Below are 115,343 nucleotides of genomic sequence, written 5' to 3'. Positions count from 1 at the left end.
ATTACATCCCATAATTTGTTGGGCTTATTCAGTTCTCTCAATAAAAACACTTCAATTTTAGCACCTGTTTTTTCTTTGCGGCCATACATACGGGCAGGAAAAACCTTGGTGTTGTTAACCACAAACACATCTTTATCATCAAAATAATCAATGATCTCTTTAAAATGTTTGTTTTCAATATTGCCGGTCTTGCGGTCAATCACCATCATACGGCTGTCCTCACGTTTTTTAGTGGGGTTTTGTGCAATTAAATTCAGTGGAAGATCGAAACGGAACTGGGATAATTTCATGTAACTAATTTTTTAAAAGGTTACATGCCGTGTACAGAGAAGCTTTAAAGACTAGCCTTTCAGGAGGCACTTATCATGTTACGGCATGATTTTGAAGGCGCAAAGATAAGGCATTTTTGCGGAGGAAAGTTACCGATATTGGAAAATGTTAATTAGTTGGGCATACTAAAAGGGCAGATATTGGATTTTATTACCAATTGACAGCATTTGTTAGCAGTTTGCCAATTGAAAGGCCGGTAATTGTGGAATCATGCGGCTGATATGATCTTTGTATTATCTTTATTACACAATCAAGAGATACATGAAACTAATAGCAACCCTTTTGCTGTTTTCTTTTTCCGTACTATCAGCAAACAGTCAGCCAGCAAAAAAAGCCGAAAAAAAGTACCAGGGTCTTTTATGGGAGATCAGTGGTAACGGATTGGCAAAACCCAGCTACCTTTTTGGTACCATGCATGTGAGTAATAAACTGGCCTTTCACCTGGCCGACTCTTTTTACAATGCTATTAAAAGTGTGGATGTGGTAGCGCTGGAAACCAACCCCGCCAACTGGCAGGATGATTACAGCAAGCCCAATATATTCGACTCCCGTTCGGGTGATATTGCCGGTTATGCATACAAAGCCTTACAAATCCCTAACGATTACATTCATAAAAACACTTTTGCGATTGATAAATACGAAAGCAATGTAAAACTTGCCATGGCTACAGAGCCGGCCATGATCAACGGAATGCTGTACCGCACTTACAACCAGGGCGCCGATTTTGAAGAGGACACTTACCTGGATATGTATATTTTTCAAACGGGAAGTAAGTTAGGGAAGAAGATGACCGGTGTAGAGAATTTTGAAGAGAGTGAAAAGTTAGTAGCACAGGCATACAAAGATGCCGCCAAAGAAAAACGTAATAAAAATTACGAACCTGACTACAGCTATGACGATTATATAAAAAGCCCTTATTCTATTGAAGATGCTTACCGTAAAGGTGACCTGGATATGCTGGATAGCCTGGAGGGTAAACAATTTACCAGTAAGGCTTTTTTAGAAAAATTTTTATACAAACGAAATGAGATACAAGCCAACTCTATTGACTCCATTATAAAAAGTAAAACAAGTTTGTTTGTTGGCGTGGGCAGTGCCCATTTACCTGGTAGGCGTGGTGTTATTGAAATGCTGCGAAGCAAAGGGTATACATTACGGGCAGTAAAAATGGGAGAGCGTGACGGGCAGCAAAAAGATGCCATTGATAAAATAAGGGTGCCGGTAAATTTTAAAACCATTGAATCGGAGGATAAAGTTTTTTCAGTGGAAATACCGGGAGAAAAATTTTACAGCTTCAGCAGGTTAAGCGATTTAAATATTAAGCAATATGCCGACATGGGTAATGGAGCTTATTATGTAGTTAGCCGTATTAAAACAAACGGGTTGCTTTTAGGTGAGAATGAAACCACGGTGTATAAAAAAGTGGATAGCCTGCTGTATGAAAATATTCCCGGCAAGATATTGAAGAAATCGGCCATCACAAAAAGCGGGTACAAAGGTTTTGATGTTACCAACAGAACAAGGCGGGGAGATATTCAACGCTACAATATTATAGTTACGCCATTTGAAATTTTATTTTTTAAGATCAGTGGTATCGGCGATTATGTATTGGAAGGAGCGGAAGCCAATCGTTTTTTCAATTCTATAAACATTGCACAGAATGCAGCTACCAATTGGGTGAATTTTTCTCCGGCTACCGGCGGCTTCCAAATAACAATGCCACATATGCCAATACTGCAAAAAGATTTTGAGGGCGACCGCCTGGAATATACTGCCACAGACGCCAAAGAAAATATCACTTATACTTTAATGAAGGCCAACCTGCATAACTATGGTTTTATTGAAGAAGATACTTTTGATCTGAACCTGATGGACGAAAGCTTTGCTTCCAGCGATGTTATTGAAAAACAGGTGAGCAGGCAACAAGGTAAATGGCAGGGATACCCGACATTGGATTGTAAATACAGGCATAAGGACGGCAGCTTTACCTGGGCAAGGTATTTATTGCAGGGGCCGAATTATTATGCACAACTGGCACATTATACCACCGAAACAAAAAATGTAAAACAGTATTTTGATGCTTTTAAAATAACGCCCTTTATCTACCCTGAAGTAAAGCTACGGGTTGATACCGCTATGCATTTTACGGTGCAGTCGCCGCTCTTTCCTGATATGAAGAAGCAAAATGAACTGATGGAAAACCTGCGGAACATGATGGACGGATATGGTTATGGGGACAACGACGAGAGTGCTATTCCGGAGTTTGGTGTAAAACTGATAGGCAATGATACCATCGGTGAAAAGATATTTGTAGCCTGGGCAAAATCACCCAAAAACACTTACATAAAAGATTCTACAAAACTCTTCAGTAACAGCGATTATAGTTTTTCGGGTAGCGACAGCAAAGATCAGTCTTACCTGTATTTAAAAAAGGATAGCGGTATTACGGCCAATGGCATGAGGTACCTGTTTCAACAGGTTACTGATACCAACAGCAGCCGTACACTTATTTCAAAAGCGTATTATAAATCCGGCAATTATTTTATGCTGATGGCAATGACTGATACACTAACGCCAAGGAGTAGCCTGTTATCTAATTTTATACAAACTTTTACACCTTCTGACACAGTTAAAGGCGAATCTCCTTTTGTAAAACGCAACGGCGAATTTTTTAAAGACTTTGCCAGTAAAGACAGTGCCACACATGCCAAAGCTATGAAGCGGTTAAAAACAATCGACTTTGATTCTGCCGATGTACCTGCGCTTAAAAAAATAATTGATACGCTGAGTTGGAAAACAAAAGGGTACTTACAACTAAAGCAAACTTTTATCGGACGCCTGGATGAAACCAAAGACAGCAGTTTAGTCGATTATTTAAAACAATTGTATGTTGCCGCAAAGGATACCGCAGATCTGCAGAACAGCGTATTACAGGCCTTGCTGGGTATACAAACCAAAAGTTCATTTACTGCTTTTAAAGATGTGATAGTAATGGAACCGCCGGTGGTTACGTCGGGCAACGGGTCTGATGATTATAATTACACCAGTGTGATTTCCCGGACGGGAAGGTATACAAAGAAGTTTCCTTCACCCAGGAGATATTATGATTACAAAGGGGGGTGGAGCCAGCTGTATGATACGATCTCATTAGCTAAAGTGGTTTTTCCTGACATATTACAACTGATCAATCTTGATGATTATAAGAGCACCGTAATGGAATTGCTCACCACAATGGTGGATAGCGGTTATGTAAGTGCCAGGGATTATGAATTGTACTTCTCAAAATTTTATGTTGAAGCGAAACAGGAGCTTAAAAAAGAAAGGGCAAACGAAAGCCAGAAAGCTATTGCCAAAGCAGAAAAAGTGAATAAAGCAGATAGTGATGATGAGGTTAATGCTTACAATCGCAAAGGAGATGGCGATTCAGGGAATGAACTGTTGCAGAGTTATAGTGTGTTGTTGTTGCCCTACTGGGATAAAAATCCCGGTGTACCCACTTTCTTTGAAGATATCATGAAACTGAAAAATAAACAGATCAGGTTTAATACCATGCTGTTGTTATTGCGAAATAAAAAACCGGTACCGGATTCTTTGCTGAATTTTTATGCCGGAGAAGAAGAGTATCGTGTGGATCTGTACCGGAGCCTTAAAAGGGCAAAACTGCTGGATAAATTTCCTGCCAGGTATAATAATCAATCCGACCTGGTTAAAAGCGCTATCATGAATTCGTCTTCTTATGATACCCTTGCTTTACTGGAAAAAATGCCGGTGACCTACAAAAATAAAAAAGGCTTTGTGTACTTCTTCAAGTATAAAAATAAAAAGGAGGAGAAAAAATGGAAGATACTTTCTTACGGCATGCAACCGGAGAATGCAAAGGAGTTTGATGATGATAATGATGATTTTACTTCGGAAACATCTTATAGCTATAACAGGAGTGTGGATGACAAATTGGATGAGACCAAACCAGTTAAAGAACAGTTACAAAAATTAATGAAGACGATGTTGTATAAAATGCACAGTAGTGCAGCACAGTTCTATAATGGAAGAGATGATGATTCTTACAACGATGTACTTACAGAAAAGATAAAGACAAACCGGTATGGCGATTAAGCAATTAATTGCCTGCCCGGTATGGCTTCAATTAATTTTTGAGTATACTCATTTTGCGGATGGTGATAAATCTGTTCCGCATCGCCCTGCTCCACAATTTTGCCTTTGTGCATTACTAAAATCCTGTCGCTTACATATCTTACAACAGACAGATCATGTGATATAAATATAGAAGTAAAATTGAATTCCCTTTTAAGGTCATTGAGTAAATTCAGTACCTGCGCCTGCACACTTACGTCCAATGCAGAAACACTTTCATCAAAAATTAAAAAAGAAGGGTTTAATGCCAGCGCACGGGCTATACAAATGCGTTGACGTTGCCCGCCGCTGAATTGGTGCGGATAGCGATTGAAATGTTCAGGTAATAAACTTACTTTTTCCAATAACTCTATCACTTTTTCCCTGCGCTGTAAATTGTTATCTAAAACCTTGTGCACTGCTAAAGGTTCCAGTATTGCATCTCCGATTGTGATACGTGGGTTTAACGAACCATATGGGTCCTGGAAAACGATCTGGAGGTCTTTACGCATATTACGCAATGCCGATTTTTTTATCTGCGTAATATCTTTTCCTTCTAAATAAATTTTACCATCTGTTGGTTGTATCAATTGTAAAATTGTTCTGCCCAAAGTTGTTTTGCCGCAACCGCTTTCCCCTACAAGCCCGAGTGTTTCTCCCTGCATTACTTTAAAACTAACATCGTCAACTGCTTTAAAATATTGTGAAGCTTTGCCAAATATTTTTTTTGAAGCGGGAAAATATACTTTTAGATTTTCAACCTGCAAAACGGTTGCTTGCTGATCACTGATGGTTGCCGGCGTTATACTTTGTACTGTTGTAGTAATAAGTTTTTCACTTTCTCCTTCAATAAAATCACTTACCACCGGCAATCGTTCTCCTTTAGGTTTTCCTGCAGGCCGGCAAGCCAGTAATGCCTTTGTATAAGGATGTTGTGGCGATTGTAATACTTCTTTGGTAATGCCTTGCTCCACAATCTCTCCTTTATACATTACTATCACTTTATCCGCAATATCTGCAACAACACCCAGGTCGTGTGTAATTAAAATAACACTCATGCGGTTTTGATGTTGTAATTCTTTTATCAGTTCCAGTATTGTTTTTTGTACGGTTACATCAAGTGCAGTGGTAGGTTCATCGGCAATTAATAAAGCGGGGTCGCAACTAATGGCCATGGCAATCATCACCCTTTGCTTTTGCCCGCCACTTAATTCATGCGGATAGCGATGCATAATATTTTCCGGGTCGGGTAATTTTACTTTTTCAAAAAGTGCAATGGTTTTTTGCCTTGCCGTTTTTGCATTTACGTTTTGATGCAGTTGTATAGCCTCCATCACTTGTTTACCACAGGTAAAAACAGGATTCAATGAAGTCATTGGCTCCTGGAAGATCATCGCAATTTTTTTGCCTCTTATCCTATTGATGTCGGTTGCAGTTAATTTTACCAGGTCTGCAGGAGGCTTGTCTTTCCTGAAAAATAAAGTCTTGCCACTAACACTACTTTGTGCAGGTAATAATTGTAATAAGGATAATGCGGTTACAGATTTTCCTGATCCGCTTTCGCCAACAATGGCTACCAGTTCTCCCTTTTTTATATCTATGGAACTGTTTTTTACCGCAATAGTTTTTTTGCCTTCATTGCTGAATTGTATGGAAAGGTTTTGTATAGAAAGGAGCGATGGCAATGGCTTGATTCGTGAGTGGTGAAACGTGAGTGAAGAGTCGTCAACCTGAAAGCAGTATTCACGATCGACGACTCACAACTGACGATTAAAATTTCAAATGTCTTACAGTTAAACCGTTATTAATTAATTGTTTTAAAGAATCGATACCGATTTTTAAATGGCGTTCTACAAACGCCGCCGTAACATTTTTATCACTGGCTTCTGTTTTTACTCCTTCGGGAACCATCGGCTGATCGCTAACCAGTAACAATGCACCGGTTGGGATGTGGTTATAGAAACCAACAGAAAAAATAGTGGCTGTTTCCATATCAATGGCATAAGCTTTTACTTTTTGCAGGTACAGTTTAAATTCTTCATCATGCTCCCAAACCCTGCGGTTGGTAGTATATACAGTGCCGGTCCAGTAATCGGTTTCATAATCTCTTATCGTAGTTGATATCGCTTTCTGCAAACTAAAGGAAGGCAGTGCCGGAACAATAGGAGGAAAGTAATCATTGCTCGTTCCTTCGCCTCTCATGGCGGCAATAGGTAAAATCAGGTCGCCGATACTATGGCGTTTTTTTAAACCGCCGCATTTGCCTAAAAACAAAACCGCTTCGGGTTGTATAGCACTTAACAGATCCATCACAGTTGCAGCACCCGGGCTTCCCATACCAAAATTAATAATGGTAATATTATTGGCGGTGGCACATTGCATCGGCCGGTCCCGTCCGATTACTTTTACATTATTCCATGCAGCAAACATGTCTACATAATTACTGAAATTGGTCAATAAAATATATTTACCAAAGTTCTCTAAAGCTTCGCCGGTATATCTCGGCAGCCAGTTGTTTACAATTTCTTCTTTTGACTTCATATTTTTCTTTGATTTTTTAGGACTGGCTGAATTTTATTTATTGAACATGGTTATGCAATTGTGTGGCTCACTTGAACGTCATACCTTTGCTTAATAATACTTTCAGGCAGTTACATTTTTTAAAATTACAAAATTCCCTTCAGGTACGATGATAAAAATTGATTACCCGCCCTATCAGCCTAAAATTAAAAAGGAAGATAGCAGGGAAATTATCTTTGATGAGGTAAGAAAAAAATGGGTAGTGCTTACCCCCGAAGAATGGGTGCGGCAGAATTTTTTGCAATACCTGGTAAAAGTAAAAAAATATGCGGCTTCTTTAATTGCAGTGGAGAAGGAGATTAAACTGGGTGATCTTAAAAAGCGTTTTGATATTGTGGTGTATGATGCTGCATCAAAACCATGGATGATTATAGAGTGTAAAGAAATGAATGTGGATTTGAATAAACAAGTGTTAGACCAGGTGTTACGGTATAACATAACCATGCAGGTGCCGTACCTGGTGATCACCAACGGCAGCTACTGCATGGCTTTTCAATGTATACATAATGAACTGAATGAGTTAATGGAATTGCCTGTGAAAATTTAATAAAGCCTCCGCCATACCTTCCACAAAAATCATAAACCTAAAATCACAAATCTAAAATCTTTTAGGGCAACCTAATGTTTTATCCTTTTTATTAAATGAATAGATGATGCCAACACTGTGGCTTAAATAATGGTCGTTTTTATTGGGATTGGCAGATTTGCTAAAGCCATCTAAATAATCAGTAAAGCTTAAACGGTAACTGGTTTCACCAATTAAAGAAAAATGATCATTCAATCCATAGCGCACGCCAGCACCTACGGGTACAACCGGTAAGATACGGGGCAAAGATTTTGCTGCATCTGTGGCTAATCCATTCTGAACATCTGATCCTTCACCAAATACGGTAGTATTAATATTACTCCAGTCTCTTTTTATTTTTACAAATGAAAAACCTGCACCTGCAAAAAGATAAGGAGAAAAGCGTGGTGTCCTGGCCTGTAAAAAACTCCATACACCCTGCAATGAAAGTTCCGTTACCGGTGTGGAGAAATTAAAATTTCTTTGCTGCCTCCAATCAGGGTTTGAATATTTTGCATCATTACCATAGAGTTTACCCCTGTTAAGATTTAAACGAACAGAAAACGCAGGGCTGATGATGCGGTAAATATGCAAAGCCAGTTGCGGCTTCATTGTTTTGTATGACCCTAATTGTTGTGGCGTAAGATCTCCCTGGTAAACAAATACACCGCCACTAAGGCCCACTTCATATTTTGAAAGGTCTATTTGTGCTTGCAGCAAAATGCTGTGGCCCGCTATCAATACAACGGCAAGAATAGTTTTTTTTAATACAGACTTCATTGGATTTACATTTAGTGGTGATAAAAAAGTCAATGTAAAAGTCTGTATGCCGATAGAAAGAATTTAGTGGTTGATTATTATTAATGTAACAGCAGAAATCAAAAATTAGTATTACAATTATGCTGCTACACTGTTAAACAAAAGTGAAGATGTGTAAATGTTTTTTTGTTTTTCTTATTGCAAATTTGTTGCCACGAATTACAATAACGGCCACTAATTAAAAATACTATACGTGATCATCCATGCAATCCCTGGCAAACAACAACTACAAAGTAGTTTCAAAAATATTTATTTGAATTTTAAATTTAAACTCACAATGTCAGAATTCAATCCATTGGTCCTGTTGTAATGTCCATAGCGTAGTTCAAGCATACTCAAACGTTCAATTCCCAGCACACCTTTTGGTGGCGCAACACGAAAGCCTGCTCCAAAAAAGTTGCTGTTGAATTTTGACAGGTCAGGACTGCTGGTGTAATATTGGTCAGCAGCTGTATGTGCTTCGTAAGCAGCATAATATTTTATTGCTGTTTGAGTATAAAAACGATAGAACGGTGTAACAGAAAAAAACGGTGTCAGTTTCACTGCAGTTTCAAGGTCTATAGTATTGGATTGCAGCCCCCAGTCGTCTTTATAAAAACGATAGAAGGATCGTAAAATAACTTTGTCTCCTAAAAAGTAATTTGCTCTTACACCTAAAGGTATTTTAAATCTGCTGCCCGGTAAGTTTTCCACGTGTACAGATCCGTCTGTAAAATAAACCCTGTGAAAAGGTAATCCCAGGTAACCATTTTGCGAAACAAGATCCGTTAAAAACATCAGCTGGAAATTCCTGTTCACCACCTGCGAATAGGAAAGTGAAGTGCTGAAAGTATTTCTTGCACTAACAGGATATTGATGCTCTCCACGGGATGAAGACGCACTGCTAGTTGAAGCTGGTATCAATTCAATTGGATATACCAGCGAAACCCGGTCGAGATAAGCCTGTGCTTTAATGCCAAACTCACGGTTATTATTTTTAGATTTTTTATTAAAGCTGGCACCGATGCCAAAAGAGGTGTAATCAAATTCTTTAGAAAAAGAAGCATTTAATCCAAATGTATTACCTGTTTTTTCATTCTCTACACTCCATGCTACGGAAGGATAAAAACGAACATCATGAGAAGATGCTGAAGAATTCGCTTTCAGGTCAATTTTGTCAGATGATGCAGAAGTATAAGTATCCACACCTGCTTCTATAGTAACTGAATGTTTGCGTAATTTATAATCGTAACCTACTAATTTCAGGTCAATCACATTAGCAATGTCCGTTAATTTTTCTGTGCCAATGCCCCCGGTAACAGCACTGTTATTTCCATCCTGGTGATAATAGCTGCTGACTAAATTTACTTCATCAATTTTCAGCGGGCGGCTTTGATATACAGAATCAGTGGAGTTAGTTTGAGCAAAAGCTCCAAACAAACCTATATACAGGCCTACTACAGATAAACAGATCTTCTTCATAAGTTATTTTATTTTCCAGTCCTTTTGTCGATATAATTTTTTGCGGATTTTTTACTGGTGGTGTCTGTTAATTACAACCACATCCGCCACCTGTCTTACCTCCGTTAGCACCTGATGCACCTTCACGGTAAGTTTGAAAACTCATTTCGGTCTTCTGTACTTTTCTTGCGCCTAACACCATTTCAGAATCGTTCAGTTTATTTTTTTGATACTCTTTTACGCTGACGCAACTGCCTGCAGCAACAGATACTGTAATTCCGGCTGCAATCATTGTAAGGTTTCTTCTAGTACTCATATCAGGTTAATGTTTTTTGAAGTGTAAATTGTATCCTGTTCATCGATAATGATGCAGGCAATATTTTTTATCTGGTTAATCATATCTAACCCGGCAGTAATGCCCATAATGGTAACCGGAGTTGCCATTGCATCTGCAATTTCTGCATTGGGACTAATTATGGTTACGCTTTTAATACCATGCACCGGCATACCAGTTTTTGGATCAATGGTATGGGAATATTTTCTTCCGTTGATCACCACAAATTTTTCATAGTTCCCGGATGTAGCCACAGCCATGTCTGTAATGTTCATGTAAGAGAATGGCTGGTGAATACTGTTGGGGTTGGCAATACCAATTGTCCACGGTTTGCCATCAGGCTGATAGCCCCATGTGGTTAAATCTCCCGCTGCATTTACAATACCATGCTCAACACCATTTTGTTTTAAAATATATTTGGCACGTTCGGCAGCATAGCCTTTTCCTATACCTCCAAAGCCAATACGCATACCTTTTTCCTTTAAAAAAACCGTATAGTTTTCTCTGTTTAAAATGATGTTTTTATAATTGATCAAACGCACCATTTTCTTTGCCAGTTTTTCATCGGGCAATGTTTTCATGGTCTTGTCAAAATTCCATAAACGTTTATCAATAGATCCGTAGGTAATATCAAATGCACCTTGTGTGATCTCTGATATTTTTACAGAGCGTTGAATGATATCAAAAATTTCTTTGTCAACTTTAACAGGTTTTATTCCTGCATTAGCATTAATTAAATAAGTTTCACTGGTATCGCTGAAGGTGGTGAGTAATCTTTCAATACGCTGTATGTCGGCAATGGCAGCATCTATACAATTGTTAGCCCAGCCTTCATCTTCTTCATCGGCTACCACGCTTATTTCAAACCGGTTGCCCATTAATTTTAAGGTACGCTTAAAAATAGTTTGCGTAAGCGTAAGGGTGTCATTTGCCGGCATTGGTGAATGATTTGATATCGTTTGTAAATTCTGTTGCAGAAATACCGGGGAAGCCATCATAAGTTTTTAAAACTTTACCCCCGGCATCTAATAACAACGTGAAAGGGAATTTTCCTTTGGGATTATATTTATCTGCCAATGCCTCATTTCGTTTTACCTGTTCTTTATCCTGCTGGTTTTTTTTCAACCTGGGAAAATCGGCATTTACCAATACCAGGTTGGCATCTGCATAATTTTTAAATTCAGTGCTTTCAAATATTTCTTTTCGCAACCTTATGCAGGGGCCACACCAATCGGAGCCGGAAAAATTCAAAAGTATCAATTCGTGGTTTTGTGTTGCCGTTTTTTTTGCATCCTCCAGGTTATTCAGCCAGCCGGAGGAGGTGGCAAATAATGATGAGCATAATAGAAGTGTTACGAATTTCATATTGATTGAATTTTAAGTGATCTTTTTACAAGTGATTACCAGTCAGCTAAAACTGTTCCAACAAAATGTAGCAGAGGTAATTGCCGACGCACTTATTGTTAATGTTGTGTTGTATCTGTTTAAAGTAAAGCAGGCTTATAGAAATAAACCCGCTTTTTGTTCGCCATTAAACCTACTTAACCTGTATAACTATTGAAGCTGAATCTTGTCCGTTTTTGCATTGGCCCCTGTCATGACCTCTTACATGCCACATACTATCAATATGATGGTTCCATAAACTATCAGGAAGGTGATGACCGATGCTGTCGTTGTGATTACAAACATGCACGGAATCTAAATCAAGTCCTCTTGCTCTCACACCAATTACATAATTGCCTGGTTGGGAAAATGTAAAATAATTGGTCTTTTCTGTGGTAACGCTGTAAGTTGCCAAAGCAGTGGCGGCTGGTGTTGCCGACCAGCTTAATGTATTTACATTTGTACTGGCAGTAACAGTAACCGTCTGGCCAACGGCCACCTGTGTGGCTGAGGCAGTTAATGAAACGTTACTGCTATCCGTATTGGATTTGTTGCAGGCAAATAAAACTGTAGCGGGAATCAGCAGACTAAAAAGGGCTTTTTTCATAATTGATTTTTTTGAGTGGGCAAATTTTGATAACGTATAATAAAAGCACAGATGCGGAGTTATGGATAAAGGGTTGGGTGCAAAAAAATATTTTATTTCTTAACCCAACCATTTAACAATTGATTGACATCTTAACTGTATTCGCAATATGCAGGACGAACTAAACCAGCTTATACAACTCTGTATTAAAGGGGAAAGACATTCCCAGAGCAGGTTGTATGCGTTGCTGGCACCAAAGATGTTTGTGATATGCCTGCGGTATTCTAAAAACAGGGAAGAAGCAGAGGAAACTTTGCAGGAGGGTTTTATGAAAGTGTTTGAAAATTTGCAGCAGTTTAAATTTGCCGGCTCTTTTGAGGGCTGGGTAAGAAAGATTATGGTGAATTGTGCACTACAGAAATTCAGGAGTAAATCACATCTTCACGCCGTGGTAAATATCGACGATGTACAAACGGAGTATGGCGGCACCGAAAATATTTCCTCTCAACTGGGCACCAAAGAATTATTACAGATGGTACAGCTATTGCCATCCGCTTACCGTATGGTTTTTAACTTGTATGTTTTTGAAGGTATGAAACACAGGGAAATAGCTGAAGTACTGGGTATTTCTGAAGGTACTTCCAAATCCAATTTATCAGATGCAAGAGCTATCTTAAAAAAAGCTGTTGTAAACAGCGCACAAATTGCTAAACAAAATACTAATTAGCTTATGAGCGAAAATTTACACGATATTGATAAATTGTTCAGGGATTCCATTGAAGGGCAGGAAGAGATGCCTTCGGGAAAAGTATGGGATGCCATAGATAACAACCTGGATAAAAGTAATGTTATCCAGATAAAAAGAAAATACAATAATCTTAAAAGATTGGCGATCGCCTTATTACTGCTATTATCAGGTACTATTATTTATGAGATACAATCAAAAAAATATGGCAGGGAGAGAGTGGCGGTAGATATCATGGATAACGGAACATATAGGAAGGTGGCTACAACAAACAATAATGATAGCGTTGAGAAGAATAAACCCGATGTAACTGAAGGGAACCTGAATAGCACAGGTGAAATAGCTACGGGTACCAGCGGTACTGCATCAGACAATACTGAAATGAAAAATGCAGGGAAAGATTTGCAAAGGGATTCTTTGAATAACTTAACCAACAAGGGTGAACAAAACCTGAATCGAAAAACAGCCATTGGTGCAGAACAAAAATCAAAAAATAAGATCAGCATAAAAAATCCTGGAGCTGAAAATGAGGGTGAAATGGTAACTGAAAATACTTCACCTCAGCAGGTAACAAAGTCGCCAATAAAAAAATCTTCCATCCATAAAACAAAAATTACCGTAAAAAATGCAGCTGCACAAGAAGATGAAACAGCAGCTGAAAATGATATTGTAAAAAATCCGGAAAATAAATTGTCATTCATTACAAAGCAAAATGAATTAAGGGCACTGCAAAATGATAAAGCTGAAAAGATAACCGGCGATCTGCAAAAAAAGGGGCTTACAAAAATTGATACCAAAAGAATTACGCCTGATGCTACTGTAGCCGCAGCCCAAAAGAAAAATCTTAAAAACCCTAAGCCTTTTCATGTAAATGTAATGCCGTTTTATTCGCCACAGTTTAGTTTTAACAGGTTAGAAGATGATCATCATGATCCCGGTCCGCAGCCAAGAAATGGCAGGGAAGAAATTAAAAGGGATGAACCACACGAAACATCTTCATTGGTTGGTGTGCTGGTACAGGTTCCGGTAAGTAAAAAGTGGAGTGTACAATCTGGCATTACCTACCTCACTAAAAAAATAAGTATCGAGCCTAAAAAAATATTTGCCAAACTGGATAATGATGGCAAAGTAAAATACCGTTTCGATTGTTCTTCAGGGTATACTTATATTAATCCTAAAACCGGAACTACTCCGGCGGTTGGTGATAGTGTTAGCGCAGCAGCTTCTACCAATACATTGCAATACGTGGGTATTCCGTTAGCAGTTGACTATACCTTTTCATTCGGTAAATTCAGTATTGTGCCTACAGCAGGTACCACCATTAATTTTTTAACCAAGCAGCAAATAGAAACCGAATTAATACAGGGCAGTACAAAAGAAAAACAAACGATCAGTACCATACAAGGGCTTAAAAAAACATACTTTAATGCATTTGCCGGAATTGCTTTGGAGTATAACCTGGGCAAAAGGATTGCCTTGAATCTTATGCCAGCCGGCAGCTTTGCTTTAACGTCAATTAATAAAGATGCGGCAGTAAAATCTTATCCCAATTCATTTGGCGTAGCCGCAGGAATAAAAATAAAATTCTGATATGATAAAGAAAACAATCATTGCCTGCAACCTGGTTGCTGCGGTGTTCACTTTTTTATGTACAGGAAAATTTTCTGTGCATAATAGTGTGTTGTAAATTATTCCACGGCCATTTCAATTTCATCTTCTGAATTTAAGAGGTCATTTGATACATAAGGCCACTTATGTTGCAGTTTAGCATAAATGAAATACACAATTACGCCACTTCCAAAAACAATAAGAAAAGAAACTATTATAGTAAGGCCCGTGGCAATAAAAATAAACAACCACATGGCAATGGCTAAAATAGCCGGCAATGGGTAAAGCGGCATTTTATAAGGCAGGTTTTTGGTGCCGTTTCTGTTGCGCAATAAAATAATACCAACCGCCTGGCCTACAAACTGTACAATGATACGCATAGCCAGGATACCGTCAATTACATGTTTCATTTTAAACAACATACTGAATAAAAATGCAAAGCCTGCCAATATCAATAACGAAACATAGGGAAAATTTTTGGTAGGGTGAAGCTTGCCGAAGATTTTAAAAAATGCACCATCAACTGCTGCGGCATACGGCACTCTTGAATAGCCGAGCATTACAGCAAACAGAGAGGCCAGCGCTACCCACAATATCATTACAGTAGCAACAGTAGCCGCCGTGCCGCCATATAATCGTTCAATAAATATACTTACCACATAATTGCTTTTGTCGCTGATGCTGCCTGTTTTTGTAGCTTCCCAGCCCTTTATTTCCTGCCAGGGAATTACGCTGCTTACACTTACATTCATGGCCAGGTATAAAATGGCAATGCCGATTACAGAAATAAACATGCTTCTCGGAATATTTTTGCCGGGGTTTTTAATTTCTCCTCCTAAATGACAAACATTGTAATAGCCTAAATAACTGTACATCGATTTGATGCAGGCCTGTCCAAATACAAACGATGCTAATTGCGCCCAGTTGAAACCGGTATTAATATCTTTTAATGGCTGTAAAAAATTACCATGAGCAATGCCCCCGAAAATTATCCAGCCTAAAGTAAGCAGCACGCCGCTCCACAACAGCACGCCAATTTTACCAATGCTGTCAACTTTACGGTATAATAAAAAAGTAATGAAGATGATAACGATTCCTGAAACAGCTTTTTGTTCCAATGGCGTAAGCTGAATTAAATAACCCAGGTATTGCGAAAAGCCAATGGCTGCAGAAGCTGCAACTAATGGTGCCTGTATAACGGTTTGCCATACGTATAAAAAGCTCATCATTCTGCCGGCCCCGTTTTTGCCATAAGCCTGTTTTAAAAAATTGTAACTGCCGCCGGCAAGAGGGTAGGCTGCCCCCAGTTCGCTCCAGATCATGGCATCAATCAACGAAAGCACAGCGCCTGCTATCCAGGCATATAAAAACATGCCACCCATTAAACCCATTACAAAAGGCAGTGTTACAAAGGGGCCAATGCCCACCATGTCGATCATATTTAAAACAGTAGATTGAAAAAGCCCGAGGCTGCGTTGAAGTTTTGGTGCCGGCATGTAGTAAATTGAGAACGGAAATTACAACATATAGTTCCCACTAAAAAATGTGCATGTTTATATTACCCGGGTAAAAAAGACTTTTCTTTAAGCCCGGGTATTTTTAAGTTGGGTTGGTGTTTTCTCTTTTGATGAAAATTTGTAAAGGGATATCCCCAAATACGAATTCGGTAACCTTGCACAACCACATTGTTCGGTTGATTTCTTTTCCTTCGTAGTTTTTCAGGATATAATATCCGCCGCCAACATACGGATCACATTTTTCGGTTAGTTCAAGAACATCTGCTTCTTCAAATTGATCCTTAGAAATACAAAGCGTTACAGAGGTCTCATTCCCTGCCATCAGGTCTAGCATTTTGTCTGCCCCGTCTACCATTTGTAAGTCGCCAATACTGCCTCCTTGTTCAATAAATACCGGAAGATCAATGTACCAATCATGTCCACTCTTTGTAAATTTATATTTCTTCATTTTTACTTTTGAGAATTCAACAGTAGAACAAATTTATTCAAAAATTATAACAGCTGCGTGTGCATAAAATAATGGTAGAACTACTGTGTTTCCGTGCGGCTGTGGCAATAACTCAAAAAATGACACAAAAAAACCGGAACCCTTTCGGGGACCGGCACTAATCAAAAACCATTAACCATTAAACCTTATCCTATGAAAAACCAATTATATAGTCGGTTATCAATAATACTCGGTTGCATGGTCATAAATATTTTTACCATTTTGCTGAAAATGCCTTCATGTAATCAGGGAAATTCTTGCTTTTATAAATACCATCGCCAAAAAATTTTAATGGCGGCTCCAGTTCGGATGGTTTAAGGTAACCGGATAATGGGGCCGGTTGTGCATCAATGGCCGATAATAAAACTGTGGTAGGATAACCCATCTGGCCAAATAACAAATAAACAGCAAGATCATTGGCTTTATAAGTAGTATTAAATCCATATTTTTTCCCGTTCAGTACAGCAGAATCCTTTGATTCGGCATTGAATTTTACAGCATAGTAATTTTCGTTAATATAAGTAGCTACTTTATCGTTGCCATAAGTTTCCTTGTCCATTACTTTGCACCAGCCGCACCAACTCGTATACACATCAATGATAATTGGTTTGGGTTGTTTTTTATACACAGCATCCAGTTCATTTAAAGTAAGCCAGTTTATTTTATCTTTTTTTGGGGTATTAAAAGATGAAAATAGTGCCGGAATAACAAGAAGAATGAAAAAATATTTAACCTTTTGCATGAAATAATTGTTTTGTAGCTTAGATGGTTTATAAACGCAAAGTAATGAAGAAAATTGTAGTGGCAATAACCGGTGCAAGTGGTTCAGTTTATCCTAAAATATTAATTGATAAATTACTGCAGGCTAAAGAGCAATGGGCAGACCTGGCCGTGGTAATGACCGAAAATGCTAAACAGGTTTGGGCTACTGAGCTGGATAATGACAGCTATAAAGACCTTCCTGTAAAATTTTACAGCCAGCAGGATTTTAATGCCCCTTTCGCTTCAGGGTCAGGGCAGTTTGATACAATGATCATCATCCCTTGCAGCATGGGTACTTTGGGCAGGATAGCCACAGGCATTTCTAATGATTTAATTACCAGGGCTGCCGACGTTGTTTTAAAGGAGAGGCGGCAACTGATCTGCGTGGCAAGAGATACGCCGTATAACCTTATTCATATACGCAATATGGAAGCCATAACGCTTGCCGGAGGCATCATCTGCCCGGCAACACCCTCATTTTACAGCAAACCAGCAACTATTGAAGAAGTGGCTGCTACCGTGGTTGACAGGGTGCTTGACCTTGCAGGTATTGATGTAAAAACATTCCGCTGGGGTAAATAAAAAAGGATTGAAGTTTTATTTCAATCCTTTTACAAATATGTTTGAACCGTTTATCTTAAATCTACAACATCAACGCCCGGGTATTTTTTCTGGTCAAATATAAATTGTGCATCAGGTACAAGTGCACTGGTATTCATACTTGCAATGGAATAGGTGATACGGTTGCCGGTTTTTTCAAATACTTTTCCCGAAGTAATGGTTTGAGATGCCTTATTAATATTTACCAGCACTTTGTGAAAAGCCTTGCTTTTATCAATAGGGGTCAACTCTACTTCCTGCACGCCTTTTACTTCGCCGTTTAGTTTATACAAAAAATCCTTATCGTAAAAATTGGTGAACAATTTCTGGGGAGTAATGGTATTATTGGTAAGGTCTAATTTACTGATCGTTACTTCATTGCTGGCTTTATCGTAGGTCCACACATTGCTGCCATCGCAAAATACATCCTGGCCCTTAACGCTCATGCGGTATTTGGTGCCTTTCATATATACTGTACCCGATTTGGTACCCAGGCTTTTGCCGGCAGCATTTTCTATTTTTAATGCAAATTTTGCAGTAACACTTTTAAAGGTTTTAAACTTGGCGCTTACAGCATCCAGTACTTTTTTGGCTTCCGGATCGCTTTGGCCCATGCCCTTTGGAGGTTGTGCACTAATGGTAGCTACCATCATCATCAAAAACAACGCACTGTAGATTTTTTTCATATTACCTGAATTTATAAACAAGCCTCTCTTTTTTAAGAGGTTGCAAAGATATGAGAATAGATGCTTTTATACAACCCAAGTTTAACCGGGAGATTTAAGAAACTGTTAATGTATTGCCAGGGCTAAAATAAATGCAATAAGCATCCGTTAATCCATCGGGATTATTTATTTTGCAAATACTTCAACTCTTCTTTCTGGTTCAACTCAACTATTGAACGTTTATTAATTCATTTAACCAATTCAAATGACAGAAAGAAACATTCCGCTTTCTCAAAGGGAAACCTATGAGCCATCTCAACTGACCGAATTTTTATGGTGGTTATCCACAGCCGAAAGGGAAATACTGATTGATTCAGTTGTAGACAGGAACCGCTACCGCATCATTGGCATGACGGTTTTGGCCACATGGTTATTTGCCAGTTTTACGTGGACGTATTTTTTCAGCACCATTGTTGATTCCGGAGTGCTGGCAGTAGCACTGGGTATATTTATGGGTTTTATTATTCTTACTATCGACAGGGCTTTAATAAAAGGCATTACCAAATTCAATAAGAAAAAATTTACACCATTATTATTCAGGGCACTGCTGGCTATTACCATCGGTACATTTATGGCACAGCCTGCCGTATTGTATATGTTTGATAAAGAAATAAAAATGCAGACATCGCTGGATAATGAAAAACGTAAAATGGTAAAGCGACAGGAACTGGATAGCCTGTATAGCAATCGCAAGAACGAATTATTGCTGCAAAAAGAAAAAATTAAAACAGAGCTCGATAATAAATATGCTGATGTGAATAAAGCACGGCAGAATTTTTTAGCCGAAACAGATGGCAGCGGCGGTACAGGCAAAGTGGGCATTAAAGATATTGCGATTGCCAAACGAAATGAATACCAGAAATTAGATGAAGAATACCAGGCACTGATAAAAGCAGATCAGCCTAAATTAAATGATGCCGATAAAGAACTGAATGAGATGGAAGGAAAAATAAAGGCAGAAGAACTGGCTTTTACACAATACCTCAACAATGGTTTTTTAACCCGGGTAGATGCACTGAGTAATTTACTGAAAAATAATTCTGCCCTGCAGTTTCGCTATTACCTGATCGTATTTATTTTAATGCTGATAGAACTGATGCCGGTAATTGCAAAAACACTATTACCCGGCGGCAGCTACGACGAAAAAGTAATGCTGAGGGAGGAAATGGAAATTGAAATTGCCCACAGCAATATCCGCAAGGAAAAGCAATTAAAAGAATTGTACAACCAGATGGCACATGAATACGACGGCGAAGCCATCACAGCCTTTTTCCGGCTAACCAAAGAGGACAGGGCAGAAAAAATAAAGGCCTTCAGCACTAAATGGAAAGAAGAAAATCATCAGACCTTTGACGGGTTGTGGGAAAAGATGAAGAAAGAGATATTGACCAAACAGGATAATTAGTCTGAAAACTGTTACATAAACCCCGTCGTAGGCTATCAGCCCGGTCGGCGGTTGAAAAGAGAAATAACCGCCGCCGGGGTTTGCAACCGCTGACGGGGTTTATTCACCAACTTATAATGTGCAAACATTCATCGTGGTTTCCTATTTTTGCCAACTATGGCAAAAGCAGTTGGCGAAACCCCGTTAATGCAGCAACATAATGCCATCAAGGCTAAATACCCTGATGCTATTCTGCTCTTTAGGGTGGGTGATTTTTACGAGACATTTGGTGATGATGCGGTAAAGACCTCCACCGTTTTAGGTATTACCCTTACCAAGCGCAATAATGGAGATGAAAAATCGTCCCAGTTAGCAGGTTTTCCACATCATGCATTAGATACCTATTTACACAAACTGGTAAAAGCCGGTTATCGTGTGGCCATCTGCGATCAGCTGGAAGATCCCAAACAAGCCAAGGGTATTGTAAAACGTGGCGTTACAGAATTGGTTACGCCCGGTGTAGCCACCAGCGATAAATTATTAGAACATAACAGCAATAATTTTTTAGCCGCTTTGCATTTTGATAATGAAAAAGTGGGTATTGCTTTTTTAGATATCAGCACCGGTGAATTTTTTTTAGCAGAAGGTGATGCCGCTTATGCTGATAAGTTATTACAAAGCTTAAGGCCTGCAGAAGTGATTTTTCAGCGCAACAGGCAAAAGCAATTCAGGGAATTATTCGGTACTAAATTTTTTACCTACACATTAGATGAATGGATATTTGCAGAAGCCTATGCCACCGAAAGTTTATTAAAACATTTTGGTACGCACAGTTTAAAAGGGTTTGGCATTGAAAGTTTAACTACAGCAATAATTGCAGCCGGTGCAATACTGCATTATTTAAAAGATACCGAACATCCCAATCTTGGCCATATTACTTCCATACAAAGAATAGATAAAGACGAACATTTATGGATGGATCGTTTTACCATACGCAACCTGGAATTATTTGGTGGAGAAGGGCAGAATACTTTATTGAAAGTAATGGACAATACGGTGAGTGCGATGGGGGCAAGATTGCTGAAGCGCTGGATCATAATGCCCTTAAATAATATTGATAAAATAAATGAACGCTTAAGTACCGTTGAATTTTTTATTAAGGATGTTGATATAAGAAATAAAATTACACACCACCTTAAACAGGCCGGTGATGTGGAAAGGCTGGTGAGTAAAGTGCCGCTGAAAAAAGTAAACCCCAGGGAAGTGTTGCAGATTGCAAAAGGCCTGCAACAAACGGAAGCCATCAAATTGATTGGTGAAAACAGTACCAATGATTATTTAAAAAGATTAGGGGATTCTCTTAATCCGTGTAAATATATTTTAGATAAGATCATTAAAGAGCTGAATGAAAATCCACCTGTTGCGGCTGCAAAAGGCGGCGTGATTGCAACAGGCATTAACGAAGAATTAGACGACCTGAGAAAAATTGCCAGCGGCGGTAAAGATTATTTGCTGCAATTGCAACAGAAAGAAGCTTTGGCAACAGGTATATCTTCTTTAAAAATAAGTTTCAACAATGTGTTTGGTTATTATCTGGAAGTTACACATGCCCATAAAACCAAAGTGCCCGATACCTGGATACGCAAACAAACATTGGTAAATGCAGAGCGCTACATTACTCCGGAACTAAAAGAATACGAAGAAAAAATTGTTGGTGCAGAAGATAAGATCTTACAAATTGAAATGCAGCTCTTCGAAAAATTACTGAACGAGCTGCAGGATTATATTGCACCAATGCAGGTGAACGGGCATGTGATGGCCATACTGGATTGCTTAACCTGTTTTGCCAATAATGCTTTGCACTTCAGTTATAAAAAACCTTTATTGAGTGATGGCGATATTTTAGATTTGAAAGACAGCCGTCACCCGGTAATAGAAAGATACCTGCCCGTTGGCGAACCTTATATTGCCAATGATATTTTACTGGACCCCTCATCTCAGCAAATAATTATTTTAACCGGGCCCAACATGAGTGGTAAGAGTGCCATACTCAGGCAAACTGCACTCATCACTTTAATGGCACATATGGGTAGTTTTGTGCCGGCGTCGGATGCAAAAATACCTTTAACGGATAAGATATTTACAAGGGTAGGCGCAAGCGATAATTTAAGCGGTGGCGAAAGTACGTTCATGGTGGAAATGAATGAAACCGCCAGCATCATCAACAACATCACCAGCCGCAGTTTAATTTTGCTGGATGAAATAGGAAGAGGCACTTCTACCTATGATGGTATTTCCATTGCGTGGAGTATTGTAGAGCATTTGTACAATAGCGCAGCTTCTCCCAAAACATTATTTGCCACACATTACCACGAGTTGAACGAACTGGAAAATAAATTACCCGGTGTAAAAAACTACCACGTTACCAATAAAGAAGTAGGTAATAAAATTATTTTCCTGCGTAAGCTGGCGCCGGGCGGCAGCACCCACAGTTTTGGTATACATGTTGCACGTATGGCCGGTATGCCGCCCTCTTTAATTAACAGGGCCAACGAAATACTGGTGCAGTTGGAGGAGAGCCGCAACAGCAATACCGATGAAGCCGTAAAGCAATTAAGCGCACCAAAGGTACAGCTGAGTATTTTTGATGCTCATTCCGATACCTTTGATGAAATACGCAAATTGCTGGAGACGGTGGATATTAACCGCCTGACGCCGGTGGAGGCTTTATTGAAATTGCAGGAGATCAAAGGGAAGGTGAAATAACCATATCAGTTTTCATTTTATTGTGTAATTACATCATTTCATACATCTTTACTTGTTAAAACCTTATTAACACTTGCAGCATTATTGCGTATAAAGGCATCTTTATAATAATTTCGCCACTGTTATGTTTAAAAAATTACCAGTACTGATTGTTTTGTTGCTTTTTTGCGGCCTGGCCGATACTGCATTTTCGCAGAGTTGTACTACGTTGATCGGGCAAAACCCGGCCCAGGCTATTCCGGTTTGTGGCACCAAAAATTTTCATCAAAGCGGGGCGGCAAGCTGTACTTCACCAATAGCGGCAATTCCCAGTGGCTCCGGTTGCACCACTTACAATGCAGATAATTCTTTCTGGTATAAATTTCATTGCTATCAAACCGGTACACTAGGTTTTGTTATTAATGGTACAACCCCCCAGGCAGATTATGATTGGGAGGTTTTTGACATTACCGGCCGCAATCCCAATGATGCACTTACCGATGCCTCATTACAGGTTTCTTTAAATTTATACGGTGTTAGCAGCAACAATCCACCATTTCCTAATTATCCGACAGGTTGTACGGCTGCAGGCGTGGGCAACTCTCATTGCGAGGGTGAAACTAATCCGTTTAATGCCATGCCAACCATCCTGGTAGGGCACGATTATCTTTTAATGATCACCAATTTCAGAAGTAGCGGAAATGGCTACGACCTTACATTTGGCGGAGGTACAGCAAACATCACAGACCCCTTGGCACCACATTTGTTAAGTGCAAGAGCAGCATGCGATGGTACCCAGGCAACGATTAAGCTGAACAAACAGATGACCTGTAATTCACTTTCAGCAAACGGGAGCGAATTTTTTATAACACCAGCATTGGCAAACGTTATTGCTGCATCAGGCTTTGGTTGCAGCAACGGGTTTGATATGGACTCGGTGATCCTCACTCTCGATGCTCCATTGCCTCCTGGTAATTACACCATCACCATAAAAAATGGCAATGCTGATGGGAATACTTTAAAAGATTATTGCGATCAATTAATACCTGTGGGTGAAAATATTCCCCTTGTAGTATACCCTGTATTTCCCACGCCAATGGATAGCCTTACAAAACCTGGTTGTGCACCTGATGAATTATTTTTAGATTTCAGTAAACAGCTTCGCTTGATTCGTTGCAGCAGTATTGCTGCTGATGGCAGCGATTTCAGGGTAACAATGATATCGGGTACTACACCGGTTACTGTTATTGCGGCTTCGGGAGTGTGTTCGGCAGATGGATTAACACCGGTAATTAAAGTGAAATTATCTGCGCCTATTCAAACCAAAGGTACTTACCAGGTAGTATTACAAAGAAGCAACACCGATAACAACACCATCATTAATGAATGCGGACAGGAAACACCTGCCGGTGCTGCATTAAGTTTTGAAACAAAAGATACGGTGAATGCCGATTTTACTTACAGCATCAATTTGGGTTGCAAAAGGGATACCATCAATTATTTTCATGACGGCAGAAACGAAGTGAATTTATGGAAATGGAATTTTGATAATATCCGCACCAGTGGTTTACAAAATCCGTCAATGGTGTACGCAACTTTTGGCAATAAAACGGCACAGCTTATTGTGTCTAACGGTGTTTGTAAAGACACATCTGCAATAAAGACAATTCTTTTGGACAATGATTTAAAAGCGGAGTTTGAAGCTACGGCCGTGGTTTGCCCCGGTGACCTGGCCAGTTATAAAGAAAGCAGTATCGGTAAAATTGTTTCCTGGTACTGGGATTTTGGTAATGGTAATACCAGTTTATTACAACAACCACCGCAACAAACTTATCCTTTTTCAACCAGCATCAGGAATGTACCTGTGCAATTAATTGTAACCAATAATTTAGGTTGTAAGGATACTGCAGTGGAAACTATTAAAGTGGTAGGGAATTGTTATATCGCAGTGCCCAATGCATTTACACCTAACCAGGATGGCATAAATGATTACCTCTATCCTTTAAACGCCTACAAAGCCAGAGACCTTATTTTTAAAGTGTATAACCGTTTTGGGCAGCTGATCTTTTCTACTACTGACTGGACCAACAAATGGGATGGTACTTTTAAGGGACAGGGAGCAGATGCTGCAACTTATGTGTGGCTGCTGCAATACACCAATATAGATACGGGCAAGCGTATAGAACAAAAAGGAACAACAATATTGATAAGGTAGGCAGTAGTGAATCGTCAATGGTGAATCGTGAATCGTGAAATGTACCCTTCGGCTGTGCTCAGGATTGAAAATAGTGAATGTGAGGTTATTTAAAGGCCGGTTAATTTTTTTCTTTCCTCTCTTTCTTCTCTTAACATGGCGCCAAAATCCATTTTGCGGATCATGGTTTTAATGACCAGTGCAATTCGTTTGGCTTTGGTTGCATCAGTCTTTGCGCTGTCTATCCATTTGGTAAAATAATTTCTGTGCCCCTGCGGTAAGGCATTAAAATATTGCAATGCTTCAGGTTCATCGGCCATGCATTCTATCAATTCAGACGGAGGAAGAATAGGAGCTGCATCAGCAGTTAATTGCACTTTGATGCCGGCGCCTTTTTGCTTGCGGATACCTTTACGCATAGCTGCATTAATGGCCATTATAAAATCACCTTCGCCCATTGGTATCAGTGCCACTTTTTCAATTTCAAAATCATCCAGTTTGCCTTTTACACGAAATGATTTTTTATTGCCCGGTTTTATTTGCTGCGCAATTTTTGCAGGAATGGTAATATAGGTCCATCCGGTTTTTTCGCCCTGCTTATCAAACTTTAATATAGTGGTGGAAAATTTTACCATGCAGCCATCATTGCAATAAAGTGTTTATGCTTTACAGGCAATAAAGTTAAGTAAATAGAAAAAACAGGAAGAAAAAAATAATCACCTGGTATGATATACTAACCCTGGTGCTGTTTGATGGTACTCGTTGTATTGCACATTGAATGGTACTGAATTCTTTTGCATCGTCGGGGATTTTAGTTTTGTATACCGGTGATAATTATGTACGATCTGCCTGCCAGATAACTAACCGGGTACTGCCCCAACAAAAATATCTGTTGTCCAATATTTATTTTCTGTTATCCTGCTCAGGCTTATCAGTGAAGCTGCTGAATATGAAAATATAGGAGCCCATAAAGTGTTTTTGTATTCCATTGCAAAAACGGTAGCTGCGGCAAATGCCACTGAAGTTTGGCCTGAAGGAAAGGAACTGTTCACTTGTTACTGTTAAAGTCACGGGAAGTATTGCCAAAAGGCACCGGGAATCTTGGCCTGGCTTCTTCGCCGGGGCTATAAATGATGGCCTTGTTCTTCCGGATAAATATTTTAAAGTACTTTCAATAACAGTCCCGGTAAGGTAAGCCTGTGTAGGCAACAGTGTAATATTCTTCATCTTTTCATTTTTAAAAATGAAACCTTAAGTGCTTATTACCGCCAGTGAATAAAACTCATATACACCTCCTGGATTGGAAATAAATTTACTCTCTTTTAAAGCATTGGTATGCCCGGTTCTGAATTGTAATGCCTGCTTTTGTATTGGCTTATCGGCAAAACTTAATGCGGCTGTTGCTAAAGTAAACACACCCAGTTTACCCCGGTATTTACGTGCCATGTGAAATGGTTTTGTAAAATCCTGCTTCAGGTTACTGCCCGGTAAAATAAAATAGGTGCGAAAAGTGATCCTGTTTTTTTATTGTAAGCACCTTCTGTAATATTGTTTATTTGTCTACTGGCTCTGCCAGTTTTTTACTTAAGCGGTCTGATTTTTTATCAGGGTATCCTTTACCTTGCTAAAACTATTTAAAGATAGTAGTGAAAAAAATCAGGAAGAGAAATTTATTCATTATACGGCTTTAAAAACAATTAAAAAGATTACCGGGTAACAGGAATGGATCACTCGTTTTTAAAACTAAAACATTACATAATTTTTAAAATAAGTTACATGGTTCGCATATTGTGTAGCTGCAAGGGGAGGAACTGCAAGGGTGAAGCAAAAGGGTAGAGCACTGAATGTGTTTTTATGAAGTTCTCCTGCCATCAGCATATAATTCTATTGCTGATTGCACACTGTCTTTCAGCAAGCCGGAGGCTTCATCAAAAAAACTGTCTTTATTTTTTTTTGATGCTTTGTTATCGTTTGATTTTTTTATGGCTGCTTTTACGCTTTCAAGGTCATCAAAAAAAGGTGGTATACTTTTTTCATAAAAAGAATTCACCGCCTCAATGGCAATTAAAAGGTCTTCGTATTCAGTTAAGATGTTATTGATGTCTTTTACATTGTCCGGAGAATGCCGGCGTGGTATCCTGCTGAATAATTCATTTAATGCGGCTGTGGTGGCGTTCATTTTTTATGTGATGGTAAACAAATATACGGCAGCAAGAGTTATCAAAGTTTTATTCCAAAGTAATTCCATAATTCCTGTAGTATTTCATGTTCATCGTTTAATTGCCACTCTTTTACTTCTTTGTTTTCGGTTATTTTCAAAATGTCTCCTGTTAAAGTTATTCTTCCGTTTTTTGTTGGTAAGGAGCAAATTCTTTTTTGCATAAAATGAGATGTAGGATTTGTCTGATGATAGTTACACATTTCCCGGAATTCATTCAGCTGCCTTTCCTTTTCTGAAAATAAATATTCCGGTATAAAATTACCTTCCGGATTCTTTTTTGTAACCAGTATGTAATTTTTATAGTTGGCCTCTATTTTAAAAATGCCTCTGGGGTCATTAGTTTCTTTATTCAATACTATTAAAATTGGCTGTAACGAAAATTCACCAAATCCCACGTCTACAAGATAATTGTCTTTGTTTATTTTCACTATCAAAGCCAGATGATCAAATTCCGGACTATACTCTTTTTTACCATCATACACTCTTGCTGAAACCATTTTCACAGCATAGCCAATTTCTTTCAGCAACTCGTAAAATAACCCGTTTAATTCATAGCAAAAGCCACCTCTTTTTCTGGTTACAATTTTATCGTACAAATTTGAAAGATCTATTTTTGTATTGGTATGTATATCGAGGTTTTCAAATGGTACATGCATTAAATGCATGTATTGAAGTTGTGAGAGTACTTGCAATGTACTATCAATGGGGCCATCATAGCCAATTCTTTCCAGGTATTGTTTGATGTTCATTCATAAAATTTGATATGTCGATTAATGCCTTACCAATCTGTTTCATAAGAAGACAATGTAAAAGCCAGTTCTTATCACTTTCAAATAAAATTATCAGTTTGGTATATGTAATCTTGCAGTTTCTTCATCAGCATAAATAAATGGAACAATTTCATTGCCTCCCAGATCAATACAACCCCACAATTTGTTTAAACGGGCGGTTATTTTTCCGGTATGGTATTGCGGAAGAGATGCATACTTTGCTTCGATAATCACCTTCCCTTTCTGATCTATAAATCCATAATTTAAACCTTTGGTAAAACGTGCCAACCCGTTATAGAATCCATCAGTAACTTTTAAATCTTTTGGCAATTCAGTGATTAGTTCACCTGAAGTGCTAAACAGGTAATACAAGATTCTTTTCCTTAGTAATATAACTCCTGATTTATGATCATATTCTGTATCAAATCCAATGGGGATAACAGCTTCATTTTTTTTATTGATGTATCCCAGCATTCCATCTTTTTTTACCCTGGCCAACCCATCAAGAAATACATCGGTAACAAGTTCATATTCAGGAGGAATAATTTCTTTAAATGTCGTGTCAATGAATCCATACTTTCCATTTCTTTTAAAAAAAGCAACCCCGTCATAAAAGAATTGCCCCATGATTTCATATTTGTTATCGCAAAAATTTTTGGTCTTTATATTATAGATCATAGCAAGACCATCTTTATACAATCTTAAATAACCTTTGCTCATTACTCCTATTTCGTCATATTCCGGATCTAATATAATCTCTCCTTTTACGCTGATGCATCCTGTTTTCCCATTTTTGTATACCTGTATAAATTCGGAGTTATAAAGAAAGCGAAGTCCATCAAATATGTAGCCAGTCAATAATTTACCATTTAAATCAATGAGCCCCCATTTGCCATCACGCTTTACTCCGGCAGATTGATGAAATAAATCCATTGCTTCGTCATAGGCAAAAGGGATTTTTATTTTTCCATTTTTCTCAATGTAACCATATTTACCTGCTGATTTCACTAGCGCTGCGCCATCAGAAAATGAACCCGCAGATTCATAGGTGAATGGTATTACGTTTTTATTGTGTTCATCAACGAAACCATATTTCCCATCTTTCTTCACTGCAATGAGTCCGTCTTTAAAAAGTTTTGCATCGTCATAAATTAGAGGCACTATAAGCTTTGCATTTTTATCAATCATTCCCCATTTGGCTTTATTCATAACTACCCATTTGTCTGCCGTTGCTGCATAAATTTCATTGTATGCCGGTGGAATAATAATTGATCCTTTTGAATTAATTATGCCATGCATCATATCATTCCCAAAAAAGATTGAATAGTTTCCTTCAAAAGGCAGATAACTATATGTATCAGGCAGCTTTTTAACAGGCTTAAAGTTTTGATCTATTAAATATTGCTTCCGATCAGCCCGGTTTCTGCCCCAGCCCCCCAGGCCATCTTTTGAAACAGATATGATGTCAAAAAAATCGAGATTACTTAATTTATTAAGTGAGGCACTATCCTTGTTATAGCGCAAACATGTTTTGTAAGCATCCAATAAATATTCGCCCGAAGGAATTAGATTATCAAAGACATATTTGTTCTCCTCTTCAAGATAAGAATTACATTGTTTGGCATTCTGCGAAAAAACAAAAAAAGTTGAAAGAGTAAACAGAGTTGTAGCGACTGTAAAAAAAATATGTTTCATTTCTTATCTTATTCAATTTTTTATTCAGAATGCAATTTTAAAATAGGTAAGCCGAATTTTATATTTTTTGACTCGCTGAAAACTTTAAAAAAGAAAGCCCTGGCATTATGGCTTCTGTAAAAGCAATGTAAGTATCCTGGGAATTGTATTGCTGTCATTATCATCAAAATATTCATTCACCTCTTCAATAGCAAGCCCGTATTTTTTTGCAGCCCGGGTAAACTCAGAAATATTGTGGGTATAACAGTCCACTACCTGTAAACCTTCTTCTGTTTCAAACCTTGCTTTAGTGCCGGCATATTGTTTAAAAGGATGTAGTTCGCCAATATACACATGTCCGCCTGTAGTTAAAGATTTAGACACTTCACTAAAAATATGATCGAGATTTTGGATATGCTCTAATACCAAACTGAATGTTATTAAATCGTATTGCATTGAAGCAAACGACCAGGCGCCTGTTATGTCTGCCTGTATAAATTGTACTATGTTGGAATTAATTTTCGCTTTTGCTTTGGCCATCATTTCTTCAGAAAGATCAACGGCAGTAACCTGTTTTGCTTTGGTAATTAACCACTCCGTGTTTTTTCCTGTACCACAACCAATCTCAAGGCAAGTATTGAATTGAAGGTTTGATAAAACCATTCTCAGTGACTGTGCTTCAAGGTCACGTGTTTTATTAATGTTGGTGTCGTATTGTTGCGACCAGGTATTATAGGCTTGTCTTGTATTCATGATTCTAAAAAAATTATTGTAAACTATTCATGCGCTTTATGACCGATATATTTTCTCCATTTTTCAATCACGGCATTCATATCCCCGGGCATTTCACTTTCAAAAAACATTTTTTCCTTTGTGACAGGATGAATGAATCCCAGCTCTTTTGCATGTAAGGCCTGTCGCTGGCATAATTCAAAACAATTATCTACAAACTGTTTGTATTTGGTAAATACGGTACCTTTTACTATCCTGTCGCCGCCATAAAAATCATCATTAAAAAGCGGGTGGCCTATCAGTTGCATATGCACACGTATCTGGTGGGTGCGTCCTGTCTCCAGCCTGCATTCTACCAGTGTTACATAATTAAAACGTTCTAAAACTTTGTAGTGAGTGATGGCATCTTTACCATGGTCGCCATCGGGGTAAGCCGTAAATAATTTTCTAAAGCGCAAATGCCTTCCCACATGTGCGATAACAGTGCCTTCTTCTGTATCAAAATCTCCCCATACCAATGCAATGTACCTGCGGTGTACGGTATGGTCAAAAAATTGTTTGGCTAAATGCGTCATGGCATGTTTATTTTTTGCCATTACCAGTAAACCGCTGGTGTTTTTATCAATGCGGTGCACTAAACCAAAACGGTTCAGTTCAGTTTCATCAATACCGGGGTTTTGCTGTTGCAGGTAATATGCCACCGCATTTACCAATGTGCCATTGGGGTTGCCGCTGCCCGGATGCACCACCATTCCTGCCGGTTTATTGATGATGAGTATATCGTCATCTTCGTATTGAATATTCAACGGAATGTTTTCAGGAATGATCTCTGATATTTCCGGTGAACGGTCATCATACACTACAATCCTGTCGCCTGTTTTTACTTTGTAATTATTTTTTACGGGCTTTTCATTCACCAGCACCATTTCATCATCAATGCCCTGCTGGATTTTATTGCGGGTGGCACCTTCAATACGGCTCATTAAAAATTTATCAATACGCAATGGTTCCTGGCCTTTGGTAATGGTGATCACCAGCTTTTCGTATAACTCTTCCGAGTCGCTGGTTTCTATCTCTTCTATATTTTCTTCCTGTTTCATAATTTGTTTAGAAGTTTAGGGTTTAGAGGTTTAGTCAGGTTGCGGCAAGATCACATATCATAAATCAAATATCGTAAATCATAAATCTCTATCAAACATCATAAATCCCTTTTATCTTTGCAAATTAAAACATTGCAGTGGATAAGCGCAAAGTGATATTTAAAGATTTGGGAATTATTGAGTACAAAGCTGCCTGGGATTACCAGGAGGAGTTGCTGCAGCAGAATGTTGCCATTAAAACGGCTAACAGAAAAGCTCAGGAATTAGTGGCGCAGGATGCATTGCCCACCACTCACGACCCACAACTCACCACCACCAATTACTTCCTTTTCTGTGAACACCCTGCTGTTTACACTTTAGGTAAAAGTGGCAATATCAGCAATGTATTGATGAGCGAAGCCGAACTGGCGGAAAATGATATCCAGTTTTTTAATACCAACAGGGGGGGAGATATTACCTTTCATGGTTTGCAGCAGGTGGTTGGGTATCCCATTTTAGACCTGGAAAATTTTTATACCGACATTGGTAAATACCTCCGCAATTTGGAAGAGGTGATTATTTTAACTATTGCAGAGTATGGGATTAAAGGCGAAAGAAGCAGTGGGGAAACAGGTGTATGGATTGACCCGGGCATTGCAGGTAAAGAAAGAAAGATATGTGCCATTGGGGTACGTTGCAGCCGCTGGGTAACCATGCATGGCTTTGCTTTGAATGTAAATACCGACCTCAGTTATTTTAATAATATCATTCCCTGTGGTATACAAAACAAACAGGTTACTTCTATTGAAAGAGAGTTAGGGCTTAAGGTTAACTATGAAGCAGTAAAGGAAAAGATCAGGAATAATTTTGAAAAAGTTTTTGATGCTAACCAGTAATTGAAAAGCCATTTTCTTAATTACTAACCTTACCGTCTTTGGCTATAAAAAATTTGTTCTTTTCAATGAGTTTGCCGTTCTCATAAATTTCAAAATGAAACCAGCCGGCATGCACAAAATTTACCTTCTCAATTATCAGGTAATCCTCATGAAGTTTAGTTAATTCAAAAAGAGGGGTCTCGTTTTCTTCAAAAAACTTCACCATGTATTTTTTTGTTTCTGCACCGGGCAGGTAAATAACCACATTATTATCCTTTGCAGTAAAAATACGCCTGCTGGGATAAGTGATCAAATCCGGGTTATTAATGGCGGGCAACGTTGTTTTGGGTTGAATATTTCTGGGGTCTTTGTTTTTGGGATCATTGATCGTTTGTACTGCCGATTTATCCCTGCCTCTTATTAAAAAAGGGAAAGAAGTATCAGGTGCCGGCTGCTGGGCAGCTGTGCCATTGTTATAGCTGTTGGCGGCACTATCTGCAACTACCTCCACCACATCTTTTACGGGCCTTGCAACTTTACTGAAAATATAACTGCCGCCGTCAAAAGAAATAAACACCCGGTAATACATTTTATTATACGGGGGTTTACTATCGGCGTAACCATTTTCAATATTCTGCGGATTTAAAACCGAGCCAATGGTGGTATAATTTTTTAAACTATCGTAAGAACGCTGGATATTAATGGTGGTAACGGGCACTTTGTAATTATTTACCCAACTCACAATGATCTGGCCATTAAGGTTTTTTACGGTAATATCGGGCAGCGTTTTCTGTGCAGTAAGGGTAACGGCAAAAAGATTTAAAATAAGGATAAATAAAAAGGAGATCCTTTGCATAATTGTAAAACGAGGATAAGCCTGAAAAATTTTGTAACACAAATATAAAGGGATGTTGCAAATTAGAATAATAATGTGCCTGGTGGCAACGAATTATTACCCTGCAAGCCCCCGGTATGCAGGCAAAGAATATTGCTGCCTGAAGAAAAATAACCTTGTTTTAACTTGTCGTATATGGCAAAAAATAATTTGCCGGTGTATACAAAATCCGTAGGCAGTTGATGATGTTGCCACAATTGGTTCATAAAACTGATGAGTTCAGGGGTTTTTTTCGCATACCCACCAAAATGATAGCCATTAAAGAGCTGCAATTGTTGCTGGGAAAAAGTTTTGCCATTGAGTACATTAATTCGTTCAGCTATATCGGTCATCCCTTTTAAAACAGGAACACATATAATTTGCTGTTGAGCGCCGGCACTTTGCAATAAGCCTGCAGTAGTTGTAGCGGTACCAGCAGCGGTACAAAGGTGTGTATACTTGTCTGCTGGTGCCAGTTGGCCAATTAGTGCGGCACCCCGGGCACCGGCGGGATGATAGCCACCTTCGGGGATGATGATGGCTTCTCCGTATACGGTGCGTAATTCATTTACAAAATGAGCATCTTCTTTTTTTGAATAGGCCTCTCTTGAAATAAATTTTAACTGCATGCCATAATCCATACATTGTTGTAGTGTGTGGGATAATGCTGCAGGCATTTCGCCCCTTACAATACCAATGCTTTTTAAGCCATTGGCCTGGCAGGCAAAAGCAGTAGCCACCAGGTGGTTGGAATATGTGCCGCCGAACGTAAGTATTGTTTTATGTTGCGATTGCAATGCATCGGCTAAAAAATAATGCAGTTTAAAAAATTTATTACCCGATACTACCGGATGAATTTTATCTAGCCTTAAAACCGAAAGGGAGATATTTTTTTGCAGCAGCATATCATCGGACAGCATTTCAACGGGGGCATCTAAAATATTAAACGGCATTTTGATGATAACTTATCGGTTTATAGTAATTTCGCTGCACAAAAATCGGTTTTTAATTTTTCATTATTAATTTAAGTTATCAATGCAACCAACTCTATTGATCTTAGCTGCCGGCATGGCAAGCCGCTATGGAAGTATGAAACAAACACAAGGCTTTGGCCCCAGTGGTGAAACCATTATGGATTATTCAATTTATGATGCCATCCGTGCAGGTTTTGGAAAAGTGGTATTCATCATCCGTAAAGATTTTGCTGAAGGATTTAAAGCCAGTTTTGAACCTAAATTACAGGGAAAGATAAAGACTGAATATGTGTACCAGGAAATGACCTCTCACCTGGATGGTATGCCCGTTCCTGAAGGAAGAACAAAGCCATGGGGCACCGGCCATGCTATTTTATGCGCCAAAGATGTAATTAAAGAGCCTTTTGCAGTAATTAATGCAGACGATTTTTATGGTAGTGATGCATTTGTAAAAGCAGCAGCATTTTTAAATAATGCCTGCAACAAAAAAACATATTCCATCATTGGTTACGAACTGGCAAAAACTTTAAGCGAACATGGAACTGTTAGCCGTGGCGTTTGCCAGGTAGATGCGGAAAATAATTTGGTGAGCATTAAAGAAAGAACAAAAATATACAGGGAAGGAGATACCATTGTTTATGAGGATGAAGATGGTAAACACGAAGTACCTTTTGATTCGAGTGTATCTATGAATTTCTGGTGTTTCCACCAATCGGTTTTTCCGGCAACAGAAAAATTATTCCACCAGTTTGTTAAAGATAATAGCCACAATATTAAAGCAGAGTTTTTTATACCACTTATTGGTGATGAATTTGTGTCCTCGCAGGATGGCACCATCAAAGTGATCCCATGTTCTTCACAATGGTTTGGAGTAACTTATAAAGAAGATGCCCCTGTTGTAAAAGCAAGTATTGATAAATTGGTGGCAGATGGAGAATATCCTTCTTCTTTATGGTAATATAAAGTTGTTTGCAATACTAAAAAAGGTCCTGAAACTTTCAGGACCTTTTTTTATTATTCGCTTTTTGCTCAAGCTATTTATTGATAACTCTTAATTAAGAAAACACAACTGTTTATTTTTTTTACCTGGTTTTCCCTGATTAAATTTTTAATGCTGTTGGTTGCGTTCAGTTTAATATTAGAGAAGGCGGAATCCTTTTTAAGATTCTCCACAGTTTTAAAAATGTACATTGATTTTACTGCATATACACCGCCACCTGCTGATTTATCACTTAAAATCCCGATAACATCGCCATTCTTATTTAATACAGGGCCACCGCTGTTGCCATGATCGGCTGCAATGGCAATCTGGTAAGACAGTGTATCATTCTGGTAACCGGTCTCGCTGCTCAAATAACCTTCGCCATATACAATACCGTCTTTAGGATATCCCATTGTGTAAACAGGTTCTGCAAGATTTACAGATTTACTGATGCTGTATGGCAGGGATTTATAGGGAATAAAATCTTTATCGTCAATTTTCAACACCGCAATATCCCTGGTATTATCCTGCATGCAAACTGTAGCTACAAACTGGCGGCCTTTTTCATTGGTGGCAATAATTGTTTTACCCTGCAGCACATGCGCATTGGTAATCAGGTAACCTTGTGCATCTATTAAAAAACCAGTGCCTCCCGAAATTGCAATTGCATTAGGGCCAATTTTGCTTTTTACAGCATTCAGTTCGCTATTGGTTTGTTTCTGTCCTTCTTTAATAGCACCTAAATCCCTTTTTAATTTTTCAATTTCAGGATTAGTTTTATTGCTGTTGTAAACAGAAGTGATACCTGCTGTTAATATAGAAACGATACCTGCTATACTTGCAGCAACAGCAGCAATACGTTTGTATCTTTTCCATAAAAAAACTACTTTGGCTTTACCCGGCAGTTTAGATGGGTTTATAACACCTTCTTCAGTTAGTTTAGCTTCTGTTTCTACCAGTGAATGTTTAAAATTCTTAGTGCTGCTGTATTTATCTACTTCATTTAAAAAGAAAGTATGCTCCACTACCATCTGGTCAACCTCAGGATTGCTTTTACGCATTTCTTCCAGGAAGGTTCTTTCCTCTGCAGACATCTCTCCTCTAAGATATCTTTCAACAGCGTCTAATAATACTATGTCCTCCATCTTATTGTCCGTTTTTATATTGTGCAAAGAATAATTTTTTCAATCGCATCAGGCATTTATACTTCTGTGTTTTTGCATTATCGGCATTTGTATAACCAAAATCAGCCGCTATTTCCTGCATGTGCTTCTTTTGTATATAGTAAGCATCCAAAAGGCTTTTGCAGGGTTCTCCGATTTTACTCATGGCTGTTTCCATTAATGTAAAGTCGGCATTGCGTTTTTCATGGTTTTCCAGTTCCTCTTCCACCGGTATTGTTTCTTCCATATTCTCCAGGTTGCCACTGTAACGCTGCATCTGGGTCAGTCTTTTTAGCCAAAGCCGCCTGCAAACACTATATATATACGTCTTAATCTGGCTGCTCAGTTCAAAACTATCTGTCCGGGCCTTTTCAAATAACACAATCATTGCTTCCTGAAAAATATCCCTGGCATCATCATAGGTGCCATTATTGTTCAGTATAAAAGCCTGAATCATAGCGTAATTAGCCCTGTAAATGGTCTCAATGGCCTGTTTATCGTTCTCCGCCAGTCCTTTTAATATCAGTTTGTCTTCTTCTAAAGTACTCACCCGGTTTATATTAATACGTTTAATGACTATTTGTAACCCAAAAGAACGAAAAAAAAAATTAATAGAAACAATGGGTTACCTTTTTTAAATCCCAGTATAAATATGAAATTATAATTTTTAAAAATTAAACAAACAAAAATGAAAAAAGTATTTTTAGCAATCGCAGTAGCTTCTGTTTTTACTGCTTGTAACAATGGTGAAACTGCAACTGAAACTCCAAAAGACACTTCAGCTGTTGCTCCAAAAGACACAACTCCAGCTGCTCCAAAAGACACAACTCCAGTTGCTGCTCCAAAAGACACTACTGCTGCTAAGAAAGATACTACTGCTAAGAAGTAAGTATTCTGACAACCGGCACCTGGTTGCTTGTTTTTAAATGGCCGGCTAAGCATAAAAGTTTTCATATGGCAAGCAATCGTTAAAGTCCCTCTTTCTTTTAAGAGGGATTTTTTTTTGTTCGTATAAATTTGTTTTACTATTTTTGACATACAATGATGAACAAAGGCAACCATAGCTTCTTTTATTTTAGCTACTATTTTATAAATAGGCCGGGATGCTTTTGTTAAAACTGAATACAATAAACAGACTAACATAAAAAGAATCCCGGCTCAAAAGGCCGGGATTTTTGTTTTAAAGAATTATTATGGCCAAAAAGGTTTCAATACAAGGTTTTGAAGGTAGCTTTCACCAGGTGGCAGCCCGGCAATTTTATGGTAAGGATACTGCAGTGATCTGCTGTGCTACTTTTAAGGAAGTAATAAAAATTGCGGCCGACAAAAAACAAAGTGATGGCGGTGTAATGGCCATAGAAAATTCCATAGCCGGAAGTATCTTACCCAACTACAATTTATTGCTGAAAAGCAATTTAAAAATTGCGGGAGAAATTTACCTGCAGATAAAACAAAACCTGCTCGTAAATCCTGGTGTATCGCTTGAAGATATTAAAGAAGTACACTCTCACCCCATGGCCATACAACAATGCTTTGGCTTTTTAGATAAATACAACTGGAAGCTGGTGGAAACGGAAGACACTGCGTTAAGCGCCAAACATATACACCAGCACAAGAGCAAACACATTGCAGCCATTGCAAGCAAGCTGGCCGGCGAATTATATAACCTTAACATGATTGCCCCCAATATTCACACACTCAAAAATAATTACACCAGGTTTTTAGTATTACAAAGGCAGGATGTAGTAAGTGAAATAGAAGGTGCAGACAAGGCCTCCATCAATTTTTTTACCGATCACTCCAAAGGCAGCTTGGCAAAAGTGCTTACAAAGATTGCAGAAGAAGGTATCAATCTTTCCAAGCTGCAGAGCATGCCTATACCCGGTAGCGATTTTAAATATTCGTTTCATGCCGATATGGAATTTGAGACCATAGCACAATTTAAAAACGTAATAAAAAAAATAGCATCATTAACGGAAGGACTAAGTGTGTTGGGCATTTATAAAAACGGAAAGATCAATAACACGATGTAAAACTAATTACACTAATTAAATGAATTCGTGTAACCTGGTAGCCGACAGGCAGGTTCGAAAAAAATAGTGTAATAAAAAAATATATGGAAACAGCAAAAAGATTAGAAGGCATTGGCGAATATTATTTTTCTCAGAAACTGAGAGAGATTGATGCAATGAATAAAGACGGTAAAAATGTGATCAGTTTAGGAATTGGTAGTCCTGATTTGCCACCACACCCCGATGTAATAAAAGTATTGCAGGAAGAAAGTGCAAAACCAAATACACATGCTTACCAGAGTTACAAGGGCAGTCCCGTTTTAAGAAACGCCATTGCCGCCTGGTATAAAAAATGGTATAATGTTGATTTGAATGCGGATACAGAAATATTGCCGCTGATAGGAAGTAAAGAAGGTATCATGCATATCTGTATGACCTATTTGAATGAAGGTGATTTTGTTTTAATTCCTAACCCGGGTTATCCTACTTACAAAAGTGCGGCAACCATTGCAGGAGGAAAGTGCATGGAGTATAATCTCACCAAAGAAAATAACTGGTTGCCCGATTTTAAGGAGATAGAAAATAATTTGTACGTAAAGAGGGTAAAAATAATGTTTGTGAATTATCCACACATGCCAACAGGCGAATTGCCCACAACAGCAATGTTTGAGCAACTGATCACCTTTGCAAAAAAATATAATATCCTTATCGTTCATGATAATCCTTACAGTTTTATTTTGAATGATTCGCCAATGAGTATGCTAAGTGTTGCCGGGGCAAAAGATTGTGTGATCGAATTAAACTCTTTAAGTAAATCACATAATATGGCAGGATGGAGGATTGGTGTTTTATGTGGCGCTAAAGAAAAGATAGATGATGTATTGCGTTTTAAAAGCAATATGGATAGCGGTATGTTTTTGCCCTTGCAATTAGCTGCAGCAAAAGCATTAACCTTAGAGAAAGACTGGCACGACTCCATCAATGCTATTTATAAGGCAAGAAGAGAGAAAGTATTTGAATTACTGGATTTACTGGAATGCACCTATTCAAAAGACCAGGCCGGTATGTTTGTGTGGGCAGCTATTCCTGCAAATTATAAAGATGGTTATGCCTTAAGCGATAAAGTATTGTATGACTCTAATGTGTTTATTACGCCAGGCGGTATTTTTGGTAATGCCGGAGATAAATATGTAAGGGTAAGTTTATGTTGCAAAGAAGAAAATATTGAAGCTGCAATAAAAAGAATCAGGAATTAATAATAAAAGTTATGGTGGTTACAATTGTTGGTGTTGGTTTGATAGGAGGTTCAATGGCATTGGCATTGAAGGAAAAAGGCATTGCCCGCAAAATAATTGGTGTAGGCAGATCAGCTGCCAGCATTGCAAAAGCAATTGAGCTGGGTATTATTGATGAGGCATTGCCACTGGAAGAAGCCGTAAAGCAAAGTGATCTTATTTATGTTTCCATACCTGTAGATGCTACCATACCGGTAATGCAGCAGATAATGGACCTGGTGAACGATAAACAAATTGTAGTGGACGCAGGCTCTACCAAATTTGCTTTGTGTGATGCATTGAAAGATCACCCGATGCGGAAACAGTTTGTAGCAACGCATCCCATGTGGGGTACCGAATACAGCGGCCCGGAAGCAGCAGTGAGAGGGGCTTTTGCAGGAAGGGCCTGTGTAATATGCGAAAAAGAAAAAACGGATACTGTTGCTTTGGATACAACAGAAAATATTTACAAAGCTTTAGGCATGCATATCATTTACATGGATGCAGCCAACCACGATGTACATGCTGCCTATGTAAGTCATATTTCACACATTACGTCTTTTGCATTAGCTAATACCGTATTGGAAAAAGAAAAAGAAGAAGATGCCATCTTTGAAATGGCGGGTGGTGGTTTTGAAAGCACCGTGCGTTTGGCAAAAAGTAATTCGGCCATGTGGGCACCCATTTTTATGCAGAACAGGGAAAATGTGCTGGATGTTTTAAACGAACACATTTCGCAGTTAAGAAAATTTAAAGCCAGCCTTGAAAAAGAGAATATAGAATATCTGATTGAATTGATGGAGAACGCAAATAAGATCAAAAGGATTTTGAAGTGATGTATGCCTGGAAGCTCCAGCTTCCAATAATTAATTTAAGGGCCGGAAGCTGGAGCTTCCAGGTATAAAAAGAGGTATGATTTTCAGAGAAGCACTAACAAGCGACATTAAACAAATACAGGTAGTAAGAAATGCTGTAAAAGAAAATGTTTTGAGCAATCCCGGTTTGGTGACCGATAAGGATTGCGTGGAATATTTAACCTTAAGAGGAAAAGGCTGGGTTTGTGAAAAGGATGGTACAATTATTGGGTTTGCCATTGCTGATTTAATTGACAATAATATCTGGGCATTATTTGTACATCCTGATTTTGAAAAGAATGGTATTGGTAAAACTTTACACGATACCATGCTGAACTGGTATTTTGATCAGCAAAAAGAAAAGGTCTGGTTAAGTACAGGACCCAACACCAGAGCAGAGAAATTTTATGCTTTGCAGGGATGGCGAACCGTGGGGCTGTATGGAAAAGGAGAAACCAAATTTGAAATGACCGCCGAAGAATGGAAACTGGCGCAACAAAAAAATAAAACTAAACAAGACGCATAATACGCTAACAAAAAAATTAATAATTCAATCATGCAAACAGCAACTCAATCGATGAAAGATTTAATGCAAACCAAATGGAACAAACGACCGTTGATCATCAGCGGCCCATGCAGTGCCGAAACAGAAGAGCAGGTAATGGAAACAGCAACCCGTCTTGCCAAAACAGGTAAAATTGATGTATTACGTGCAGGCATCTGGAAGCCACGTACCAAACCGGGATTATTTGAAGGTATTGGTACCAAAGGGTTACCATGGTTGGCCAGTGCAAAAAAAGTTACGGGCTTACCTATTACTGTGGAAGTAGCCACTGCTAAACATGTGCAGGATGCATTACAATTTGATGTGGATATGTTATGGATTGGCGCCAGAACAACGGTAAATCCGTTTAGTGTGCAGGAAGTAGCTGATGCATTACGTGGGGTTGATATCCCGGTGCTGATAAAAAATCCTATTAACGCTGACCTGGAATTATGGACAGGCGCTATTGAACGTTTGCAGAAAGTAGGGGTTAAGCAGGTAGGTATGATCCATCGTGGGTTTGCCTCTTACGGTAATACCGAATTCCGTAATGCACCGATGTGGCATTTACCTATTGAAATGAAACGTCGTTTTCCCGAGATGCCATTGATCTGCGATCCGTCTCATATTTGTGGCAACAGAACTTTACTGCAATCTGTAGCACAAAAAAGTATCGATCTTGATTTTGATGGTATCATGCTGGAAAGCCACATTGATCCTGATAATGCGTGGAGTGATGCCAAGCAACAAATTACCCCGGAGAAATTTGCAGAAATGTTAGATGCCTTAGTTTGGCGTCATGAAAATACCGATGCAAAGGAGTTTATAACAGCATTGGCTACACTACGTGAACAAATCAATCATTTGGATGACGAATTAATGACCATACTCGGACAGCGTATGAAAATTGCAGATAAGATAGGCGAGTACAAAAAGAATAATAATATTACTATTTTGCAAACCAATCGCTGGAACGAAATCCTGGAAAAGGCTTACACCAAGGGCGAAAAGTTGGGTTTAAGTAAAGAGTTTATCACCAAGTATTATGATGCGATACACCTGGAAAGTATCAATCATCAGAATAATATTATGAATAGTTGATTTTGCCACGGACCTGCCTGCCGGCAGGCAGGTTAAACAGATTAACACAGATTTTGTATGACCAAAGTTGAATACCAGTTTTCTGAAAAGAAAGTAGCTTATTATTTTGATGCTGATTTTTCTTACCTGGAGCAAATAACTCCAAAGGAAAATACTATTCTGATAACAGATGAAAATGTTTTTCAGTTGCAACAAGAAAAGTTTGAAGGCTGGAAAACCATTGTAATAAAAGCGGGGGAAGAACATAAGCAGCAATCAACGGTTGATATTATTATCCAGGAGCTAATTGCAATGGAAGCCGACCGTAAAACTTTTATTGTAGGTGTGGGTGGCGGTGTGGTTACAGATATTACGGGCTATGCTGCCAGCGTATACATGAGGGGATTGAAGTTTGGCTTTGTACCTACTACAATTTTGTCGATGGTAGATGCATCGATCGGCGGAAAGAACGGGGTAGATGTTGGTGTGTATAAAAACCTGGTGGGTATGATCAAACAACCGGAATTTTTATTGTTTGATTATTCGCTGCTGCAAACTTTGCCTTACGAACAATGGATCAATGGTTTTGCAGAAGTTATAAAACATGCCTGTATAAAAGATGCAGTGTTATTTTCCACTTTAGAAAAGTTCACCTTGCACGATTTTACCACGGATACTACTTTGCTTGCAGAACTGATAGAGCGCAATGTGAAAATTAAAACAGCTGTTGTGGTTGAAGATGAGTTTGAACAGGGCGACAGAAAGTTGCTGAACTTTGGTCATACTATTGGCCATGCTATTGAGAACCTGCATCATTTGCTGCATGGTCATGCTGTAAGTATTGGCATGGTAGCGGCATGTAATTTAGCTGAACAGATCAACGGATTTCATTTTGAAGAAGCCATTCGTATTGTAAAACTGCTGTCTAAATACCACTTACCGGTTGATGTGGAAACCGAATACGAAAAAGTATTTGATGTGCTGAAGATGGATAAAAAACGCAGCAAAAATGAAATCAATTTTATTCTCTTAAATAAAATCGGCGAAGCGGTAATTAAACCAATACAACTGGATGAATTACACAAGCATTTAAAAGAAATTTTATAGTGAAAGTTACCATACAGCCTTCAGAAATAGATGGAGTTATATTAGCTCCTACCAGCAAAAGTTCGATGCAAAGAGCTTGTGCAGCAGCCTTATTATATGGCGGTGATACAGTAATTCATAATCCCGGTGAAAGTAATGATGACAAGGCTGCATTGGATATTGTATTGCGACTTGGGGCTATCTTTTTGCCTGCCGAAAACAACGGGTTGTTAATAAATAGCGAGGGTTTTCCTCAAAAAGAAATTGGTACGCTCAATTGCGGTGAAAGCGGTTTATCTATTCGTATGTTTACACCAATAGCTGCATTAAGTGATCAGCCAATTACAATTACAGGAACAGGAAGCTTGTTGAAACGGCCGATGGATTTTTTTGATGAAATACTACCGCAATTAGGAGTTACAGTATCGTCGAATAAAGGGATGTTGCCATTACGCATACAGGGCCCTTTACAACCTAAAAACATTACGATTGACGGATCGTTGAGTTCGCAGTTTTTAACTGGTCTATTAATGGCTTTTGCAAAAGCAGCAACTGAACAGGTAACCATAACCGTTACCAATTTAAAGAGTAAGCCTTATATCGATCTTACTTTAAAGGTGATGCAACATTTTGGGTATGAAGTTCAAAATAACAATTACGAATCTTTCCTTATAAGCCCCAGGCTTTCTCCCCAGGCATTATCGAAAAACTCCGAACCTGTTGAATATACCATCGAAGGTGATTGGAGTGGAGGCGCTTTTTTATTGGTAGCAGGAGCGGTTGCAGGAAAGATAAGGGTACGAGGTTTAGATGTTTTTTCAACACAAGCAGATAAAGCTATTTTAAAGGCATTAATAGATTGCGGTTCCAATATTTCTATAGAGGAAAAGCAGATTGAAGTTAATCTTCCGGTTGTAGGAAAGTGTAAACCTTTTCATTTTAATGCAACAGATTGCCCTGATCTTTTTCCTCCTTTGGTAGCACTGGCTGCCTACTGTGACGGGACTTCAGTTATTGAAGGTGTAAGTCGTTTAGCCCACAAGGAAAGTAACAGGGGATTAACTTTACAGGAGGAGTTTGCAAAAATGGGATTGGAAATTATCTTGCAGGATGACCTTATGATGATAAAAGGAGGGAAAGGGTTAACCGGTGCTGTTGTTCATTCAAGACATGATCATAGAATAGCCATGGCTTGCGCAGTAGCCGCATTAAAAGCAAACGGGCAAACAACAATTGAAGAAGCTGAAGCAATTAAAAAGTCTTATCCGGATTTTTACGGACATTTACGGTTCTTAAATGCGACATTATCTTTTCATGACTAAAACACACATATGAATTCTTTTGGCCGCATATTCCGGGTACATATTTTTGGCGAATCGCATGGTGAGTGCGTGGGAATTACAATTGATGGTTGCCCTGCCGGCTTATCATTAACAGCAGAAGATCTGTTGCCTGATCTGGAGAGAAGAAAAGGCGGTAAACAAAAAGGTGCTACACCCAGGCAGGAGGAAGATTACCCTATATTTAAGAGCGGCATCTTTGAAAATAAAACCACCGGTTTCCCTATTACAATTCTGTTTGAAAATAAAAACACACGTAGCGAAGATTATAATAAACAGCGAAGCGTTCCAAGACCTGGCCATGCCGATTGGGTGGCACATCAGAAATTTGGTGCCAATGAAGATTATCGTGGCGGCGGACATTTCAGTGCCCGTTTAACTACAGGCATTGTTGCAGCAGGTGCTATAGCAAAAAAACTGATGGCCTCGATACAAATTACGGCACAGGTAACAGCAATAGCCGGAGAGAAAGACCTGGAAAAAGGGTTGCAAAAAGGCATTGATGCAAAGGATTCTGTTGGCGGTATTGTGGAATGTGTGGTGGATGGTTTACCGGTTGGTTTAGGCGAACCATATTTTGATTCAATGGAATCGGTATTGTCGCATATTTTATTTGCCATACCTGCAGTGCGTGGTGTGGAATTTGGAACCGGCTTTGCCGCCGCAACAATGTTTGGCAGCGATCATAATGATGCTATTGAAAATAATGAAGGCAAAACAAGAACCAATCATGCCGGCGGCGTGGTAGGAGGTATCAGTAACGGCAATCAATTGGTTTTTCGGCTGGCAGTAAAGCCTACCTCATCCACACCCAAAATACAAAACAGTTTAAACTGGGATACCGGCCAAACAGAAGATTTTTCCATCAAAGGCAGGCATGACCTATGCGTAGCATTAAGAGCGCCTGTTATTGTGGAAGCCGTAACTGCATTAGTAATTGCTGATTTTATGATGCTGGAAAATCACATCAAAAGAATTGCTGGTTAAGCTAATAATAATCTTCGGTGATAATTGATCTGCCCGAGGTGATACGTTAAATGCGTGGTAAGATGCAATAACAAAAAACCTGTTGTTAAGGGCTTACCAAAAACTTCTATCGGAAAATTCTTTTCAAAATCTTCATGGGATAGTTTTTGTATGGTGGCTTTTACAACTAAGATGCAATTCTGGATATTCGTAACCAGGTCTGCCCTCGGAATATTCTTTAAAGCAAATTCATCATCACGATAACGTACATAGCCACTATGCCCGAGCACTCCGCCGATAAAGTGATTGAGGTTGCCCAGTAAATGCAGGGTTAAATTACCGCCGGAGTTACTGATGCCTTCTTTTATGATCCACAAATTATCTTCATCCCTGTACAGATTAATTTCAGTGATCAACCTGTTGAGGTCTCTTTCAAAAATTTCTATTAAACTTTCTTTCATTGTCTATTTATTATTTTATTTTTTTTGTTCAGCTCTTTAAAATTAATATCCAGTAAATCAAAATCTTTTGCATCGGGTAAACTGTAATGCCACCATTCTGTATCCAGTGCCTTAAAACCATATTGCTCCATTACTTTTTTTAGCAACAAGCGGTTTTGCAAAATCTCATCGGGTAAATTAGTAAATGCATGATGGGCACTATCTGTAAAATTATCAAAACCTGTTCCCATTTGTAATTCTTTCTTTGTTTTTAAATTGATAAGAGTAAGGTCAACAGCAACCCCACGGTTATGCCCACTGCCTTTTTTAGGGTCGGCAGCATAACGGTCGTCTTGTACGGGTGCCCACATTTTTTCAGTTACGGAATAGGGGCGGTAAGCGTCAAAAATTTTTAATCCCAGTCCCATTTTTCTTAATTGTTGTTGAATTTTTACTAAAGAATCTGCAGCAGGTTTACGCAACCACGTAGTAGTGATAGAAGGGTATAATTTTTCTTTCGTAAAATTGTTGGTGCCGGCATAACGCAGATCCAAAACCAATGAAGGAATTTGTTTTTTCAGATCAAGCATTTGATTGTTCGCATTTTTTGCAACAGCTTTTTTTAATTCGTTCATGGAATGCAGCACCCTCAGCCCGTATTTATTCAACACCGGATCGTTATCTGGCCCGGCTACCGTTTGTGCAGCTGCAATAACTGATGTTAATAAAAAAACAACGCTGTAAATTATGTTTAATTGAAACCTATGTATTATCTTGTTCATATATTCGCTTGTGAGTAATCCGCCGGAAAACAAAACTGCCCTTGAAGTTACAAATTATTTGACCCCGATATATGCATTACACCAGGAACCCTTATCTGCAAGTTACCATTATCATCTTATGCCTGTTCATTATTTCATGCAACGGTGCTGACGCCCCAAAAAATAAGGTAATTGTAACAGATCCTAAACAAATGGATAAAGAAGCCAGTGAAAATATTAAAGCGGTGCTTGAATTTGCGCTTGGCAATAATGGTAAAGTTGATGACAGCATCCGTTTACATCTTGCCACTATTACCGGCGATTTTTATGCTGCAGAAGATTACCAGCCGGTATGGAGCAGTAAAGAAAACTGGCAACCTTTGGCAGATACTTTATTTCAATTTATTTCCAGGGCTGAGGAAGAAGGGCTGTTTCCTAAAGATTATCATTTTAAAAACCTGCAATCACTAAAAAATAAATTGGATACAGATTCGTTAAAGAGAATGGATGCTGCATTATGGACCCGTGCAGATCTTATGTTTACCGATGCCTTTATGCGTATCATAAAAGATCTTAAACATGGAAGGCTGAATCCTGATAGTATTACCATCAATAAAGATTCTCTGAAAGTGAACGAATTTTTTATCAATAATCTGAATACACTCCTGGATAAAAAACAATTCACCAATTTATTAAATTCTCTGCAGCCATCCAATAAGGGCTATTGGGATCTTAAAAACGGGATCAGGCGGTTTTTGGATAGTATGGACAGGCGTACCTATACCTATGTAACATATCCCTATAAAAAAGGCGATGCAAAAGATTCTCTTTTCTTTATAAAAACATTGCAAAAAAGATTAAATGAAAGTGGAGCGATAAGTTTTACCAACAAACTGCCCGATTCAACAGAATTAAATAATGCGGTACAAAAATATCAAAAGCAAAAAGGGATCAAAGCCGATGGAAAAATTTCGTCTGGTATAATAAAGATGATGAATACCAGTGATGTTGAAAGATTTAAACGTATTGCGATTACACTGGACCGTTATAAGCAGTTGCCCGAAAAAATGCCGGAAAAATACATCTGGGTAAACCTGCCCGGTTATTATTTATGGGTAATTGATCATGATACTATAGCACTGCAATCAAAAGTGATCTGTGGCAAGCCTGATACCAGGACACCTTTGCTGAATAGTGAAATAACTGATATGGTCACTTACCCCACGTGGACAGTACCTACCAGCATCATAGCAAAACAATATTTGCCTAAATTAAAAAGTAACCCCGGTTATCTTGCAAAGCTTGGTTTAAAATTAGTGAACAACAAGGGCGAAACCATTGACGCAGGCAGTGTTAACTGGAGTAAATACACTAAAGGCATACCTTACAAAGTAATGCAGAATAGCGGTGATAATAATGCGTTAGGTATCTTTAAATTTAATTTTAATAATCCATACGCAGTGTATTTACACGATACTAATCAGCGGTATCTTTTTAAAAATGCATCCCGTGCCCTGAGCCACGGTTGTGTACGGGTGCAGGAATGGGAACAGCTGGCTTATTACATTGCCCGTAACGATAGTATGAGTATCGCAAATCCGGAAACCCTGAATTATAATACCGATTCTATCAAAAACTGGATTGCAGGTAAAGAAAGGCACCGCATTGATGTAAAAAACAGGATACCGATCTATATCCGTTATTTCAGCTGCGAGGGAAAAGACGGGAAGATTAAATTTTATGACGATATTTATGGAGAAGACAAAGTGCTGAGAGAAAAATATTTTGCTGATAAATAAAATATCTGCTACTGCTTAACCTTTCCTAATTTAATAGCGCTTGCATGAAACCATTCTTAAATAATAAAACGTTTTTACTTGTATTGTTTACAGCTGCAGCATTGTTCTTTTTAAAGCCGGCTGTATTGGCTCAACGGTCCGATCCTGCCAAAGCGATCCCTACCGCAAAATCCAAACGCATACTTTACGGCCTGGCCAGCTTTTATTCCAATAAATTCAATGGCAGAAAAACAGCTTCCGGCGAGATTTTCAGCCAGCACAAACTCACCTGTGCCTGCAATGTTTTGCCTTTAGGTACATGGATAAGAGTAACCAACCTCCGCAACGGCCGTACCGTGGTGGTTAAGACCAACGACAGGCTTCACCCGAGGATGAAAAGGATCATCGACCTAACCAGCGCTGCTGCCACCAAACTGGGCTACACTGCTACAGGGCTAACGAGAGTTAAGGTGGAAGTTTTGGGTAAAAAGCCTCCAAAGAATGATTAATGCAACATTTTCCGGCGTATAACAGTCTGTAGGTGAAACTATTCCTTTCAATTATGTGCGTAAATTATTTTACGTTTTGAGCGTAAGAAGGTATTTTTGCCAGAATTAAGTAAACTAATAAATATGAAGAAAATCTTATTGTCATTTTTAACCATAGGCTTGTTCCTGACCAGCTTTGGGCAAAATGATTACAAAAAACGTCCGGCACTTGCTATACACTTTCTCCTGAATGATTTTAATACTGCTGCAAGTATCCGGTCAACCAGCTTATCCAATGTATTGCAAACCAAGCAATGGAAAAGAACAGGCAATATGGCCGCAGGCCTTGGCCTTAGCTATCTGCAGGGTATAAGTAACCATATTGATTTTGAAACCGGTATTTCAGCTTCTTTTTTAAATTATCCTGTGCCCGGTAAAGTTTTATCAGGTAATAACGATCCTTTGCTGGAAGCCGTTGCTTCTGCAAACGTAAAATTGCTTACCGATAAATACTGGATAAGCCCTTATATTTCAGGTGGCCTTGGTGCATCAAAATACAAAGGGTATTACTCCGCAATTGCACCTGTTGGTTTAGGTTTACAGGTAAATCTTTTTGACGAGGCTTTTTTATTGATCAATACCCAATACCGTATTCCCATTACTGAAAATGCAGCTTACCATTTATATCATAGTGTTGGTATTGCCGGTAATATTGGTAAAAAGAAAGAAGTTGTAGTGCCTGTTGTATTGCCCCCGGTAGTGGAAGCACCTAAAGACAGGGATGGCGATGGTGTTATTGATGCTGAAGATAAATGCCCGGATGTAAAAGGCCTGGCTTCTTTACAGGGATGCCCCGACAGGGACGGCGACGGTATTGCTGATGCGGAAGACAAATGTCCTGATGTGGCTGGTTTGGCAAAATACCAGGGTTGCCCTATTCCTGATACAGATGGTGATGGTATTAATGACGAACAGGATAAATGTCCTGCAGTAAAAGGGGTGGCCCGTTACCAGGGTTGTCCTGTACCGGATAAGGACAATGATGGTGTTAATGATGAAGAAGATAAATGTCCTAACGAAGCAGGTCCTGCATCTAATTACGGTTGCCCTGTAATTGCACAAACTGTGATTGACAAGATCAACTATGCTGCCAAGAATATTTTCTTTGCTACCGGAAGCGCTAAATTATTACCTAAATCTTTCAAATCTTTGAATGATGTAGTTAAGATATTGAACGACGATAAAACTTTAAAATTAGATATCGACGGGCATACAGATAGCCAGGGTAAACCTGACAAAAATCAAACCTTAAGCGAAAACAGGGCCGCTGCTGTTAAAGCATACCTGGTAAGCAAAGGCGTTGATGAAAGCAAATTATTTGCTGCCGGTCACGGAAAGGACGTACCTGTTGCAGATAACAAAACTGCTGCCGGACGTGCTAAAAACCGCAGGGTGGAAATGAAAGCAAGAAACTATTAATAGGGGTTTAACAATAATTTTGAAAGCAGGGGTGAGTAATATCAGCCCTGCTTTTTTTTGCAATAATGCGAGCTAAAACAGTGGCATTTGATTATTGTGGAAATGAAAATTGTAATTACAAACAGGAGTGTGCAGTTATAGTTTAATTTCCTCAAGCCTTCCGGTGCCCCTCAGCCATTTAACAACACCTGTACCTTTTTTAAACCAAACGGTATCTGTGTATTGTGCGGTTTTCCAGTTTTGAGTAACGGTTAATTTCAGGCAATCGGTAAAGCGTTTGTTTTTGATAGTGACTGTTTCAAATCCGGTGAATTGGTATTTTCTTTTTTCTTCCCCATCCTGAAATTTATAAATTGTATCAATGGAAATATATTTTGGAAACAAAACTTCAAAATAATCGAGGTTGGCTTTTTTTATTTCGTACTTCCAAAAAAGCGGGGAGAATAAAAAACTGCCATCGTTATAATAAAATACCCCGGCACAAAAAGATTTGGAACCAATGATCGTGGTATCATCACTATGCAAAGCATCATCAAAATAAAATATTTCTCTCCCTTTAACCCTGATCGATTTGCATATTGAAGAATCAAACCGGGGAGTAATGATGTTAGCTTTGGCACTATGGCTGATATAAAAAACATTCACCACGCCATTCTTTAAAGGGAAATAATCCTGCAATGAAATGTTTTGAGCGCACAATGCGTTACAAAAAGTTACACATAAAATGAAGTAAATTATTTTCATAATGGAGCAGGGCACCACTTTTTATTTAAAACAACAATTCATGTATTACACTGCAGTATTTATTTTCTATTCATAATCATTCTTCGCCTTTTCTTTTTTCAGCAATTTCTTGTCTTTGTCATCAAGAGGTTTTATCGAAGGAGGTAAAACTGCTTTTGCAGGAGCTTTATCACCGGGTTTGGTTTTAGAATTTGCGCCCGTATCAGGTTTTATCTGGCTTTCTATCGGCACTTTTTCAGAGGGTACATTATCGTTGGTAGCTGGTGCAAAAAAATCACCGGCATCAGGGCTGCTGTCATCCACAGTACTATCGCCCTGCCTTATAGCATCAGCAAAATCGGCATCGCCAGATAAAATGGCCTTACCCATATCGGCAGGTTTTTCAAACGTTTTTATTTTACCATAGCCTAATTTTTTATCGGCATATACCTTGCTCATAAATATGCCCCACTTGGGTGCTGCTAATTCGTTACCGCCCGATGTACCGGCGTAAATTCTTATAAACGGATCTTCGCAACCTACCCAAGTGCCGGCCAGTAGTTCCGGTGTGTAGCCAATAAACCAACCATCAGCGTTAGCATCGGTAGTACCTGTTTTACCTGCTTTTTCCACGGGTATATTATAACTGTTAAGCCTGGCCGCAGTACCAAATTTTACCACCCCCTGCATAAGCTGTACCATTGTAAATGCCGAAGCTTCACTCATAACCTGTTTGGATTCCGGAACAAACTCCTGCAAAATGTTGCCGCTCTTATCTTCTATACGGGTAACTAAAATAGGCTCAATATTAAAACTCCTGTTGGGGAACATGGTATAAGCCTGCAGCATTTCAATCAATGGAATTTCGGCAGCTCCTAAAGCAATAGAAGTATAATTAGGCAGTTTTGATTTGATACCGCAGGTAGCGGCAAACTCAACCACTCTTTTTACACCTACAAGATTGGTGATCCTTACCGAAGCGGTATTTTTTGAAAAGGCCAGGCAATTGGCCATTGATCCGCCACCACCTTTAAATGTACGCATCTCGCCACCATATTGTACCGGGCCGCCAGGTATTTCAGTGGTAGCGTCATAACCTGCATCCTGCACACCTAAAGAATAAATTAACGGTTTAATAGTAGAACCCACCTGGCGTTTGGTGGTTACGTGATCAAACTTAAACCACTTATAATCGATACCGCCTACCCAGCATTTTACTTCGCCGGTTTTAGGGTCCATTGCAGCAAAGGAAGTTTGCAATAATTGCTTATGATATTTTATCGAATCATATGGCGTCATCACAGTATCTTTTTCTCTTTTGGCATTCCAGGCAAATACTTTCATTTTTACAGGCACAAAAAAAGATTTCTTGATGTCTTCGTCTTTGATCTCTTCGTCGGACATGTTTTTCCAGCGATCAGTATATTTCATTGCAGCTTCAATGGTAGCTTCATGTCCTTTCCACATTCTGTCGCTGTTATTTTTCATAATGCCATCCAGTTTTCTCTGTATTATCGGCATGTGTTCTACAACGGCTTCTTCTGCGTATTGCTGCATTCTGCTGTCGATGGTAGTATATATTTTTAACCCGTCTCTTAAAAGGTCGTAGGGTTCGCCTGTTTTTGGATTTTTATGTGTGGCACACCAGGCTTTTAATTTGTCTTTTAATACATCCCTGAAGTAGGGCGCAATACCTACATTCTCATCGATCTTTTTATAATTGGTGATAAGGGGCTTGGCTTTTAGTTTGGCAGCTTCCGCTTCGGTTAAAAATTTTTCTTTGCAAACCACCATCTGGTTAATTACAGTATTCCTTCTGTCCATTGCCCTGTCGGGGTGGCCAATAGGGTTATAGCCATAGCCTTTAAGCATACCCACCAATACCGCCGCCTCTTCAATTTTCAGGTCTTTGGGTTCTTTCTGATAATACATTCTCGATGCATTTCTTATGCCATACACATTGCCCCATGCCGCCCTGTTGAGGTACAGGGTTATAATTTCTTCCTTGGTAAAATTGCGTTCCAGTTTTACTGCAACAATCCATTCTTTTAATTTATCAATGCTTCGCCTGATGATATTTCCTTTGCCCTGGCCCAGCATCATTTTGGCTACCTGTTGTGTGATGGTGCTGCCGCCGCCTTGCGTACCCAGGGTAAAAACCACCCTGCCTAAGGCTTGTGCATCAATGCCCGAGTGATCGTAAAAACGTTCATCTTCTGTAGCAATTAAGGCATGGATAATGTTGGGCGATATTTCATTGTATTTTACTTCGCTTCTGTTTTCGGCATAATATTTACCCATCAATACACCATCGCTGGAATATATTTCACTGGCCAGATCAGCTTCAGGATTCTCTAATTCGCTTACAGAAGGCATTTTGCCAAACAGGCCAAAGTTGGCGCATAAGAGCATTATGATTACAAGGGCAAAGCCGCATAGAAACAGCCGCCAGAAAATTTTTACAGAACGCTTCATGAGAGTTAAGAGTTATGGTGATGAGTAGCAATGCCAGACATAAATACAAAGATACTTTTGCCTTTATTTATTTTTTTATATTACCTGTTAAAATTTACCGGGGTATTGTTTATTTAACAAGGCCTTGTAACCGCTGATATCCTTATTGGTTTTTAATACCTGAAGGTTTTCGCTGGTGATTATTATAAAGGAATATTTATTGGCAGGTAACCACGATACTTCCCTTGCCGCATCCCGTTTTATCTTATCATAATATTGCAGTGCAGCAGCGCCATCGGCAAAAGAAGAGATGATCAAAATATTCCTGTCAGCATCAATAGCATCTTTGGTAATATCGATAACCTGGCCATAATAATTTTCTTTGTTATAGCGGTTAAATGCATTTCTTGCTTCATTAACATACACACCATCCACTTTATCCAGGATCATTACTACCGTATGCGGCACATCTGGTTTTATTACAAAGGCACCATTGGTTAATAATGGCGGCGCCTTTACCACAGTATCTTTTATTACCGGTGCAGATACAGTAGGTTTTTGAACAAGTACCGGAGCTTTTACCACCGGCGCCTGTTGTTTTACTACAGGTTTGGTGTCTGTTGATATCAGTACCTGGTCGTCTTCGGCACGGGTTACCTGTAAATTGGTAAGATAGGTTTCAATTTCTTTTCTTCTCTTCAGCACATCTATCATTGTGGCAGCCTTTTCTTTTAAAGGAGAATTAGGATTGTTTTGAATGATAGCATTCAATCCAACAATGGCAAGGCTATCGTTGCGTTGTTTTACATTGTACAAGGCTTCTATATACAACAATTGCGGTGTCCAGTAATTAACGCCATATTGTGCATCTGCTTTTTTCTTTTCTGCAATTGCTTCATCAAACTTTCCTTCCAGGAAAAGATTGTAAACATTTTCGTAGGTTTTTGTGGCTTCAGAATTTTTTGTTTTAGGGTCAAGTGCAGCAGGATCATTTACTTTTTGCCATGCTTTGTTACCCTGGAATTTAGTGTTCAGTAAATTTTTATAATAATTGGCTCTTTCGGTATTGCCTAATTTATTGTAGCAATAATAAAGGCCCATGTATATTTCTCCGTCGGCTAATTTATTGGGGAAACGTTGTAAATGTTCTTCGTAAGTTTTTATTGCCTCGGCATAATCTTCCAGTTCATCTTTATACAGTTGCGCCAGGTCTAATAAATTATTTGAAATAGTGTTGTTACTGCTATCAGTTTTTTCTGGAGTAAGTGGCAGGTTTTGCATTAATCCTTCGTAGGTAATTTCCGGTTGCTGTGCACCGGTATTATTGCCCCCGGTGGTATTGTTTCCGGCAGTTGCATTTTTATTGGGATTACCATTGGTGGCATTAAGGTCCAGTGCGGCTTTCCTGCGCCAGTTATCAACATTAGCCCTGTTGCCCCACCTGCTTTTAAATTCGTTGAAGCCGCGTCCTTTTAAAGCACTGTTGTAAAAATACCATTCTCCCTTGGTGTTGTTAGAAGCAAACAGATCGGCGGGAGGATTGTTTTTGGTATCAAAGGTTGGTGAAGCACTGCCTGTATTTGAGCCATCATCTTTCAAGCCGTTTTCCTTACGTATTTTTTTTACTAATTTTTTTACAAACAATTCCCTTTCTGCAGGTGAAAGTGCAGCTATGCGTTGCAGGCTGTCTTCTCTTTCAATATTTGTAATAAAGCCAACAATTTTACTTAATGCTGCTTTTCGTGCAAGCACCAACGAGAGGTTGTCGGTAAATGTGGTATCAGTTACCTGCAGGCTATCATACATAGCAGCCGCCAGCCGGTATTGTTTACGTTTGTAAGCAATATCGCCCAACTGCACATAAGCTTTGTTTTTATAGCTGATATTGTTTTCGTTATACTTAATGCTTTTATTAAACAGTACCACAGCCGCATTACTGTCTGGTTTTTGTAATGTAAGCTGTGCTGCCGAGTAATACACAATATCCCTGTAGGCTTCAAATTTATCTTTCCGGCCCATTTTTAAAAGATTGCTGATACTATTGTTTAACTCTTTTAAATTGTCGCCGCTGCGGTACATTTTAGCATCATTCAGCTGGGCATAAATATCCATTAAAGGGTCAACGGTATGTTTTGATGCTTTGCCATAATAATCTGATGCTTTATCAGTTTGCCCGTTCATTTCGTATAGCTGTGCCAGTAAAAACTCACGGCGTGCCTTATCCTGTTTGTCATCCGCATTGCTCAATGCTTTTTCTAAATGTACTGCAGCGCTGTCATAGCCGGTTTGTTTAAAATACCAGTACGAGCTTACTTCTTCAAGATCGTTTTGTAAACGCTTGGGCAGGTTGGCATCATTTTGTAAAGTATTGATGAGGCCTGCACTTTCTCCAAATTCATTTTGTTCTATCAAAGCCCGTGCAAGCCAGATGAGTGCATCATTACGACTGGGCGGTAATGCTGTGGCTTTTTGTAAAATATTTCTCTTCTCTTTATTGGCAATAGAGATATTGCTTCCGCTGGCAGATTCGTTAGTACCCACTACACGGCTGTCGTCCTCATTTTTTTTACGGGGGAAAAGATTGTAGTTGATAAACTGGAAGGTCATAGCCGCAGAATCAAAATCCTTGCGGTAATAATAAGCTTTACCTATAAGCAGGTACATATTATCTATCCAATCGTTGCGCAGGTCGTGCAATAAAATACCGGCTGTGCATTTGTAAATGATAGAATCCAGTTCCTGTTTTTGTGTGGCCGTATTATCCAATGAGTAAGGATAAAAAGGAAGTAGTTTACTGTAATCATCTTTGTTGCTGAGCTTCGCCCTTTCCACAACAGCATTAACTTTATTATTGGAGTTAAAATAATAATTGAAATGGGTAATATTATTTTGTACTACATGCCTGAAATTAGTGAATTTTTTATCTGCTGTTTTTTCTGAACCCAGTTTCCGGGTTTCATATTTTTCCGGTTTTTTTTCTTTTCCAAAGGGGTCAAGCGTCCATGTAGGCGCCTGGGCAAAAGCCCCGGAAAAACAGGCATTAAAAACAACAAATAAAAGGGTAAATACAATAGTTCTTTTCAGCATGAATCAAAAGGTTAGATAACAGCCATAAATATCGGGTATTTTTGCCAAATGACTGAAGAAAGCTAAGGGCAAAAAAAGCAATTTATCCTTTTTTTAAGAGGCCTGGTAAAAATCACTTTGCGTAATTATATCTTTTATCATAAGTATAATTACGCTTTTTTGGTGTGGTTATTGCTTTTTTAGCCTGCTTTAGTTAATTTTAGCACCCTGCAAAAAAATATTATGGCAAAATTTGACGCCAACAGCACATTAAAACGCTTGCGAAACCGTTACAGGTTGGTGGTGATGAACGAAGACACTTATGAAGAGGTGGTGAAATTCAAATTAAACCGGCTGAGTGTTTATATTGCCCTGAGTACCCTGTTTGTTTTACTGGTGGGATTAACGGTATCATTGATCGTTTTTACGCCACTGAAGTACTATTTACCCGGCGTGGGATATGGTAATGCCAAGCAAATACGGGAATACCGGGTATTAAAGATGCGTACCGATTCGATAGAACAGGCCCTGGAATACAAACAAAAGTATTTTAACGACCTGCAGAAAGTACTGGAAGGTAAAGTGCCTAAGCTGGATACCAATAAGCTGGACTTACCCAAGGTAGAAAATAGCGATGAGTGAGTAACAACTGTTCAACCTCAAAAACTAAAAGAATATGTTTAATTCAAAATCAAAATCATCATTTGATGAAACTCCCGCCAGTTCTACCAGTATAATTGGTGCAGGAACCACCATTACCGGCAATGTGCAAAGTAATGGTGATATAAGAATTGACGGAATTATAAAGGGCAACCTGGTAGCAAAAGCTAAAATATTAATTGGTGCCGAAGGTGTTATAGAAGGCGATATAGATGGAAAACAGGCCGATATTTTAGGCAAGGTTACCGGTAAAATTAAGGTAGCCGACCTGCTGTACCTGCATGGTAAGGCCGAAGTGGACGGTGATATTTATGCCGGCAAATTACAGATTGAGCCTACGGCGTCATTTAACGGACAATGCCATATGGGAGCCAATGTGGTAGACCTTGTAAAGATCACCGAAAGATCCAGCGCAGTAAATGAATAAAGAACATAAGTAATTGTACAACTGAAACAAACCGGCAGGGAATTAAAATATTCAGCATGCTCCCCTTTTACGGGGGAGCATTTTTATTTTGGATTAGCATTACCTTTGTGCCGGTATCATTACAAACCGTTATTAACAGAACCTGATGCAACATAAAAACAAGCTGATCTTTCCACTGGTATTCCTTTTTCTTATTTTAAATGCTTTTTTACTGACCATGCCCGCTTTTTTTGAAAAGCATGGCATAGACAGGGATGTTTTAATTATCGCCAACACCCTGCTTTTTTTAACCAATTTTGCAGCTTTTTTTTTACAACGCAGGGCATTGCAAAATAAAAATCCCAATGTTTTTGTAAGAAGCATGATGGGCAGCATGATGATAAAAATGGTGGTGATACTCGGCGCATTTTTAATTTATGTAATTGCATTTGGCAAAACCGTTAATAAACCGGCCATCTACATATCACTCTTTTTGTACCTGCTGTACCTGGCGGTTGAAGTAATGATGGTGATGAAGCTGAACAAACAAAAAAATGCCTAAACAGGAAGCCCCTCTTTTACAATTACAATCATATTTACCGGCCGGCAGTTTTGAAGAAGTGCTGTACTACCTGCAGCATTATAAAGTTCATCTTACCATTACCCGGCAGCGGCAAACTATTTTGGGCGACTACCGCCATGCGCATGCAGATAAAACACACCGGATAAGCGTGAACGGTAACCTGAATAAGTATGCATTTTTAATTACTCTGTTGCATGAACTGGCTCACTTGTTTACATACGAACAATTCGGGCACAGGGTAATGGCGCATGGCAAGGAATGGAAAAATGAATTCAGTAAAATACTGGCAAAGTTTTTATTGAAAAAAGTTTTTCCGGCAGATATTGAGAAAGCATTATTGCAAACGTTACAAAACCCTGCAGCAAGCAGCTGCGGCGATGAAAAATTGTTACGGGTGTTAAATAATTATGATGACAGGAAGCCAGGCATGCAATTGGTGGAAAGCCTTGCAGAAGGTAGTTTGTTTAAAATTAAAGGCGATCGTATTTTTAAAAAAGGGGAGAAGGTCCGCAAACGCTATAAATGTGTGGAAGTAAAAACGGGGAAATTATATTTGTTCAGCGCTGTTTATGAAGTAGAGATACTGGCCGTTCACGACTGACGATTCTCTACACAAGATACTGTAAGAAGCAATAGGGCAGGCCTCACAAAGCAATCCATCTGTCCAGGGCTTTTTCATCAGCACTCAGCTTTCCTAATACTTTGTATTTACTCTGGCTTAATACCCGGCTTGTTGCTGCTTTTTCTTTCTGTACATTCCTGGTGCCAACAAAAGTGGAATGAATAAAATAGATCTCAGTGCCATCATTATAAATAAAACCTACGTGATTATCCAGGCCAACAATGTACAAACCGAATCCTTGTTGTTGTACTGCCTTTACAAAATTGTCAATGGAAATATTGCTGAAGCGCTGTATGTATTTGGGCTGAATCAGGGTTGTAACCATTTGCTCCGACGCACATTGCGCCAGTTTTATTCTTGCAACAGGTAAGCCGGCATCACGTAAAACGGTGGTCACAAAATAACCGCAGGCAATTTTTCCCTGCTGCGGCGTTTCGCTGGTGCCGTTAAAATCCCAGGCGGTGCCTATCCAGCCGGGTATTATGGTTTCAACAGCGGCACCGGTAAAAATTTTCTCTTTTTGTAACCTTGATAATTTACTCCAGACGGTTTTATTTTTTTGTTTAAGCAATACAATGGCTTTTTTGCAGGCATCGTAATCTAATACCGGAGCATTAGTTGCAGCAACGGCATACCCTGGCGAAATTCCTGCCTGTTGTTTTTCCTTGTTGCCGCAGGAAATAAATAGTATGAAAAGAAACGGGGAGAATATAATTTTCATTTTGTTGAGCTGCCCTTTAGATTCAGATAACAATAAATTCCACAAAAAATATCATCACAGCTCTTTTATCATCCAGATATCGCAACCATGGTGGCCGCTATTGCCTAACGGCGCTTTTAAATAACTGAAACCCATTTTTTCGTAAAGTGGTACAGCAATATTTAATTCGGGCAGGGTTTCCAGGTACATTTTGGAATAACCCATTTGCTTAGCGGCAGTAAAACATTTTTTGATTAGTAATTTACCTAAACCTTTTCCTCTTGCGGCATTGCTTAAATACAATTTTACTAATTCGCAGGTGCCTCCCGGTAAATTTTCAGTAGGGTAGATGCCGCTGCCACCAAGCAATACGCCATTCTCTTCCGCTACAAAATATATACTTCCGGGAGCTGTAAAAACTGCAGCTAAATTATCGGTAGTGGGATCAAAATAAACAGTGCCGGGTTTATTGGCTTTAAATTCTTCCAATGAATTGCGGATGATTGTTGCCAATGCGGTATTGTCACCCGGTTGTATGGTTCTTATTGTAACAGTGGTCATAAATTTAATAGGTGGCCACAGCTGTAAATTTTAACAGGTTGCCATTGTTGTCTCTGATGCTGAATTCTTTTATGCCTCTTGGCTTATCTTCCAGTTTGCCTTTGATGTTAACAATGCCTAAAGCCGAAAGATCTGTATAAAGGCATTCAATATCGGATACTTTAATATAACAACAGGAGTTTTCGCAAAGTTTTTTATCAGTACACAAAAAAAAGTGTAATTCTGCCTCCCCTTTTTTCATGATCACGTAACCGCCCTGGTCAAAAGCAGTAAAACCTAGTTTACTTTCGTAGAACATTATTGTATCTTCTATGTTAATAGCCGGTAAAACAGGGATCACTTTCAGTATCATGTTACTTTTATTGTAAGTTAAGATACTGTGTTTTAAAAAAATATTCTACTTTCGATTCAAATTAACCATTTAACCTTTGGCAGAAATTACAAAATATAGTGAAGAAGAACTGGTGGCACAGTTACAGGACCGCAACCAGCAGGCTTTTTCCTATTTATACGATAATTATGCTGCTGCTTTAAATGGCATTATATACCGGCTGGTGGAAGATAAGGAACTGGCCGAGGATATTTTACAGGAGGCTTTCGTAAAAATCTGGAATAATTTTGCCAGTTATGATACTACCAAAGGGCGCCTTTTTACCTGGATGCTGAACCTTACCAGGAACCTTACTATTGATACTTTACGCAGTAAAGGATATAAAAAACAGGGCAAAATCTCTGGTGATGAAAATTCCGTAAGTAATTTTACTGATAATAAAGCCGTAGCTGAAAAGTTTGACGCACTCGGGATAAGAAAACAGCTAAGTAATTTAAAACCAGAGCAGCGGAGCATTATTGACCTGGCTTATTTTAATGGGTATACGCAAGATGAGATATCCAAAGAGATGGGCATTCCGTTAGGGACTGTAAAAACAAGAATGCGGTCGGCTATTTTAGAATTAAGAAAAATGTTGCAATAAAATTGGAACTACAAGATATCATATCATCCGGTTTACTTGAGCTTTATGCTGCGGGCCTGGCTTCTCCAAAAGAAATGGAGCAGGTAGAGAACTGGGTAAAACAATATCCTGAAGTTGCTGCAGAGCTCACTGCTATTCAATCGGGTATTGAAAGTTATGCGCAGGCAAACGCCATTTCGCCGGCAGGCAATGTTAAAGAAAAGATATTTGCAGCTATAAATGACGTACCACAGATCAACACTGTTGCCAATACAGTTGCTGGTTCTGATACAGCTAAAGTGGTGCGTATCGGCAGTGGCTGGAAGTGGGCTGCGGCTGCATCATTTGCATTATTGATAGGCAGCGCTGCCATGAATATGATGTATTATAATAAGTATGATACAGCAAGTAAAAAATATGATGCTGCAACCAAAGACCTTCAGGAAACACAGCAACAACTTGCAGAAGTATTACAACATGAAAATGAAATTAAAGGTGAAATTGATTGGGTGAAAAATCCCAATAGCATGCCTGTATCATTAAAAGAAACCGGCTCAGCACCCGGTGCTAATGCCAAAATTTTCTGGATGAAGAATACCACCGAGGTTATGGTGGATGCCAGCAATTTACCTGACCCTCCTCCGGGTATGCAATATCAATTCTGGGGTATTGTTGATAGTAAACCGGTTGATGGCGGATTGATCATTACTAATGATAAGGGCAAAAAATTCCGCATGCAAAAAATGAAATCATTTGGCAGGGCAGAAGCTTTCGCTATCTCTCTTGAAAAAGAAGGCGGCAACCCCACACCCACTAAAGTGGTGAGCCTGGGCAAAATTATCTGATGCCATTCCTCTCATAAAATTCCTTCCTGACATTCTTTTTCTTTAGTTTTTCAAAACTGTTTCATGGTATACAGGTTATCCATGTATTATGCTTCCACAGAAAAATTATTTTAGAAAAATTCAATCCAAAGTTTTTCATCTGCCGTAAATGTTTCTACAATAAATAATTAAAAAACTTAAAAACACATTTATGAAACAGATTAAGAAATTTCTTTTTGGTGCAATAGCAATTTTGTTTGTTAATGCATCTTTTGCTCAAATGGAAAAGACAGTTATGGTTGGTGGTGCTGCCATGTATCCATCAAAAAACATTGTAGAAAATGCAGTGAACAGTAAAGACCATACTACTTTAGTTGCTGCTGTAAAAGCTGCCGGTTTGGTAAGCACTTTACAAAGCGCCGGCCCGTTTACCGTATTCGCACCTACTAACAAGGCATTTGACGGATTGCCTGCAGGTACTGTAGATAATTTATTAAAGCCAGAAAGCAAAGCAGCTTTAACCGGTGTTTTAACTTATCATGTGGTGGCAGGTAAATACACTTCAATGGACCTGGCTAAATTAATTAAAGCAGGCAATGGTACGGCTACTTTAAAAACTGTTGCCGGTGGCAATTTAATGGTAATGATGAAAGGAAAGAAAATTGCTGTTAAAGATGAAAGCGGTAATGTAGCTTATGTTACTATTAAAGATGTTAATCAAAGCAATGGTGTGATACACGTGGTAGATCATGTGTTGCTGCCAAAAATGTAATTACTATACTAAGGGTAAACACAAAGGCTCTGTTCTGTAAAAGAACGGGGCCTTATTTTTTACGGTTTGCAAAGAGTAGTACCAGATAGTTTATTTTAGTATTTTTAAACCATGATAACCATAAAACATATTGCTGCTGTACTGTCGGTTTTTTTACTAGCCTTACCAGGCAAGGCCCAGAATTTTGGAGGGAATGCGCCATCAATAAAATGGAGGCAGATCAATACACCCAAGGCAAGGGTGATCTTTCCAATTGGGTTAGATAGCCAGGCCAACCGCATTGCTAATGAAGTAATGCTTATGGATAGCGCTACTTCAAAAACAATCGGGGGCCACCAGCGCAAATGGAATATTGTTTTACAAAATCAAACTACGGTACCCAATGCCTATGTGCGTATGGCACCAATAATGAGCGAATTGTACATGATGCCGGGGCAGGATAATTTCAGCACGGGAAGTATCCGGTGGGATGATAACCTGATCACCCACGAAAGCAGGCACATGCAGCAATTCAGCAACTTTAATAAAGGCTTTACCAAATTGTTTTCATTTTTTTTAGGGCAGGAAGGGCAACTGCTGGCAAACGGTATTTTTTTACCGGATTATTTTTTTGAAGGTGATGCGGTATGGCAGGAAACACTGGTGAGTGCGCAGGGCAGGGGGAGAATGCCCTCTTTTCTGAATGAATTTAAAGCGATATGGCTGGCCAATAAAAAATATCCCTGGATGAAATACCGCAGCGGGTCTTTAAAAGATCTTGTGCCCGATCATTATCCGATCGGTTATATACTGGTGGCATATGGCTATGAAAAATATGGTGAAGATTTTTGGAATAAAGTAACTGAAGATGCGGTAAGGTTTAAATGCCTTTTTAATAAAGCAATTGCAAAGCACTCCGGTATATCCTTTACGCAATTCAGGAATAATGCTATTGAGTATTTTCAAAAGAAAACGCTGTCTTTTGATGCAGGCAAAGAATTTGCAATCAATAATTACATAACAGGAATACAAAAGAATAATGTTGTAGATTATTTATTCCCCCATTTCATAAGTGACGATAGCATCCTGGTAACAAAAAAATCTTACAAGGAAATACCTGCATTTTATATACTGGTAAAGGGCAAGGAAGAAAAATTAAAGGTTAAAAATTATACGATCGATGATTATTATTCCTACAACAACGGAAAAATTGTTTATGCTTCTTTCCAGTCTGACCCAAGGTGGGGCAACCGGGATTACAGTGTGATCCAGTTGCTGGACATAAGATCTAAACAACAAAAACAACTGACCTTTAAATCAAAATATTTTTCTCCGGATATCAATGCTGACGGTAGTGAGATACTTGCTGTACATGTAAAAACAAATGGCACCAATAACCTGGATCGTTTAGATGCTGCAACAGGTAAAGTGATTGCGGAAGTTCCTAATCCCAATAATTATTTCTTTACACAAACAAAATATATCAATGGCAATACTGCCGTGTCGGCGGTGCGTAATCCTGCAGGAAAAATGGCGTTGATAAAAGTTGATCTTACCAGTGGTAAAACAGCAAATATCACCCCGTTTTCATTTAATGTTTTAGGTTATCCGTTTGTAAAAGGGGATACTGTTTATTTTACAATGATGGCTAAGAATACAGACAATACTTTTGCTGTTACATTACCGGATAATAAAATTTTCAGCCTGGCTGTTAATCTTGCGGGTGCTTACCATCCCGTGGTAAATTCAAAAAATGAGTTATTGTTTTCTTCTTTTACTGCTGCCGGCAACCGGTTGTCTCAAATAAATCTCAGTGCATTATCATGGCAGGCTTTTTCTGAAGAAGCAGTGACCAAAGTTCCGGATGTTTATGCGGCAGCGGCATTGCAAAAAAACGGTGCCGGTGCATTGTATGCTTTGGGAGAAAAGAAAAACGTTGTAACAAAATACCGGAAATCATTCGGGTTATTTAATTTTCACAGCTGGCGCCCGGTAGTTAATGATCCTGAATATGGCTATATGGTGTACAACGATAATGTGCTCAGTAATTTCAGCAATAATATCAGTTACACTTATAACTATAATGATAAAAGCCATACGGTTGGTATTAATACGGTGTTTGCCGGATGGTTACCACAGTTAAGCATAGGCGCAGAAGAAAGTTTTAACCGTACCATTGATACTGCTTTAGGTAAATCGGTACAATTTAATTCCGCTACATTTAAAGCAGGCTTTGCTATTCCGTTAAATTTTATTGGCGGACGTACCAATAAATTTTTAAATTTTGGCGCAGGGTATAATGTAGAGCAATACTATTACCGTGGTGTAACCAAAAATGTTTTTGATAATAAAGCGATTGATTATGCCAACGCATTTTTTTCTTTCAGTAATGTAAGCCGACAGGCAAGGCAGCATATTAACCCACGTTGGGCGCAGGCCATTTCATTAAGCTACAGGGATGCGTTTACGTATAAAGACAGTCATAAGTTTGTGGGTAGTGCAGCATTGTATCTGCCCGGCTTTAGTGTTAATCATAGCATCGTTCTTAACGGGGCTTATCAAAAAAGAGATACATTATCTGATCTGTTCAGCAATACGTTCTCTTATGCAAGAGGGTATGAAGCACTGAGCACAAGGCGCATGTATAAACTGGCTGTAAATTATCATTTCCCGGTATGCTATCCCGATTGGGGTATTGGCGGGATAGTTTATTTTCAGCGCATAAGAGCCAATGTATTTTACGATTATAATAATGCACAGGCAAGATTGTATTACTCCAACGGTACTAATTTTCTTTCCGAAATAAAAAACCGAAGCACAGGAGGCGAATTATATTTTGATACCAAAGTATGGAATTCTTTACCTGTGAGTATTGGCGTACGCTATGCTCATTTACTGGATACCGATTTGATAAATCCTGGTGTAAAAAACAAATGGGAGATCATTTTACCTATCGGGTTAATTCCCAATTAAAAAACCGGTTGCAGGGCAACCGGAATAATTTTTTAAGCAATCTGTGTACAGGGATATTATGCAGCGCTTAACTGCTCCAGAATTTCTTCCATTTGAATACCGCTATGGCTTTCGTCGTAAATGCACTCGCCGTTTTTAATGAGGAGTACCTGTGGCGATTCGTGGTATACACCAAACTCTTCTGCAATTGCGGAAGATAGCTGACGGTGCTTTACCAGGTCCAGGTAATAAAAATCAACAGAATCCGGAAGCGTGGCTCTTTCTAAACGGTTTTTAGCCATGCTGCTGATAGCGCAACGTGTGCTGTGTTTAAAAATCAATTGTGCTTTTTGTTTGCTTAATTCTTTTAAGCTGCTCAATTGCTGTTCATCATTCAGGTCTATCCAGTTCATACGATCAGCTATGAATTAATGAATGATACCTTCCGTACCCGGGCATCCGGTTTTACGGCTGCTTGCGCAACTATTAAATACAACTGCCATCAGGGTTAGCAGTGCAAAAGCAAAAAATAATCTTTTCATTGTCTAGATTTTCGGGTTAAAAACTTTAATCTTGCAAAGTTTACATTCATGCAAAGATAAATTACCAACGGTAAACGGCGAAATATAGTAAATTATTACCTTGCGCCTTCAAATACTGTGAAAACTACAGTAATTTTGGCTTATTTTTCAATAAAATATGAACTTAACCCCCAATCATGTTACAACTCACACGCCCTATTGCATTTTTTGACCTGGAAACTACCGGGGTAAGCCTATCTACCGACCGGATTGTAGAAATTGCCGTAATTAAATTATTACCCGATGGAAGCCGGCAGGTTAAAAGAAAACTATTGAATCCTCAAATGCCCATACCAAAAGCCTCCAGCGATATACATGGTATTACTGATGACATGGTGAAAGATGCGCCCACTTTTAAACAGGTGGCCAACGAAATAAAAATGTTTATTGATGGTTGCGACCTTGGCGGCTATAACAGCAACCGTTTTGATATCCCTATCCTTATGGAGGAGTTTTTAAGAGTAGGGCTTGATGTTGACCTGAGTAAGAGAAAAATGGTGGATGTACAGCACATTTTTTACACGATGGAGCCACGTACGTTATCAGCAGCCTATAAATTCTTTTGTGCAAAAGAACTGGTAGATGCCCATAGTGCCGAAGCTGATGTAAATGCAACCATTGATGTATTTTTAGCTCAATTGGAAAAATACCAGAACCTGGGTAATACGGTAGAATCTGTTTTAGGAGTAATCGGCGAAGAGAAAATTGTGGATTATGCACGCCGCTTCGGGTATGATGATAAGGGTGTGGAAATCTTTAATTTTGGTAAGTTTAAAGGCCGGGCCGTTAGCGAGGTGTTAAAGGCTGAGCCTCAGTATTATGACTGGATGATGAGGGGAGATTTTCCGCTGCATACCAAACAAAAACTCACTGAAATATTCAACAAGACCCTGTTAAAAAACAACTAATTATCCCCGTTGCCCAATATCTGTATAATCCATTGCTGAAATTTTAGTAAATTTGGTCCTGTTAAAAGCATGATTTGGAAAAACTAGTTATCATACCTACTTATAATGAAAAGGAAAATATCCAAAATATTATTGGTGCAGTAATTGGTTTGGGTAAACAATTTCATGTGTTGATCATAGATGATAACTCTCCTGATGGCACCGCCAACATTGTAAAATCTTTATTTGCAAAATATCCCGGGCAATTATTTTTAGAACAACGCCAGGGCAAGCAGGGTTTAGGTACAGCCTATATTTTTGGGTTTAAATGGGCCATTGAAAAAGGCTATCGTTTTATTTTTGAAATGGATGCCGATTTTTCACATAACCCTAAAGACCTGGAGCGTTTGTATGAAGCATGCAAGCAAGGGGCAGGGCTTGCCATTGGGTCAAGATATGTAAAGGGAGGTGCTGTGGAGAACTGGCCCGCCAACCGCATATTCTTATCTAAAGGGGCCTCTGTATATACAAGGCTGATCACCTGGATGCCGGTTAAAGATCCTACTGCCGGTTTTGTATGTTATAAAAGAGAAGTTTTGGAAGCCATTAATTTAGATGCGATCTCTTTTGTGGGATATGCCTTCCAGATTGAAATGAAATTTGCTACCTGGAAATTAGGCTTTAAAATAACTGAAGTGCCCATCACTTTTATCGACAGGGAATTGGGAGCCAGTAAGATGAATAAAGGTATTGTGAAGGAAGGCATATTGGGCGTACTGCAACTTCGCTGGCAGAGCCTCTTTAAAAATTACCGTAAGAAAGTTACTAACACCGATTACAATAACACGGTATCTTTCCAGCAGCATGAAGTAATGCTGGAAAGAAAGTAATTCAAAAGCATCGGGGTCCTTTTAGCTGCCTGCCGCACATCACTCCGACTATAATAATAAAAGCAACTTTCCATTTCTTTTTTCTTCCCATTTATGTAATTATTAAAATTGTTGCATCCGTATAACAAACCAACTGTTATGCAGCAAATTCAGCTCTCTATTCCTGAGCCATGCCACGAAGACTGGCAAAATATGAATCCCACAGAACAAGGCCGTTTTTGTAATGCCTGCGCTAAGCAGGTAGTAGACTTTAGTACCATGAGTGACAGGGAAGTGTTGAATTACTTCTCCACCATAAAAAACGAAAAAGTTTGCGGAAGGGCTTACCCTGACCAGTTGGAAAGAGCCATCACTATGCCTAAAGACCCAAAGAAAAGATTGTTCTGGCATTGGAATTATATTACGATGTTGTTTTTGTTTTTTAGTAAAACGAATACAGCAAAAGCGCAACTTGGAAAGGTAGCATTCTCCTCTTCAAAAGCAGATAGTATTAAACAGGCTGAAATAAAAAAAGCATTGAGTGGTGAAGCCGGATGTGGTATTGCAAGCAATAGTAACAACGTTATAAAGGGGAAAATTACAGACGAGAGCGGAGCTGCAATTGCCGGCGCAAGTGTAGTTGTAAAAGGCGCAAAAACGGGTACAAGTACAGACCAGGGAGGCTTTTATAAAATAATCATCAATCCCGGTGATAAGATCATCCAGGTAAGTGCTATTGGCTTTGAAACAAAAGAAATAGCGTTGGCGAACATACATACATCTGATATTATTCTTACTAAAATGGAAAGCAGCTTAACGGGAGAGGTTGTTATTGTTGGCGGCATGATCAGTACCGATGAATATTATATACCTGCTGACAAGCCAAAACATATTGCCATACTTGAAGTAACCGATAATGCCACAATGCAACCGGTTAATAAGGCAACTCTCATCATTAAAAAAAGAGGGATTGATAAGGCCGATGTAGAATTCACTGATAAAAAAGGAACTTATAAATTAAAAAAGATCAGGGAAAATGATTCCTACAATGTAACGATTACAGCAGAGGGATATCTTACACAAGAGCTGGAAATAAAAGGGTATGATTTTGATGAAAGAAAAGTGATCAGGCAAATATTTTTAGAAAAAGCTCCTTTGCCGGAAGATTTTAAAAAAATGGATGCTGTAATTATTAATTCCTATGAAAGCTCAAAACGTATTTGCAGAATGGGAGGGGTGAGTTCAGTCAGCACAGCTAGTATACAAAAAACTAATCTCTTCAGGGATACACTTATATCTGTAGCAACAAAAATAACCGGTGCTTTAAAAATAGCTCCTAACCCGGTTCAAAAAGGTAATACTATTAAGCTTACGCTAAAATTAAAAGAGACAGGTGTATACAATATTCAAATCACTGATGCTGCCGGAAGAATTGTTGTGCAAAAGCAATCCACCGCTACAGCAAAACAGTATATAGAGGAAGTGCCGACAAACAGCAGCTGGGGAAGTGGTGTTTATTATGTGAGTATTTACGGCAGCAATCAAAAAATGATCAGTACCAGCAATTTTATTATTCAGTAGTTTGGTTGTGTTTTATGCCGGTCATGATGTTTACCTAACAGAGTAATTCAAAAAGGAACATCGGACCGGTTTTTTAGGCGTCTACTTGAACGCCGGATGAAACTGCTCCAGTGTATTCCTTAAATACTCCCTGTCTAAATGAGTATAAATTTCAGTGGTGGTAATACTTTCATGCCCAAGCATTTCCTGCACGGCACGTAAGTCGGCGCCGCCCTCCACCAGGTGCGTGGCAAAACTATGACGGAAGGTATGGGGCGAAATACTCTTGGTAATGCCTGCTTTTTTAGCCAGCTCTTTTAAAATTAAAAATACCATCACCCGGGAAAGTTTGCTACCCCTGCGGTTTAAAAATAAAATATCTTCCTGTTCTTTTTTAATAGGGATGTGCACCCTGATATTTTCCCTGTAAATTTTAATGTATTTGATGGCATCGCTGCCGATGGGTACCAGTCTTTCTTTATCGCCTTTACCGATCACCCTTATAAAACCAACATCTAAATACAGGCAACTGATCTTTAAATTCACCAATTCACTTACCCGCAAACCACAGCTGTATAATGTTTCCAGCATGGCTTTATTACGGCCACCTTCGGGTTTGCTTAAATCGATCTCTGCAATAATTTTTTCTATCTCTTCAAAGCTTAAGGTATCCGGTAAGCTACGCTTTAATTTGGGCGCCTCCAATAAAACTGTAGGATCAATGGTGGTAATTTGCTCCAGCAAACAATACTTGTAAAAGCTGCGCAGGCCCGAAATGATCCTTGCCTGCGATGAGGCGGTCATACCCAGCTCTGCCACCCATTTTACAAACAGTTCTAATTCCTTCAGGGTTACTTTATCAGGCGATTTGATGTCGGTTTGCAGGAGGAAAGTGGTGAGCATATCAATATCATGGAGGTAGGCTTCCACCGAATTATCTGCCAGCGATTTTTCCAGCTGCAGCCAGGCTTTATATCCTTTTTTATAGGCGTCCCACATGTAATTTCCCTAACTCCGCCAGCTGGCGGAGAACTGTTGTTTTAAAATTGATATTGTATAATATTTTTTCACGCTTTCAAAAATGTTTATTTAAAACAATTATACACTATTTTCGCTGCTTAAATTTAATAAGCACCATTTAAAATTTATTATGCAGCCAGTAAATCTCCGTTCCTTTAAGAAGCAAGTGAATCTTAATAAGAGAAGGATGAAAACTTTTCTTACTAAAACTGAAAATAATCCGCCCCGTGGATTAGACAAAATGACCGCTGCCTTAGAGCCTGAAGTATGGAAAGAAATAGATTGCCTTACCTGCGCAAACTGCTGCAAGACGATGACGCCTACTTATACCACAGCTGATATCAAAAGAATTTCGGCGCACTTTAATCAAACGCCCCAGGAGTTTAAAGATAAATGGCTGATCTATGAAAAGAAAGACAAGGATTGGCAAAACAAAAAGCAACCCTGCCAGTTTCTGAACCTGAAAGATAATAAGTGTTCTATCTATGAAATAAGGCCATTGGATTGTTCCGGCTTTCCGCATTTACCCCGTAAAAAAATGGTGGATTACATGCACGTACACAAACAAAATATTGAATACTGCCCCGCCACTTATAAGCTGGTAGAAAAGATGATGGAAGCAGCAGGGAAAGCGTGATTCTTTAGTTGCGGGTTACGGGTTATTTGATTGTTTGCGAAGAATTGAACTCTTATTAACAAACCTACAATCAAATAACCCGTAACAAAAACAACTCGTAACCCTCACAAAAACACATCTTCAATAAAAAAATACTCCGGCGGTTGGTTTTTTAAAATAGTGATGGAGATAATGTCGAACTGAATTCTTTTCCATTGCGGAAACCGGTATAAATATTCTTCTGAAGCATTGATTAAATTCCGGATCTTCTTTTTTGAAACGGCTTCTTCCGGATGACCAAATTTTTTGGTACGCCTGGTTTTTACTTCTATGAAATGCAATACATTTTCTTTTGCTGCAATTACGTCTACTTCCCAATGGCTGTGCCGCCAGTTCTGGTGCAGTATTATAAATCCCTTTTCTATAAGATAATGCACAGCCATTGTTTCGCCGGTGCTGCCTGTAATATTATGATCTGCCATAGCTTGTTTGGTTTACCAACCAAAACAAGTCTTGAATGCCGCCATAAAGGTTGGCAACCCTGTAATAAAACCCAGGTGAAGTAATTAACAGCCTGAGGATAATTGGGCCTGTAAAATGATGGAGGGAAAAAATTATTACCTATTTTTGTGCAAAGTTTGAACAATGCAGAAACAAAACAAGACCTCAATCATAATTGCCATATTACTGGTAGTGGCGGCGGCTATTTCAAGGGTATTGCTATATCCTCATTATAATTTTAGCCCAATGGTGGGTATGGCATTGTTTGCCGGTGCCATTTTTTCAGATAAAAGACTGGCTTTTGCGTTGCCCATTTTTTCTATGTTATTGTCTGATATAATGTTTGAATTATTTACACCTGCACAGGGTTTTTGGGGTTGGGGACAATTGGTAGGGTATGGCATTTTTGCCCTGATCACGCTATTAGCCTTCACACTTAAAAAAGTGACTGTAGTAAATGTTATCGGTTATTCTCTTGGATCTTCAGTGTTGTTTTTTGTATTATCTAATTTGTCCTTCTTTTTTATCGACAACCCAATCTATCATACTTACAGCCAGGATTTCAGTGGCTTTGTAAACTGTTATATTGCTGCCTTACCTTTTTTTAAGACCAGTTTGATTGCCGACCTGGTATATAGTGGCATTTTGTTTGGTACTTATTACGCCATTCAAAATGTGGCGGTTAAAAAAGCAATTGCTTAAGTATAAATATATTTTAAAAAAGCCATCCTGGTAAAGGGTGGCTTTTTTAGTTGTAGTGTTGTAAGATGCTGTTTTGCATTGATACCACCGGGTCAGGCATCTTTATTTTCTTCATACCATTCATCCACAGCTAAATCTTTTCCATCTGCAGCAGCAGTAGCCAATTCATCGCAACGGTTGTTGAAAGGATTGGTAGCATGCCCTTTTACCCAATGCATGGTAATTTTAAAACGCCTTGATACCGTGTAATACTGTTTCCACAGGTCACTGTTTTTTTTGCCTCCTTTAAAATTGGTTTTTATCCAGGTGTTCAGCCAGCCTTCGCTTATAGCCCTTACCACATACTGGCTATCGGAATAAATATGTATAGGATGTTCTGTTTTGGTTAAGGCTTCCAATGCAGTGATCACCGCTAATAATTCCATACGGTTATTGGTGGTAAGCCGGTATCCTTTTGATAATTCTTTACGGTGATTGCCAAACATTAAAATAACACCGTAGCCACCCGGGCCGGGGTTGCCTCTTGCCGCACCGTCGGTATAAATTTTTATCGTGTTCAATAGTATTATTTATTTCGCCGCTAAGTTAGCGGTATGGGCAATGGAGAAAAAATAATTTTGTAATAAAACAAAAAGAGTGTTCCGCCTTTTTTGCAGAACACTCTTTAAAGAATTACCGGTTACCGTTTACCTGTCGATAGCGCCCAATACTTTTTTCATAAAATTATTAGCGGCATCTTTTTCAGGCATACCATCAGCTATCATCTGGTGTACTTCCAAAGCACCACACATATTGGAGATCAATTCGCCAATCACATCTATCTCTTCACTTTTTAATGAAGCGGCTTCCGACGTATTTTCCAATACTTTAATGGCCGTCTCTATTTCTGCTGCAGAAGATGTTCTTTGTATCTGCCTAATTACGGGTAGCTTCATCAATTAAAGTTTTTAGTTGTTCTTCTTTATTGGTTTGAACCTGGTTTAATAAAACGCCATTTTTAAAACTTGCAAAAGTGGGCAGGTTATTTACGCTGGCCAGCTTACGGGATGCCGGAAATTTTTCTGCATCCACCATTACAAAAGTGGCATTGGGTTGTTCGCCTGCCAGTCTTTTAAATTTAGGTTTCATTAACCGGCAATTGCCACACCAGCCTGCAGAGTATTGTACCAATACAGTTTCGTGTTGTGCAATTAACTGGTCTAAATTATCTTCTGCTAATTCTATCATTTCCGTTTTTATTAGTTGTTTGAAAAATATTCAGCCACACCTTCAGTGGTAGCTTTCATGGCTTCTTTACCTTCTTCCCAGTTGGCAGGGCAAACCTCACCAAATTTTTCCACGTGCAATTGTGCATCTATCAAACGGATGTACTCGTCGATATTTCTTCCTAAAGGAAAATCGTTTACAGATTCGTGGCGTACAACACCGGTTTTATCAATAATGAAAGTACCACGGTAGGCGATAGGCGCCCCGGAAAAAGACCAGGTACGGGTGTCAGTATTAAAAGCATATTCTCCGCCCAGTACACCATAATTTAATGAAATTGTTTTAGCAGTATCTGCAATTACTGGGAAAGTTACCCCTTGTATACCGCCATTATCTTTTGGTGTATTTAACCATGCAAGATGGGTTTCTTCTGTATCTGTTGAACAGCCGATGACTACAGTATCCCTTTTTTCAAACTCCGCCAGTTTTTCCTGGAAAGCATGAATTTCGGTAGGACATACAAATGTGAAATCTTTAGGATAGAAGAAAAGTACCACATTTTTTTTACCGATGTACTGCTGCAAACTGAAATTTTCTACAATCTCTTCGCCATTGATTACTGCACCTGCTGAAAATTGTGGTGCCTGTTTACCTACTAGTGCCATATATTTTGTTTTAGTTTTTTACACAATGTTTTCCTGTGTATATCATTGTAATATGACAGGTATTTCCAAAATAGCGGCAATAGTTTCTGAAAAAAAGATGAGAATCCTTAAGGGATTTCATTTCAGGGCTGCAAAGAAAATGTATCTGCGTTAAAGAGGCAAAATAATTTTCCTATTACATTTCGATAAACAAAGCTACAGCCATAAAGTTTAATGGCACAAAAAATAAGTAATACGGCATTATAATTTATTGCAGGCTGCTGTATACGATGTTTTCAAATTTAGCTGCAAGGTCTCCATGGCTGTTGGGGCTTTGCTGCGTCATAATAAGGCAGATCAAATGCGCTTTAGGGTCGGCCCAGTAGGTAGTGCCATAATAGCCGCCCCAGGCAAAACTGCCTTCATTTCGGGGTAGCCTGGCAGCTGCTTTAGCGGAAGTAATTTCAAAGCCGAGGCCAAAATTATTGCCATTGCCATTAATGGTAAAATCGAGCTGGCCACTGGTCATTAATTGTACGGTACGTGGCGATAATACCTGGTGGCCATTGTATTTACCACCGTTCAGTAACATCTGTAAAAAAACAGCATAATCAAAAGCGGTGGATGAAAGCCCTGCACCACCGGAAAAATAATGTTTGTTCATCAGCGGGTAATCCGGATCAATATGCCTGAATTCGTGCGACCATTTGATAACGTGATGTTCATTGTCTTCAGTATAAACACCAGCCATGCGGTTAGCTTTTGTTGCAGGCACATTAAAATAAGTATCCTTCATGTTTAATGGCTCAAAAATATTTTTTTGTAAAAATTCATCTAATGTTTTTCCGCTGATCACTTCAATAAGGCAGCCCAACAGGTCGGTATTTAAACCGTATAAAAATTTTTCTCCCGGTTGGTTTTTCAGCGGCAATTTTGCCAGCACATTCATTTTTTCTAAAAGATCGGCATCAAAATAACCCAGGCCGGATGGTACGCCGGCTTTGGCGTAAATAGCCTGCATATCTGCAGAGCCAATAGCAGCATAATCAATACCTGATGTATGGGTAAGTAAATCCCTGAAAGTAATATCTCTTTTTGCAGGCACGGTAGTATAACTGCTGTCTGCCTTATTAAACTTATCCAGCACTACAGGATTTTTAAAAGCAGGAATAAAATCTGCAATCGGTTCATCCAGCAATAATTTACCCTGTTCAAATAAAATTAAAATACCTGCACTGGTAATAGCTTTTGTCTGGCTCATTATTCTGAAGATAGTATTGTTTGCCATTGGTTTTTTAGCCGCTGCATCAGCAAGGCCATAACCTTTGTATTGCAGCAGCTGGTTATCTTTTATCACTATTGTAACGGCGCCGGTAAGCCAGTTTTTACTGATATAGCTGTTTACCAGGTCGTCAATACGTGACAACCGTTCCATGCTTACTGAAGCATTGGGTTTTCCGCTGGTTTGTATTTGCTGTGCATACGCTGTTGTTGTAATAAACAGCAAAAAACATGTTGCCGAAAATAATGTGTTACGTAAAAGATATTTTTTCATGATTGCTGCAAATTGTATTAAAAAGACAATGTAATTTATTGTAAAAATTCTGACATTTAACCAGGTAAAATGATATTGTAATAAAACAATGCCGGAATTTTGTAACCAGGAGATGCCGGTATTACGATACCTGTAAAAAACAGGCAGAATAAGAATTGTGCCTGAAGGATAAAATAGTTGTAATTTACTGCGCTATGATTGTAGAAATACTTACAGTAACTGCGATGGCAACTTTTGAAGTGTATGCAGCACTGGTTGCGGCTCATGCCTTTGGTATGGACCCGTGGATAATTCTGGGATGTACTTTAACAGGAGGTATTGCCGGCGTTTTTATTGCAGCTTTTTTAGGAGAACGTATTGAAAAATTCATCAGTAAAAAAATACGAAAGGATAAAACCCCTAAACCTAAAACAGGATTGATCTATAAAATATGGCATAAATATGGCCTGTATGGTTTAGGTACTATCGGTACTTTCTTTTTAGGAGCACCTGCTGCTATTGCTGTTGGTACCGGTTTTAATGCCGATTTAAAAAAACTGGTTCGTATATGTTTAATAACCGTAGTAGTACGTTGCTTTGCCTTTACTTTTTTCAGTGATTATATAAAAGGCCTGTTTTAGTGTCACTGTTTTTTAACGAGGTAGAAAAAATTACCGGAATGTAATGGAGTTGAGGATTTTTTGTGCAGGTTCGGTATTACTTGTATTGCTGGCCAACGCAGTATAAGTTGCCGTATACATCCGGCCTTTGGAAAAACCAAACCATTGAATGACCCTTAATGGCAAACCACTGTTTTTTGCATTACAGGTGTAAATGAGTTCGCAGGCATCGCCATCGTTCCAGTTAAAATACCGTTCCGTTAATTTAGTAAAATTGTCAACGGATTTATTGAGATTATCAAGCACAGCAGGAATGGCCTGCTTTATTTTTACTGTAGTGCCATAGGCAGGATTCTTTATCATGTTCACATTTACATTTTCATAAAAACTGTCTGTTGCATTTTCGGCCGGCGAAGTAAAAAATACCCTTTTTGTTTCATTTATTCTTTTGGTCCAGGTGGCAGGATATTTTGCGGTAAAAGCGCAGGCGGTATCATTAAAAACTTTCCATTCCTGCGCCAGTAAAGAACAAGGCAGCAGCAGCAACAATAAACAGTAGTGGATTTTTTTCATGCCATTAGTTTTAAGTAAATAAGCGGTTATAAACTTAAGCTATTTCCTTGAATAAATTACAACACTGAACTGGCAGAGATTTATCCGGATCAGTTTTGTGTTGTAGCATAAATACTTGCGGTATTTCCTGTGATCGATTTTATTTTGCCCGGTTTATCCCTGTCGTCAAAAATGGAAAAATAGTCAATAGTAATGGGGCCGATGTTTTTTATTTTGCCCGTCTTTCCATTGCTGTCGAATGTTGTAAAGTAGTCGATGCTGATATTGTCAATAGATTTTATTTTACCCGTTTTCGTATTGTCGTCAAAGCTGGAGTAGTAATCGATCTTATTAGAACCGATTGATTTCAGCTTCCCGGTCTTTTCCCTGTCGTCAAACCGGGTATAATAATCCAGGATCATGGTGCCAATTGATTTTATTTTTCCGGCCTTTTCACTGTCATCAAACCTTGTGTAATAGTCTATGATTGTTGCCCCGATGTTTTTTGTTTTGCCTGCCTTTCCGGCATCGTCAAAACGGTTATAGTAATCTATATTTCCACCGGTTGTTGTATTGAAGTTGCTGATTTCGCCATTGGCATTTATTTCAACTATAACATCACCAATATATAATGTTGCAGATTTAATAGTTAGTGCATCAGCAGGTATCCTGAAATCGGCCTTTGCAATAGGTTGCGCATTACACAGCAGGCCAATGTTTATCAATAGACAAAGAAGTAGTGTTGTTTTCATAAGTATTTTATTTTAAAAGTAAAAAAAATATGTATGCCCGGGCAGGGTAAACAAAAGTTTAACAATTTGTAAAAGTTAATAGTTGTAAACTGCTGCAGCATTGTAAAACAGGCGAATAAAATAAAGCTGTATTCAAACTAAAAAAGTATCTGCCGGCGCCACAATTTATCTTCCGCGAAAAATTGCCTTGCAGTAGTAAAATAAAATTCCGGTTTAAAAGGGTATTTGACATTATCCTCTTTATAGATGAGCAAATGATCTTGAAAATAGTATTTCCCCTCTGCAATTATTGTTTTTTTTGTGCTGTCATATTTTCCCCTGCTTGTATGCAGGTAGATCAACGAATCGTTATAAAAATAATAGGCGTCAATATCTTCAGTTGTTATGTATACTTCTCTTACGGCCTTAAGTAACCTCTTGCCTGAACTGTCGGTGTAATACCAATCGGCTCCATTACCAATAGTTTTTTTTCTATGCCCTTTTTTATGAAAACTATAATCTGTGATACCTCCGCTGATACAGTTGGTATTGATCGATTTTACAATGCTGTCAATTTGTGTTACAGTAAAACTGGCAGACTGTGCCATTGTGAATGAAGAATAAGTGAACAACGCAATTACTAATAGAAATCTGGTCATAAAAACAGGATGTTTTACCTGGGATGATAAAGTTGGAATTATTGCACAAAATAACGATTGCCATACAATTACTTTGCCGGAAAGCAGTACTGTAAAATGTATTAAATTTACAATAGCTTTTATTTTTCAGCAATCATAAAACATCTTCAAATGAAAATAGGTATCTGTTCAGATCATGGCGGTTTTGCATTAAAAGCAATATTGCTTCCTTTCCTGGAACAAATGGGGCACGAGATAAAGGATTATGGCGCTTTTATACCTGATGATAAAGATGATTATCCTGATTTTGTAGTGCCGTTGGCAAAAGCCGTTGCAGCCAATGAAGTGGCCCGTGGCATTGCGATATGCGGCAGCGGGGTAGGGGCATCCATTGCCGCCAATAAAGTAGCGGGTGTAAGGGCAGCATTGATACAGGATCATTTTTCAGCACACCAGGGTGTGGAAGATGATAATATGAATATGATCTGCCTTGGCGGAAGGGTTACAGGTTTTGCCAGCGCACAGGAATTAATAGTTGCATTTTTACAAGCTGAATTTACTAATGCCGAAAGGCATTTACGCAGATTACAAAAAGTGGCGCAGCTGGAAAAATAATAAAGGCAATTATGGATCAATATTTTTTATTCATGTGCAGTTTGTTTGGTAACACAGGTAAAATAGATCTTCCCGGTTAAGTACGAACTGTCAAAATTTTCTCCGAAACTAAGATGGTAATAAGGCAGAGTGGTTAAGGTTATATATCCTGTTAGTTTTTGGCCCGGCTTGAAATCCGGTTTTTTATCCAGTACCAGGTATTGGTATTTACAAGGTACTAATACTTCGTCTGAGCCGGCACTGTCTGTAAGATGCAGTTTATAAGGTTTTACATCATCGGTATATTCAAAATAATAAGCCCAAAAACGGTCTTTGTAAATTTTTACGGTAAATCCCAGCCCTCCAAAAAAACCAACACCTGTACTTATGATCAAGGTGTCTTTTTCCATACCGGCATTACATAACATGGGTAAACTGCCATGCCGGGTAAAATCATTACTATCAGGTATATTGTTGGTATACGATTGCATATATACCCTGCTTCTGTTGTTATTAAAACTGTTGAACTGCCCGTACCTGCCAGTAAGTTGTAATGAATCTTTTCGCCGGAGGCTATCCATTTGTGACTGAAAGCTTGCCTGAAGACTGTCCATTTGTTCTTCTTCCTTTGTATACCTCATATAATCGTTTAAACCGGGAATGGAACCGGTTTCATATTTTTCGTAATACTGATTGGTGTCGGTTTTTTTATTATCGCAGGAAATCAGCAATGCAAAAAATAAAATGTAAAAAAAGGAGCTGTACTTCATATTACGTATCGCTTATTTAAACCGGGAATAACAGTAAAATAATTGCCACTGCACCATCATTCCATTCTGAAAGAAATACCATGTAGATTATTGTTTGTGTTTAAAGTTAAATTAATTGGACGGAAACATCGTTAACTACTGATTTTTTGTTTTGCCGTATACTCAACAATAATTGCATTTCATTCATGTAAATGCACAACCGGTTACAGCATTGCTATTACAGCTATAGCCGGGTTTTTAATTTAGCGGTACAAACATGTAAAGTTATGATTCGCCACTGCCTGGTCATTTTATTAACGCTGCTTTTTACAAACACCTCAGCGCAAACAGTTAAAATTACTGATACTGATCTGATAGTTACATTCAATACGCTGCCTGCATTGTGCCAATCGGCAGAAGATGCCTGGCTGGTTTGTTATCCAAAAAATAAAACCACACCCAGCAAATTATATCAACAGCAGTTGCAACAGCAATTCAACCAACTGTGGGTCGCATCCAGTCACAAAAGCAGGTTGCTCTCAATGATTGCGGATAAATACAGCGAAGAATCCTCACGTTATGATTTTAGTAAAGTAAAAATTGAAAAGGACGCTGCACTTGAAGCTGCGCTTACAAAAATGAATGCGGCTTTTTTTTCTGAAAAAGATAATTACCTGGGCCTTGTTAATGCAGCAAGTGATTCTGCCTACCAGCAATTGCACGGGCAGGCGTTGGCCGCACAACTACTAAGTATTTACCGGCAGCAATTACCGGTATGGATAGCGGGTACAAAAGAACAGTTCATTGCCATCAATAACCTTATCATATCAAAAGGGTATGCAAAAGTGCTGGCCGATAATAATACATCGCACCCTTATTTTATTCAGTTACTGGAATTAAAAGGCCTGATGCTGGACAGGTTGTTGATGTTCAGCCGGATGGTGGAGGGGGCAAACCAGTTGGTAGCGTCGTTAATTGATAATTGTAAGAAAGATCCGGGTTCGTGTAAGTAAAAGTAATTAATCGATTCAATGGGTGGGTCACCCCAAGAGGGTGGCTCACCCATTGAATCAAGGAAAAGGGGTAACTTTTATCTTGTTGCCATTTACTATTTCAGGATGAAAGCAAATACTACGGGTACTCTGCAATATTTTTATTTTCTATAAATAATTGCCCAGGCATTCAATATAAAATATTATGTGTAGATTATAAATTTTGATATCCCGGTACCTTTTTTAACAATTACACCTGTAACACCCCCGTCTTAAACTCTGCCATCTCTTCATTATGGTTAGCGGCAGCAATGCCTTCTGCAATTACCTGCCTTGTTGCAGCCGGGTCAATAATTTCGTCTATCCATAAGCGTGCGGCAGCGTAATAAGGCGTGGTCTGCCTGTTATAGCGGTCAATAATTTCGTTGAGTATCTTTTGTTCATCTTCGGCAGTAATTTCCTGGCCCTTGCTTTTTAGCGCCGCCACTTGTATCTGCATTAAAGTTTTAGCCGCTTGTTCGCCGCCCATCACGGCAATCTTTGCCGTGGGCCAGGCATAAATAAAACGTGGGTCGTAGGCTTTGCCGCACATGGCATAATTGCCGGCGCCATAACTATTACCAATAATGATGGTGATCTTGGGTACAACAGAGTTAGCCACCGCATTTACCAGTTTAGCGCCATCTTTAATAATACCACTGTGTTCGCTGCGGCTGCCCACCATAAAGCCTGTAACATCCTGTAAAAAAACCAGGGGAATTTTTTTCTGGTTGCAGTTCATGATAAATCTTGCCGCTTTATCGGCGCTGTCATTATAGATTACACCACCCAATTGCATTTCGCCTTTTTTGCTTTTTACAATTAAGCGTTGGTTGGCAACAATACCTACTGCCCAACCATCAATGCGGCCATAACCACAAATAATTGTTTTGCCATACTCTTCTTTAAACTGGTCAAAACTATCGGCATCGGTAATGCATTCAATAATTTTTACCATATCATAAGGTTTGGTATTGCCTTCGCTCATGATGCCATAAATTTCTCCCGCAGCAGGTTTGGGTGCGATACTTTTTATCCTGTTAAAACCGGCAGTTTTTGGCGCCCCCAGTTTGCTCATTATTTTTTTTACCTGGTCAAGGCATTCTTCTTCAGTCTTAAACTTATAATCCGCAATACCGCTCAATGCATTATGTGTTTCGGCACCTCCCAAAGTTTCGGCATCAATATCTTCACCGATGGCAGCTTTTACTAAATAGGGGCCTGCTAAAAAGATCGAACCATTACCTTCCACCATTAATGTTTCGTCGCTCATAATGGGCAGGTAGGCGCCACCGGCAACGCAGGCACCCATTACGGCTGCAATTTGTGTAATGCCCATGGCACTCATCTTTGCGTTGTTTCTGAACACTCTTCCAAAATGTTCTTTGTCCGGGAAAATCTCATCCTGCATCGGAAGAAACACGCCGGCACTATCTACCAGGTAAATGATGGGTAATTTATTTTCCATCGAAATTTCCTGCATGCGCAAATTCTTTTTTCCTGTAATGGGAAACCAGGCGCCTGCTTTTACAGTTTGATCATTGGCCACAATAATGCATTGCCTGCCGCTTACATAGCCAATGCCACTAACGGTGCCACCTGCAGGGCAGCCTCCCTGCTCTTCGTACATTTCAAAACCGGCAAAGGCACCTAGTTCAATAAAAGGTTTATCAGCATCACACAAATACGCAATGCGCTCACGTGCAGTAAGCTTATTGCGTTCCTTTTGTTTGGCGGCGGCTTTTTTACCACCTCCTTCGTAAATCTTCTCTAAATGTTTTTTGGTGCGGCTCCAGGCCATTTTAAGGGCGTCCTCGTTTTTGTTGAATTGCAGGTCCATATAGTTGACAGTTGATGGTTGACAGTTCATGGTTGATGGTTCATAGTTAATGGTTAATACAAACAATTTGCAGTTGCGTTTGAAATTGTAAATTTGTTTAGTGGCACTACCATCAACTATTAATCATGAACAACACAACAAAAATATGGCTATTGAAATTAACCGCATAGTAAAACTATTTGAGGCATTACAGCACGGCGACTGCTGGATTGGCACTAATTTTAAAGAAACACTTCATGGCGTGGATTCAGCAATGGCATCAGATGCTATTTTGAGCAACAATAATAGCATCTGGCAGTTAACTGCACATATTACTTACTGGAGAACAACCGTGGTTAACCGTTTAACGGGTAGCGATAACCCGCCGCCATTTAAAGATTTTTTATTGCCTGCCCGGTTGGATGATGCCAGCTGGAAACAAACCCTGTATGATTTTGAAGCGGCTTATCATTCCCTGCGCACTGCACTGCATACTATTAAAGATGAGCAGCTGGATAAACCTTCACCAAGGGAAGGGCAAACATTTTATCAGTTGATAATGGGTTGCCTGCAACACGATGCGTATCATCTGGGGCAAATGATGTTATTAAAGAAAAATATTTGATAGGGTTTTTGCTGCGTCATAAAATCTTTACCTAAAAAGGATAGCTTAATAACAGAAAATATTATTATTTTCACTGCATAACGATGGAACAAGCTACACTAAAACAATTGTCGGAGATTTTAAAGATCAGTATATCCACAGTCTCAAGAGCGCTAAAAAATCATCCTGATATTTCTGAGGAAACCAAGCGTAAAGTAAAAGAACTGGCTGAAACTTTAGAGTATGAGCCTAACAGTCATGCGATCTCCCTGCGTAATAATTCCAGTAATATACTCGGCATCATGGTGCCTTCGCTGGATAATTTCTTTTATGATTCCTTCACCGTTGCGGTGGAAGAAGAAGCCAGGGCAAAAGGATATTCTGTGATGATCATGCAATCGGGCGAAAGTAAAGATATAGAAACGGCTAACCTTAAATTATTAAAGAATAACCGCATTGCCGGTGTATTTGTTTCAATTACCGGCGAAACTGATGACCTGAATCCTTTTTTAAAATTGCAGGAGAAAAAAGTGCCGGTGATATTTTTTGACCGTGTGCCCGATTACGAACAATGCAATAGGATCTGCCTGGCCGACAGGGCTGCCGCTACCATGGCTGCCGATGCCTTAATTGATAAACAGAAAAAACATGTGCTCGCCCTTTTTGGCCATCCTAAATTAACGATCTCTCAAAAACGATATGCAGCATTTAACGAAACTTTTAAAAGCAGGTCGCCGGCCACGCAAATTGACAATCATTTTCCATTAACCATTGCCGAAGCAAAATCTTTTGCCCTGGAAGCCCTGGAAAATAAGAAAAAGCCTGATGCCATATTCTGTATGGGCGACCTGATATTGATCGGTGTAATGCACGCCGTGCATGAAAAAGGGTTAAGGGTTCCCGAAGATGTTGCTATCATATCTATCAGTAACGGGTTAATTCCTACCCTATACAATCCCCACATAACTTTTGTTGAAACCAGTGGCTATAAATTAGGGAAGCTGGCATTTAAAAGAATGATGGAATGTTTTGCAGGCAGTACTTTTATGCAGGAACTTACGGTGGATTCACTGCTGGTGGAAGGAGGGTCGTTGTGAGTTTGGAGGTTTAGAGGTTTAGGGGGTTAGGAGTTTAGGGGTTTAGGAGTTTAGAGGTTTAGGGGTTTAGGATTGATGCTTATTTTTTTCGATTGCTCACTATATAAAACTTGCTCATGTCTAACTGGAAAATTAAAACTTCCCTGTTTTTTAATTATTTTGTTTTTGCCATACTACTAAACAGCTCAGGTATTGCCATAACTCAGGTACAGGATAATTTTGGGGTAAACAGTAAAGCTGCTTCATGGATAGATCCGTGCAAAGATATCAGCATAGCGGTAATGTCATTCCTGGTGTCTTCTTTTATTGTACGGTTGGGTTATAAACGTGCCATGCTTATTGCTTTGGGTGTGGTTGCAGGCGTATGTTTTATCATTCCCAGCGTGCCAACTTTTATAGCTATCAAATTATTGTTTGTAATTGTGGGCGCAAGTTTTGCCTTGATAAAAATGTCGGTTTATAGTACAATAGGTTTAATCACCAGCGATTCCAAAGATCATATCAGGTTCATGAATTTTATTGAATCTTTTTTTACAATAGGAACCATGGTACTATACTTTGTGTTTAGTGTTTTTATCGATAATGCACACCCTGAATCTACTGCATGGTTAAAATCTTACTACCTGATCGGCGGAATTTCTGTTGTGGCGTTTTTATTATTGCTTACATCCACACTGGATGAGTCGGGGGCTCATAAAACTAACGGTACTGAATCAGTTAATTTCTTTGAGATGTTCCTGTTAATGGCTAAACCTATAATTCTTGCTTTTCTCTGTGCGGCTTTTTTTTATGTGTTGATTGAACAAAGCATTCAGAATTTTTTGCCCACATTCAATAGCAAGGTTTTGCATATGCCTAAGTCATTGGCCATTCAAATGGGAAGTATATTAGCCGGCGCTTCGGCATTGGGGCGTTTTTTAGCCGGTATAATACTTAAGAAAGTACATTGGTTTTATTTGCTGGTTACTTGCCTTGCATTGGCTTTTGGCCTGGTATTGATCGCTATGCCATTAGCAAAAAATGTGGCCATTAATCCATCTGCAGGTTGGTTTAGTGCGCCTTTGGCAGCTTATATATTTCCGCTTATCGGATTATTCCTGGCACCCATTTATCCATCCATTAATTCTGCCATTTTAAGTTCCTTGCCTAAGGCACAACATGGATTAATGTCTGGCCTTATTATTGTATTTTCTGCCATAGGTGGTACATGTGGGTCGTTGATAACAGGCGCTATTTTTGATTGGTATGATGGACAAACAGCTTTTTATTTTACCCTGGTGCCTATAACTATTTTAATCATCAGCCTTTTTGTTTTTAATAAGCTGCACAATAAGACCTTAGCTGAAAAAGCAAATGCATAACCTGGTATATGACTGAACAAAATTTATTTTTTATAGAATCACTCGGGGCACTATATGAAGATGTGCAATCCTCGGATATTTTTGCCGATAGTAAGTACTTTGTAGACTGTGTGCCAAAATATACTGCTACAGAAATTACAGCAAAATATAAGAATTCAAAAAATGATCCTTCTTTTAAACTGGAGACATTTGTAAAAGAAAATTTTGTATGTCCAGCCGAAACAGTCTCCACTTATACCTCTGCAAAAAAAACAATAGACGCACACCTGAACGATCTGTGGGATGAACTGAAAAGAATGCCGGTACAAAGCAGCGGCACACTTATCCCTTTACCGTATCCATATATTGTACCCGGCGGAAGATTCCGTGAAATATATTATTGGGACAGTTATTTTACCATGCTGGGTTTACAGGTAAGCGGGCGCATCGATATCATCGAAAATATGATCGATAATTTTGCTTTCCTCATCAATGAATTTGGGTTTATTCCCAATGGTAACCGTACTTATTATTTAAGCCGGTCGCAGCCACCTTTTTTTGCAATGATGGTAAACTTACTGGCAGAAGAAAAAGGCGATGAGGTATTATTGAAATATCATCCTGTATTGGAAAAAGAATATGCTTTCTGGATGAAAGGAGCCGGCACATTGGATACAGCGCACACGGCCTGCAACCAGGTGGTGTTACTGGCAGATAAGGGTATCCTTAACCGTTATTGGGATAGTAAAGATACACCCAGGCCCGAAGCCTTTGCAGAAGATGTGCATTTGGCAGCAACTGCTCCGGGCAAGCCGCAGGATACATATCGCCATATCCGTGCAGCGGCAGCATCCGGATGGGATTTCAGCAGCCGTTGGTTTAAAGATGGTATGCATATGAAAACCATTCAAACTACAGATTTATTACCGGTTGATCTTAATTGTTTGCTGGCGCATACTGAAGCCACACTCATGAAAATGTATACGCTGCAACACAATGATTCAGCTGCAGCAACAATGCTGCAAAACATCAACCGCAGGTTAAAAGCTTTGAATAACTACTGCTGGAATGAAACAGCGGGTTGCTTTTTTGATTATAATTTTATTGACCAGGAACAAACGATGCATTATAATCTTGCCACTGTGTTCCCATTATTTTTTGGCATAGCCGGAGAAAAAAAAGCGGAAAGAATAGGATCGTTGATCAAAGAAAAATTTCTCTGCAGCGGAGGCGTGGTTACCACATTAAATACCACCGGCCAGCAATGGGATGCCCCCAATGGCTGGGCACCTTTGCAATGGATGACCTATAAAGGGTTAAAAAAATACGGCCTTGATGAATTGGCGGGTACCCTAAAACAAAACTGGTTAACAAATTGCGAAAGGGTATTTAATGAAACCGGCAAAATGATGGAGAAGTATAACGTAATGGATACTACAATCAGTGCCGGTGGTGGCGAATATCCCAACCAGGATGGATTTGGCTGGACGAATGGGGTGTACCTGAAAATGAAGAGTGAAGATGCCCATACCCCCAAATTATAATCTCTGTATTGGAGGTATAAAAAAACCGGAGCAATTACTCCGGCTTACTGTGCCCACGAAAGGAATCGAACCTTCACGCCCTTGCGAACGGCAGATTTTGAGTCTGCTGCGTCTACCAATTCCGCCACATGGGCTGCTCTGTTATTACCCAACTAATTAACTAATTAACCTATTGGGGCTGCAATATTACGTTATCCGTCTAATCTGTCCAAAATACGTTGCAGGTATTTTTTCTTATAATAATATTCCTTCACTTTTAACAGCTCTGCTGTAGTGGTGCTGTCATTGTTAAAATGCTCAATAATGCCTTTAACAGGCTCGTAAATTTCCGTTTCCAGGTGGCTGATCTGTGCTGCAGAGTCGGCCGACAATTCCTCATTCAGCTCCATCACGGCCATTAAAAAATCGGGGGGCAGCTGGTATTTTTCTTCTTCTTCCAAAAGCCCTTTTAACTGCAGTACATACTTAATGGTCTCATCGCTGTTTTTAAAAATCTTAAGCGCTTTATTTATTTGCGAAGATTTTTCCAATGCGTTGGCCTGCTCATATTCCGTTTCCTGGGTAAAAAAATCAGGATGGTATTTTTTTTGTAAGGCCACATATTTTTTAGACAACAAATTTTTATCTACCTGCAAACTTACCGGTATCTCAAAAAGTTCAAAATAATTCATACGGCAAATTTCAGGATTTATCAGCAAAGAGAGGGAATAAAAAATTAAATGAATAACTACTTTGTGGTTATTCATTTGTTGCCACGGATTGCACAGATTTACGCGGATAAATACAATAAAATAATTTGTGAGAATCCGTGCAATCCGTGGCAACCTTTATTCACGAAGTGAATACAATGCCCTCATGCAGTTGAAGCAAATTAATTAACTTGCTGCCCTAATACAACGATTGATGCTACAAATTGGTTTAATAAGAGAAGGGAAAATACCTGCAGATAACAGGGTGGCCCTTACGCCGGCACAATGCAAATGGCTGCATAAAAATTTCGATAGTATTCGTGTAGTGGCGCAACATAGCGATACCAGGTGCTTCAGCGATAAAGAATACCGCATGGCGGGAGTGGAGGTAAAAGAAGATATCACCGGTTGCGATGTGTTAATGGGTATTAAAGAAGTACCGGCAGCGCAATTGATTGCCCATAAAACCTATTTGTTTTTTTCGCACACCAAAAAAGCACAGGAGCACAACCGTAAATTATTCCAGGCTATCATAAAAAATAAAATTACACTGATAGATTATGAATGCTTAACGCATGAAGACGGGCAGCGTATTTTAGGATTTGGTTTTTTTGCCGGCATTGTAGGGGCGCATAATGGTATGATGGCCTATGGAAAAAGAACGGGCCTGTATAATTTAAGCAGGGTGTACCAGCAAAAAGATTATCGCAACCTTATCCATACTTATTTTGGATTGAAATTACCTAAACTGAAAATTGCAGTTACCGGTAGCGGCCGTGTGGCGCATGGTGTACTGGAGATCATGAACCTGATGGGCATACATGAAGTAGAACCCTTCGAATACCTGCACCGCCAGTTTGATTACCCGGTGTATGTTGATCTGAAAGGCCGTGACCTGTATGCAAGAAAAGATGATGCTACCTATAACCGTGATGATTTTCATTTACATCCGGATGAATACAAATGTTTGTTTAGCCCTTTTGCAAAGCAAACCGATATTTTAATGAATGGGGTATATTGGGATAAAAATATTCCACCACTTTTTACAACGGAAGAATTTCAGGAAGCTGCATTTAGTATCAAAACAATTGCTGATATCACCAACGATTATCACGGCTCTGTGGTGGTTAATATCGGCGACAGTTCAATTGAAGACCCTATTTATGGGGTAGATAAAAAAACATTGCAGAAAACATTGCCTTACCAGCCCAACGCAGTAGACCTGATGGCCGTGGGCAATTTGCCCAATGAACTGCCACGAGATGCCTCAAGGTATTTTGGCGAGCAGCTGATAAAATTTGTATTGGAAGACCTGGTAAAAGGCGGCTCGGCAATTATTGAAAGAGCAACAATGGTGAAGGAAGGATTATTAATGCCGGCTTATGAATATTTGGAAGGGTATGCTAAAAATTAATGCAAGACGAGGCCGGCGAAAATCGCCGCCAGGGTAGGCCACCGCTATCGGGGTTACCACAAATGCAATTAAATGGACAAACAGATTTTAATAATCAACGGAGATAATTTTCACGATCTGGAAACATTCTTTTGTGAAATTGACAGGGTGCTCACTAAAGATATGGACTGGAAGACCGGGCATAATTTTAATGCTTTTAACGACTTGTTGTGCGGAGGGTTTGGTGTATATGAAGATGGGGAGCCCATTAAATTAACCTGGACTAAGTTTTCGCAAAGTCAAAAAATATTAGGGAGCGAATTAACTGCAGCACTGGTTGATATAATTAAGCAACATGAGCATATTGAATTTGCTACGACAGGTTAATACCAGCTTTTTTTGATGCTGAATTTATTTTTATAAATAGAGATAATAATCTTTTAATAAAGAAGTGAATGCGATAGAATATTTTCCTTCATCGTCTTTGATACTTATTTCACTTCGTGAAAAAATAGCCGGCTTTCCTGAAAAAATTAATATTGCCCTGAAGTAGTCATGTTCTGGTGTTTGTTTGACCAATATTTTTTTACAGAGATGGAAATTTAATTTTACGCTTTCTGCTTCAAAATAATTACTGCGGTGATAGGGTAGCAATACAGCAAATACACCTGCTCCGCTTAAGTTTTTCTCAATGGCCCGTAACAATTCAACATACGTTAATGTAGTGTCGTGTTTTGCTGCATTTTTCATCTCGTCACCCGATCTTAAATCAGCTTCAAAAAATGGTGGGTTGGAAATAATGTAGTCATATTTTTTTGCTGCAGCAAAATGCCGCATATCGGTATTAAAGATTTTAATTTTTTGGTTGAAAGAAGTTTGTGCTATATTCTCTTTGGCCTGTTCAAATGCATTGCTGTCAATTTCTACTGTATCAATGTCACTGCCTGATTTTTGCGCCAGCATTAAGCTTAACAAACCAGTTCCTGTACCAATATCTAAAATATTTTTTACAGTGCCGGTAGCCGTCCGTTGTAACTCCTCAGCAATGTAAGCGCCAAACAAACAGGCATCGGTGCAAACCTTCATGGCGCATCGATCCTGGTGAATAGTAAATTGCTTAAATTGAAAATAGTTGTTAGCCACGGATTACGCAGATTTGCACTGATTAAATACAGAAGAAGATAAAGTTGAAATAAGCATTACAGGTATAATTTAAAAATCCGTAGAAATTCGTGTAACCCGTGCTAACCCCATTCTGCTTTAGCGGAAGGGCTTATGCTGAGATCGGTGAAATCATTGTCTAAAAATTTATAGTACCCGGTAATGGCAATCATCGCTGCGTTATCGGTACAGTATTCAAAAGCAGGAATAAAAGTTTGCCACTGCATTGTTTCACCCAAGGTGGTAAAGGCTTTTCTCAACCCGCTATTGGCGCTAACACCACCGGCCAAACAGATATTGGTGATGCCGGTTTCCTGTGCAGCTTTTTTTAGTTTATTTAAAAGAATACTTACGATCCTGTTTTGTATGGACGCACAAATGTCTTCCAGGTTTTCTGCAATGAATTTTTTTTGCATCGCTTCATCCGCTAAAAATTCTTCTTTAAAAACATTACTGGTGCCGGCATTTTTTAAAAAATACAAAATAGAAGTCTTTAATCCGCTGAAACTAAAATTCAGGCCCGGTATCTGCGGCTCAGGAAATTTATATTTATCCGGGTTGCCCTTGGCGGCATATTTGTCTATCAATGGCCCGCCGGGATAAGGCAGTCCTAATAGTTTAGCACTTTTATCAAATGCTTCACCGGCAGCATCATCAATGGTTTCTCCAATTACTTTTAATTTGCCGGGAGATTCGCACAAAACAATTTGCGTGTGCCCGCCACTGACAGTTAAACATAAAAACGGGAATGCCGGTTTGTTGTGGGGTATTAAGTTTGCCAACACGTGCGCCTGCATATGGTGTACAGCAATAAGCGGCTTATCCAAAGCGAGTGATAATGATTTTGCAAATTGGGTACCTACTAATAAGGAGCCAATGAGCCCGGGTGCTTGTGTAAAAGCAATGGCATCAATTGCTGAAAGACTGCAACCAGCCGCTTTTAATGCAGCATCCACCACCGGAACAATATTTTGCATATGCGCCCTGCTGGCCAGCTCGGGTACCACGCCACCATATTTTTCATGTACAGTTTGATTGGCTATATAATTGGATAAGATTTTTCCATTCACACATACCGATGCCGATGTTTCATCGCAACTGGATTCAATAGCTAAAATACTGATCGAAGTGTTTACCATGCTGCAAAAATAGTATAGTCATTCAGAAGAAAAGAAGTTTTGAAAAAATACTGGATTGATCTCTTCAGGGGCCGGGGGGAGTTTATTTGCTCCTGATTGCCACCACCGGGTCCATCTTAGCTGCTCTTCTTGCAGGGATGATACCGGCTAAAATACCCACTACAATACAAATGATAACGGCACCCAATAGCATGGGCAGAGAAATATATACCGGAAATTTAAGCGGACCCGAAAGTATTAAAGTAAGAATATACACAAAGAATAAACCAATGGCACCACCAATGATACACAGCAAAGCAGCTTCCATTAAAAATTCAAATAAAATGCTGCCTTTTTTGGCACCGATGGCTTTTTTTAAACCAATTAAAGAGGTGCGTTCTTTTACGGTAACAAACATGATATTGGCAATGCCAAACATGCCTACAATAAGGCTGATGCCACCAATTACAGCACCAACAATATTAATGGTGACAAAGGAATCGGAAATAGCTTTACTGAATGCTTCCACGCTGTTTAAAGAAAAATTATCTTCCTGTGTAGGCGCAAGCCTTCTTATCTGGCGCATAATACCGCGTAATTCATTTATCAATGCAGCAGGAGGGATACCTTCTTTGCCTTTGGCGATTAAAACAGGGTTGCTCCAGTTTTCTTCAAATATTTCTTTGCAGAATTTATATGGCAGCATGATGCAGTTATCATAATCCCAGCCAATAAAATTCTTGCCTTCTTTTTTTATAACCCCAACAATGGTGGCTTTCTTACCTCTGACTTCAATTTGTTTGCCTATTGCTCTTTCGGTGGTGCCAAATAAAGATTCTGCATTGGCAAAACCAATAAGGCAGACATTACTTCCCGAAGTGAATTCACTGGTAGAAAAAAAACGGCCTACATCAAAAGTAAAAGGCTGTACCGTCATCTGTGCTTCTGTAATGCCATATACACTGGCATTGGATATCTGGTCGTTCTTATAAGAAATAGCGCCACCGCTCCGGAGTAATAAAGAAACATCTTCCAATAAATACGACCGTTGCCTGATCATTCCCGTTTCTTCAAATTTCATATTGGGCCGGGCCCTGTATTTCCAGATAGGCCGGTCGGCGCCGCCGGCGTATTCCCATTTATCAATATAAATAGTATTGCTGCCAAGGCTTTTTACTTCGTTTTGAATATTTCTTTCCAGGCTATTTACTGTGGCCAGTACCCCTATAATACAGAATATACCAAAGGCAACACCGGTAAGGCTAAGTGCGGTCCTTAATTTATTCACCTTTAATTCCTGCAGCGTAAGCCGCAGTGAGTTGGCGATAATATTGAGTGATTTACTCATCTCCCAAAATTACAGTATGCAAATGAAATGCGGGGGTAAAATATATAAGTGGCACAGGAGCGCCTGCTTTGTGGTTTACCGGGCATTTATTGTTGCCCTGCAAACCACCAGTGAAAAATACAAACCTTTACTAATGAACATTCCTTTAACAATATCTTGCCTTACCTTTGGCGCACAAAAAAACCAGGATTTGTTTATGATGCAAAAAATTAATGAAGCAGTAGCTTTTATAAAAGAACAGTATAGCAATAAGCCTGTTGTGGGTATAGTATTAGGCAGCGGGTTGGGTAGTTTTACAGGTGAAATAGCAGTGGAAAAAGAAATCCCTTACAGCGCCATTCCTCATTTTCCGGTAAGTACGGTGCAAGGCCATAGCGGTAAACTGTTATTTGGCCGTTTAGGTGGAAAGAACGTGGTAGCAATGGCGGGACGTTTTCATTATTACGAAGGGTATGATACCGGCGCAGTTGTTTTTCCGATAAGGGTAATGAAATTCTTAGGTATCGAAACCTTGCTGGTAAGTAATGCTGCAGGTGGTACAAAAAAAGACTGGCATGTTGGCGACCTGATGATCATTAAGGATCATGTAAGTTTTTTTACGCCTAATCCTTTGGTAGGAAAAAATATTGATGAACTGGGCCCACGTTTTCCCGATATGAGTGAGCCATATAAAAAGGACCTGATAGATAAAGTAAAAGCCATTGCGGCAAAACAAAATATTGCTTTAAGGGAAGGGGTGTATTGCGGTGTTACCGGCCCTACTTTTGAAACACGGGCCGAGTATCAATTATTATCACTTATTGGTGGTGATGCCGTAGGCATGAGTACTGTGCAGGAAGTAATTGCAGCTGTACATATGGGATTGCCGGTATTTGCTATGAGTGTAATTACTGATATTGGTATAAGAGATGAAGAAAATACCATTACACATGATGAAGTGTTACAGGCCGCAAAAGATGCAGAACCCAAGCTTACTTATATTTTTAAAGAACTGATAGCTCAACTGTAACAGCCATTACATGAAGTATTTTATCACGCTTTTAGTTACTTTTTTTGTGGTTGCGGCCTGCAGTGCGCAGGAACCTGATGTGCTGAGGCAATTACCACAAACAGGCCGCTCCACCGGGGCCAATAACAAGAATAAAACAGATACCAGCAAATCTGCAAAAGATAATGCGTTGGGATTTGAACACAGGGATGATAAAAAAGATTCTATCAGTATTTCTTATAAATTTCTCGACTCTGTGCGTATCAACAGGCTGGATTCTTCTATCAATGATTTTGATAAATATTTTTCTGTGCCATCCAGCTGGCAATATTTAGGCAATAATGGTGCGGCGGCTTACCCGATAATTTATACCCCCAACTTAAAACCCGGCTGGGATGCAGGTTTTCATGCATTTGATATTTACCGTTATAAATTAGAGGACACTAAGTTTTATAAAACCACCAAACCCTTCACACAACTGGGGTATCAACTGGCATCGGGTAAGGAGCAAATGATAAAGGCCCTGCATACGCAAAACCCCAGGCAAAACTGGAATTTTGGTTTTGACTACCGGCTGATAAGTGCACCGGGATTTTTTATTACGCAAAATACCAATCATAAAAGTTACCGGCTGTTTAGTACTTACCAGGGCAAAAGAAAAAGATATGCTGCCTATTTTGTGCTGATGGGTAATACTATAAAAAATTCGGAGAATGGTGGTATCACCAACGACTCGTCTTTGTCTGATCCCAACAAAAAGAAAAGATATGCCATAGATGTAAATCTGGGTAATGCGCTTAATTACACGCCTAATCCTTTTAACGCATCGGTAAGTACCGGAAATATTGATAAGGACCTTACTTTCTTTTTAAGGCAAACCTATGATATCGGGAAAAAAGATTCTGTTGCGGTAAATGATTCCACAACAGAATATTTATTTTATCCCAAGCTAAGGGCACAATATACTTTCAGCTACAGCCATTATAATTACCTTTTCCAGGATCTGTCTGCAGATACACTTATTTATAAAGCATGGTATGATACGGTTTTAAAAACACAGTTACTCGATACTTTTTCTGTACATGAAAAATGGAGTGTTATCAGCAATGATTTTTCTTTATTGCAGTTTCCGGATACAAAAAATCCGGCGCAGTTTTTACTGGCGGGAGCAAGAATAGAAAACATTAAAGCACAATTTTACAGGGCCACCGCTATTGAAACAAAAAGCTATTACAATATCATTCTTCATGGCGAATACCGGAATAAAACACGAAATAAGTTGTGGGATGTTTTATTAAAAGGAGAATTTTATCTTAATGGATTAAACAGCGGCGATTACAAAGCCAACGCTTCAATTGACAGGTACCTGAATAAAAAACTGGGCGATGTTCGTTTGTTTTTTACTAACGTAAACAGGAGCCCGTCGTTTATCTACAACAGTTTATCCGCTTTTAATTTTAAGAATGCCACTATCAGCAAAAAAGAAAATATTATTTCTTTTGGAGCAGAAGCCCACAACCAGTTTGTTAACCTCGGCTTTAAAAATCACCTGATCACTAACCTGGCTTATTTTTCTGATTATTATCATACAGCACAAAGCACAAAAGTTATCAACCTGCTGCAGTTGTTTGCTTCTAAAAAAATAAAGCTTACTAAAAAATTAAACTGGTATGCCGAAGCTGTGGTGCAACAAACCGATGGCAGTGCGCCGGTTAAAGTACCATTGGTTTTTACAAGAAACCGTTTTGCTTTTGAAGGAGTGTATTATAAAAATCTTAATTTAAGTACAGGTTTGGAAATAAGATATTACACCCCTTATGAAGGGTATAATTATTCACCTGTAATGGGACAATTTATGCCGCAGGATACAATGAAACTGAAAAACCTGCCCGATATCAGTGCCTTTTTCGATTTTAGAATTAAATCTTTTACTGCGTACATCCGTGCAGAAAATTTAAATACTGTAAGCTTTGCCGATGGGTTTGGATTTACCAATAATAATTTTGCAGCGCCGCATTATCCCACACAGGGGCTTATGATACGTTTTGGCATACAATGGAATTTTATAAATTAAAAAATTGCTGCATTTAACTTTTTTAATGTATTTTATTACTATCAAAGAAAGGGTATTCCAAAAATTACTATATTAGCGCTCCAAAATGCTGTTTACAGTCATTCTGCTGATTGCCTTGCTTAATGATTAAATAAAAACCTATCTCCTTTTTAAGCCAATTGTTTTTGTTTTAACTAAAGTTCACTGGTAAAATATTTTTTTCTTTAAACCAAACTATATGCTTATTTCACGCTTTCTTTTAAAGCCTAAAAGGCTTTTTATGCAATTATTGTTACTGATTTTTCCCGGTATCATTTGCGCCCAAACATTTAACCCCATTACTGTTACAGGTTTTAATCATGATGTGGTAGCCGAAGCCGGCACCAGTTCATTAACTACCACTACTATCAGTATTGATGGACCCACTGTTTCCAACAAGGTTATGTACACCAGCACTTTTAAAACATTAAATGCTTTTGGCGGCGGTGGATTACCTGACAATGGTACCATAACCAATGCTACTGCAGGCAACTACCAGTTGGCGCCTTATACTGGTAACAATGTTTTGCTATTGCAACGTACCCAAAGCGGCAGTCTTACTTTAAGCACGCCTTCCAAATACAGCAAAATAAGATTGCTGGCGCTTTCAACTGAAGGATCGAGCCTGATAAATGCAGTGCTTACTTTTACAGACGGATCAACCACTAATGCATTAACCAACTATACACTTGGCGACTGGTTCAACAATACCGCTAACCTGGTATTATCGGGCTTTGGCCGCTGTACCAGGGCTACACCTGCTTCGGGTGCAGATGCTTATCCCACTAATCCAAGATTGTATTATGCAGAAATATCATTGTCTTGTACCGACAGGCAGAAGACCTTACAAAAAGTTACCCTTACCAATGTAACCACCGGAGGTAGTAATGCACCTTTTCCAAATGCAGTATTCTTCGGGGTTTCCGGTATCGACTACACGCAAAATATCAGTGCGGCAATAACCAATGTAACCTGTACCAATGCAGGCAGTGCAACACTTACCGTTACAGGTTCGGCATCACCATATACCATTGTATGGAATACCAACCCCGTACAAACCGGTGTTACGGCTAATAACCTTGGTGTGGGCACATTCCAGGCCACCATCACAGATGCAAGTGCATGTGCCACCGTTTACCCTGTGGTAATGGTTGCACCGGCGCCACCAACGCTTACTTTGCATGCAGATACAACTATTTGTGCCGGCGCATCATTTAACGCCAATACTGTTAGTAATGCTACCAGCTTTGCATGGTCACCAACCACAGGAGTAAATAATCCTGCTATTGCAAATCCTATACTGTCACCAACTGCCAACACGCTGTACACTGTTACTGCATCAACGGGTAGTTGCATCACCACTAAATCTTTTACCACTACGGTAAATACTGCTGCATCACTTACTGTACATGCAGATACTACTGTTTGTGCTCCCACAGCCTTTAGCGCAAACACCGTAAGTAATGGCACCAGTTTTTCATGGTCGCCAACAACAGGTGTAAGCAATCCTGCTATAGCCAATCCTGTTTTATCTCCAACTTTCAATACACAATACACAGTAACGGCATCGGCTAGTGGCTGTAGTGCTTCCAAATCATTTAATGTTACTGTTAATCCCGGTGTTACTGTTAACGCAGGTGGCAATATCATTATTTTCCAGGGACAAAGTACACAACTCCAGGCAACCGGTTCGCAGGGCACTTACTTATGGACGCCTGCAACTGCCCTTAATGCAGCCAATATTTTAAACCCTGTGGCATCACCTACAGCAACCACTACTTATACAATTAAGGTTACCTCAGCACAAGGCTGTACGGCATCTTCCAGTGTGGTGGTTTCGGTAATAAGCGATTGTGTAAAACCAATGCAGGCCTTTACGCCAAACGGCGATGGGTTTAATGACAAATGGTTTGTTACCAACGGCAACTGCGTTAAAAAAGTGGTGGCAAGCGTGTTCAACCGCTGGGGCAGTAAAGTATTTGAATCTCTTGATTATAAAAACGACTGGGATGGATCATATAAAGGCAAACCTTTGCCGGATGGTACTTATTATTTTGTAGTTCATTATGACCTGGTAAATAATAGCGGCGTAGATAAGAAAGGAAGCGTAACCATTTTAAGATAATTTTCCTAACAGTTAAAAATATTACACATGTATTCAGTAAAAATAAAAATAGTGGCAGTAGCATTGTTTACTGTTGCCTTATCTGTAAATGCAGTTGCACAACAGATATTTAAAGTAAGCCAGTATATGGAAAACAGTTTTATTCATAACCCTGCGGCTGTAGGTGCCAATGATGTACCCACTATCGGGGGTGTATTCAGAAGCCAGTGGGCCGGCATTGATGGCAGTCCTAAAACAGTAATGCTTTTTGGAGATACCTATATCCCTTCTAAAAACACCGGGGTAGGTGTGGTGTTATATTCAGATAAAACAGGGCCTACCAGCCGTACAGGTGGAAATTTCAATGTTTCCTACAGTGTTAAATTGGATGGTGATGATAAAAAAAGGCTGATGATGGGATTAGGTGCCGAAGTGATACAATTTAAAGTGGATAAAGATAAGATCGCAGAATTCATTCCTAATGATCCTTTACTGGCATCTTCCGGTTCAACCATTAAAGGCGATGCATCTGCCGGTGTTTACCTGCGTACGCCTAAATTGTCAATTGGTGTAGCTGCATTTCAGCTGATACAACCCAAACTGGATTTTGTTAAGTCGTCCACTAATATTGATGGTAAATTATACCGCCACTTTTTCTTTAGTGCCAGCTACCGCATAGTAACGGATGAATCAAATGTACTGTTACCGCATGTAGAAGTACGTTACCAGCCTAACGCCCCTGCTGATTATGAAGCAGGAATTATGTTGTTGCACAAAGACCTTATTCATGTTGGGGTTAGTGCACATTACAAGCAGGATTATACCATTTTTGCAGGCCTTAAAATAGACCATAAATTCACTATTGGTTATGCCTATGATGTATACAACCACCCGATAAATACTTTTAACGGGGGTAACGGTGCTCATGAGGTATCGTTGAGGTATTTCTTTAAAAAATAAAGATAGTTGCCATATAGTCCACGTTTAAAGGAACAGCCACATAAAGGCTGTTCCTTTTTTTTTAACAGCATTATAAAGGGGGTAAAGCTGATTATTCTTCAGTTGTTGCTACCTTGTGTATTCAAATAGTAAAGTGAAAAAGTTTTTGCAATTCATATTATCTTTATTCAGGAAAAAAAACTGTTGTAAATGAAAAAAGTACTTTTTGTAATGCTAATTGCAATAGCGGCTGTAGGTGCAAAAGCACAGATCAAAATTGGTGCACCTGTGCCGGAGATCAGTTTGCCCAATGTAAAAGATAGTATGGTAAATTTATCTTCCTTTAAAGGTAAAGTGGTGCTGATCGATTTCTGGGCCAGCTGGTGCGGCCCCTGCCGGCAGGCTAACCCGGGCGTGGTAAAGTTGTACAATAAATATAAGGATAAGGGCTTTGAAGTTTTTGGGGTTTCGTTAGATAATAAAAAGAACGACTGGATAAAAGCCATTAAGCACGATAAGATAAAATACACCCAGGTAAATGATACGGGTGGCTGGAACAGTAAAGTAGCTGCCACATATGGGGTAGAGCAAATTCCCACTAATTTTTTATTGGATAAAAACGGCAATGTGGTTGCCATTGATGCAGAAGGAAAAAAACTGGATAAGCTGGTAAGCGAATTGGTACAGTAGTTATTGGCTACCGGTTTTAAACCGGAACGAAGTACCAACAGCAAAATAATAATCCGGGGCTTTTTTATTTAATCCAAATCCTGCGGATGCATCTATCTTAAAATTGTCAGTTACATAATAAGCAATCCCCCCGTCAATACTGTTTTCGGGTTTTTCATTTTTCCGGATAAAGCCAAATGCTTCAACATAAGCATACCATTTTTCGCTAAGGTTAAAGCCCGGTGCAAAAGTGTAGGAATATGCACCAGGTTCCCCAAAACGGTCCCATTCCATACCGAGATTATAACCTAATGCTATTTTTTCTGAAATAGTGTGTTGCATGGTAAACCTGAAATTAAAACCATCCTTCGTATCCTTGTATATGGTTCTTAACCCGCCAAAATTGTAGTGCGCTATTAACGAGGTTTTGGGCCTTAATCCCTTTTCATTAAAGAAGTTCAATTTAGCGCCAAATTGCACATTATCAATGCCGGTTTTAGTTTCAATAACACTGCTGTTTTGAGTAGATTTATAGGTAACAAAGTCAGTGATCAGCCTTAATTCCAAACGTTTGCTTACGCCATATTTTGATAACAGGGAAGGATGCTGGAAAAGTATGTCTTTTACTTTGTAAAAACGGTCATCCGGGCCCTTGTCAACTTCTTTTAAAAAACCAGATTCAAATTGCACCCATTTTTTAGGTACGGTAAAAGCACTTTCTGTCTGGTCGGGCCTGTCGGTATCAATTTTTTCCACCTGCGCAGTGGTTGTAATTGCAGTTAGTAACAGGCATGCCTGTAAAATTATTTTAATCATTTTTAAAAATAAATTTAGTCTTGTCTAAAAATTTAAACAAAAATAGGAATTTATCCAGATACCAGTAATTTTTTTAATAATTAAAAAGCAGGGGTATGTTATTTTGCTGCGGCAGTGCCAATTACCAGATGTTCCAGGTTATTTTCGTTAAAGTAAGTTTTGCATACGCCTTCAGCAGCACGCAATATCTGCGGTAGTTTGGGTTGTTTACTGCCCAGTAACAGGTAAGCTTTTTTGTAAGCATCAGCATCACTTATTTTACCGGTTTGCTGCAAGGCTTCTTTAACGGCAATAATACCCAGGCCACTGTCTTTTAATTTACCCAGTTCGGCAATGATCCAGCTAAGGGCATAAAAATAATCCTGGTGGAGTAATAAAAAATATTTACAATCGCCTGAGTCGGGCATTTTGTTATAAGGAGAAGTAGTAATTGCTTTGGTAAGGTATTTGGTTAAATGCCTGGGCGATGTTTTTGATTTACTTAACTGGATACATCCTCTGCAGGCCTGGGGATAAATACTCAGCCACCTTAGTTTACGCCTTAGTTCATGTACATCTGCTTCTACATTATCAAAATGTAGTTTGTCCTTGCTTATAAATTCCACAATCTCGTAAATAGCAGTGCCATAAAATTTATTGATGGCCTCTACCTCGTCCTCTTCGTTCAGCCAATCAGCTTCTGATAATTTTTTTTGGATCTTTTTAATTCTTGTGGCACCTGCCCCCAACCATCCTTCTTCGGTAAGCAATTCATTCAGGCTTTGTATTTTTTCTCTTGTTTGCGCCTGCAAATAATTTACAATGCTAACAGGGATATTTTTGTTGGCAGAAAATGATTTTGCAAAGGCATCGTAATAATCAATAGCACCCAATACATCTTCCAGCAATTTAAAATGTTCTTTTAATTTGCTGAACTTTTTTTTGTTGTGCAAACCAATATACATTTTTGCCAGGCCTTCCAGCATGAACAGCGGTGTACGGGCATTATTCTGGTATAACCATAGCGCAGGATTTTTTTGCCTGGAAGCTTTAGTTAATAAAGTTTGCAATTGTGCTATAAAGAATTCAAATCTTGCGATACCATTTTTCATACCTGTATTTTTTATTGAAAACTGATCATTGAATGTTGAGCATTGAACCTTTGTTTTCTACCACTTATCTTTCAAAAAAAGCCACTGCTCCACCCACCCATTCCTTATCCTTATTGTACCTGGTGCCAATCATCTTTCCTTTGCTTAGTCTTGAAAGGTTGTGCACTGCCTTTGGCCTTGCCCAGCCATCTTTCCAAAAATAAAATAATCGTATCTCTGCTTTGGCAGGAACGTCGGGTGTTTCAATTACATCAGCATATTTTACTTTGCGCTGCAATATCCAGTTTTCGGGATCTTTTACTTCATCAATATCTTTTTGCGTAACATCAATTACTACACCCATACCTGCAAAAGAAAATAAAGGCTTTAAAACATAGTTTTCCAAATCGGCAGGCACCTGTTTCAACTCATTTAAAAAATAAGTTTCAGGCACATGCGGATTATGAATAAAAGGCAATGTAAATTTACTTATCCTGTAAAACCAATTGGGATGGGGCACCCATTCCACATCATAATCTTTAGTGAGGTCAATTACTTCACCAAGCCCTTCCTGCTTTTGCAGGTCATCAAATATTAAGCGGTTGTAAATTCGTTTTACCTCTGTTTTTACACCATTGTTATCATAAAAAAGTTTATTGCCTTCGGCCATTAACCTGGTAAGGCAAACCGTTTTTATACCCAGTACATCTTCGGTACAATAAAAATCAATTCTTGTTTTTTGCTGGTCAGGATAAATTTCCAGCAGTATCACATTTTCCGGGGCAAGGTCACCTACCACAATTTCTTTAAGCAATTGTAAATAGGAGGCTTTATCATATCCATTTAGATATGGAGAAAAGTTAGCAGGAACGTTGGCATAAGCAGCCGTGATTTCGCTATGAAAAGCCTGGAAGGCAAACAGGGTAGGGAAGCCCTGCATTTCAATCAGCTGGGGTTCCAGTTGGCCGCTATCGTTCTGGCAAATACCAAAATCAAAAGCTATAAAATGAGAATGGCTTTTTTGATTGGGTATTTTTACATCATCCGGTATGCCTCTTTCTGTAAGCGCAATAAATTTTTCATCAACGATCACATCAATAATATCTTCACAGGCATCCAGCATTTTTTTTGTAAAATCTTTGGGAATAAAAATGGGTGTTTCCGCATTCCTGAAATCCAATGCACCGGGATGCAGATTTTCAATTTGTTGTATGTAAGCTTCGTATTTTTCTTTGGTAAAATTGCTGTTGAACTGCTGTCTTAATGCTTTTATCATTATACAAGTAATTTGAAGATGAACAGGTTAATAAAAGTAAAGAATAAAATTCATTTGAAGGGCTATAAACAAATAAGTCAGGTTTTAAAAACCTGACTTATTTGCTGTAAGGGCTTGTAACCCCTTGGAAGCTTATATTTCTACCGGCTGCATACTTTCTACAGCTAAGTATAAAAAATTAGGAAGTATATGAGCGTAGGTCCACATGATTTTATCAGGGTCGTTTAAATGCTCTATCATCGACTCCCATTTTTGTTGCCCGTAATTTTCGATCACCGTTTTTTTCTTATCTTCTGTTTGCAGGTGCATGCTCATACCTACAGCGTCAGCTTCGGGGTGAAACTGTGTGCCGATCATATTATCATTAAAACGCACTGCCATGATCGCTCTTTCCAATGGTACATGCGGCCTTTCTTTTTCGATGGCTAAAATACTGGCCCCCATCTGGTGCAGCTTGTTATGATTGGGTTCTATCACCTGGTAATCCCTGCTGTCTACAGAGTAAAAAGGATTTCTTAAGCCGGAAAAAACCGTTTCTTCATTGCCGGTTGGCAACAGGTGTACGGGGAATACTCCAAATGCGGTGCTTTTTCTTTTGCAAACCGTAGCAATTTTTAAATAGCGGCAAACCAGCTGGTAGGAGTGACAAATGAAAAATACTTTCTTCTTTTGCACATTGGCTTCATTAGCATTCCATCCCATCACATTATTCAGCCAGTTAAAATATACTTTCTCCCAGTCGCTGCCTTCACTTTCCAAAGGACTGCCGGGGCCACCACTTGAAATATAGATGTCGTAGTTTAAATCAGGTATTTGTTGTTGCAGGCGTACTTCAAATTCATCCCACTCCAGGTCCAGGTTATTGGCATCACCAAATTGATTCAGGATTTCACGTATACAACGCATGCCCTGGTTGGGCTTGCCTTCATTCATGTCTAAAATTGCAACACGTACAGCCTTTTTATCGGTCCAATTCATATGCAAAGGTAACAATTTTTTAAAAGTGAGGATTTGGATCGGCTCCTTTAATTTACTAACGCCATGTGAATTAAAAGATTGCCCGTACAGGGATAAAAAATATCTAATATAAAATAATGATATAAGTACACATTTGTAATGATAACGCTCAGTGTTTTGTGCTTATTTTTTTACCATCTTGTAGTGATATTAATACCAGACATATGCTCAATCATCAACAGCAACAGCAGCCTGAGCAATTGTTATTTAATTATTGCACTACGTGCCAGCCTGCACCGGGTTCGGCAGAAGAACTACAGCAATTTGAAAAAATACAGAAAGGATTTTCTAATCAATTTGAATTGTTTTTTCCTGATAACCTGGCATCAAAAACCATTGTGGTTATTCCCAGTCTTACATTAGATCAACAGGTACTTACAAGAATTACCGGGGCTTTATACTACGAAGAAAGGTTGCTGTGTTTATTGATGTTATTACGCATGCCCCGTGCACACGTGGTATATGTAAGCAGTATGCCCATTGATCCTGTAATTATTGATTATTACCTGCATTTGCTGCCCGGTATAACCGGCTATCATGCCAGGGAAAGATTAACGCTGCTGAGCTGTTATGATGCATCTAAAATTTCACTCACGGAAAAAATACTGAAAAGGCCAAGATTGGTAGACCGTATCAAAAAAAGTATTCCTCATGGCCATGTAGCCCATATTGCCTGCTTTAATACCACAGGCCTGGAAAGAACTTTAGCTGTGCAATTGGGGATACCTATTTATGGTTGCGATCCCTCTGTATTGTATTGGGGTACAAAAAGCGGCAGCAGAAGGGCTTTTTTAAAAGCAGGTGTATCAATGCCACCGGGGGCAGAAGAATTAAAAACTTACGATGATATTGTACATGCAGTGGCCGCACTAAAAGATATGCATCCGCAAATAAAAAAAGCGGTGATCAAATTAAATGATGGCTTTTCAGGAGATGGCAATGCTATAATAAAATATCCTGATCACGTTGATAAAAAAGAACTGTTTGAATGGATACATCATAACCTGTATAAAAAAATTGTGCCCGTTGCAGCGCATATTTCTGTGCAGGACTACCTGGAAAAGTTTTACAGTATGGGAGGTATTGTGGAAGCTTTTATAGAGGGTACTGTTAAACGATCCCCTTCTGTACAATGCCGGATAAACCCTTTGGGTGAAGTGGATATCATTTCCACACACGAACAGGTATTGAGTGGTGAAGATGAGCAGGTTTTTGTGGGGGCACATTTTCCTGCAGATGAATGCTACAGAACAGCGGTGGGGAGGTTGGGAAAATTAATTGCCGGAGGGTTAAAAAAAGATGGCGTGCTGGGAAGGTTCAGTATTGATTTTATTTCTGTAAAAGAAAATGAGGTATGGAAACATTACGCCATTGAGATCAACCTGCGTAAGGGCGGTACCACCCATCCGTTTTTAATGTTACAGTTTTTAACCAATGGCCATTATGACGAAGCTACAGGCTTATTTGAAACAGCCAATAAGCAGCCCCGCTACTATTTTGCATCTGATAATGTACAGCATGATGCTTATAAAGGCCTCACACCACAGGACCTGATTGATATTGCCATGTTTCATGGATTGCATTTTGATGGTGCAGCACAAACCGGTGTAATGTTTCATATGATCGGCGCTTTATCGCAATACGGCAAGATGGGGATTGTATGTATCGGCGCATCTCCGGAGGAAGCCATTGAGTTTTATAAAAAGACCATTGCAGTACTGGATGCTGAAACTGCAATAAAATAATTTTCCCTGTTTTAAACTGCAATAGCAAAGTAATCCACAGGTGTGGAAAGATAAAGTGCTGTTAAAGCCTGCTCATTTGCAATACCGGAATACTACAACATGATTTTTTTTCGTTCAACAATTTTTTAACGTAAACCAAATAACTATGAGAGCAAAGGCCATTACCCTTATTATTTTTTGTATTTGTTGCTGTGGCGCAAAAGCACAGCTTTTATTTAAGCCCAACACAGCAGTGCAACAGGCGTTGAAAGGCGTACTTAACGATTTTCCTAACAGGCTGCAAAACATTACCGGTACATTAATACAGGAAAATGTGGAAAGCAGTGATTACAGCAGTACAATAAATTTTCCCGGCTCAGAAAATTGTACTATCACACAATACCGGTCGCAAAAGAATAAAAACCGCAGCTGGAAGGCCGTGTTACCCGAGGTGGATAATTTTGCTGCTGCAAAAAAACAATACCGGGAGCTTTTTTTGCAGGTAAAAAATATGTCGTTGCATTTACCCGGCAATTCAAAAGCCATTACTACAAAAGCCATCTATGATGAACCGAAAGAAGAGAAAAAATTTGCCGGCAGTATTTTTCGTATTGGCAATGATGATGAATTGTATAAAGATGTAAAAATTGAAGTGGCACTGCAGTACATGATTACCGGCTGGCAGGTAAGTGTATATGTATATGATAAAAAAGAGGACGATGAGATACGGCCTGATACAGATGCTGAACCCAAATAATAAACCGGGGCTTGTAGTTGTACAAGCCCCGGTTTATTTTATTATCGTACCAGTATCACAGTGCCTTTCATTTCCACCACTTTGCCGTATTTGTCCATTCCTTTTATCAGCCACACATACGTGCCGGCTGCAGCTTGTTTGCCTTTGTAAGTACCATCCCATCCTTTAAGCCATTGGTTGCTTTGAAAAACCATTTCGCCCAGGCGGTTGTATACATTAAAATAATCGGTGAAAGCAATACCAACCGGTATGGGCCTGAATACGTCATTCATACCATCGCCATTGGGTGAAAAGGCATTGGGGATGTAGTAAGTTGGGCCTTTATACACTTTTATTAAAATGTCATCAGTATTCGTACAGCCGATATCGTCAGTAACTGTTACTGTAAAATAAGTGTCATTGTATAAGGTAGCTAATGGCTTTTGTGCAAAAGCATTATTTAAAGGTGTGGAAGGCGACCATAAATAATATTTTCCGCCGCTGCCTGATAATTGGTGCGGTATGCCATAGATAGCGTTAGTATCGTTACCTGCAAATGCAGGAACAGGTGGCCGCATGATGATCAGTACATCATCCGTTACAGAAAAATTACAACCGTAGGTATCGGTTACCGTTAGTGTGTATAGTTGTGTGGTATCAGGCCTTGCAATAGCGTTGGCTGAGTTGGAGGGCGTAACTGTAGCAGCCGGTGCCCAGGCATAATTTACAGCGCCAGATAAGTTGGTTGCCTTGCCATTTAAAAAGGCCGGGGTTTTATTACAAATGCTGCTGTCTTTGCCGGCAAAGGCAACAGGCTTATGTAAAATTTTTATCCGGATATCATCGGTACGGTTGCAAACTCCCCAGGTTGCATCCAGTATATAATGAGTGGTGTCAACAGGTGTGGCAACAGGATTTTTAATATTCGCAGCACTTAAACCGGTTGCAGGCGTCCATTTAAAAATATCCGTTCCTGCATTTGTTTGTGGCGCCAATGTTACAGATTGGCCAACACAAATAGTGGTATCGTTGCCCAGTGTTAAAAACATCTGGTCGTTTAAAATTACCGTTGCAGTGGAATTAGCGATGCAGCCGTTGGCATCTTTAATTTTGATGTTATTGTAGTTGCCGGGGCCGGTAGTAAAAATATTGCTGCCCTGGTAAGTAAGGCCGTTATCAATTGAATAAGTATAGGCCGGAGTGCCACCAGCGGTAACAATGGAAATAGTGCCGTCATTTCCTGCGCAGGTAGCATCAAGCGTATTGGAAACTGCACTCAATACTGCAGGCGCTGTAATTGTTGCAGTAGCAGAGCCGCCGCATAATGAACCAATTACTCGGGCCTGTATGGAGTAACTGCCGGCCGGCTTGTTAAATACATTGGAGTTTTGCCAGGTTACGCCACCATCGGCAGAGTATTCTAAATTAGCCGCAGCAGGTGTAACAGTAATTGTGCCATTTCCACCATTACAGGCAGCATTGGTAACGACAGGGGTTATCGGGTTGAGCGTTTTATAAACGATCATCGTATCAGAGCCTTCAGTTTCAGCAGCAGGGTTATCGCATTTTTTGTAAAAGGCTTTTATCACATAACTCATGCTATCTTCCGTTTGGCAGATATTATTGAAAGTAGCTTCTAATTCTCCCTTGCCAAGATCAACAATATCGGCAGGCAGTACAGTGGAAAGAAGAACATTGTTCCGGTATAATTCCACACGGCTCAGCAACGATGTTGCACCATTGGGTACATACCGGTAGCCTTCATTATTTGCGGTCCATACGGTGCCATTTTTCCCCGGCAATGTCACCGCTTCATTCTGTCCCCAGTTTTGCAATCCTGCTATAGACAACCCTCCCTGGTAAGCAGTACACGCAGGTTTGGCTTCATAAAATACATCAATCAAACCTGTACCTTCATACAGTACTGCCTGCATGGTACAATAATTTTTCATGCAGGTTCCGGTGCCGGGCACTTCTCCATGATAATTGTCCACATGATAATAGGAAATAACCAGTTTCCTGCAGGGCGCATTGCCCTCCAGCCGCCATTCAATTTTTCTTTCCCTGGGAGACATCTGGTCTCTCGGGTCCATATCATAGTAAGCTAAAAATATACTTGCTTTTGGAGCATAATATACACCGATATTATTGGGCGTGCCACCGTTGAAAAATATTTTGTCGCCAGGGTCCAATACATAAGATTCGTCAAGGCCTGCATTGGTTTCTACATCAAAAGTAAACACACCGTTAGAACCCACGCTTATCTTGTTGTAGGTTTGGCCATAAAAGCAAAATGTAAAGGGCAGGTCAATAATATCCGAAAATTTATCATCCTGGTACAATAAAGTTAATTCATTGCCTAAAGGAGAAGTATATGGAAACGGCGCATAATTTATTGGAACAACACTATAATCTTCGGTAGTTTTTACATTGGGTATTCTTGCTTTTAAATTAAGGCAGGGCTGTAAACAAGAGATGGTGGTATCATTACCGGCATTTACATTAAAGCAGGATTGCGCTGTTATTTTCTCTACAGAAAATAAAAAAACGATCAATAAAAATGCCGGTAAAATTTTTCTCATTGCGTTAGTTAATGTTATCAGCAAGCAATGAAGTTAAAAAAAATCCGTCAGAAAAATAACAGCTTAATAATGCCACCTCACAAATGCTTCCATAGCAGCATATTGTGTTAAACCAAGTCTTGCATACAGCGACGCAGTATTGGCATTGCGCTCTTCGGCACGTTGCCAGAACTCCCTGTCGTCGCTGCCCTGGAAAGGCACACTGTCTTTTTGTGATTGATGAATAAAAATACCATGCCGTTTTTTTACCACCTGGTCGGGGCTCATGGGTATGGCCATTTCTATTTCGGTAATATCCCATTCCTGCCATGCACCTTTGTACAGCCACAACCAGCAATCATTGATCCATTGTTCGCTGCTTTGCGCTTTTAATCTTTTCAGTGCTTCAATCACTACATCAAAACAAACTTTGTGCGTACCATGCGGATCGGCAAAATCACCGGCACAATATACCTGGTGGGGTTTTATTTCTTTCAACAGGTCCATTGTTATCTGTACATCAGCTTCACCCATCGGATTTTTTTCAATGGTACCCGTTTCATAAAAAGGTAAATTCTGAAAATGGATCTGCGCCTCTTTTAAGCCAACATATTTACAGGTGGCTTTGGCTTCACATCTTCTTATTAAACCTTTAATAGCACGTATTTCTTCTGTATCTTTTTCGCTGCTCTTTTTTGTTTTTAAAAATGCCGTAGCATCATCTAAAATTTTTTTGCTTTTGGTTTCATCAATGTCAAACATATTTTCAAAACCAACAGCAAAGTCGATAAACCGGGTAACAAATTCGTCGGTTACGGCAATATTGCCACTGGTTTGATACGCCACATGTACTTCATGCCCCTGGTCGTGCAGGCGCATAAAAGTGCCTCCCATGCTGATGATATCATCATCGGGATGCGGAGAGAATAAAATGATTTTTTTAGGAAAAGGTGTGCTGCGTTCAGGATGTTTGATATTGGCTGCATTTTCTTTTCCGCCAGGCCAGCCGGTGATAGAATCACGAAGCATATAAAATACTTCCAGGTTGGTTTCGTAGGCATTGCCTTTTTCGGTGAGCAGATCATTTAAACCATTATCGTTGTAATCTTCGTTGGTTAAACTTAAAACCGGTTTTTTTATTTTTAATGCCAGGTTGGTAACTGCACGGCGTACCATGGTTGGTGTCCATTCACATTCACCGGTAAGCCAGGGACTTTTAAATCTTGTGAGTTCGCTTGCAGCAGCTTCGTCAATGATAAAAGTGCAATCATCATGATTTTGTAAAAGCGATGCCGGTATATCTTCTGTATCATCCAGCTCTACTGATTTTTGTATTACCGGGGCTTTTGTCTGGCCCCAGGCCATCAAGATAATTTTTTTACTTTTTAAGATGGTACTAATGCCCATGGTGATAGCCATACGCGGCACTTCGCTCATATTGCCAAATTCGTAGGCATTGGCCATACGGGTACTATGATCTAATGTAACCAATCTTGTTTTGCTGTAAATGCCGCTGCCCGGCTCATTAAAACCAATATGCCCGTTAATACCAATGCCAAGTATCTGCAGGTCAAGCCCGCCGGCATCTTCAATTTGTTTTTCATAATTCAGGCAATGCTCTTTCACTTTATCTTTTGGTACCAGGCCATCGGGCAGGTGATAATTATCGGGATTGATATCAGTATGTTCAAATAAATTTTTCCGCATAAAGTAGTGATAGCTTTGCAGCGCATCTTTCTCCATGGGATAATACTGATCCAGGTTGAATGTAATTACATTTTTAAAACTCAGCCCTTCTTCCTGGTGCATACGCACCAGGTGGGCATACAATGTTTTAGGGGAAGAGCCGGTTGCCAGGCCAATCACACATTTTTTGCCTTCACTCTCTTTTTGCTTTATTAGTGCCGCAATTTGTTGTGCTACAAAGGCAGAACCGTCGTTGGAGTTTGAGAATATTTTTACCGGAATTTTTTCTAAGGAATCTGTCAGGTCTATTTTGTTCATAGCTCGTTATAATGTGATGCTGTAAAACTACTGCATTATTTTTTTATAAAGCAACCCGGCAATGCCAATTAAGTCAATAATTTAAGCTGTAAAATTCGTGGCATTTAGCGCAATCTCTGTGCAAACGAGTGCTTCTTTTTGCCCGGACTACGAAATTTACCATATTTATTTAAGCATAACACAGCCATTTAAGCAAGCTGGTTTTTGTTTTTCAAACCTTACCTTTGCGGCTTAGAAAAAAAAGATTTCGGCGACATTTGCGAAATCTGCGGTTCAATCATGAAGTATATCAACGAGATCAACAAACGTAAAACATTCGCAATTATATCGCATCCCGATGCCGGTAAAACCACGCTGACCGAAAAATTCCTCTTGTTTGGCGGTGCCATTCAAACAGCAGGGGCTGTAAAAAGCAATAAGATTAAAAAACATGCTACCAGCGATTTTATGGAAATTGAAAGGCAGCGTGGTATCAGTGTGGCTACCAGCGTAATGACTTTTGAATACAACGGGCACCTGATCAATTTACTGGATACACCGGGCCATAAAGATTTTGCGGAAGACACGTATCGTACTTTAACTGCCGTGGATAGTGTGGTGCTGGTAATTGATAGTGTGAACGGGGTAGAAGCACAAACCCGTAGATTGATGGAAGTAATTGCCATGCGCAATACACCGGTGATCGTTTTTATCAATAAAATGGACCGTGATGGTAAAAACCGGTTTGACCTGTTGGAAGAAATTGAAAAAGAACTGAAGATCAATTTGCATCCCATGACAGTGCCGATCAACAGCGGTAAAGATTTTAAGGGGGTGTACGACCTGCATGAAAAAAGCCTGGTATTGTTTACCGCAGGTACTAAGGCCAATGACGAAGACGTGGTGGAGATCAAAGATCTGAATGATAAAATTCTTGATGCAAAAATAGGAGAGAAGGATGCCAACACGTTACGGGAAGATGTGGAATTGATTGATGGTGTGTATGGGGAATTAAATGATGACGATTACTTAACCGGTAAAACGGCGCCGGTATTTTTTGGCAGTGCGGTTAATAATTTTGGTGTAAAGGAAATGCTGGATACTTTTATCCGAATTGCACCAACACCAAGGCCAAGGCATACCACTACAAGAGATATTAAACCGGAAGAAGATAAATTCAGTGGATTTATTTTTAAGATACATGCCAACCTTGATCCCAAGCACCGGGATAGGATTGCATTTTTAAGAGTATGCAGCGGCAGGTTTGAGCGCAACACTTACTACCACCATGTAAGGATGGACAGGGATTTCAGGTTTAATAATCCTTACAGTTTCCTGGCACGTCAGAAAGAAGTAATTGAAGATGCTTATCCGGGTGATGTGGTGGGCCTTTTTGATACCGGCAATTTTAAAATTGGCGATACCATGACGGAAGGAGAGAATTTTTATTTTACCGGTATACCAAGTTTTTCTCCGGAAATATTTAAAGAAGTGGTGAATAAGGACCCGATGAAGACGAAACAATTAGAAAAGGGTTTGATACAATTAACGGATGAAGGTGTGGCACAATTATTTACCCAGTTTGGCGGTAATAAAAAGATCATTGGTTGTGTGGGAGAACTGCAGTTTGAAGTTATTCAATATCGTTTATTGCAGGAATATGGAGCATCGGTACAGATGAATAGCCTGCCTTTTTATAAAGCCTGCTGGCTAACCAGCAAAGACCCTAAAAAGTTAGAAGATTTTATCCGATACAAGCAAGCCAACATTGCCGCCGATAAGGACGGGCATATTGTTTACCTGGCACAAAGCGAATGGTTCTTAAATACCGAAAGGCAAAATAACCCGGATATAGAATTTCACTTTACAAGTGAGATACATAAATAAGATATACTTAAAGTTAAAAAAGAGGCCGTAATATAAATATTTAGGCCTCTTCCGAATTAAAGTAAATCTATAATTGCGTTGAGCTATCTTATCAACAGTACATTTCCTTTCCGCTCTACTGTGCCACAAGCAGTTTTTGCTTTTATGTAATACACGTAATTGCCTGGTAATGGTTTATCACTTTTATACAAGCCATTCCAGCATTGATAGGGGTCGGTGGTATAAAATACTCTTTCGCCATAACGGTTGTAGATAGAGAATTCCATTTGTTCAACAATGCCCCAGTATTTTATACCAAAGCAATCATTCTTTCCATCGCCATTAGGGGTAAATGTATTCGGCATCAGGTAAAGGCTTTGTCCTATTTTAGTTACAGCCACAGTTAAAGTATCTGAATCATAACATCCGAATGCGTTACTTCCTTTAACCACATATTGGGTAGTAGTAACAGGGCGGGCAACGGGATTGGCTATACTGCTATTGTTGAGGCCGGTAGTGGGGGTCCAGGTGTATTGTGCCGCACCTGTAGCTGATAAATTAGAAAATTCAATAGAACAATCTATATCATTAGACTTGCTTGCCGTTACCAGCGGTACCGGGTTTACTGTTACAAGAGTAAATAATGTCTTTGAGACATTACATACACTTTCAGTAATGGTTACACTATAATTAGTTGTTGTGCCGGCAATTGCAGCCGGGTTGGCAATAGCGGCATTACTTACAAGAGCTGCGGGGCTCCATAAATAAATATTTCCACCAGATGCATTCAGTTGTGCAGGTGTACCATTGCAGGTAGATTGGGCCGGCGAAACTGTAAATACAGGATCAGCTTTTATGGTAACTTTTACAGAATCCCTATTACTGCAGGTATTTACATTATTATTAATAACGGTTACATAATATTGGGTAACGGCTGCTGTTGGTGTTGCAATGGGGTTAGCAATATTGGGATTGTTTAATGTTGCAGCCGGCGTCCATACATAACTGGTGCCACCGGTAGCCAGTAATTGCACAGAAGTATTTTTGCAAATGCTGGTATCATTCGATTTTGTAATAACCGGTTTAGGTTGAATTGTAATAGCTACCGATGCCTGCGCCGAACAGCCATTAACAGTGGTGCCGGTAACAGTATATGTGGTATTGGTTGCAGGTGTTGCCAACGGGTTGGCAATAGTGGCGTTGGATAAACCTGTTGCAGGCGTCCACACATAAGTGGCTCCGCCTGTGGCATTCAACTGTGTGGCAACTCCCGCACATACTGTTGCTGTGCCGGATGCTGCAATCTTTGGGGTGTCAACTGTGATCTTTACACTATCCCGTTTAATGGAAACTGAATTGAATGAAATATCGTCTAATGCAAAATCGTTACCATCAGCATCATACGTAAAATCTTCAAGAGAAAGATCAACAGTAGTATTATTACCCGAGTTCCAATTAAGTTTTTGCTGCACCCACTGGCATGCTACTGGTGGGGCATTTAATGTAGGGCCGAACTGAACCCCATTGATATAAAATTTAAATACAGCAAAATTTGCTAAGGAAACAGATTGAATCCATGCCGAAAATTGATAAGAAGTATTGGGCGTTACATTAAAACTGCTTTTCCATAATTTTTTTCCGGAAACGGTCGCCCCATTTGCCACCAGCATATTACCTGTTCCATTTGTATGGTCAAGGCATGGGCTTGCTCCGGCATTCCATGTCTGTGCATTTGTAGTAACGCCATAAACAGCATTAGCGACTGAGTTAGAAGTTTGATAGCTGTAATCCGAAGTAAAGCCAGTATTTCCAGAACTAAAATCACCGTTTGGTACCAGGTTATTACCTAAAATTTCGGCAGTGTAATAGTATGTAATATTTGCGGGTGTAGAAGTTGTTGGATTGGTTAAAGCAGGGTTGTTAAGATAAGTGGCGGGTGACCAGCAAAAATCATTTGCATATTGCGCCCTTAATAATTTAGTTGAGCCAAAACAAATGGTGGTATCGGGGGTAAGAACAATATCTGCCTGGGTAACATTGATAGCAATCACTTTGCTTACCGTGTCGTTGCAGGCATTGTTCACTGAAAACCTAACCAGGTAATTTCCGGTAGCAGTGTAGGTATGCGTTGGCGTTAGTGTTCCTGTGCTTGTGCCCAGGTCGCCAAAAGACCAGTATGGGTTAATAAGTGCAGCCCCTGCACCGGTGAATTGTACAGATAAAGGATTGCAAACATCCTGCTTGTATGAAAAATCGAAAGCAGATGTACCTGCAACTACTACTGATCTTAATATACTGTCTTTACAGCCATTGTTATCTGTTATGGTCAGCCTTACGGTATATGTTCCTGCGCTGCTGTAAGTGTGCGAAGTATTTTGTGTAGTGGCAGTATTTCCATCACCAAAATTCCATAGCCACGACACTACAGGTGAAGAATTAACATAACCAAAGCCAAAGAAATTAAAGCTGTTGCAGGAGTTGTTGGCAAAGCTAAATCTAACGGAATCAATATTCACTTTAAAGGGAACCGCATCAACAGGAACCTGCAGGTTGAATACGTTTATTCCCGGAGCTCCGGCTGTGGTACCCCAGTTGATGTTGCCGCCATTTGTCAATACACCACCGATGCCACCGGTGTTTACGGGGTTTACATTGGAGAGTATTGCTGCGCCGGGCATCCATAATACACCACCGCCGGCACCACCTCCGGGGCCAATG

The 115,343-nt window shown here is 39.3% G+C and carries 109 protein-coding genes and 1 tRNA gene (2 of these 110 running past the window's edge); 51 read left to right on the top strand and 59 right to left on the bottom strand.

Annotated elements, in window-relative coordinates; genetic code table 11:
* Nucleotides 1-290: the 5' portion of a tRNA preQ1(34) S-adenosylmethionine ribosyltransferase-isomerase QueA gene (queA, locus tag ACYVM0_RS12195; protein ID WP_430990493.1), read on the bottom strand. The gene continues 760 nt to the left of window position 1, outside the view; the window shows 290 of its 1,050 coding nt (coding positions 1-290); its start codon is at nt 288-290; the stop codon falls past the left edge of the window.
* Between the two features lie 301 nt (nt 291-591).
* Between queA and ACYVM0_RS12190 the strand changes: the two genes are divergently transcribed.
* Nucleotides 592-4,443 carry a TraB/GumN family protein gene (locus tag ACYVM0_RS12190; RefSeq protein ID WP_460557406.1) on the top strand — a complete coding sequence of 1,284 codons (3,852 nt, stop codon included), beginning with the start codon at nt 592-594 and terminating at the stop codon, nt 4,441-4,443.
* On the opposite strand, the gene ACYVM0_RS12185 is transcribed toward ACYVM0_RS12190, so the two are convergent.
* Nucleotides 4,440-6,146 (bottom strand): ABC transporter ATP-binding protein, encoded by a 1,707-nt coding sequence (locus ACYVM0_RS12185; protein WP_460557404.1) that lies wholly within the window; start codon nt 6,144-6,146, stop codon nt 4,440-4,442. The genes ACYVM0_RS12190 and ACYVM0_RS12185 overlap by 4 nt on opposite strands.
* An 85-nt stretch (nt 6,147-6,231) precedes the next feature.
* Nucleotides 6,232-7,002: an AMP nucleosidase gene (locus ACYVM0_RS12180; RefSeq protein WP_460557402.1), complete on the bottom strand. Its 771-nt coding sequence runs from the start codon at nt 7,000-7,002 to the stop codon at nt 6,232-6,234.
* A gap of 148 nt (nt 7,003-7,150) precedes the next feature.
* Between ACYVM0_RS12180 and ACYVM0_RS12175 the strand changes: the two genes are divergently transcribed.
* Nucleotides 7,151-7,588: a type I restriction enzyme HsdR N-terminal domain-containing protein gene (locus ACYVM0_RS12175; RefSeq protein ID WP_460557400.1), complete on the top strand. Its 438-nt coding sequence runs from the start codon at nt 7,151-7,153 to the stop codon at nt 7,586-7,588.
* Between the two features lie 51 nt (nt 7,589-7,639).
* Here the strand turns inward: ACYVM0_RS12175 and ACYVM0_RS12170 are convergent, their stop codons facing one another.
* The 6 genes from ACYVM0_RS12170 to ACYVM0_RS12145 all read right to left on the bottom strand — a co-directional run bounded on the left by ACYVM0_RS12170 (nt 7,640) and on the right by ACYVM0_RS12145 (nt 12,189).
* Complete coding sequence (locus tag ACYVM0_RS12170) at nt 7,640-8,386, bottom strand: DUF6089 family protein (protein WP_460557398.1); 747 nt, start codon at nt 8,384-8,386, stop codon at nt 7,640-7,642.
* A 288-nt stretch (nt 8,387-8,674) separates the two neighbouring features.
* Nucleotides 8,675-9,886: a DUF3570 domain-containing protein gene (locus ACYVM0_RS12165; protein ID WP_460557396.1), complete on the bottom strand. Its 1,212-nt coding sequence runs from the start codon at nt 9,884-9,886 to the stop codon at nt 8,675-8,677.
* Nucleotides 9,887-9,953: 67 nt separating this feature from the next.
* On the bottom strand, nt 9,954-10,181 hold the full coding sequence (locus ACYVM0_RS12160) for a DUF4266 domain-containing protein (RefSeq protein ID WP_460557394.1): 228 nt from the start codon (nt 10,179-10,181) through the stop codon (nt 9,954-9,956).
* Nucleotides 10,178-11,137, bottom strand: coding sequence for an FAD:protein FMN transferase (locus ACYVM0_RS12155; protein WP_460557392.1), 960 nt, complete (start codon nt 11,135-11,137; stop codon nt 10,178-10,180). The genes ACYVM0_RS12160 and ACYVM0_RS12155 overlap by 4 nt, the downstream gene beginning before the upstream one ends.
* A complete protein-coding gene (locus tag ACYVM0_RS12150; protein ID WP_460557390.1) occupies nt 11,124-11,564 on the bottom strand; it encodes a thioredoxin family protein in 441 nt (146 codons plus the stop codon). The genes ACYVM0_RS12155 and ACYVM0_RS12150 overlap by 14 nt, the downstream gene beginning before the upstream one ends.
* 172 nt (nt 11,565-11,736) lie before the next feature.
* The gene (locus tag ACYVM0_RS12145; RefSeq protein ID WP_460557388.1) at nt 11,737-12,189 is read right to left on the bottom strand and encodes a hypothetical protein; all 453 of its coding nucleotides are present in this window, start codon (nt 12,187-12,189) and stop codon (nt 11,737-11,739) included.
* A gap of 148 nt (nt 12,190-12,337) precedes the next feature.
* Here ACYVM0_RS12145 and ACYVM0_RS12140 point away from each other — a divergent pair, with 148 nt between their 5' ends.
* Both ACYVM0_RS12140 and ACYVM0_RS12135 read left to right on the top strand, forming a co-directional pair.
* Nucleotides 12,338-12,895 (top strand): RNA polymerase sigma factor, encoded by a 558-nt coding sequence (locus tag ACYVM0_RS12140; protein WP_460557386.1) that lies wholly within the window; start codon nt 12,338-12,340, stop codon nt 12,893-12,895.
* A gap of 3 nt (nt 12,896-12,898) precedes the next feature.
* Nucleotides 12,899-14,503: a hypothetical protein gene (locus ACYVM0_RS12135; protein WP_460557384.1), complete on the top strand. Its 1,605-nt coding sequence runs from the start codon at nt 12,899-12,901 to the stop codon at nt 14,501-14,503.
* Between the two features lie 98 nt (nt 14,504-14,601).
* Here the strand turns inward: ACYVM0_RS12135 and ACYVM0_RS12130 are convergent, their stop codons facing one another.
* The 3 genes from ACYVM0_RS12130 to ACYVM0_RS12120 form a co-directional block, all read right to left on the bottom strand.
* On the bottom strand, nt 14,602-16,017 hold the full coding sequence (locus ACYVM0_RS12130; RefSeq protein WP_460557383.1) for an APC family permease: 1,416 nt from the start codon (nt 16,015-16,017) through the stop codon (nt 14,602-14,604).
* Between the two features lie 103 nt (nt 16,018-16,120).
* Nucleotides 16,121-16,486: a DUF6717 family protein gene (locus ACYVM0_RS12125; RefSeq protein WP_460557381.1), complete on the bottom strand. Its 366-nt coding sequence runs from the start codon at nt 16,484-16,486 to the stop codon at nt 16,121-16,123.
* Between the two features lie 253 nt (nt 16,487-16,739).
* Nucleotides 16,740-17,267 carry a thioredoxin family protein gene (locus ACYVM0_RS12120; protein WP_460557379.1) on the bottom strand — a complete coding sequence of 176 codons (528 nt, stop codon included), beginning with the start codon at nt 17,265-17,267 and terminating at the stop codon, nt 16,740-16,742.
* A gap of 44 nt (nt 17,268-17,311) precedes the next feature.
* On the opposite strand from ACYVM0_RS12120, the gene ACYVM0_RS12115 reads away from it, so the two are divergent.
* Nucleotides 17,312-17,869, top strand: coding sequence for a UbiX family flavin prenyltransferase (locus ACYVM0_RS12115; RefSeq protein WP_460557377.1), 558 nt, complete (start codon nt 17,312-17,314; stop codon nt 17,867-17,869).
* 50 nt (nt 17,870-17,919) lie between these two features.
* Here ACYVM0_RS12115 and ACYVM0_RS12110 read toward each other — a convergent pair whose 3' ends face one another.
* On the bottom strand, nt 17,920-18,573 hold the full coding sequence (locus ACYVM0_RS12110) for a LolA family protein (RefSeq protein WP_460557375.1): 654 nt from the start codon (nt 18,571-18,573) through the stop codon (nt 17,920-17,922).
* Between the two features lie 244 nt (nt 18,574-18,817).
* On the opposite strand from ACYVM0_RS12110, the gene ACYVM0_RS12105 reads away from it, so the two are divergent.
* The 3 genes from ACYVM0_RS12105 (at nt 18,818) to ACYVM0_RS12095 (ending at nt 24,956) form a co-directional block, all read left to right on the top strand.
* Nucleotides 18,818-20,017 carry a DUF4407 domain-containing protein gene (locus ACYVM0_RS12105; RefSeq protein ID WP_460557373.1) on the top strand — a complete coding sequence of 400 codons (1,200 nt, stop codon included), beginning with the start codon at nt 18,818-18,820 and terminating at the stop codon, nt 20,015-20,017.
* A gap of 156 nt (nt 20,018-20,173) precedes the next feature.
* Nucleotides 20,174-22,762 carry a DNA mismatch repair protein MutS gene (gene mutS / locus ACYVM0_RS12100; protein ID WP_460557371.1) on the top strand — a complete coding sequence of 863 codons (2,589 nt, stop codon included), beginning with the start codon at nt 20,174-20,176 and terminating at the stop codon, nt 22,760-22,762.
* Between the two features lie 124 nt (nt 22,763-22,886).
* Entirely contained in the window at nt 22,887-24,956 is a 2,070-nt protein-coding gene (locus ACYVM0_RS12095) for a T9SS type B sorting domain-containing protein (protein ID WP_460557369.1), read from the top strand.
* A gap of 89 nt (nt 24,957-25,045) precedes the next feature.
* Here the strand turns inward: ACYVM0_RS12095 and ACYVM0_RS12090 are convergent, their stop codons facing one another.
* From ACYVM0_RS12090 to ACYVM0_RS12055, 8 genes are all read right to left on the bottom strand, one after another.
* Nucleotides 25,046-25,570 carry a DUF1905 domain-containing protein gene (locus ACYVM0_RS12090; protein WP_460557367.1) on the bottom strand — a complete coding sequence of 175 codons (525 nt, stop codon included), beginning with the start codon at nt 25,568-25,570 and terminating at the stop codon, nt 25,046-25,048.
* 225 nt (nt 25,571-25,795) lie between these two features.
* Nucleotides 25,796-25,924 (bottom strand): hypothetical protein, encoded by a 129-nt coding sequence (locus ACYVM0_RS12085; RefSeq protein WP_460559875.1) that lies wholly within the window; start codon nt 25,922-25,924, stop codon nt 25,796-25,798.
* 262 nt (nt 25,925-26,186) lie between these two features.
* Complete coding sequence (locus ACYVM0_RS12080) at nt 26,187-26,381, bottom strand: hypothetical protein (protein ID WP_460557365.1); 195 nt, start codon at nt 26,379-26,381, stop codon at nt 26,187-26,189.
* A gap of 406 nt (nt 26,382-26,787) precedes the next feature.
* Nucleotides 26,788-27,114, bottom strand: a complete 327-nt coding sequence (locus ACYVM0_RS12075; protein WP_460557363.1) for a hypothetical protein — start codon at nt 27,112-27,114, stop codon at nt 26,788-26,790.
* 41 nt (nt 27,115-27,155) lie between these two features.
* On the bottom strand, nt 27,156-27,905 hold the full coding sequence (locus ACYVM0_RS12070; protein WP_460557361.1) for an arylamine N-acetyltransferase family protein: 750 nt from the start codon (nt 27,903-27,905) through the stop codon (nt 27,156-27,158).
* A gap of 93 nt (nt 27,906-27,998) precedes the next feature.
* A complete protein-coding gene (locus tag ACYVM0_RS12065) occupies nt 27,999-29,621 on the bottom strand; it encodes a WG repeat-containing protein (RefSeq protein ID WP_460557359.1) in 1,623 nt (540 codons plus the stop codon).
* A 105-nt stretch (nt 29,622-29,726) separates the two neighbouring features.
* Nucleotides 29,727-30,353 (bottom strand): class I SAM-dependent methyltransferase, encoded by a 627-nt coding sequence (locus ACYVM0_RS12060; protein WP_460557357.1) that lies wholly within the window; start codon nt 30,351-30,353, stop codon nt 29,727-29,729.
* Between the two features lie 23 nt (nt 30,354-30,376).
* Nucleotides 30,377-31,432 carry an RluA family pseudouridine synthase gene (locus ACYVM0_RS12055; protein WP_460557355.1) on the bottom strand — a complete coding sequence of 352 codons (1,056 nt, stop codon included), beginning with the start codon at nt 31,430-31,432 and terminating at the stop codon, nt 30,377-30,379.
* Between the two features lie 137 nt (nt 31,433-31,569).
* Here ACYVM0_RS12055 and lipB point away from each other — a divergent pair, with 137 nt between their 5' ends.
* Entirely contained in the window at nt 31,570-32,307 is a 738-nt protein-coding gene (lipB, locus tag ACYVM0_RS12050) for a lipoyl(octanoyl) transferase LipB (protein ID WP_460557353.1), read from the top strand.
* A gap of 16 nt (nt 32,308-32,323) precedes the next feature.
* On the opposite strand, the gene ACYVM0_RS12045 is transcribed toward lipB, so the two are convergent.
* Both ACYVM0_RS12045 and ACYVM0_RS12040 read right to left on the bottom strand, forming a co-directional pair.
* Nucleotides 32,324-33,142, bottom strand: coding sequence for a hypothetical protein (locus ACYVM0_RS12045; RefSeq protein WP_460557351.1), 819 nt, complete (start codon nt 33,140-33,142; stop codon nt 32,324-32,326).
* 62 nt (nt 33,143-33,204) lie between these two features.
* A complete protein-coding gene (locus tag ACYVM0_RS12040; RefSeq protein WP_460557349.1) occupies nt 33,205-34,113 on the bottom strand; it encodes a 1-aminocyclopropane-1-carboxylate deaminase/D-cysteine desulfhydrase in 909 nt (302 codons plus the stop codon).
* 82 nt (nt 34,114-34,195) lie between these two features.
* Here ACYVM0_RS12040 and ACYVM0_RS12035 point away from each other — a divergent pair, with 82 nt between their 5' ends.
* Complete coding sequence (locus ACYVM0_RS12035) at nt 34,196-35,092, top strand: glycosyltransferase family protein (protein ID WP_460557347.1); 897 nt, start codon at nt 34,196-34,198, stop codon at nt 35,090-35,092.
* A gap of 80 nt (nt 35,093-35,172) precedes the next feature.
* Here ACYVM0_RS12035 and ACYVM0_RS12030 read toward each other — a convergent pair whose 3' ends face one another.
* Genes ACYVM0_RS12030 through ACYVM0_RS12020 form a run of 3 tightly spaced genes read right to left on the bottom strand, consistent with a single transcriptional unit; the run spans nt 35,173 to nt 37,341 of the window.
* Nucleotides 35,173-36,261, bottom strand: coding sequence for a S1 family peptidase (locus ACYVM0_RS12030; protein ID WP_460557345.1), 1,089 nt, complete (start codon nt 36,259-36,261; stop codon nt 35,173-35,175).
* A 1-nt stretch (nt 36,262) separates the two neighbouring features.
* The gene (locus tag ACYVM0_RS12025; RefSeq protein ID WP_430990525.1) at nt 36,263-36,829 is read right to left on the bottom strand and encodes an RNA polymerase sigma factor; all 567 of its coding nucleotides are present in this window, start codon (nt 36,827-36,829) and stop codon (nt 36,263-36,265) included.
* Nucleotides 36,830-36,855: 26 nt separating this feature from the next.
* Entirely contained in the window at nt 36,856-37,341 is a 486-nt protein-coding gene (locus tag ACYVM0_RS12020; RefSeq protein WP_460557343.1) for a hypothetical protein, read from the bottom strand.
* A 131-nt stretch (nt 37,342-37,472) separates the two neighbouring features.
* Between ACYVM0_RS12020 and ACYVM0_RS12015 the strand changes: the two genes are divergently transcribed.
* From ACYVM0_RS12015 to ACYVM0_RS11980, 8 genes are all read left to right on the top strand, one after another.
* A complete protein-coding gene (locus tag ACYVM0_RS12015) occupies nt 37,473-38,312 on the top strand; it encodes a prephenate dehydratase (RefSeq protein ID WP_460557341.1) in 840 nt (279 codons plus the stop codon).
* A gap of 83 nt (nt 38,313-38,395) precedes the next feature.
* Entirely contained in the window at nt 38,396-39,547 is a 1,152-nt protein-coding gene (locus ACYVM0_RS12010; protein ID WP_460557339.1) for a pyridoxal phosphate-dependent aminotransferase, read from the top strand.
* Between the two features lie 11 nt (nt 39,548-39,558).
* Nucleotides 39,559-40,401 carry a Rossmann-fold NAD(P)-binding domain-containing protein gene (locus ACYVM0_RS12005; RefSeq protein WP_460557337.1) on the top strand — a complete coding sequence of 281 codons (843 nt, stop codon included), beginning with the start codon at nt 39,559-39,561 and terminating at the stop codon, nt 40,399-40,401.
* A 76-nt stretch (nt 40,402-40,477) separates the two neighbouring features.
* Complete coding sequence (locus ACYVM0_RS12000; RefSeq protein WP_460557335.1) at nt 40,478-40,945, top strand: GNAT family N-acetyltransferase; 468 nt, start codon at nt 40,478-40,480, stop codon at nt 40,943-40,945.
* Between the two features lie 30 nt (nt 40,946-40,975).
* Nucleotides 40,976-42,064 carry a chorismate mutase gene (locus tag ACYVM0_RS11995; protein WP_460557333.1) on the top strand — a complete coding sequence of 363 codons (1,089 nt, stop codon included), beginning with the start codon at nt 40,976-40,978 and terminating at the stop codon, nt 42,062-42,064.
* A 57-nt stretch (nt 42,065-42,121) separates the two neighbouring features.
* Nucleotides 42,122-43,150 carry a 3-dehydroquinate synthase gene (gene aroB, locus ACYVM0_RS11990; RefSeq protein WP_460557331.1) on the top strand — a complete coding sequence of 343 codons (1,029 nt, stop codon included), beginning with the start codon at nt 42,122-42,124 and terminating at the stop codon, nt 43,148-43,150.
* Nucleotides 43,150-44,451 (top strand): 3-phosphoshikimate 1-carboxyvinyltransferase, encoded by a 1,302-nt coding sequence (aroA, locus tag ACYVM0_RS11985; protein WP_460557329.1) that lies wholly within the window; start codon nt 43,150-43,152, stop codon nt 44,449-44,451. The genes aroB and aroA overlap by 1 nt, the downstream gene beginning before the upstream one ends.
* A gap of 9 nt (nt 44,452-44,460) precedes the next feature.
* The gene (locus ACYVM0_RS11980; RefSeq protein WP_460557327.1) at nt 44,461-45,456 is read left to right on the top strand and encodes a chorismate synthase; all 996 of its coding nucleotides are present in this window, start codon (nt 44,461-44,463) and stop codon (nt 45,454-45,456) included.
* On the opposite strand, the gene ACYVM0_RS11975 is transcribed toward ACYVM0_RS11980, so the two are convergent.
* Both ACYVM0_RS11975 and ACYVM0_RS11970 read right to left on the bottom strand, forming a co-directional pair.
* The gene (locus ACYVM0_RS11975; RefSeq protein WP_460557325.1) at nt 45,453-45,896 is read right to left on the bottom strand and encodes a DUF1572 family protein; all 444 of its coding nucleotides are present in this window, start codon (nt 45,894-45,896) and stop codon (nt 45,453-45,455) included. The genes ACYVM0_RS11980 and ACYVM0_RS11975 overlap by 4 nt on opposite strands.
* On the bottom strand, nt 45,893-46,657 hold the full coding sequence (locus ACYVM0_RS11970; protein WP_460557323.1) for a M15 family metallopeptidase: 765 nt from the start codon (nt 46,655-46,657) through the stop codon (nt 45,893-45,895). The genes ACYVM0_RS11975 and ACYVM0_RS11970 overlap by 4 nt, the downstream gene beginning before the upstream one ends.
* A 191-nt stretch (nt 46,658-46,848) precedes the next feature.
* Here ACYVM0_RS11970 and ACYVM0_RS11965 point away from each other — a divergent pair, with 191 nt between their 5' ends.
* From ACYVM0_RS11965 to ACYVM0_RS11955, 3 genes are all read left to right on the top strand, one after another.
* Entirely contained in the window at nt 46,849-48,435 is a 1,587-nt protein-coding gene (locus tag ACYVM0_RS11965) for a L,D-transpeptidase family protein (protein WP_460557321.1), read from the top strand.
* Nucleotides 48,436-48,479: 44 nt separating this feature from the next.
* A complete protein-coding gene (locus tag ACYVM0_RS11960; protein WP_460557319.1) occupies nt 48,480-48,923 on the top strand; it encodes a septal ring lytic transglycosylase RlpA family protein in 444 nt (147 codons plus the stop codon).
* 123 nt (nt 48,924-49,046) lie between these two features.
* Complete coding sequence (locus ACYVM0_RS11955; RefSeq protein ID WP_460557317.1) at nt 49,047-50,381, top strand: OmpA family protein; 1,335 nt, start codon at nt 49,047-49,049, stop codon at nt 50,379-50,381.
* Between the two features lie 135 nt (nt 50,382-50,516).
* Here ACYVM0_RS11955 and ACYVM0_RS11950 read toward each other — a convergent pair whose 3' ends face one another.
* The 3 genes from ACYVM0_RS11950 to porW form a co-directional block, all read right to left on the bottom strand.
* Nucleotides 50,517-51,059 (bottom strand): hypothetical protein, encoded by a 543-nt coding sequence (locus tag ACYVM0_RS11950; protein ID WP_460557315.1) that lies wholly within the window; start codon nt 51,057-51,059, stop codon nt 50,517-50,519.
* 132 nt (nt 51,060-51,191) lie between these two features.
* Nucleotides 51,192-53,579, bottom strand: coding sequence for a transglycosylase domain-containing protein (locus ACYVM0_RS11945; protein ID WP_460557313.1), 2,388 nt, complete (start codon nt 53,577-53,579; stop codon nt 51,192-51,194).
* Nucleotides 53,580-53,666: 87 nt separating this feature from the next.
* Nucleotides 53,667-56,645, bottom strand: a complete 2,979-nt coding sequence (porW, locus tag ACYVM0_RS11940) for a tetratricopeptide repeat protein (protein WP_460557311.1) — start codon at nt 56,643-56,645, stop codon at nt 53,667-53,669.
* 222 nt (nt 56,646-56,867) lie between these two features.
* On the opposite strand from porW, the gene ACYVM0_RS11935 reads away from it, so the two are divergent.
* The 4 genes from ACYVM0_RS11935 (at nt 56,868) to ACYVM0_RS11920 (ending at nt 58,874) form a co-directional block, all read left to right on the top strand.
* A complete protein-coding gene (locus tag ACYVM0_RS11935; protein WP_460557309.1) occupies nt 56,868-57,266 on the top strand; it encodes a hypothetical protein in 399 nt (132 codons plus the stop codon).
* A 34-nt stretch (nt 57,267-57,300) separates the two neighbouring features.
* Nucleotides 57,301-57,711: a bactofilin family protein gene (locus tag ACYVM0_RS11930; protein ID WP_460557307.1), complete on the top strand. Its 411-nt coding sequence runs from the start codon at nt 57,301-57,303 to the stop codon at nt 57,709-57,711.
* Between the two features lie 145 nt (nt 57,712-57,856).
* Nucleotides 57,857-58,252, top strand: a complete 396-nt coding sequence (locus ACYVM0_RS11925) for a hypothetical protein (RefSeq protein ID WP_460557305.1) — start codon at nt 57,857-57,859, stop codon at nt 58,250-58,252.
* Complete coding sequence (locus ACYVM0_RS11920; protein WP_460557303.1) at nt 58,245-58,874, top strand: SprT-like domain-containing protein; 630 nt, start codon at nt 58,245-58,247, stop codon at nt 58,872-58,874. The genes ACYVM0_RS11925 and ACYVM0_RS11920 overlap by 8 nt, the downstream gene beginning before the upstream one ends.
* Before the next feature lie 43 nt (nt 58,875-58,917).
* Here ACYVM0_RS11920 and ACYVM0_RS11915 read toward each other — a convergent pair whose 3' ends face one another.
* The 3 genes from ACYVM0_RS11915 to ACYVM0_RS11905 are packed head-to-tail and all read right to left on the bottom strand — an operon-like array spanning nt 58,918 to nt 60,508.
* Nucleotides 58,918-59,616 (bottom strand): hypothetical protein, encoded by a 699-nt coding sequence (locus ACYVM0_RS11915; protein ID WP_460557301.1) that lies wholly within the window; start codon nt 59,614-59,616, stop codon nt 58,918-58,920.
* A gap of 54 nt (nt 59,617-59,670) precedes the next feature.
* The gene (locus ACYVM0_RS11910) at nt 59,671-60,156 is read right to left on the bottom strand and encodes a GNAT family N-acetyltransferase (protein WP_460557299.1); all 486 of its coding nucleotides are present in this window, start codon (nt 60,154-60,156) and stop codon (nt 59,671-59,673) included.
* 4 nt (nt 60,157-60,160) lie between these two features.
* Nucleotides 60,161-60,508, bottom strand: a complete 348-nt coding sequence (locus tag ACYVM0_RS11905) for a bleomycin resistance protein (RefSeq protein ID WP_460557297.1) — start codon at nt 60,506-60,508, stop codon at nt 60,161-60,163.
* A 76-nt stretch (nt 60,509-60,584) separates the two neighbouring features.
* Here ACYVM0_RS11905 and ACYVM0_RS11900 point away from each other — a divergent pair, with 76 nt between their 5' ends.
* The 4 genes from ACYVM0_RS11900 (at nt 60,585) to ACYVM0_RS11885 (ending at nt 65,657) form a co-directional block, all read left to right on the top strand.
* A complete protein-coding gene (locus tag ACYVM0_RS11900; protein WP_460557295.1) occupies nt 60,585-61,130 on the top strand; it encodes an RNA polymerase sigma factor in 546 nt (181 codons plus the stop codon).
* A gap of 2 nt (nt 61,131-61,132) precedes the next feature.
* Nucleotides 61,133-61,954: an anti-sigma factor gene (locus tag ACYVM0_RS11895; protein WP_460557293.1), complete on the top strand. Its 822-nt coding sequence runs from the start codon at nt 61,133-61,135 to the stop codon at nt 61,952-61,954.
* A 190-nt stretch (nt 61,955-62,144) separates the two neighbouring features.
* Nucleotides 62,145-62,705: a fasciclin domain-containing protein gene (locus tag ACYVM0_RS11890; RefSeq protein ID WP_430990552.1), complete on the top strand. Its 561-nt coding sequence runs from the start codon at nt 62,145-62,147 to the stop codon at nt 62,703-62,705.
* Between the two features lie 111 nt (nt 62,706-62,816).
* Nucleotides 62,817-65,657, top strand: coding sequence for a hypothetical protein (locus tag ACYVM0_RS11885; protein WP_460557290.1), 2,841 nt, complete (start codon nt 62,817-62,819; stop codon nt 65,655-65,657).
* A gap of 56 nt (nt 65,658-65,713) precedes the next feature.
* On the opposite strand, the gene ytxJ is transcribed toward ACYVM0_RS11885, so the two are convergent.
* A complete protein-coding gene (ytxJ, locus tag ACYVM0_RS11880; RefSeq protein WP_460557288.1) occupies nt 65,714-66,049 on the bottom strand; it encodes a thioredoxin family protein in 336 nt (111 codons plus the stop codon).
* 305 nt (nt 66,050-66,354) lie between these two features.
* Here ytxJ and ACYVM0_RS11875 point away from each other — a divergent pair, with 305 nt between their 5' ends.
* The 3 genes from ACYVM0_RS11875 to ACYVM0_RS11865 all read left to right on the top strand — a co-directional run bounded on the left by ACYVM0_RS11875 (nt 66,355) and on the right by ACYVM0_RS11865 (nt 69,554).
* Nucleotides 66,355-67,125, top strand: a complete 771-nt coding sequence (locus tag ACYVM0_RS11875) for an exonuclease domain-containing protein (RefSeq protein WP_460557286.1) — start codon at nt 66,355-66,357, stop codon at nt 67,123-67,125.
* A 74-nt stretch (nt 67,126-67,199) separates the two neighbouring features.
* On the top strand, nt 67,200-67,994 hold the full coding sequence (locus ACYVM0_RS11870; protein WP_460557284.1) for a polyprenol monophosphomannose synthase: 795 nt from the start codon (nt 67,200-67,202) through the stop codon (nt 67,992-67,994).
* Between the two features lie 138 nt (nt 67,995-68,132).
* Entirely contained in the window at nt 68,133-69,554 is a 1,422-nt protein-coding gene (locus tag ACYVM0_RS11865; RefSeq protein WP_460557282.1) for a carboxypeptidase-like regulatory domain-containing protein, read from the top strand.
* 81 nt (nt 69,555-69,635) lie between these two features.
* Here ACYVM0_RS11865 and xerD read toward each other — a convergent pair whose 3' ends face one another.
* Nucleotides 69,636-70,532 carry a site-specific tyrosine recombinase gene (gene xerD, locus ACYVM0_RS11860; RefSeq protein ID WP_460557280.1) on the bottom strand — a complete coding sequence of 299 codons (897 nt, stop codon included), beginning with the start codon at nt 70,530-70,532 and terminating at the stop codon, nt 69,636-69,638.
* A 208-nt stretch (nt 70,533-70,740) separates the two neighbouring features.
* Here xerD and ACYVM0_RS11855 point away from each other — a divergent pair, with 208 nt between their 5' ends.
* A complete protein-coding gene (locus tag ACYVM0_RS11855; protein ID WP_460557278.1) occupies nt 70,741-71,190 on the top strand; it encodes a YkgJ family cysteine cluster protein in 450 nt (149 codons plus the stop codon).
* Between the two features lie 104 nt (nt 71,191-71,294).
* On the opposite strand, the gene ACYVM0_RS11850 is transcribed toward ACYVM0_RS11855, so the two are convergent.
* Entirely contained in the window at nt 71,295-71,651 is a 357-nt protein-coding gene (locus tag ACYVM0_RS11850) for a YraN family protein (RefSeq protein ID WP_460557276.1), read from the bottom strand.
* Between the two features lie 163 nt (nt 71,652-71,814).
* Here ACYVM0_RS11850 and ACYVM0_RS11845 point away from each other — a divergent pair, with 163 nt between their 5' ends.
* Nucleotides 71,815-72,372 carry a DUF6580 family putative transport protein gene (locus ACYVM0_RS11845; RefSeq protein ID WP_460557274.1) on the top strand — a complete coding sequence of 186 codons (558 nt, stop codon included), beginning with the start codon at nt 71,815-71,817 and terminating at the stop codon, nt 72,370-72,372.
* 92 nt (nt 72,373-72,464) lie between these two features.
* Here the strand turns inward: ACYVM0_RS11845 and rnhA are convergent, their stop codons facing one another.
* The 5 genes from rnhA to ACYVM0_RS11820 all read right to left on the bottom strand — a co-directional run bounded on the left by rnhA (nt 72,465) and on the right by ACYVM0_RS11820 (nt 75,777).
* Nucleotides 72,465-72,932 carry a ribonuclease H family protein gene (gene rnhA, locus ACYVM0_RS11840; RefSeq protein WP_460557272.1) on the bottom strand — a complete coding sequence of 156 codons (468 nt, stop codon included), beginning with the start codon at nt 72,930-72,932 and terminating at the stop codon, nt 72,465-72,467.
* Nucleotides 72,933-73,058: 126 nt separating this feature from the next.
* Nucleotides 73,059-73,307 carry a DUF6952 family protein gene (locus ACYVM0_RS11835; RefSeq protein WP_460557270.1) on the bottom strand — a complete coding sequence of 83 codons (249 nt, stop codon included), beginning with the start codon at nt 73,305-73,307 and terminating at the stop codon, nt 73,059-73,061.
* A complete protein-coding gene (locus ACYVM0_RS11830; protein WP_460557268.1) occupies nt 73,288-73,599 on the bottom strand; it encodes a thioredoxin family protein in 312 nt (103 codons plus the stop codon). The genes ACYVM0_RS11835 and ACYVM0_RS11830 overlap by 20 nt, the downstream gene beginning before the upstream one ends.
* An 11-nt stretch (nt 73,600-73,610) precedes the next feature.
* Complete coding sequence (locus ACYVM0_RS11825; RefSeq protein WP_460557266.1) at nt 73,611-74,243, bottom strand: peroxiredoxin; 633 nt, start codon at nt 74,241-74,243, stop codon at nt 73,611-73,613.
* Nucleotides 74,244-74,490: 247 nt separating this feature from the next.
* Nucleotides 74,491-75,777, bottom strand: coding sequence for a serine hydrolase domain-containing protein (locus ACYVM0_RS11820; protein WP_460557264.1), 1,287 nt, complete (start codon nt 75,775-75,777; stop codon nt 74,491-74,493).
* 194 nt (nt 75,778-75,971) lie between these two features.
* Here ACYVM0_RS11820 and ACYVM0_RS11815 point away from each other — a divergent pair, with 194 nt between their 5' ends.
* Complete coding sequence (locus ACYVM0_RS11815) at nt 75,972-76,397, top strand: hypothetical protein (RefSeq protein ID WP_460557262.1); 426 nt, start codon at nt 75,972-75,974, stop codon at nt 76,395-76,397.
* Between the two features lie 30 nt (nt 76,398-76,427).
* On the opposite strand, the gene ACYVM0_RS11810 is transcribed toward ACYVM0_RS11815, so the two are convergent.
* The 3 genes from ACYVM0_RS11810 to ACYVM0_RS11800 all read right to left on the bottom strand — a co-directional run bounded on the left by ACYVM0_RS11810 (nt 76,428) and on the right by ACYVM0_RS11800 (nt 78,318).
* A complete protein-coding gene (locus ACYVM0_RS11810) occupies nt 76,428-76,949 on the bottom strand; it encodes a hypothetical protein (RefSeq protein ID WP_460557260.1) in 522 nt (173 codons plus the stop codon).
* Nucleotides 76,950-77,038: 89 nt separating this feature from the next.
* Nucleotides 77,039-77,680 (bottom strand): hypothetical protein, encoded by a 642-nt coding sequence (locus tag ACYVM0_RS11805; RefSeq protein WP_460557258.1) that lies wholly within the window; start codon nt 77,678-77,680, stop codon nt 77,039-77,041.
* A 137-nt stretch (nt 77,681-77,817) separates the two neighbouring features.
* Nucleotides 77,818-78,318, bottom strand: coding sequence for a hypothetical protein (locus ACYVM0_RS11800; RefSeq protein ID WP_460557256.1), 501 nt, complete (start codon nt 78,316-78,318; stop codon nt 77,818-77,820).
* Between the two features lie 150 nt (nt 78,319-78,468).
* Between ACYVM0_RS11800 and ACYVM0_RS11795 the strand changes: the two genes are divergently transcribed.
* Nucleotides 78,469-78,912, top strand: coding sequence for an RpiB/LacA/LacB family sugar-phosphate isomerase (locus tag ACYVM0_RS11795; RefSeq protein WP_460557254.1), 444 nt, complete (start codon nt 78,469-78,471; stop codon nt 78,910-78,912).
* 26 nt (nt 78,913-78,938) lie between these two features.
* Here ACYVM0_RS11795 and ACYVM0_RS11790 read toward each other — a convergent pair whose 3' ends face one another.
* Nucleotides 78,939-79,661, bottom strand: a complete 723-nt coding sequence (locus ACYVM0_RS11790) for a hypothetical protein (protein ID WP_460557252.1) — start codon at nt 79,659-79,661, stop codon at nt 78,939-78,941.
* A 266-nt stretch (nt 79,662-79,927) separates the two neighbouring features.
* On the opposite strand from ACYVM0_RS11790, the gene ACYVM0_RS11785 reads away from it, so the two are divergent.
* A complete protein-coding gene (locus tag ACYVM0_RS11785; protein ID WP_460557250.1) occupies nt 79,928-80,653 on the top strand; it encodes a hypothetical protein in 726 nt (241 codons plus the stop codon).
* A 229-nt stretch (nt 80,654-80,882) separates the two neighbouring features.
* Here ACYVM0_RS11785 and ACYVM0_RS11780 read toward each other — a convergent pair whose 3' ends face one another.
* Nucleotides 80,883-82,541, bottom strand: coding sequence for an acyl-CoA carboxylase subunit beta (locus ACYVM0_RS11780; protein WP_460557248.1), 1,659 nt, complete (start codon nt 82,539-82,541; stop codon nt 80,883-80,885).
* Between the two features lie 70 nt (nt 82,542-82,611).
* Here ACYVM0_RS11780 and ACYVM0_RS11775 point away from each other — a divergent pair, with 70 nt between their 5' ends.
* The 4 genes from ACYVM0_RS11775 to treF all read left to right on the top strand — a co-directional run bounded on the left by ACYVM0_RS11775 (nt 82,612) and on the right by treF (nt 87,075).
* Nucleotides 82,612-83,115 carry a DinB family protein gene (locus ACYVM0_RS11775; RefSeq protein WP_460557246.1) on the top strand — a complete coding sequence of 168 codons (504 nt, stop codon included), beginning with the start codon at nt 82,612-82,614 and terminating at the stop codon, nt 83,113-83,115.
* Between the two features lie 83 nt (nt 83,116-83,198).
* Complete coding sequence (locus ACYVM0_RS11770) at nt 83,199-84,191, top strand: LacI family DNA-binding transcriptional regulator (protein ID WP_460557244.1); 993 nt, start codon at nt 83,199-83,201, stop codon at nt 84,189-84,191.
* Between the two features lie 116 nt (nt 84,192-84,307).
* Nucleotides 84,308-85,552 carry an MFS transporter gene (locus tag ACYVM0_RS11765; protein ID WP_460557242.1) on the top strand — a complete coding sequence of 415 codons (1,245 nt, stop codon included), beginning with the start codon at nt 84,308-84,310 and terminating at the stop codon, nt 85,550-85,552.
* An 8-nt stretch (nt 85,553-85,560) separates the two neighbouring features.
* The gene (gene treF, locus ACYVM0_RS11760; protein WP_460557240.1) at nt 85,561-87,075 is read left to right on the top strand and encodes an alpha,alpha-trehalase TreF; all 1,515 of its coding nucleotides are present in this window, start codon (nt 85,561-85,563) and stop codon (nt 87,073-87,075) included.
* Between the two features lie 50 nt (nt 87,076-87,125).
* Here treF and ACYVM0_RS11755 read toward each other — a convergent pair.
* Nucleotides 87,126-87,209 (bottom strand) — tRNA-Leu (locus tag ACYVM0_RS11755).
* A 57-nt stretch (nt 87,210-87,266) separates the two neighbouring features.
* Nucleotides 87,267-87,746, bottom strand: a complete 480-nt coding sequence (gene hscB, locus ACYVM0_RS11750) for a Fe-S protein assembly co-chaperone HscB (protein WP_460557238.1) — start codon at nt 87,744-87,746, stop codon at nt 87,267-87,269.
* A 232-nt stretch (nt 87,747-87,978) separates the two neighbouring features.
* Between hscB and ACYVM0_RS11745 the strand changes: the two genes are divergently transcribed.
* Both ACYVM0_RS11745 and ACYVM0_RS11740 read left to right on the top strand, forming a co-directional pair.
* Entirely contained in the window at nt 87,979-89,178 is a 1,200-nt protein-coding gene (locus tag ACYVM0_RS11745; protein WP_460557236.1) for an NAD(P)-dependent oxidoreductase, read from the top strand.
* Between the two features lie 72 nt (nt 89,179-89,250).
* Complete coding sequence (locus ACYVM0_RS11740; RefSeq protein WP_460557234.1) at nt 89,251-89,544, top strand: barstar family protein; 294 nt, start codon at nt 89,251-89,253, stop codon at nt 89,542-89,544.
* A 30-nt stretch (nt 89,545-89,574) separates the two neighbouring features.
* Here ACYVM0_RS11740 and ACYVM0_RS11735 read toward each other — a convergent pair whose 3' ends face one another.
* The 3 genes from ACYVM0_RS11735 to ACYVM0_RS11725 form a co-directional block, all read right to left on the bottom strand.
* Entirely contained in the window at nt 89,575-90,300 is a 726-nt protein-coding gene (locus ACYVM0_RS11735; protein WP_460557232.1) for a tRNA1(Val) (adenine(37)-N6)-methyltransferase, read from the bottom strand.
* 101 nt (nt 90,301-90,401) lie between these two features.
* Nucleotides 90,402-91,457, bottom strand: coding sequence for a tRNA (adenosine(37)-N6)-threonylcarbamoyltransferase complex transferase subunit TsaD (gene tsaD, locus ACYVM0_RS11730; protein WP_460557230.1), 1,056 nt, complete (start codon nt 91,455-91,457; stop codon nt 90,402-90,404).
* A gap of 82 nt (nt 91,458-91,539) precedes the next feature.
* A complete protein-coding gene (locus ACYVM0_RS11725; protein WP_460557228.1) occupies nt 91,540-92,784 on the bottom strand; it encodes an ABC transporter permease in 1,245 nt (414 codons plus the stop codon).
* A gap of 16 nt (nt 92,785-92,800) precedes the next feature.
* Between ACYVM0_RS11725 and ACYVM0_RS11720 the strand changes: the two genes are divergently transcribed.
* The 5 genes from ACYVM0_RS11720 (at nt 92,801) to ACYVM0_RS11700 (ending at nt 99,597) form a co-directional block, all read left to right on the top strand.
* Complete coding sequence (locus tag ACYVM0_RS11720; protein ID WP_460557226.1) at nt 92,801-93,793, top strand: purine-nucleoside phosphorylase; 993 nt, start codon at nt 92,801-92,803, stop codon at nt 93,791-93,793.
* A 10-nt stretch (nt 93,794-93,803) separates the two neighbouring features.
* Nucleotides 93,804-95,846 carry a putative porin gene (locus ACYVM0_RS11715; protein ID WP_460557224.1) on the top strand — a complete coding sequence of 681 codons (2,043 nt, stop codon included), beginning with the start codon at nt 93,804-93,806 and terminating at the stop codon, nt 95,844-95,846.
* Nucleotides 95,847-96,105: 259 nt separating this feature from the next.
* Nucleotides 96,106-97,989 (top strand): T9SS type B sorting domain-containing protein, encoded by a 1,884-nt coding sequence (locus ACYVM0_RS11710; protein ID WP_460557222.1) that lies wholly within the window; start codon nt 96,106-96,108, stop codon nt 97,987-97,989.
* A 27-nt stretch (nt 97,990-98,016) separates the two neighbouring features.
* Nucleotides 98,017-98,928, top strand: a complete 912-nt coding sequence (locus ACYVM0_RS11705; protein WP_460557220.1) for a PorP/SprF family type IX secretion system membrane protein — start codon at nt 98,017-98,019, stop codon at nt 98,926-98,928.
* A gap of 189 nt (nt 98,929-99,117) precedes the next feature.
* Entirely contained in the window at nt 99,118-99,597 is a 480-nt protein-coding gene (locus tag ACYVM0_RS11700) for a TlpA family protein disulfide reductase (RefSeq protein WP_460557218.1), read from the top strand.
* Here the strand turns inward: ACYVM0_RS11700 and ACYVM0_RS11695 are convergent, their stop codons facing one another.
* The 4 genes from ACYVM0_RS11695 to ACYVM0_RS11680 all read right to left on the bottom strand — a co-directional run bounded on the left by ACYVM0_RS11695 (nt 99,598) and on the right by ACYVM0_RS11680 (nt 103,716).
* On the bottom strand, nt 99,598-100,392 hold the full coding sequence (locus tag ACYVM0_RS11695) for a transporter (protein ID WP_460557216.1): 795 nt from the start codon (nt 100,390-100,392) through the stop codon (nt 99,598-99,600). It lies immediately after the preceding gene.
* 98 nt (nt 100,393-100,490) lie between these two features.
* Nucleotides 100,491-101,483, bottom strand: coding sequence for a hypothetical protein (locus ACYVM0_RS11690; RefSeq protein ID WP_460557214.1), 993 nt, complete (start codon nt 101,481-101,483; stop codon nt 100,491-100,493).
* A 64-nt stretch (nt 101,484-101,547) separates the two neighbouring features.
* Complete coding sequence (locus ACYVM0_RS11685; RefSeq protein WP_460557212.1) at nt 101,548-102,738, bottom strand: hypothetical protein; 1,191 nt, start codon at nt 102,736-102,738, stop codon at nt 101,548-101,550.
* A 132-nt stretch (nt 102,739-102,870) separates the two neighbouring features.
* Nucleotides 102,871-103,716 carry a type 1 glutamine amidotransferase gene (locus ACYVM0_RS11680; protein WP_460557210.1) on the bottom strand — a complete coding sequence of 282 codons (846 nt, stop codon included), beginning with the start codon at nt 103,714-103,716 and terminating at the stop codon, nt 102,871-102,873.
* Between the two features lie 203 nt (nt 103,717-103,919).
* Here ACYVM0_RS11680 and ACYVM0_RS11675 point away from each other — a divergent pair, with 203 nt between their 5' ends.
* Nucleotides 103,920-105,500, top strand: coding sequence for a peptide ligase PGM1-related protein (locus ACYVM0_RS11675; protein WP_460557208.1), 1,581 nt, complete (start codon nt 103,920-103,922; stop codon nt 105,498-105,500).
* Nucleotides 105,501-105,645: 145 nt separating this feature from the next.
* Nucleotides 105,646-106,236, top strand: coding sequence for a hypothetical protein (locus ACYVM0_RS11670; RefSeq protein WP_460557206.1), 591 nt, complete (start codon nt 105,646-105,648; stop codon nt 106,234-106,236).
* Between the two features lie 41 nt (nt 106,237-106,277).
* Here the strand turns inward: ACYVM0_RS11670 and ACYVM0_RS11665 are convergent, their stop codons facing one another.
* Together ACYVM0_RS11665 and nagB are read right to left on the bottom strand one after the other, a co-directional pair.
* On the bottom strand, nt 106,278-108,797 hold the full coding sequence (locus ACYVM0_RS11665) for a T9SS type B sorting domain-containing protein (protein WP_460557204.1): 2,520 nt from the start codon (nt 108,795-108,797) through the stop codon (nt 106,278-106,280).
* Between the two features lie 63 nt (nt 108,798-108,860).
* Complete coding sequence (nagB, locus tag ACYVM0_RS11660; RefSeq protein WP_460557202.1) at nt 108,861-110,780, bottom strand: glucosamine-6-phosphate deaminase; 1,920 nt, start codon at nt 110,778-110,780, stop codon at nt 108,861-108,863.
* A gap of 279 nt (nt 110,781-111,059) precedes the next feature.
* On the opposite strand from nagB, the gene ACYVM0_RS11655 reads away from it, so the two are divergent.
* Nucleotides 111,060-112,646 (top strand): peptide chain release factor 3, encoded by a 1,587-nt coding sequence (locus ACYVM0_RS11655; protein ID WP_460557201.1) that lies wholly within the window; start codon nt 111,060-111,062, stop codon nt 112,644-112,646.
* A gap of 83 nt (nt 112,647-112,729) precedes the next feature.
* Here the strand turns inward: ACYVM0_RS11655 and ACYVM0_RS11650 are convergent, their stop codons facing one another.
* Nucleotides 112,730-115,343, bottom strand: partial view of a PKD domain-containing protein gene (locus tag ACYVM0_RS11650; protein WP_460557199.1) — the end only. It continues 2,900 nt past the right edge of the window; 2,614 of the gene's 5,514 nt are visible here — the last part of the coding sequence; its start codon lies beyond the right edge, outside the window; it ends in the stop codon at nt 112,730-112,732.

The sequence above is a fragment of the Ferruginibacter profundus genome (assembly GCF_054783275.1).
The sequence above is the reverse complement of the archived record's forward strand: the minus strand, read 5'-3'. Positions and strand labels throughout refer to the sequence as shown.

Bases quoted from the DNA above. Each gene is read 5' to 3' on its own strand.
- ACYVM0_RS12190 (WP_460557406.1), top strand. From the start codon at position 592: ATGAAACTAATAGCAACCCTTTTGCTGTTTTCTTTTTCCGTACTATCA.
- ACYVM0_RS12180 (WP_460557402.1), bottom strand. From the start codon at position 7,002: ATGAAGTCAAAAGAAGAAATTGTAAACAACTGGCTGCCGAGATATACC.
- ACYVM0_RS12175 (WP_460557400.1), top strand. From the start codon at position 7,151: ATGATAAAAATTGATTACCCGCCCTATCAGCCTAAAATTAAAAAGGAA.
- ACYVM0_RS12170 (WP_460557398.1), bottom strand. From the start codon at position 8,386: ATGAAGTCTGTATTAAAAAAAACTATTCTTGCCGTTGTATTGATAGCG.
- ACYVM0_RS12165 (WP_460557396.1), bottom strand. From the start codon at position 9,886: ATGAAGAAGATCTGTTTATCTGTAGTAGGCCTGTATATAGGTTTGTTT.
- ACYVM0_RS12160 (WP_460557394.1), bottom strand. From the start codon at position 10,181: ATGAGTACTAGAAGAAACCTTACAATGATTGCAGCCGGAATTACAGTA.
- ACYVM0_RS12155 (WP_460557392.1), bottom strand. From the start codon at position 11,137: ATGCCGGCAAATGACACCCTTACGCTTACGCAAACTATTTTTAAGCGT.
- ACYVM0_RS12150 (WP_460557390.1), bottom strand. From the start codon at position 11,564: ATGAAATTCGTAACACTTCTATTATGCTCATCATTATTTGCCACCTCC.
- ACYVM0_RS12145 (WP_460557388.1), bottom strand. From the start codon at position 12,189: ATGAAAAAAGCCCTTTTTAGTCTGCTGATTCCCGCTACAGTTTTATTT.
- ACYVM0_RS12140 (WP_460557386.1), top strand. From the start codon at position 12,338: ATGCAGGACGAACTAAACCAGCTTATACAACTCTGTATTAAAGGGGAA.
- ACYVM0_RS12135 (WP_460557384.1), top strand. From the start codon at position 12,899: ATGAGCGAAAATTTACACGATATTGATAAATTGTTCAGGGATTCCATT.
- ACYVM0_RS12130 (WP_460557383.1), bottom strand. From the start codon at position 16,017: ATGCCGGCACCAAAACTTCAACGCAGCCTCGGGCTTTTTCAATCTACT.
- ACYVM0_RS12125 (WP_460557381.1), bottom strand. From the start codon at position 16,486: ATGAAGAAATATAAATTTACAAAGAGTGGACATGATTGGTACATTGAT.
- ACYVM0_RS12120 (WP_460557379.1), bottom strand. From the start codon at position 17,267: ATGCAAAAGGTTAAATATTTTTTCATTCTTCTTGTTATTCCGGCACTA.
- ACYVM0_RS12115 (WP_460557377.1), top strand. From the start codon at position 17,312: ATGAAGAAAATTGTAGTGGCAATAACCGGTGCAAGTGGTTCAGTTTAT.
- ACYVM0_RS12110 (WP_460557375.1), bottom strand. From the start codon at position 18,573: ATGAAAAAAATCTACAGTGCGTTGTTTTTGATGATGATGGTAGCTACC.
- ACYVM0_RS12105 (WP_460557373.1), top strand. From the start codon at position 18,818: ATGACAGAAAGAAACATTCCGCTTTCTCAAAGGGAAACCTATGAGCCA.
- mutS (WP_460557371.1), top strand. From the start codon at position 20,174: ATGGCAAAAGCAGTTGGCGAAACCCCGTTAATGCAGCAACATAATGCC.
- ACYVM0_RS12095 (WP_460557369.1), top strand. From the start codon at position 22,887: ATGTTTAAAAAATTACCAGTACTGATTGTTTTGTTGCTTTTTTGCGGC.
- ACYVM0_RS12090 (WP_460557367.1), bottom strand. From the start codon at position 25,570: ATGGTAAAATTTTCCACCACTATATTAAAGTTTGATAAGCAGGGCGAA.
- ACYVM0_RS12085 (WP_460559875.1), bottom strand. From the start codon at position 25,924: ATGGAATACAAAAACACTTTATGGGCTCCTATATTTTCATATTCAGCA.
- ACYVM0_RS12080 (WP_460557365.1), bottom strand. From the start codon at position 26,381: ATGGCACGTAAATACCGGGGTAAACTGGGTGTGTTTACTTTAGCAACA.
- ACYVM0_RS12075 (WP_460557363.1), bottom strand. From the start codon at position 27,114: ATGAACGCCACCACAGCCGCATTAAATGAATTATTCAGCAGGATACCA.
- ACYVM0_RS12070 (WP_460557361.1), bottom strand. From the start codon at position 27,905: ATGAACATCAAACAATACCTGGAAAGAATTGGCTATGATGGCCCCATT.
- ACYVM0_RS12065 (WP_460557359.1), bottom strand. From the start codon at position 29,621: ATGAAACATATTTTTTTTACAGTCGCTACAACTCTGTTTACTCTTTCA.
- ACYVM0_RS12060 (WP_460557357.1), bottom strand. From the start codon at position 30,353: ATGAATACAAGACAAGCCTATAATACCTGGTCGCAACAATACGACACC.
- ACYVM0_RS12055 (WP_460557355.1), bottom strand. From the start codon at position 31,432: ATGAAACAGGAAGAAAATATAGAAGAGATAGAAACCAGCGACTCGGAA.
- ACYVM0_RS12045 (WP_460557351.1), bottom strand. From the start codon at position 33,142: ATGCAAAGGATCTCCTTTTTATTTATCCTTATTTTAAATCTTTTTGCC.
- ACYVM0_RS12040 (WP_460557349.1), bottom strand. From the start codon at position 34,113: ATGCCGTTTAATATTTTAGATGCCCCCGTTGAAATGCTGTCCGATGAT.
- ACYVM0_RS12035 (WP_460557347.1), top strand. From the start codon at position 34,196: ATGCAACCAACTCTATTGATCTTAGCTGCCGGCATGGCAAGCCGCTAT.
- ACYVM0_RS12030 (WP_460557345.1), bottom strand. From the start codon at position 36,261: ATGGAGGACATAGTATTATTAGACGCTGTTGAAAGATATCTTAGAGGA.
- ACYVM0_RS12020 (WP_460557343.1), bottom strand. From the start codon at position 37,341: ATGGTTGCCTTTGTTCATCATTGTATGTCAAAAATAGTAAAACAAATT.
- ACYVM0_RS12015 (WP_460557341.1), top strand. From the start codon at position 37,473: ATGGCCAAAAAGGTTTCAATACAAGGTTTTGAAGGTAGCTTTCACCAG.
- ACYVM0_RS12010 (WP_460557339.1), top strand. From the start codon at position 38,396: ATGGAAACAGCAAAAAGATTAGAAGGCATTGGCGAATATTATTTTTCT.
- ACYVM0_RS12005 (WP_460557337.1), top strand. From the start codon at position 39,559: ATGGTGGTTACAATTGTTGGTGTTGGTTTGATAGGAGGTTCAATGGCA.
- ACYVM0_RS12000 (WP_460557335.1), top strand. From the start codon at position 40,478: ATGATTTTCAGAGAAGCACTAACAAGCGACATTAAACAAATACAGGTA.
- ACYVM0_RS11995 (WP_460557333.1), top strand. From the start codon at position 40,976: ATGCAAACAGCAACTCAATCGATGAAAGATTTAATGCAAACCAAATGG.
- aroB (WP_460557331.1), top strand. From the start codon at position 42,122: ATGACCAAAGTTGAATACCAGTTTTCTGAAAAGAAAGTAGCTTATTAT.
- ACYVM0_RS11980 (WP_460557327.1), top strand. From the start codon at position 44,461: ATGAATTCTTTTGGCCGCATATTCCGGGTACATATTTTTGGCGAATCG.
- ACYVM0_RS11975 (WP_460557325.1), bottom strand. From the start codon at position 45,896: ATGAAAGAAAGTTTAATAGAAATTTTTGAAAGAGACCTCAACAGGTTG.
- ACYVM0_RS11970 (WP_460557323.1), bottom strand. From the start codon at position 46,657: ATGAACAAGATAATACATAGGTTTCAATTAAACATAATTTACAGCGTT.
- ACYVM0_RS11965 (WP_460557321.1), top strand. From the start codon at position 46,849: ATGGATAAAGAAGCCAGTGAAAATATTAAAGCGGTGCTTGAATTTGCG.
- ACYVM0_RS11960 (WP_460557319.1), top strand. From the start codon at position 48,480: ATGAAACCATTCTTAAATAATAAAACGTTTTTACTTGTATTGTTTACA.
- ACYVM0_RS11955 (WP_460557317.1), top strand. From the start codon at position 49,047: ATGAAGAAAATCTTATTGTCATTTTTAACCATAGGCTTGTTCCTGACC.
- ACYVM0_RS11945 (WP_460557313.1), bottom strand. From the start codon at position 53,579: ATGAAGCGTTCTGTAAAAATTTTCTGGCGGCTGTTTCTATGCGGCTTT.
- porW (WP_460557311.1), bottom strand. From the start codon at position 56,645: ATGCTGAAAAGAACTATTGTATTTACCCTTTTATTTGTTGTTTTTAAT.
- ACYVM0_RS11935 (WP_460557309.1), top strand. From the start codon at position 56,868: ATGGCAAAATTTGACGCCAACAGCACATTAAAACGCTTGCGAAACCGT.
- ACYVM0_RS11930 (WP_460557307.1), top strand. From the start codon at position 57,301: ATGTTTAATTCAAAATCAAAATCATCATTTGATGAAACTCCCGCCAGT.
- ACYVM0_RS11925 (WP_460557305.1), top strand. From the start codon at position 57,857: ATGCAACATAAAAACAAGCTGATCTTTCCACTGGTATTCCTTTTTCTT.
- ACYVM0_RS11920 (WP_460557303.1), top strand. From the start codon at position 58,245: ATGCCTAAACAGGAAGCCCCTCTTTTACAATTACAATCATATTTACCG.
- ACYVM0_RS11915 (WP_460557301.1), bottom strand. From the start codon at position 59,616: ATGAAAATTATATTCTCCCCGTTTCTTTTCATACTATTTATTTCCTGC.
- ACYVM0_RS11910 (WP_460557299.1), bottom strand. From the start codon at position 60,156: ATGACCACTGTTACAATAAGAACCATACAACCGGGTGACAATACCGCA.
- ACYVM0_RS11905 (WP_460557297.1), bottom strand. From the start codon at position 60,508: ATGATACTGAAAGTGATCCCTGTTTTACCGGCTATTAACATAGAAGAT.
- ACYVM0_RS11890 (WP_430990552.1), top strand. From the start codon at position 62,145: ATGAAACAGATTAAGAAATTTCTTTTTGGTGCAATAGCAATTTTGTTT.
- ACYVM0_RS11885 (WP_460557290.1), top strand. From the start codon at position 62,817: ATGATAACCATAAAACATATTGCTGCTGTACTGTCGGTTTTTTTACTA.
- ytxJ (WP_460557288.1), bottom strand. From the start codon at position 66,049: ATGAACTGGATAGACCTGAATGATGAACAGCAATTGAGCAGCTTAAAA.
- ACYVM0_RS11875 (WP_460557286.1), top strand. From the start codon at position 66,355: ATGTTACAACTCACACGCCCTATTGCATTTTTTGACCTGGAAACTACC.
- ACYVM0_RS11865 (WP_460557282.1), top strand. From the start codon at position 68,133: ATGCAGCAAATTCAGCTCTCTATTCCTGAGCCATGCCACGAAGACTGG.
- xerD (WP_460557280.1), bottom strand. From the start codon at position 70,532: ATGTGGGACGCCTATAAAAAAGGATATAAAGCCTGGCTGCAGCTGGAA.
- ACYVM0_RS11855 (WP_460557278.1), top strand. From the start codon at position 70,741: ATGAAAACTTTTCTTACTAAAACTGAAAATAATCCGCCCCGTGGATTA.
- ACYVM0_RS11850 (WP_460557276.1), bottom strand. From the start codon at position 71,651: ATGGCAGATCATAATATTACAGGCAGCACCGGCGAAACAATGGCTGTG.
- ACYVM0_RS11845 (WP_460557274.1), top strand. From the start codon at position 71,815: ATGCAGAAACAAAACAAGACCTCAATCATAATTGCCATATTACTGGTA.
- ACYVM0_RS11835 (WP_460557270.1), bottom strand. From the start codon at position 73,307: ATGAAGCTACCCGTAATTAGGCAGATACAAAGAACATCTTCTGCAGCA.
- ACYVM0_RS11830 (WP_460557268.1), bottom strand. From the start codon at position 73,599: ATGATAGAATTAGCAGAAGATAATTTAGACCAGTTAATTGCACAACAC.
- ACYVM0_RS11825 (WP_460557266.1), bottom strand. From the start codon at position 74,243: ATGGCACTAGTAGGTAAACAGGCACCACAATTTTCAGCAGGTGCAGTA.
- ACYVM0_RS11820 (WP_460557264.1), bottom strand. From the start codon at position 75,777: ATGAAAAAATATCTTTTACGTAACACATTATTTTCGGCAACATGTTTT.
- ACYVM0_RS11815 (WP_460557262.1), top strand. From the start codon at position 75,972: ATGATTGTAGAAATACTTACAGTAACTGCGATGGCAACTTTTGAAGTG.
- ACYVM0_RS11810 (WP_460557260.1), bottom strand. From the start codon at position 76,949: ATGAAAAAAATCCACTACTGTTTATTGTTGCTGCTGCTGCCTTGTTCT.
- ACYVM0_RS11805 (WP_460557258.1), bottom strand. From the start codon at position 77,680: ATGAAAACAACACTACTTCTTTGTCTATTGATAAACATTGGCCTGCTG.
- ACYVM0_RS11800 (WP_460557256.1), bottom strand. From the start codon at position 78,318: ATGACCAGATTTCTATTAGTAATTGCGTTGTTCACTTATTCTTCATTC.
- ACYVM0_RS11795 (WP_460557254.1), top strand. From the start codon at position 78,469: ATGAAAATAGGTATCTGTTCAGATCATGGCGGTTTTGCATTAAAAGCA.
- ACYVM0_RS11790 (WP_460557252.1), bottom strand. From the start codon at position 79,661: ATGAAGTACAGCTCCTTTTTTTACATTTTATTTTTTGCATTGCTGATT.
- ACYVM0_RS11785 (WP_460557250.1), top strand. From the start codon at position 79,928: ATGATTCGCCACTGCCTGGTCATTTTATTAACGCTGCTTTTTACAAAC.
- ACYVM0_RS11780 (WP_460557248.1), bottom strand. From the start codon at position 82,541: ATGAACTGTCAACCATCAACTGTCAACTATATGGACCTGCAATTCAAC.
- ACYVM0_RS11770 (WP_460557244.1), top strand. From the start codon at position 83,199: ATGGAACAAGCTACACTAAAACAATTGTCGGAGATTTTAAAGATCAGT.
- ACYVM0_RS11765 (WP_460557242.1), top strand. From the start codon at position 84,308: ATGTCTAACTGGAAAATTAAAACTTCCCTGTTTTTTAATTATTTTGTT.
- treF (WP_460557240.1), top strand. From the start codon at position 85,561: ATGACTGAACAAAATTTATTTTTTATAGAATCACTCGGGGCACTATAT.
- hscB (WP_460557238.1), bottom strand. From the start codon at position 87,746: ATGAATTATTTTGAACTTTTTGAGATACCGGTAAGTTTGCAGGTAGAT.
- ACYVM0_RS11745 (WP_460557236.1), top strand. From the start codon at position 87,979: ATGCTACAAATTGGTTTAATAAGAGAAGGGAAAATACCTGCAGATAAC.
- ACYVM0_RS11740 (WP_460557234.1), top strand. From the start codon at position 89,251: ATGGACAAACAGATTTTAATAATCAACGGAGATAATTTTCACGATCTG.
- tsaD (WP_460557230.1), bottom strand. From the start codon at position 91,457: ATGGTAAACACTTCGATCAGTATTTTAGCTATTGAATCCAGTTGCGAT.
- ACYVM0_RS11725 (WP_460557228.1), bottom strand. From the start codon at position 92,784: ATGAGTAAATCACTCAATATTATCGCCAACTCACTGCGGCTTACGCTG.
- ACYVM0_RS11720 (WP_460557226.1), top strand. From the start codon at position 92,801: ATGCAAATGAAATGCGGGGGTAAAATATATAAGTGGCACAGGAGCGCC.
- ACYVM0_RS11715 (WP_460557224.1), top strand. From the start codon at position 93,804: ATGAAGTATTTTATCACGCTTTTAGTTACTTTTTTTGTGGTTGCGGCC.
- ACYVM0_RS11710 (WP_460557222.1), top strand. From the start codon at position 96,106: ATGCAATTATTGTTACTGATTTTTCCCGGTATCATTTGCGCCCAAACA.
- ACYVM0_RS11705 (WP_460557220.1), top strand. From the start codon at position 98,017: ATGTATTCAGTAAAAATAAAAATAGTGGCAGTAGCATTGTTTACTGTT.
- ACYVM0_RS11700 (WP_460557218.1), top strand. From the start codon at position 99,118: ATGAAAAAAGTACTTTTTGTAATGCTAATTGCAATAGCGGCTGTAGGT.
- ACYVM0_RS11695 (WP_460557216.1), bottom strand. From the start codon at position 100,392: ATGATTAAAATAATTTTACAGGCATGCCTGTTACTAACTGCAATTACA.
- ACYVM0_RS11690 (WP_460557214.1), bottom strand. From the start codon at position 101,483: ATGAAAAATGGTATCGCAAGATTTGAATTCTTTATAGCACAATTGCAA.
- ACYVM0_RS11685 (WP_460557212.1), bottom strand. From the start codon at position 102,738: ATGATAAAAGCATTAAGACAGCAGTTCAACAGCAATTTTACCAAAGAA.
- ACYVM0_RS11680 (WP_460557210.1), bottom strand. From the start codon at position 103,716: ATGAATTGGACCGATAAAAAGGCTGTACGTGTTGCAATTTTAGACATG.
- ACYVM0_RS11675 (WP_460557208.1), top strand. From the start codon at position 103,920: ATGCTCAATCATCAACAGCAACAGCAGCCTGAGCAATTGTTATTTAAT.
- ACYVM0_RS11670 (WP_460557206.1), top strand. From the start codon at position 105,646: ATGAGAGCAAAGGCCATTACCCTTATTATTTTTTGTATTTGTTGCTGT.
- ACYVM0_RS11665 (WP_460557204.1), bottom strand. From the start codon at position 108,797: ATGAGAAAAATTTTACCGGCATTTTTATTGATCGTTTTTTTATTTTCT.
- nagB (WP_460557202.1), bottom strand. From the start codon at position 110,780: ATGAACAAAATAGACCTGACAGATTCCTTAGAAAAAATTCCGGTAAAA.
- ACYVM0_RS11655 (WP_460557201.1), top strand. From the start codon at position 111,060: ATGAAGTATATCAACGAGATCAACAAACGTAAAACATTCGCAATTATA.